Below are 115,343 nucleotides of genomic sequence, written 5' to 3'. Positions count from 1 at the left end.
TTGTTTTTAACCTTGGCAACGTTAAAGTCGGGGAACCCAGCCCCAAACAGCAACGGAATGTCCTGCCGGCTGTACAGAATATCGCTGGTTACCTTGTTGAAATAATCGAGCGACACGGTCAGCTTGTTTTGCAGAAAACTGGCATCGGCTCCCACATTCAAGATGGCCGATTTCTCCCAGGTCAGGTCCGGGTTGCCGAGGCTGAAGCCCGCCCCACCGACCACTGCATTGTTGAAACCGTAGGCGTTGGCGTAATTGAAGTAGTTGGTCTGGTACTGATAGGCGTTTACGTTCTGATTGCCCACCAGCCCGTAGGAACCCCGTACTTTCAGGTTGTTGACCACGTTCTGCGATTTCATGAACGACTCTTCGGAGAGAATCCAGGAGCTGGCCAGCGATGGGAAAAAACCCCAGCGTCGGCCCGAAGCGAATTTGGATGAGCCATCCTGCCGGAAATTACCCTCTACGAAGTAGCGGTCTTTAAACGAGTAGTTGACCCGCCCAAACACCGAGCTGATCCGCGTTTCGGTCGTGTTGGTGTTGCTGTTGTAGGAGTTGACCGGGTCGAGAATCGTCCCGGTGGTGGGCGTACCCAGAGCCGGATCGGTCAGCGTTTTCTGCAACTGGAACCCATTGGACCGATAGTACTCGTCGGAGGCGCCCAGCAGCACTTTGATGCTGTGATCACCGATTCGCTTGGTGTAGTCGGCGAATACCTGCGAGTTGAGCAACGAGTTTTTGAAGCTGTTGTCAAACACGGTGCGGTCGTTACCATACACGCCGGTTGGGTAGTTATTGACCTGTAACCGGCGGAAGTAAGCGTTGTTGGCGTTCAGCGTTCCGCCAAATATGCCCGTGAGCTTCAGGTCGTTGGTGATACTCAGCTCAGCGTTCAGGTTGGCAAAAAACTGGTCGTTGTCAGACTGGTAATAGCCGCCCTGTTCCAACACGCTCTTCACGTTATACTGCGACGCCACCGGGTTGGTCAGGTAGCGGCCCTCCGCATCCTGAAAGCTGTAGTTCAGGGGGACCCGGTCGGCATCGGCAAAAATGACCCAGTCGGCATTACTGTGCGACTTGTTCTGCGATTTGACGTAGTTCAGAATCGTGTTGACCCGCAGCTTGCCAATGACCGATAGCTGGTTCAACCGCAGGTTGTATTTTTTGTAGCCATACGACGGGCCAACAAAATTGCTGCGCTGATCCTGAAGCCCCGCTGAGATCAGGTAACTGCTGTTGGCCCCACCGCCGGTAATCGATACATTGTGTAACTGTTGCGGCGCATTTTGTAGAATCGACTGCCGTTCCCAGTCGCCGTTACCCTGTGCTTTCAGCGCCTGAATGTCATCCGGCGTGTAGATGGGCGGCAGCCCCGAGTTGATCAGCGACAGGTTTTTGTAGTAGGCGTTATCCCACGCATTGACTTTTTTCAAACCGACATAGGGCGACTGCATGCCGTAGCTGCCGTTGTAGGTAATCGTGGCTTTCTGGTTCAGCTTCCCGCCTTTGGTGGTGATCAACAGGACCCCGTTGGCAGAGCGCGAACCGTAAATCGCAGCCGAACCGGCATCTTTCAGGACCGATACACTCGCAATGTCGTTGGGGTTGAGCAGGTTGATATCGCCACCAATGATCCCGTCGATCACAATGAGCGGTGTGTTGTCGCCTAACGTACCCAGCCCCCGGATATTGATGTTGACACCACTGCCCGGCGTAAAATTGGTCTGTTGAATAATCAGGTTGGGCGATTCACCTTGCAGAGCCTGCAACACGTTCGTTACGGGCTTGCCTTCGATACTCTGGGCTTTGATCTGATCAACGGCGCCCGTAAGAGACAGCTTGTTCTGCTGACCATAGCCGACGACCACGACTTCATTGAGCGATCGGCTTTCGTCAGGCTTCAGCGTTACATTGACGGTACGCTCCTGCCCAATAACAACGGTCTGACTCGTAAACCCGATGTATGAGAACGCGAGGCTACGCCCGACGTAAGCATCCGGCAGCGACAGTCGGTATTTGCCATTTTCGTCGGTTGTGGTGCCCTGGGTAGTGCCAACAACGCTTACGGTGGCACCCGGTAAAGGCTTCTGCTGGTCATCGAGTACCTGACCGGTAAGCTCAATGTTGAGTAGGACAAACGACGCTGGCCTGCCAGTAGACGGCAAGGCGAGCCCATAGCTGCCACTGAGCAGAAGAAGTAACAAGGCAAGGAGCGATCGCTGCCTGCCCCATGAGCCGATCACGGGACTTAATCGGGGATGTATTGAACTGTTCATGCGACGAGAATTGGTTTAGGCAAATTCAATGAACTGTTGAGAGATGAATACATGGGAAACGGGTAAGGGAGAAGCGCTACAGCGTGGGGGTCTTGGCCAGGTCATGGGTGTCTTTCCAGTACGCTTCGATGGCTTCCAGCGAACGGCCTTTGGTTTCAGGAATCAGCTTCCAGGTGAGCCATAGGGCTGGAGAGCAGCATACTGCAAACAGCCAGAATGTCCAGGCAGAACCCACTTCCTCGAGCAGGAAGGGTGTTAGCTGGCCGACCAGAAAGTTGCCGATCCAGAGCGACAGCGTGGCCAGGGCCATGGCTTTGCCCCGTATGGCATTGGGGAAGATTTCGCCAACGACGACCCAGCAGACGGGGCCGAACGAGAACGCGAAACAGGCAATGAAGGCCAGAATGAACAGCAGGATCCAGGGGCCCGACGAGACGCCCATCTGGAAGAGCGCCCCGATGATCAGCAGCGACAGCACCGCCCCGCCTACACCCACATAGAGCAGGGGTTTACGGCCCCATTTATCGACCGTGAAAATGGCGACGAACGTGAAGGCGACATTGACTAGTCCAATGGTTACCTGACCGCCTAGCGCATTATTGAGGGTGAAGCCAGCCTGCTCCAGAATTCGGGGGCCGTAATAGATGACTGCATTGATGCCACAGACCTGCGATAAAAACGGCAGGAGCAAACCGATCCACAGAGCCCGGCGGTACGTCGGTGTAAAGAGTTCGCTCAGGTCACCCTGGCCATCGTCGCCAGCGGCAGTAAAGGCATCGATCTCTTTCTGAGCCGAAACCGGGCCGTCAATCCGGGTGAGTATGGCCCGCGCCTGTTGTTCCTTCCCTTGCAGCAGCAGCCATCTGGGCGACTCGGGAACAACCAATAAGGCAAGCAAGAAGATAGCCGCCGGTACAGCCCCCAGCCCCAGCATGCCCCGCCAAACCTGGGTTGATAAGATAAGGTCCAGGTCTTCACTACCGGCATAGTCACCCGTATGGCTGGCCAGATAGGCATTGGTGAAATACGCGATGACAATACCGATGGTCAGGGCCAGCTGATAGAGGGACACCATCATGCCCCTATAGCGGGGCGGAGCAAATTCAGAGATATACAAGGGCGACACCATCGAGGCCACACCGATGCCCAGACCGCCCACCAGCCGGAAGCCAATCAGTGTAGCGAACGTTGTCGAGAACGTGCAGCCGATGGCCGAGGCCAGAAACAACACCGCCGACAGTATCTGTACCACTTTGCGACCATAGGCGTCGCTCAGTTTGCCCGATACACTAACGCCCACGATACACCCCAGCAAGGCGCAACTGACAAACCAGCCTTCCTGAATCGCGTCGAGTGAAAAATCGGCTTTAACCAGCCCCACCGTACCCGAGATCACGGCGGTATCGAACCCAAATAGGAAACCACCAAGCGCCGCTACCAGACAAACCAGGTACAGGTACGTGTTAGTGGTTTTTGTCAACTCTTGATCCAGTTGTATAGCCATCTGTATTGATGCTGAGGAGCCGCCGCTGCCAGCCGCTCGACGTTGTGATTGAGTGAAGAAATTGTTTATGTCTATATGTATAGACATATCGAGAAACAAAAACAGGCTACTAGGGTGAGTGATTCGTCAACCATATACGGATAGGCTATGTTGGGGAGTAGAATTTGTCTATTTGCGGGCTATGTCGATAGCATAGGTGAAACGGTCGGCCCGGTAATAACCTACGTTGAACTCAACGACCCGTTCGCCCGGATCGCAGACAATCCGCTTGCGTAACAGAATGGGTTCGCCCGGACTGGTGTGCAAAACGGTTGCTAGGTCATCATCGGCCAGTGTCGCGCTAATTTCTTCTTTAGAGAGCACCACGACGGTGTGGTATTCTTTTTCCAGCATCTCGTACAACGGCTTAGAAAAATCTTCGGCCCCCGTCAAGCCCACCCGCGGATGGAAATACGAAACGAAGTAAACAATAGGCCCGGCCTCCAGGCCTCGCAGCCGCTCCAGCTTCAGGACTTTTGAACCGGCATCAATGCCAAAGACGTCGGCCGTGTCCTGATCGGCCAGTGTCCAGCTGGCTTTGATCTCATAGTTTTGAAAGTCGACACCCTTGTCATGCATCTCAAGCGTGAAGCTTGACCAGTTGTTGAGTTTAGTCGTGATCCGGTTTTTGGCAACTTTGGTTCCGACGCCTTTCTTACGAATCAATAACTGTTCATTGACTAATTTATTAATGGCCTGCCTGACCGTGTTCCGGGCTATGCCGAACCGTTTGGCAAGGTCAATCTCATTCGGAAAGAGCTTGCCCTGCTGATACTCGTCTCTGTCAATCAATTCCCTCATTATGGTTTCCACCTGAATGTGAAGTGGAATAGGGCTGCCGTGATCAATCGTGAATAATTGCAAGTCTTTGTCCGAATGTCTATACATACTCTGATGCAAATGTTATAGTTTTTTGGTTTACTGGCAAACTATATTCATAATTTTTTCGCCAAAAAATCAATTAATGCCTTTTTCTGCTGGCCTTTGGTCGCATTTAACGACCGACACCCGCTAAACCGCGTCGGCCGACTCACGGGTGATCGCTAGTTACACGCCAATTAGCCCTCACTGAATCGGTTGACTTTTCGTTTCCCACCCTTTTCCGGAACGGCACTCGCAGGCGCCGTCTTTTGATCCCTTTTGGAGAAGCGTCAAGACAGCCCTGCTCAGGCCCGCCCGGTTAGCTAGAACCCGATATCGATGACCAGCGGCTGGAAGAACGCCGCCCGGTTCCGAATGTCGTAGCCCGCCCGCAGGCCCACTTCCAGCGGGGTACGTAGCCGCAACGGGTTGAACACCACCGAGAGGTCGCCACCAACGGTCCAGTCATAGCTGCTGACGGGTACAATTCCTCGCACCACATTTCGGCTGTCGAGCTGCAAAAGGCGGCTTTTGCCCCAGGCATAATCAGAAAAGAGATTGCCTTTCAGACGCTGAATATAGAGTAGTCGCGTGATCGACAGGTGCAGATCGGCCAGCGGTAGCCGGTAATCGGCTCCTGCCACCCACAGGTTGTCGAACGAGGTGTAAGCTGCGCCGCGCGGGTAAAGCACCGCTGCCCCAAACCGATACAGATTTTTGGCGTCGGGTGCGCCCCATTGGTATTGGTAGGCCCCCCGCAGGCGCAGGCTGTGGTGTTTGCCCACGCCGGGCAGAAAGACGTTCAACGCGTTGGCCCATTGCAGGCCGCGCAATTGCCCTGTCGTCTGGGCAAAGGGCGTGCTCCGCAGGCTGGTGCTTGCCGACACACCCAATCGGTTGCCCACGTCGCGCCGACTCTGACGCAACACGTAACTATAATTAGCCCCATACAGTAACGTGTGCAGTGTGCCGTTGCCTGTTTCCGTGAAGTAGCGGCCCGGTAGCTCATAGCCGCTCACCGAGAGCAGGCCGTAATAGGCAAACAGGTTGGCGTTTTGCAGAAACCGCGATCGGGTAAGCTGAAAAGGCAAGCGAACCCCCGCCGTCAGCTCGTTGTACCGCCACGTGTCGGTGCGGAACGTGGTTGCTGAGTTGGTAACCGGAATACTGGTGCGTCGGTTGCCCGTCTGGAAACCGACGTCAAACACGGGATACAAACCCTGGTAGCTCACGTTGACACCCAGAGCGCCCGTTTGTTCGCTTTGGTTGTAAGTGTAGCCTGCTGTAAACTGCGTGGTGTTGAGCAAATCCCTTGACTGAATGCCTACATTCAGCGATTGACCCGTCGAGCCCAGCGTTGGCCCCCAACTATATGGGTTGAAGGCATGGGCCAGCCGCCGGAACCGGCCGGGCGTCGAGGTGGGTAGATTGGGTACCGAGTCGGCGGCGATGGGCGGCAGGCTTTGCGCGCCCGCGTTGAGCAGCGGCCCAAAATAGCGCGTGGTCTGATCGGTGCCCGGCGTTGACTCACCCGGCGCATCCACGCCGGGTACGTTGGCGGGGGGCCAGGCGGCGGGGTCGAGTGGGGTTTCGGCGACCCGGTAGCCGTGCGTGTCAAAATCCTCGAACGCCAGCCAGCGCCCCGTCGGCGAGACGGTAGCGTGGTAAGCCCCAAACGGCCGCGACGTCACCCGCGAGACCGTCCCCGAGGCAATTTCGACCGCATAGATATTGTCGATACCCGATTGCGGCGAGTTGACCAGAATGTGCGTATTGCCATACGACTGAACGTGGCTCAGATTCAGGTTGATAAGGGGCAACAACGCCCGTTTTTGTCCTGTTTCGGTATCGATAAACTCGATGGTTTTGCCTTGCTGGCTCAGCGTAACCGTCACCAGGGTCCGGCCATTATGCCAGCGTGGGTTTACGTAGAAGTCATTGGCCGGGTTAGGCAGCACCGACAACTCACGCCCCGTCTGGCTATCGAGTACAACAAGCTCGTGCTGGTAGCTATCGGTGGTGCGCAGGGCGACGAGGCGGCTGTTGTCGGGCGAGAGGGCCACGGCGGTGTAGCGGCTACGGGTCGTTAGCCGACGTACCTGGCCCGTTGCGAGGTCGAGCAGTTTGATTTCGCCATAAATACGTTGCAGCCACCGCGGGTCGTAGCGGTTTTCGATCCAGCAGGCCATCTGCGGCGTGGCCGAGAAGTAGGTAGGTTCGTTCAGCACCAGCCCCTGGGTGTAGACGTGTTTTTCCCGCCCGTTGCGGCTCAATACCACCACCTGCTGAATGTCGCCGAGCCCGCTTTTGATGCACAGGATCGTGCTGTCGGTCAGGTATTGTGGGTAGCGGTAATTGGTAAAGACCGGGCGGGGCGTTCGGGCTTTTTCAGCGCTGACTGGGTACGTTGTCGCGGGGGTAAGCACCAGGTTGTCCTGCCGCCGTTTCCAGGTGTCGATCAGGTCGCTGACAGATTCTGTGTACAGATCATCGACGCGCGTGCCGGTCGGGTTTTCGGCTGATTTGGTGGTTTGTTTGAGGCCGTTGGAAAACGAGAACGGATAAAACGGAAACTGCCTGTAAATTCGGTTGAGTGCGCCACTCCAGGCGTTGGGGCCGTAAGTACGTTTCAGTTTGGTCGTCAGAAAATAGCCCAGTTCGTAGTGGTTGGGTACGTTGTCGCGGAAGGAGCCGCCCGTGGCCTTGGCGTAGTTGAAGGGTCGGCGGGTGAGCAGGTTGGTACGCATGCTCAACTCGAAAGCCGGTATCCGGCCCCGGCCCGAGCGGGTCAGGATGGTTTCGGTCCCGACGGCATCGCCTTCCAGAAACCAGTCGGGCGTAACAACGTTGGTCGCGAAGCTGAGCCCCTGCGCGCCCAGCAGGTAATACAGCACTTTGCCGTAACCCTGATAGGCCTTTTCGTACTGCACAATATGGCGGTATTCGTGCACGGCCAGCAGATCGAGCCAGTTGAGCGTACCGAGCAGCGCCGGGTCTTGCGGCGGCACGGCGTAGAATTCGGCATGACGTGGAAAGAGCGTCGCGAACCCGTTGCTGACGGTCGTCTGGTTGCGGAGCACCACCGAGAGCGGACGGGGCCGTCGTTCCAGACCGGCGCTCACGGGTTCGTAGACCTGTTCGAGTCGTTGGGCCGTTCGTTGGGCGCGTTGTTGGAAGCCCTCGGGGTAGATTACCCGAAAATGCGGCGTGTTGAGTTGATAGAGACGAAGCGAGGCAGGTGTTTGCTCCAGAATGGGCAGATTCTGCGCAGCTGCCGATAGCGTCATCAGCAGGGCAAAGGGTAGCAGTTTCAAATTGGTTGTGTCTAATAGCAAGCCAACAGCGAAGCTACTAAAGTTGCGCTGATTGTGTTTGTTCCGGGCCTGAAGTCGACGTGCTGGCGCCATAGGCTACGTCCGGCAAACTATAGTCTATTGTGTCAGTTGGCTATATGAACGCCTCTTAACCCGATAACCCTTATGAAAGCGGATGAACCCGCGTACCCGACCGCCCGGCGAGCCGACGCCCGCATTGTTGCGTGGATGGCCGACTACGGACCCGATTGCCTGCGCATCGCGTTGGGCATTGTCTTTCTCTGGTTTGGCATCCTGAAATACTTCCCGGATCTGGGTATGGCTGAACGGCTTGCCGCCCGGACGTTCGAGGTACTCACTGCCGGTCATATGACCTCGGCTACGTCGTTGCCCCTGCTGGCTACCTGGGAGTGCGCCATCGGGCTAGGCCTATTGACGGGCAGGTTAATGCGGACAACCTTGTTCCTGCTCTTCGCGCAGATGATCGGCACCATGATGCCGCTGATACTGTTTCCGGCCGAGACCTGGAGACATCCTTTTGTGCCAACGCTGGCCGGGCATTACATCATCAAAAATATCGTGCTGATCAGCGCCGGTATTCTGCTGGGCGCGATGGTGCGCGGCGGCAAAGTCATCGCCGATCCCAAAGCCGCTCAGGCCGCTGACCAGATGAAAGACGAGTGATGGGGCTCGTCATTTTACTTTTTTGTCATTCCGACGGAGGAGGAATCTTGAAGGCTCCCTGCTTGTAAATTGGGACGTATCAAGATTCCTCCTCCGTCGGAATGACAAACAAACGGACAATCAGAACCGACTCAGAACTTTCTCCGAAACCGTTTTGCCAATCGAGAGCGACGATGTGGCGGCGGGGGAGGGGGCATTGCAGACGTTGACGGCCCGGTCGGTTTCGATGATCGAAAAGTCGTCGAGCAGGCCACCGGTGCGGTCACAGGCCTGCGCCCGTACGCCCGCGCCGCCTTCGATGAGGTCGTCTTCCTGCACGGCCGGAATCAGCTCCTGCAAGGCTTTGGTAAAGGCCGATTTTGAAAACGACCGGTACATTTCGCCCAGGCCCGTTTCCCAGTATTTCATCGCTACTTTCTGGAATCCCGGCCACGCCAGCGTCTCGAACAGTTCGCGCAGGTTGATGTCCGATTTGCGGTAGCCTTCGCGCTGGAAAGCCAGCACGGCGTTGGGGCCGGCCTCTACTCCCCCGTGAATCATGCGAGTGAAGTGCACGCCCAGGAACGGGAAGTTCGGGTCGGGGACGGGGTAGATGAGGTTCTTGACGAGGTGATGCTTTTCGGGCCGAATCTTGTAATACTCGCCCCGGAACGGCACAATTTGCAAACCGATGGGGTCGCGCTGGGTGAGTTGAGCAATCTTGTCTGAATACAGCCCGGCGCAGTTGACCACCAGCTTGGTTTCGTAGCGGTTTTTGTTCGTCACCACCACGCTGAGGCTGTTACCGGGCGTGAGTTGCTCTACCTTTTCGCCGTAGTGGATCTCGCCACCGAGGCCTTGGAACACCCGTGCGTAGGCTTCGCACACCTGCGTGTAGTCGATGATGCCCGTTTGCGGAACGAAGATGCCATCGACACCCGCCACGTGGGGCTCGATTTCGCGCATTTCGCCCACCGACAGCCGCCGCAGGCCGCCAAGGCCGTTTTGCTGGCCGCGCTCAAACAGCGTGTTGAGCTGAGGCACCTGTTCGGCTTTGGTCGCCACCACAATCTTGCCGCAGAGCTCGTAGGGCACGTTTTCGCGGTCGCAGAACTCGAGCAGCATGTGGTAGCCGCTGATGCAGTTGGTGGCTTTGAGGCTACCCGGTTTGTAGTACAGCCCCGAGTGAATCACGCCCGAGTTATGGCCGGTCTGGTGGGCCGCCACCCGAATTTCTTTCTCCAGCACGATCACCGACAGGCCCGGCCGCTGCTGCTTAAGCTGAAGGGCCGTGGCCAAGCCAACAATCCCGCCGCCAATTATGGTTACGTCAGTCATTTTTTAGGTTACCCCCCGCCCTGAAGGGAGCCTGCTGGCGCACGATCAATGCGCACGCGAAATGACATATGCGCCAGCAGGCTCCCTTCAGGGCGGGGGGTATTTCGTCACTTATAAAAACTAATCTTTCCCATCGTCACGCTGGGGACGCCGGAGCGATTGCCAAAGCTGGTGGTGCCGCCCACAAGGGCTTCGTTGGCTAGTACGGCAAACAAAATGGCTTCTTTGGCATCGCCGGGTATACCCAGTTCGTCGGTTCTGGCAAAGGTACAACCGGGAAGCAAGCGGGCGATAGTTTGGGTGAGTACCGGGTTGTGCGCACCGCCGCCACTCATGTAAATGCGCGGGCGCTCGATGCGCGCCTGTTGCAGCGTTTGCCCGATCGCCTTGGCGATGCTTTCGGCACTAAAGCGGGTGAGGGTCGCCATCAGGTCGTCGGCGGCGAGGCTGCTGGTCTGGCTCCGCTGCTGCGCATCCCGAACGTAGGCCATGTTGAACACTTCGGGGCCGGTGGTTTTAGGGAAAGGGTGTTCGAAGAACGGATGGTCGAGCAGCGCCGCGAGCAGTTCGTCACTAATGTGACCCCGTGCCGCCATCTGTCCGTTTTCGTCGTAGGGCTTACCGGTGTAGTGGCGGGCGTAGGCGTCGAGCAGCGTGTTGCCGGGACCGGTGTCGGTGGTGAAGACAACGCCCGCATCGAGCGAGCCGGGCAGGTACGTAAAGTTGGCAATCCCGCCCATATTGAGCAGAATACGGTCTTCACCCGCCTGCGAAAACACAAAATAGTCGCCGTACACGGCCAGCGGGGCGCCTTCACCGCCATGGGCAATGTGCCGCTGCCGGAAATCGCTGAGTGTGAGAATACCCGCTGCCGCCGCCACGTGGTCGCCGTCGCCAATTTGCAGCGTGGCGTTGGGGAAACCCGCCCGTCCGTGCTGCTTTTGGGGCGCGTGATAAACCGTTTGCCCGTGGCTGGCCACCAGATCGACCGCGTCGGTGGGTACGTTCCAGGTACGTAGGCAGTCGGCTACCCATTGACCGTGCAGCGTGCCGATCTGCTCGTTCAGCAGCGTCAGGTGCTCAAAATCAATCTGTTTTTTGGCGAAAACGGCTCGTATGCTATCCTTAAGTGGTTCGTCGTAGGGTACGGTAACGAACTGGTCGAGGGTTACGCGCGTGTCGCCACCGCTGCCTGTAAGGCGGCAAAGGGCTACGTCGAGGCCATCGAGCGACGTACCTGACATGAGCCCCACGATGCGGCGTTCGGGCTTTTGAGCAATGTCATAGAGGCGTTGAAGTTGTGGGTTCATGAAAGGGCCAGCGCAGATCGGTCCTCAAAACTAAGTTGGAAGAGCGCACCGCCCGGTAGAAAGCCGCGCACATTTTTTTACCAGCCTATTGCTTTTCCAAAAGAATGATTACTATTGCAGTGTATTAATGATCTAATACACTATGGCAATTATTGAGCTAACCAACCTAACCTTTCGCTACGGCCGAAAACCGCCCGTGTTGCGACGCCTTTCGCTTCAGTTGGAGCCGGGCCATATCTACGGCCTGCTTGGGTCGAACGGGGCGGGCAAGTCGAGTCTGCTGCGGCTGATGGCCGGGCTATTGTACCCCACCGAGGGGCAGTTACGGGTAAATGCCCACGAGCCGCTCCGTCGTGATCCGGCGTTTCTGGAAGACGTTTTTCTGCTGCCCGAAGAAACCGATACGCCCTCGATGACGCTCGATACCTACGTGCGGACGTTGAGTGCTTTCTACCCGAAGTTCAGCCACGAGCAGTTTCAGACGTACCTGCGCACGTTTCAGTTGCCCGAGACGATCGGTAAACTCAACGCGCTATCGTTGGGGCAGCGCAAGAAGGTGTTTATCAGCTTCGGGCTGGCAGCCAACACCAGCGTGCTGCTGATGGACGAACCGACCAACGGCCTGGATATCCCCTCGAAAACACAGTTTCGGAAGGTGGTGTCGGCGGCGCTGGCTCCCGACCGGCTCATACTGATTTCGACGCATCAGGTACGTGACCTCGACGCGCTGATCGACGCTGTGGTGGTGCTCAACGATCACGAACTGCTGCTGGCGGCACCGCTCGAGCGCGTGGGGCAGCGCCTCCGGTTTGAACGCCTGACCGAAACCGTCCCGGCCCAACTGCCCGCCGACGTGCTTTACGCCGAGCCGGGCCTACGTGGGCAACTGGTGGTCCGTGAAAACGACGACCCCTCCGACGACACACCCGTCGACCTCGAACGGCTGTTCAACGCGGCTGTCAACAATCCGCAACGCATCAAACGCCTTTTCTCGACCCAACTGCCATGAACCAAACGTTTTCTCTCGCTCGCTTTGCCCGGCTGCACCGGTGGCTCTGGGCCACCAAAGGCCGAACGTACCTGATTGGTGTTGGCTCTTTGCTGGCAGTCAGCATACTGCACTTGTCGCGCCTGATGGCTACCGATAAAGTACTCTTCAATGTGTTTGATAATCAGTCCAACTTCGCCGTTTGTCTTTTCTTTGCCACTGTGCTGATGGTGGGTATGGGCAGTGATGTATTCAGCGCGCTATTTCGGCAGGAGTCGGCGATTGCGTACCTGATGATTCCGGCCTCGCGTACCGAAAAATTCTGGCTGGGGGTGCTGTATTGCCTGCTGGCGCTGCTGGTGTTTGCGGCTGGTTACTTTGGGTACGAAGCCTTCGCGTTTTCGGTAGCCAACGGCCATCTGAAGCCGGGGCAAACGCACTACATGTCGTCGCTGGCGTTTTTTGGGCCGGGCCAACACTCCGATAGTAGTGCTCTGTATGTCAGCTTTTATTCCTTTTTACTCGTCCTGGCGGTGTGCTTGTTGGGTAGCTTTTACTTCCAGCGGGGCGTTTTGGTCCGAAACGTCAGTGTCAGCATCATCGCCGTTGTTGGCTTCTTTTTGTTGTATCAGTTTATCGCCGGGCTGGTATTCAGTGGCCTGGAAGCGCACATTAATTTCCCATTTGGCCGCCTTACCGTGGTCGACAAAGCTAATTACCAACAGGTTTTTCTGCCGGGCTGGGTGAGCTGGCTGGTCTATGGCTTCATCCTGCTGATGCTCTGGGTTACGGCGCGAGTTCGGTTTAACGAAATAGAACGCTGATCATCATGGAATTCACGGATAAACAACCCATCTACCTGCAAATCGCCGAATACATGGGCGAGCAGATTTTGCAACGTACCTGGCCGCCCGGCGAACGGATTCCGTCGGTGCGCGAACTGGGGTCGTCGCTCGAAGTGAACCCCAACACGGCGATGCGGGCCTTCGATTTTCTGCAACAACAGGGCATTATTTACAACAAACGGGGTATGGGCTACTTCACTGCCGACGACGCCCCCGCGCTGGTGCTGACGATGCGCCGCACCCGTTTTCTGGAACAGGAACTGCCCGATGTGTTCCGCACGATGCAACTGCTGGGCATCAGCATCGCCGACCTCGAAACCCGCTTCAACGCCTTTCAACTCACGACCCCATGAAAACCAGTAGCAAACTTCTTCTCGGTCTCTTGTTGGGGCTGATTATCGCCTCTTTTGGAGCCGCGATTTCGCTCCGGCAGCAATACGATGCCCTCGACAAATCAGATAAATACGGGCGCTGGAAAAAAGTGGCATTACCCCCATTCCGGGCCATAAAAATCAGCGGTCCATCTGGCCGGAGTGTGGATATTGAGCGTGCCGCCACCACGCGTCTGCTGGTGGATACGCTCAACGTGGATACTGAGTTAGGGGCTGGGTACGTTGCTAAAGTAGTCAACGATACGCTTTTGCTGACCTTGACCTCTGACACGCACCAACGTCCGTCGACCGATTATGAAGCTGACTATCGTCCAACGATTCGGGTGCAGTGCCCGGCCTTGACAAGCGTGACGACGATAGATGCATCGGCGCAAGTAGGGGATTTTAGCGGTGCCACCCTGACGTTGGCTCAGCTGGGAAAGACGGGCGATATTAGCTTGAAGAAAGTACAATTTCAACAGCTCACTGCTTCGTTAGCAGGTAAAAATCATCTGACGATCACCAAAGACGGTAACCGGATCGGGCAGGCAGCGATCATGCTGCGTGACAGCAGCCACTTGTACCAACACAGCGATTTTAGCCAGGGCTTCACGCTCGATGCCGCGCCAGGTACGTTGGTTCAGCTAACCGGAAAAGCCATGGGGCAGGTGAGGAAGTAAGGGGTTCAAGGTTCAATAGCCAAGGTCCAATGGGGCTGACGCATTCTTATTCCGCGTCAGCCCCATTGGACCTTGGCTATTGAACCTTGAACATCATTTATCGATTGCCTCCGCCGCCGAGAAGTTTGGCAAACAGCCAGATCACGACGCCAATGACGAGGATGACGGCGATGGCACCGGTCCAGGCGCCTGCTTTGAAGATGCTGCCGATGGCTTCACAGCTACTCATGGTGAGCAGCAGCATAAACAGCAAGGAAAATAGGGTGTAGCGTTGCATCAGGCTTTTCATAGTGTAATGTCTTTTAGCAGGTTATGCAAAATGCAGAACCCGCTTACCCCTATAGTGTTCATTGAACTCGCCTGAATGCGCTCTTTTTAACGCATTTTCAATAGGAGTGGCTTTCGCTCATGGCCCCTGGCGCCTTCGAGATACCTGACGGCCTGGTAGGTTTTGCGCCCGACGAAGACCGCCCGGCTAGCCGGAAGAAGGCCCAGGCCAGCAAAGCGGTGCCTCCCATAATGGCAATGACGGTGGCCAGTACCATGAAGACGGGCAATTCACGGTAAAGGCTAAGGCCGGCAACGGTGAGGAGCGCCCCCAGAAACAGAGCCAGATAGAGCGAGTGGCGGGCCAGCTTTTTCATAGGTCAGTTGTCCGACGGTGGTCGAACGGGTTACAGCGAGAGAACGCCGTCCAAATTGAGAATGTTGCCGCTCGACGGACTCGCCGGGGCTATTTAACGGTAATTAAATTTGGGGTGAAAACGGGCTAAACAGACACTTAGCCAGAAGTTAAAAACGGGTGCCCCAGCTTGCCGCAAACGCTCTACCTTTGCGGGCATAACCGTCTGTGTCGTCACTTGCCGAAGTCAACCATCCCCGCTACTACGCTCGAACCCCTTCAACAGCCCACGCTGTATACGCTCCCGTTCTGGCTTTTGTGCCTGAGCAACTTCCTGTTTTCGGCCAGTTTTTCGATGATGATTCCCGAACTGCCCGACTACCTGACGGGCCTCGGCGGGCGCGAATACATCGGCTGGGTGATTGCGCTATTTACGCTCACGGCGGGTATTTCGCGGCCGTTTAGCGGTAAGCTTACCGACACCATCGGGCGGGTGCCGGTGATGGCGTTCGGGTCGCTGGTGTGCTTCGTGTGCGGGCTGCTGTATCCCTGGCTCATCACGGTGGCCGGTTTTCTGACCCTCCGCCTCGTGCACGGCTTCTCGACGGGCACCAAGCCCACCGCCACCTCGGCCTACGTTGCCGACGTCGTCAATGCCGGTCGGCGGGGCGAGGCCATGGGCGCGCTGGGGCTGTTCACGGCCACGGGTATGTCGTTGGGGCCGGTGATTGGCTCGTTTCTGGTCAACAACGCGTCGATGAACACCATGTTCTACACGTCGTCGGCCTTCGCGTTGCTGTCTATCCTGATCCTGATGCGCCTGCCCGAAACGCTCGAACATCGGCAGCCGTTTCGGTTCAGCCTGCTGCGCCTCCGCCGCGACGAATGGTTCGACTGGGGGGCTCGCCAACCGTTTTTTGTGCAACTGCTCAATTCATTTGCCTCCGGCGTGGTTATTACCCTGGCCCCCGCGCTGAGTGCCTCGGTCGGTGTGACCAACAAAGGGTGGTTTTTCGCGTTGTATACGCTGGCTTCCCTGCTCATTCGCCTCACGCTGGCCAAGTCGTCGGATCGCTACGGGCGCGTGCCGGTGCTGATCGGCTCTACGGGTGTGCTGGCTGTTTCGCTGGTGATGCTGGCCCTGACCGATTCGGTCTGGCTGTTTTTCGGGTCGGCCATTCTTTACGGGTTTGCGTGGGGTATGAACTCGCCCACCTTGCAGGCCTGGACGGTCGACGTCAGCGATGAAGCCACGCGGGGCCGGGCAATGGCCACGCTTTACATCGCGCTCGAAGCGGGTATCGGGCTGGGCGCGGTAGCTGCCGGCTGGTTCTATACGCATCAGCCGGCCAATGCCATTCCGCTGGCGTTCGGGCTGGCGGCGGTGTTGGCGGTTGTCGGCGTAGGCTATCTCTGGAGGGTTAACAAGTTCACAGCCTAGCGTTTTCAACTGGCCGACGCCTCAACCTACTGTTCATTAAACTGCAAACGCTAAACTGTAAACTCCTTTTATGATTCGCATTTTTCAGCAGGACGAGGCTGCCGTACGAAAAATCCGGGATATCGAATCGTTTCAGGACACGGAACGAACGCTCTGGGTCGATTTGCAGAACCCGACACCCGATGAAATTCGGAGTGTAGAGGAAAAATTCGACGTTAGTTTCCAGAGTCAGCAGGAGCAGGCCGAGATCGAGAGCAGCTCGCGGTACATCGAAGAGGATGAGTTGCTGGTAGCCAACTCCAACTTCCTGATTCCCGACCGCGACAATCAGTACCGGACTGTGCCGGTCAACTTTCTGCTGAAAGACGACGTACTGTTTACGTACCGTTTTGCCGACCTGAAATCGTTTGCCGATATGGTGAAGCGGATCAAGTTAAGACGGGCGTCGTTTACCGATGGGGCGCAGATCATGATTGCCATCTTCGAGTCGCGCATCGACTACGACGCCGATCTGGTCGAATCGCTGTCGAGCCGGGTAAAAGCCATCAACAAACAGCTGGATCTGGACGCGAAACTTGATCGGGAGATGCTGCTGCAAATCAACGACTTCCAGGAGCTGACCATGTCGATCCGGGAAAACGTGGTCGATAAACAGCGTGTGATTTCGGCCATGATTCGCTCGGATGGCTGGTTTACGCCCGAAGAGCAGGCGCGATTGCGGATTGTGATCAAGGATATCAGCTCGCTCATCGATCACACAAACTTCATCTTTGAGCGGCTCGAATTCTTGCAGGATACGTTTCTGGGTCTGGTCAATCTGGAGCAGAACAACATCATCAAGATCTTCACCGTCTTGTCGCTGGTGTTGCTCCCGCCCACACTCATTGCCAGCATCTACGGCATGAACTTCGCCAACATGCCCGAGGTCTCGTGGCGCTATGGGTACGCCTTTGCGCTCGGCCTGATGCTGCTCTCCTCCGGCATAACGTACCTGTTCTTCAAAAAGAAAAACTGGCTGTAAAAGGGAATGAACAATGTACAATGAATAATGCACAATGGGTTGACGCGTAGACAACTGTTCTTGCGTCAACCCATTGTGCATTATTCATTGTACATTGTTCATTCCCTTCTTATCCCCGCTCGTCTGAGAGGTATTTGCGAAGCATCCAGGCCATTTTTTCGTGAGCCTCCATCAGGCCGGTCAGGAAATCAGCCGTGCCAGCGTCGCCCAGTTTTTCGTCGGTCGTTTCCACGTCTTCGCGCAGTTCGCGGATCACCTGTTCGTGGTCAGCAAGCAGGCGTTTGAACATCTCCTGCGTCTTGATGTGGCCGTCGTGATCTTCTTTCAGGCTCGAGTTTTTGATATAATCGGCCATCGTAGCCAACGGGCGGCCACCCAACTGCCGGATACGCTCGGCAACCAGATCGATTTCTTCTTCGAGTTCGTTGTACTGCTCCTCGAAAAACTCGTGGTACTCTTTGAAGCTAGGTCCCGACACGTCCCAGTGGAACTTGCGGGTTTTGATATACAGTACGTGAAGGTCAGATAGGAAGGCGTTCAGGAGTTCATTGTCTTTTTTGAGGACATCCTGATCAAGGCCAATATTGGGTTGCATAGCGTGTTGCGGATTTAATTTGGTAATCGATTTGATTACTGAATTAACCGCTTCAAGCCAAAAGAGTTTTTCCGTCGGAGCGAGTGGATGGGTGTAAATAGAAGGCGGATGAAGCGAATTGGCTGGATATACATGGATTTAGTTGACCGGTTTAAACAGCTATGTTCGGTGTAAATCAATCAATAAAATCCGCGAAAATCCGACCAATCCGTTTTATCCGCGTTCTGTCTTACTGCCCGTTCAGTTGTCAGCGAAAATTCAGATAGACCTCCACACCATAATACCGGGGGCGGCTCCAGGCGATTTGGTCGCCCCAGTCATATTCCCAACCGTGTTGGATGTATAGTTTGTTGGTCAGGTTCTTGCCCCAAAAGGCGATACTCCACTTGCCGTCGGCCGGTACCAGTGCCAACCGCCCATTGATGATGCTGGCCGGCACGCGGGCAATCACCTCCGAGTTTGAAATGTCGTTGTAGGCTTTGCCAGTGTGGTTGATGTTCAGGCCCATATACATCCGCAACTTGTCGCTCAGGGGCACCGTATATTCAGGAGCAACCGAGAATGTCCAGTCTGGTGCTTTCAACAGCCGGTTGCCAGCGTAGTTAATGGGGTTACCATTGTCGTCGGTGCCGAAGGGGAAGTCGATGTATTTGAGGTTCAGGTAACCCGCCGATACGTCGAGCCGAAACCGTTTGAGCATGGCCGAAAACTCGATCTCGGCCCCGTAACCCCGCGTTAGGGGGGCGTTGGCGACACCTACCCGGGTGCCCTGGTCGAGGAGTTCCTGTTTGTCTTTATAGTCGGTGTAAAAAGCGGCCCCATTCACCTGAATCCGTTCGCTGGGTTTGGCCTTCACCCCAATTTCGTAGTTGTTCACGTACTCAGGCCGAAACACCAGTCCGCCGTTTTCGCTGTCTTGGATTGGGGCCGTATTGAAGCCTGCTCCCTTAAAGCCCCGTACGAATTTGGCGTACCCCATCAGGTTCGACGTGAAACGGTAATCTAGTCCCACATCGAATGAGAGGGCCAGATCGGTGGTTTCGCGCGTTACGGGGCTGGTCTTGCTGCCAATGTTGGAGGCATACAGATTGATGAATTCGAAAGGAACGCCGTTGACGAATTGATTTCTGATTCGCTGGTAATACGTTAACTGGCGGTTCTCGGCGGTCAGTCGCAGGCCGCCGTTCAGCCGTAGTTGAGGCGTAAGCTCAAGAGCACCGGAAACAAATCCGGCGGCACTTTGCGACCGGATCACCCCGTTGGTGGTGTAGCCCTCACTCGTAAACTGATTGGCGTTGGCAATAGACCGGCCCAGCAACTCGGCTGCCACGGGCAGGAAGCCTTTGTTGAGCGTAAACGTGTCGGTAGCGCTGATGTGCTCGTTGAGGTAATATAGCCCGGCTACATAGGCCAGTTTCTGGTCGCGGGGTGAGTTGAGGCGCAGCTCCTGACTGAACGTCCGCAAGGACTGAGCGCGACCCCAGCGGGTTACGTCGGCGGCCGATACGTCGTTATCGCCGAAGTAGCTATCGGTCGACTTGTTGAGTGCCGAAATCGCCGTAAGGGTGTTCCGGCCCAATTTGACTTCCAGTTTGCCCATACCCCCATACTGCTCGCGGTTGAAGTCGTTGGGTACGTTCTGAGCCGTATGCAGGCCTTCGTCGGCCCGGATACCCACCGGGTCATAATCGGGCTTGCTAGCATACACGAAGGTGTTTTCGGCTTTGTTGTCGCGCCCGTAGTTGCCCCGCAACGTAAGCGTTACACGTTCAGAAGGGGTGTAGAGGAGCGAACCGCGAAGTCCAAAGAAGTTGGTTTTATTGAGGGCTTCGATGGCCGGTACTTGGTCAGAAACGTACCCGTCACGCAGACTCAACGCACTCGTGAGCCGAATGGCCAGCTTGTTTTTGACCAACTGCCGGTTAAGCTTCGCCCTGATTTGCCGGAAGTTATAGTTGCCGTAGTTGAGTTCAATCTGCCCGTCGTTGGTCATCTCGGGCCTTTCGGAAATGACGTGGATCACGCCGCCGATGGTGTTTTTACCAAACAGCGTACCCTGCGGGCCGCGCAACACTTCCACCCGATCGATGTCCATCAGGGTTTGGTTAAACGCGAAACTGCGCGAGAAATACACATCGTCGATGTAGAGGGCCACGGTCGACTCGAACCCCACGTTATCGAAGACCGTCGACAGCCCCCGGATCGAAAACGACACCTGCGAATTCAGCCACGAGTCGGTAATGAGGTTAGGGGTGTTACTGAGCGACTCCATGGTGTTGTAGATGCTGCGCCGTTCGAGGTCGCGCCGCCCCACCACCGACGCCGCCACGGGCACTTTCTGGAGGTATTCGTCCTGCCGGTTAGCCGCTACCATCACATCGGCCAGTTGCGTCTCGTTGCTGATCATCTCGAAATTCTGCTCGATGGGCTTACCCGTTGGCAGCAGCGTCACTTCCACATCACGAAGGCCTACAAAGCGGGCAACCAGGGTCACCGGCTCGTTGAGTACAAATCGATAGCGTCCTGTGCGGTCGGTGATCGTTCCGCGTTTGGTGCCTTTCACAAACACCGATGCTCCCACCAGCGGGTCGCCGTTGGTCGCTCTGAATACGCGCCCGGTCACGATCGTCGGTTGCCGTTGGGCCAGTACCGGGTTCACGCACCAACACCATAAGGCTAGCCAAAATGCCAGCCAGAAACGTATACTTTTTTTCATGCCAGCAGCAGGTTATTTGTCAGCGAGTTTGCGGAGGTTACCTTCCAGCAACTTCAGGGTTTTGTCGCGGTAAAGGGCGATCTTTTCGGTGTCGGTCTGCTCCTCAAACGGCTTGTTGCTGTAGCGGATCTTTTGGAGTAAACGCGAACTGGCAAACACCAGCGTGCGATTGCGGTCGTACCGATGGTGTTTGAACTGCAGGGTTAGTTCGAGGATGGTATCCAGGGTTTTATCGAACAGCCACCAGGCTTCGGTCTGATCATTGAACTGGCGGACAATTTTGACCTCATTAGCCGTTGAGTCGACATTATACTGAAAGCCCGCCTCCGACTGATTGAGGTTACGAAGCAGGGTGGCCAACGTCTCGGTAGGTGCGATCCGGTAAATCCGAATCAGATCGCTCACGTTAAGTAGGTTACGCTCGTAGGTGAGCCGCGCGACCCGGGCTAGGGCTGTATCACGAACGACTTCGACCCGGGCGCGGGCGGCTTCGGACTCGCGGAAGGTGGTCTGCACCTGCGTTAGCTGCTCCTTCAGGTTAGTCAGTTCCTGGATGTAGCGGCCAATGGAGTCGTTTCGGTGCTCGATGGTTTTTCTGGCTGTAGCGAGCCGCTCTTCAGCCAGCCGGCTTTGCCGTTCTTCCTGTCGTAGCCGGTTTCGTAGCGTAGTCTGTTGCTCCTGTAGCGTGTTGATGCGCTCTCGTTGCGATTCGATAAGTTTGGCATCAGACTCCGCCTGGGTCTCGGCGGGTGTTTGGGCAAAAAGGGGCACGGCAGCCAACTGTAGCAGGATAACCGTTGCCCATCCAATTTGCGTCGTGTTCATACAAGACGGTGCGATTCTTACAAAAAAGGGGAAGTATTTTTTACGCAAGGATAGGGATTATTACGTTAATGTCACCGCTTCTATTAGAGCAAAAACATTGAGCATAAAATTGAGAAAACAATCAGTCTTTTCAAGGATTGTCACTACTTATTTACTTCGTACAAATATCCTGCCGATTTCTGATTGGCGAACAAAACAGCGGCACATTTGGTCACAGACCGGCAGAAGCGCTTTCCTCCGTACCTTGCAGCTTTACCAACGTACCCGATTCTATGGTTACCCAGGAGATTCCCGTTGCTGCCAGTCCCATCCATGTTTCGTCTGAAATTGGCACGCTGCGTCGGCTGCTCATTCACAGCCCTGATCGTGGATTGGGCAAGGTAGTGCCCTCGAAAGCGCAGGACTGGCTTTTCGAGGACATCGTAAACCTCGACATGATGCGGCGCGACGAATACGATTACTACGTCAAACTACTGCTCTATTTCCTGGACCCCGACAAAGTGCGCGGCCGCATCGCCGACCTGGCTCCCGGCACCGATCGGGGCTTCTTCAAACCCGATGACCCTAATTACTTCGCGTCGGATAAAGTGGTTGATATTCAGGTGTTGCTGGCCGATATTCTGGCCGACGAGGTGATCCGGACGAAGCTGATCGCCGCCATTTGCGGCATTGAACGGACGTCGTTCAAAACGCAGCAAAAACTAGCCGACTACGTACCTGCCGAACTGGCTAAGATTCTGATCTCCGGCTCGTTACCCGACAAAACGATGCTGTTTGCGCCGCTGCCCAACTTTATTTTCACGCGCGACATCGGCATCGTCATCAACGATCATATTCTGCTCAATAAACCCGCCAAACAGGCACGTACCCGAGAGGCCCTGCTGACGCAGTACATCTTTTTCAACCACCGCCTGTTTGCCGACTATCGGGATAAGATCATTGAAATTCCCGACAACGAACACGCCTTTTTGCTGCCCGACAGCGACACCGCCCGCGACCTGAGCCGCGCCACCCTCGAAGGTGGCGACGTGATGATGATCGGGCCACGGCATCTGCTCATTGGCTGTAGCGAACGCACGACGCTTTATGCCGCCCAGCAGGTGATGCGGCTGGTGTTCGAGAAGAACGTGGTGGATACGGTCACGATCATCAAGATCCCGAAAAAGCGCGATTACATGCACATCGACACGGTCTTTACGCAGGTGAAACGCAACGTGTGGGTGCTGCTGGGTACGTTGGCCCGTACCGGCGACGAAGCCAAAAAGCGCGACGTGATGCACTTCTTTGCGCCCAAAGACCTGTCGGAAGACCTCAAGATCCTGCAGTTTATCAAAGGGCTGGAGCATAAACCAATCGAGATCGAAAATCTCGAAGACCTGCTTACCGACATCAGCCGCAACGACCTGGGCGCTACCGACCCTATTCAGTTTATTTATTCGGGTAACAACGAGTTTCCGTTTGGGGCCCGCGAACAATGGACCGACTCGTGCAACCTGCTGGCGCTGAAAGATGGTGTGGTGGTGGGTTACGATCGGAACGACAAAACGGCGCAGGCTTTCCGGGAGGCTGGGTTCGATGTGGTCAACGCCGCCGCGCTGCTCGACCGATTTGAGCGGGGGGAGTCGTCGCCCGAGACAATCGAAAACACGTTTATCATGCTGCCGTCTGCCGAACTAAGCCGCGCCCGCGGCGGCAGCCACTGCATGAGCCTGCCCCTGCTACGGGAGTAGTTTTTAAACGCGAAGGGCGCGAAGGTTACGCGAAGCACGCCAAGGATTTATCCAAAACATTGAAAAAAGTCTTTGCGGCCTTTGCGGAATCTTCGCGCCCTTCGCGTTTAAACCTTTATTTTTAAGCACACGATTACAACCTTCACATGCAATCACAAACTACGTCGCGCATTCTCATGATCAGGCCGGTTCGATTCGGCTTCAACGAACAGACGGCCGATTCCAACGCCTTTCAGAATCCATCGCTGGCCAGCGTAGCCGCTCAATCGACGGACTCAACTGGCGACCCGACTCAGGCCGAAGCTCAGCAGGAATTCGATGAAATGGTGCGGCAGTTGCGGGCGGCAGGTGTAGACGTGATGGTTTACAACGACTCTCCCGAACCCCATACACCCGATTCGATCTTCCCCAACAACTGGGTGTCGTTTCACTACAGCGGGACCGTTGTGTTGTACCCCATGCAGGCCGAAAACCGCCGACTCGAACGGCGGCAGGATATTATCGACGATCTGGCGCAGCGCTTCCACGTATCGCGCGTAGTCGACCTGACGCACTTCGAGCAGGAAGGTAAATTCCTGGAAGGAACAGGTAGCATGGTGCTCGACCGGATGAACCGGGTGGCCTTTGCCTGTCTGTCGGTACGTACCCACCCCGAGGTGCTGGCTGAGTTTCGCGCCCGGACCGGCTACAAAACCGTATTGTTCCACGCTGTTGATCAGAATAGTAAGCCGGTGTATCACACCAATGTGGTCATGTGTATTGGCGACACCTTTGCGGTGGTGTGTTTGCAGGCCATTCCCGACGTCGACGAACGACTGATGATCCGGCAGGAGCTCGAACGATTAGGCAAACGCGTCATCGAAATCACGATTGAGCAGATGAACGCCTTTGCCGGTAATATGCTGCTGGTGAAAACGACGAAAGGGAAAAAGCTGCTGGTGATGTCGAAGCGGGCCTACAACTCGCTGACGGAGAAGCAAATCGATATTCTCGACGATTACGCAGCGATACAGGCATTCGAACTGTCGGCGATCGAGGCGAATGGCGGCGGTTCGGCCCGCTGTATGTTGGCAGAAGTTCACCTACCGGAAAAGTAGACCGCTAAACGGATTTGGCGCCATCTTTGTTGGTGTTTTGATATGAATCCAGTTTCAACCCTTCCCGCCCCAGCAACGACGCCTTCTTCCCGTTATGGCGCCTGCCTCTTGTTTGCCTCCAATGCGCTGGCCCGCGCCGTTACCGCCATCGGTGATAGTGAGTTTGCCAAAATGGGGTTGTCCTACTCGCACGCGTACCTGCTGAACGAGGTAGCAACGTACCCAGGCCAAACACCTACTGCGTTGAGTGAGACCTTGTTTCTGTCACCTTCCACGATCACGCGGCTCGTCGAAAAGCTCGAGCTGAAAGGGCTGGTGCGGCGGCAGGCAGAAGGTAAGAATACCCTTGTGTATGCTACCGAAAAAGGCGAAGCCCTCGCCCCGGAAGTAGCCGATGCCTGGCAACAAAACTGGGTTAAGTTTGCCGAACGGCTCGGCGAGAAAGAGGCTATCGAGCTTACCCGCCTTATCTTCGCCGCCGCCGAAAAGATGGGCGAGAACCCAGACGAATAAAAGTCTTCTACGGACAACTAAGCAAAAGCCGCTGGCGTGAGATCGCTTCTCACGCCAGCGGCTTTTGCTTAGTTGTCCGTCAGCCTGCGCGTTAACACTCTGTGGCGCTGAGGGCTAGTCCTGCTTCGGAGGTTTCTTTGTATTTGGTCGACATATCGCGGCCGGTGGCTTTCATTACCTTGATGACGGCGTCCAGCGAGATCTTCTGCATACCAGGCGAGCCCGATGAGGCCAGCAAAAAGGCGTTGTACGCTTTTACGGCACCCATCGCATTCCGCTCGATACACGGAATCTGAACGTACCCACCAATGGGATCGCAGGTCATACCGAGGTGATGTTCAATCCCGATTTCGGCCGCCGCTTCGATGGCGTCGATGCCGTGGCCTGCACAATGAGTCAGGAAGGCCGCGCCCATGGCCGACGCCGTCCCGATCTCACCCATACAGCCCATTTCGGCCCCCGAAATGCTGGCATTGTGTTTCACCAGAAACCCGATCGCGGCGGCGGCCAGCATGCCCTCGCGCAGCGTGGCGCGGTCATAATGAAAATGGTGTTTAGCCAAGTACGTTAGCCCCGGAATAACGCCCGAGGCACCCGATGTCGGGGCCGTTACTACGATGCCACCCGCCGCGTTTTCTTCAGAGGCGGCCAGGCAGTAGGCATTCAGAAAAATCAGAAAACTATCGGCCGACTGGGCCAGCGACCGGGCCTGCTGGTAAAGCATCGGCGCTTTCCGCCGTAGTTTAATATTGCCCGGTAAGATGCCTTTCTGGCGCAGCCCCCGCCGAACGGCCTTGTGCATTACATCGAGCAACTGATCGAGGCGCTGGTTGATGTCGCGGCGCGATTGGCCCGTAATGGCCATTTCGTTGGCCATGAGTACCTCCGTCAGTGACAGGCCCGACCCGCTCAGGTGCGCCTTCAACTCTTTCATGGTGGTGTAAGGATAGGGCACGGTTATGGCGGCCCGGCCTTCTTCGCCGTTGGGGTCGCCCTTGCGCAGGATGAACCCTCCGCCAATGGAATAATATTCCTCTTCGGCGATCGGCTGCGTCCCGCTGCTCAAGCGCAGGACCATCGTATTGGCGTAAGGTGAATCATAACGTACCCGTTCAAAATGCAGTGACGCCGCATTGACGGGAAACGTCTTCGACCCAATCGCGACCGGGTACGTTTCGGCGGGATCGCGCAGCAGGTTCAGCAGCGCGTCGGGGTCGGTGGTGTCGGGTTGCCAGCCGAGCAGGCCCGCCACAATGGCGCGGTCGGTACCGTGACCTTTGCCCGTAGCACTCAGCGAACCATACAAATGGATGTGCAGGGTATCGGCGGCGTTGAGCTGATCGGGCGGGAGTGAGGCCATGCGCTGCACAAAATCATAGGCCGCTTTCATGGGGCCAATGGTGTGCGAACTCGACGGGCCGGGGCCGATCTTGAATAAATCAAAAACCGAGGTAGTAATCATAGTTGTTGACGAAGGTGTGCAATAATAGGCGATTCATGTCCTAAAATTGGCCACATAAAGGCATAACGACAAAAGCCCCTCCGGCAATCCAGAGGGGCCACGTATTTTGAGCGGCACAGGCTAGTCCTGCTTGATCGTCAGACTACTCATAATAAACTGACTGCGTCCGGCTGCTTTTTCTTCGGGCCAATTGAAGTTAATAGCAGGCTGAACGGGCCCCGTCACGTTTTCGAGTGGGTTGAACATCAGCGGGACCGTTTTGTGGAAAGAACTGTTGTTCTCTCCGTTGGCAACCAGATCACCTATGAAACCAAGGCGGCAAGTCCCTTTGGGTCCGTCTTTCAGATTGATTTGAAAACTGATTGTGTAGTACACGTTTGCCTTTAACTGACAGACTGGGATTCGGGTGCTGGACGAATTGTAGTCCTGCAACGCGTATAGCATGCCGTTCTCTTCCATCTCCAAGCGGATGAACGGCGACCCCATCTGGTTGTTCAGGTCAATAAGCATAGGGTCCATGAAATTGTCGAACTTCCCAACCAGCAGGTAATTGATCGTCTTGGAAAAATTACCCGTTGTTACGCCGCTGAAAGTAAGCCAGGTGGTATGCCCGGACGTACTCGTACTACCCTCCACAGGCTTACTGCTAATCGATAAGGCTTTGTCAGTTGAAGACTGATTGTCGGGTTCGAATTTAACAATACGTAGTCTCGATTCGATTTGGGGGATGTAGGTGATGGCATCACCCGCTGGTTCGCCCGGAATATTTTTTGTCGGGAGTTGACCGATGGCTTCACTGGTAAACTCGTCGCGGAGCAGGTACGTAGGCGAACAGGCGAACTGAAGTAATCCGGCACATAGGGCCATAGCCCTTAAGCTGTATTTGACTGTCGACAAACGGAATGTGAATTGTGAGTTCATAATTGATAATGAATTGTTATTGTGGATGAGATTGGAAGTAAGCAACTTGCTGAAACAAAAGTAGCGGGGCCAACTACGGGCCGTTACCCCATAATCGTGGGATTCAGCACTCTCATCCGATGCCAGACAGTGACCATGCCCATGCGATACCCTACACTACTATGGCTGTTGGCTGGCTGGCTGCTTGCCCACTGCCAGGCACAGCCGCCCTACGTCTACGTCGGCAAAAAAATGAAGGGGGCCAACCTGGTGGCTCCGCCTCAGAAACCGTCTGATTCTACGCTGGGTACGTTACATGCCGATGGGGGCGACTGGGTGGCGGTGGTGCCCTATGGCTTTTGCCGGAAAGACACACCGCATTTTTACTGGCATGGCAACCCGCCGCCCGGCCGCCGGCAGATGGGGCAGTGGTGGGGCGAGACTCCGGCGGGTGTAGCCGAAACGATACAGATGGCCCGAGCGCAAAAGTTGAAGGTGATGCTCAAGCCGCACGTCTGGATGATGGGCGGCTCGCACCTCGATCTGGCGTTTGAGCAGGAAGCCGACTGGCTATCGTTCGAGGCCGACTACCGTGGGTACGTGCTGCACAATGCCCACCTCGCCGATTCGCTGGGGGTCGATCTGCTGTGCATCACCACCGAGCTGGATCGGTTTGCCCTAAGCCGCCCCGCCTTCTGGACGAAACTGATCGACGACGTGCGAAAGGTGTATAAAGGCAAACTGACCTATGCCGCCAACTGGGACCGTTACCCGCAGCTGCCGTTCTGGAATCAGCTCGATTACATCGGGGTTGATGCTTATTTTCCGCTGTCGGACGCCACGACGCCGTCGGAGAAAGCGATGGTTCGGGGCTGGAAAAAACCGCTGGCCGAATTGGAAGCGCTTAGCCGAAAATACCAGAAACCGATCCTGTTCACTGAGTTTGGGTACCGTGCCTGTAACGGCACGGCTGCCCGGCCCTGGGAGTCGGAAACCGATTGTGTACCCAATCCGCAGGCACAAGCCAATGCCTACGCGGCACTGCACGAGGCCGTTTGGGGGCAGCCGTGGTTTGCAGGCGGCTTTCTCTGGAAGTGGTTCATGAACGACCATCACGGCCACCGCGAACGCGACAGCTTCAGCCCACAAAACAAACCCGCCGAAGCAGTGCTCCGGCGGGTTTGGGAAGAGAAATAGGTTCAAGGTTCAATGGCCAAGGTCCAACGTGGCTGACGCGTCTTCTTTTTGCGTCAGCCACGTTGGACCTTGGCTATTGAACCTTGAACGCCAGTTTACACCGCTTCTGCGGATTCTTTCTCCAGTTGCTTCTGATCGGGAGACTCGCCAATGGGCTGACTGGGCTTACGGCGCGACATGAAAATGTACATGGCCGGGATAACGAACAACGTCAGTATCAGCGAGAACATAAGACCACCTACGATCACGACACCCAGCGGAACGCGGCTCTTCGAGGCCGAACCCAGCGCGAGCGCCAGCGGCAGTGCGCCGAAGGCTGCTACGAGTGTGGTCATCAGAATCGGACGAAGGCGCATCGCTGCCGACTCAAGGGCGGCGGCCACTTTGGTCTTGCCTTCGGCCATTTGCTCGTTGGCAAATTCGACGATCAAAATCCCGTTTTTCGTGACCAGCCCCACCAGCACGATAATCCCAATCTGACTAAAGATATTGAGCGTCTGATTGAACAGCCAGAGTGAGAAGACCGCACCCGCCAGTGCTAGCGGCACCGTCAGCATGATAATGAACGGATCGACAAACGAGTCGAACTGCGCCGCCAGAATCAGGTATACCAGAATGAGCGCGAGGGCAAAGGCGAACAGTGTATTCGATGAGCTTTCCGAGAAGTCACGCGACGAACCTGTCAGGGACGTCTGGAAAGTGGGGTCGAGCACGCGGGCGGCAATCGCCTGCATGGCTGCTACGCCATCACCGACAGTCTTGCCCGGCGCAAGGCCCGCCGATACCGTTGCCGATTTGAAACGGTTATAGTGATATACCTGCGGCGGGCTGCTCACTTCATTGAACCGGACCACGTTGTCGAGCGGAATCAGCTCCTGCCGGTTGTTGCGGACGTAGAAGGTGCGCAGATCAGTCGGTTCATCGCGGTTTTCGCGGTCAACCTGCCCAATCACCTGATACTGCTTCCCGTTCATCAGGAAGTAGGCCAGACGCCGGTTGCTGAGTGCCAGTTGGAGCGTATTCGATACGTCGAGCACCGATACGCCAAGGTCCGTCGCTTTCTCGCGGTCAACGCTGATGTTGAGTTCAGGCTTGTTGAACTTCAGGTCGACGTCGACGTTCTGGAACGTCGGATCTTTCTGCGCTTCTTCGAGGAACTGCGGCAGTTTCTCGCGCAGCTTGTCAAAACTCAGGTTTTGCAGTACAAACTGCACCGGCAATGATGAGCCTGACCGGCCACCCGTCGAAATGGTCTGTTCCTGCGTGGGGAACATCTTGGCGTCCGTAAACTTCCTAAAGTTCTTGGTCAGGTTGTCGACAATCTGCTGTTGCGATCGGGTTCGCTCATTGGCGTCTTTCAGGTTAACGAACACGAAGCCCGAGTTGACAGCCCCCGCTCCTGAATTACCTGGTGCTACTACACTGAAAGTCAGCTTGGTTTCCGGGATGGAGTCGAGCACCAGCCGTGTTACGCGGTCGGCAATGCCCGACATTGCTTCGTAGCTTGTGCCTTCCGGCGCCGTGATGGGAATCCGAATCCGGCCACGGTCTTCCAGCGGGGCTAACTCTGATTTCAGAGTGGCTCCCAGTCCAAATACCAGCGCCAGACAGGCCACCATCATGGCCCAGGCCCAGCGGCGTTTCTTCAAAAAGCTGCCGAGCGAGTTGCGGTACGTGGTATCGAGCCATTGAAAGAAAGGCTCGGTTTTGCGATAAAACCAGGACTCACCGTGTGTTTTGGACGTCAGTTTTACGCTTAGTACGGGCGTCAACGTCAGGGATACGAAGGCTGAAATCAAAACGGCTCCGGCTACGACAATCCCAAACTCCCGGAAGAGACGACCCACAAAGCCCTGAAGGAAAATGATGGGCAGAAACACGATCGCCAGCGTAATCGAGGTGGCGATTACCGCGAAGAAAATCTCTTCAGACCCTTCTTTGGCAGCGCGCTCGGGCTCCATGCCCTTTTCGATCTTTTTGAAGATGTTCTCCGTAACCACAATGCCGTCATCGACCACGAGGCCCGTTGCTAGCACAATCCCTAACAGTGTTAAGATATTGATACTGAAGTCGGCAACATACATGATAAAGAAGGCACCGATCAGCGAAACCGGGATATCAATCAGTGGCCGGAAAGCGATGAGCCAGTCGCGGAAGAAGAAGTAAATGACCAATACCACCAGCACGAACGAGATCAGCAGCGTTTCTTCTACTTCCTCGATGGCCTTGCGGATGAAAGTACTCCGGTCGATGCCGACACTGACGATCAAATCTTTCGGCAGGTCTTTCTTGATCTGATCCAGGCGTTTGTAGAACTCATCGGCAATATCGACGTAGTTGGCGCCCGGCTGCGGAATCAGTACGAGAATGACCCCCTGTACGCCGTTCTGTTTCGACGAAGTTTCTTCGTTTTCTGGCCCCAGCGTGGCGTAGCCCACGTCGCGCAGACGCAGGATCTGCTGATTGGTCTGGCGTAGAATCAGGTTGTTGAAGTCGTCTTCGGTCGTCAGACGACCCACCGATTTTACCGTGAGTTCGGTATTGTTGCCGTAGATTTTCCCGCCGGGTAGTTCAACGTTCTGCGCCTGCAACGCCGCCTGAATGTCCTGCACCGTCATCTGGTAAGCCGCCAGCTTGGCTGGGTCGATCCACATCCGCATAGCGTAGCGCTTCAACCCGAAGATATTCACCTGCGATACCCCCGGAATGGTTTGCAGCCGCTCCTGAAGCACGTTTTCGGCGTAGTCCGATAATTGCATCGGGTTACGCGTCGTGCTCTGGATCGGCATGAAAATGATGGGGTCCGAGTTGGCGTCGGCCTTGGTTACCACGGGCGGCGCGTCAATGTCCTGCGGAAGCAGTCGCTGTGCCTGCGACACTTTATCGCGCACGTCGTTGGCGGCCCGTTCCAGGTCGGTGTCGAGGTTGAATTCGACCGTGATGTTGCTGCTTCCCAGCGCGGAGTTGGACGAGATCGTGCGGATACCCTCGATGCTGTTCAGCGTCTTTTCGATGGGCTCGGTGATCTGCGACTCAATAATTTCGGGGTTGGCGCCGGTATAGCTCGTCCTGACCGAGATAACCGGTGGGTCGATGGCCGGGTACTCACGTACCCCCAGGAAGGTGTACCCGATAACCCCAAACAGCACAATCACGATGGACATCACCATCGCGAAGACCGGGCGTTTTAAGGAGAGAGAAGAAAGACTCATAAGTTGAGGTTCAAGGTTTGACGTCTACTGTTTAACGTTTACGCTGTCAGGTAGAGCCACGTTAAACAGCAGACGTCAAACCTTAAACGTAAAAGGTTAGCTGCTGACTTTGACCACTTTAACCGGGCCGTCTTTCTTCACAAAAAGCAGACCTGACGTGACAACGGTATCGCCGGGAGCAAGGCCCGACGTAATCTGGATGTTGCTCTTATCCCGAATCCCCGTCTGTACATCGACAAACGTGGCTTTTCCATTGCGAACCACCACCACTTGCTTACCGCGTGTCTGCGGAAGTAACGCTTGTGAGGGGATTGTGAGTGCCCGTTCTTCGCGGAAGGTAAGATTTACTTTTGCAAACGAGCCGGGACGTAACTCAGGGCTGGTGTTGGCAACCCGCGCCCGGATACGAAGACTACGCGTGGCCACGTCCACATCCGGCTCAACCGCGTAAATCTGACCCGTGAAGTTGGTTTGGCTACCGTCGAGCGTAAAGCTCACCCGCTCGCCCGACTTGACCGAGCGGCTGTAACGTTCGGGCACCGTAAAGTCGAGTTTCATGGGATTCAATTGCTGAAGCCGGGTGATGAGCGTCTGCGGGGTGACGACCGCGCCGGGGCTCACATTTCGAATGCCGATAACCCCCGAGAAGGGTGCTCTGATTTCGGTGCGGCGCAGGGCGGCTTTTGTCAGGTCGATGTCGGCCAAGGCTCCTTTCAGGTTCGTGACGATGATGTCATATTCCTGCTGGCTGATACCACCGCGCTGCAACAGTTGCTTGTTCCGTTCTTCGGTGCGTTGGGCGTTTTCCTGCACCACCCGAAACTTCTGGAGTTGGGCCTGCAAGTCGCCGTCGTAAATCTTGATCAACAGCGCTCCCTTAGCGACGGGCTGTCCTTCGCGGATGTTCATCTCAACGATCCGGCCAGCGATTTCCGGGTAAATGTCGACCTGCTCATTAGCCACAAGCGAACCGGTGGCCACCACCGCATTGGCGATGAGTTTAGGAACGACTACGTAGGCATTGACATTGGTGGGGCCGCTAGCGCCCGGTCCACCGGGACCGCCTTTGCCACCTTTAGCCGAACCGCCAGCGGCTGGCGCACCGCCTCCGCCACCCCCGCCCGGACCACCGGCGCCTGGGGCTGGGTTTAGAATTTTGTTATACACAATGAGGCCCCCCAGGACCACGACTACGAGCACAATGGCAATCCAGCGTTTCAAAGTTTATTAAGTTGAGGTTTTAATAAGGTAAACCGCAAATACACGAAGGTTTACGCAATGGGTGGAAAGATTTTTACGATAAAAACCATCCGTCCCCGTTTGGTACCCGATACGCGCACCGTGATCTATAAAAGTAAGCCCACACCGAACAGGATCACAAACAGCAGCGTCGATATAGCGAGCTGCCCGAGTCGGGGATTTAGTTCAGCTGGGTTGGTGTGCTGTGCAATGGCGCGCCCGTTGAGCACAAACAGCGGAAAAGCAAGCAGGTACAGAAAGTCGGTCGCGTCGGCTGCGGTCAGCACAGAATAAATCACTGCACAAATCATACCTGATCCTAACAGCAGCCAGTGATAGCGAATGGCTCCCGGCCGACCTAGCCGGACCGGAATTGAGTTCTTGCCGGTTTTGGCGTCGGTTTCGATATCGCGGATGTTGTTGATGTTCAGAACACCCGTGGCAAAGAAGCCAACACTGCTCGCTGGTAGTAACAACGCCCAACTCACCGATTGCGTATGTAAAAAGAACGTACCCAGCACGCCCACCCAACCAAAAAAGAGCAACACGGCAATGTCGCCGTAGCCGGCATAGCCGTAGGGACGCTTGCCATTGGTATACGCGACCGCCGCCCCGATGCACAGCAGGCCCAGCATCAGAAAAGCCCAGAACAGCCACGCACCAGCCTGCCGGGTAGCCTCGACCAGCAACCAGACGCCCGACACCAGCGACAACGTACCTGAGAGGTACATGGCCCGGCGCATGGCTTCTTTCGTAATATCGCCCGTGGCTACGGCTCGCCGGGGACCAACGCGCTCGGGCGTATCTTTCCCCGAAATGGCATCGCCATAGTCGTTGGCAAAATTGGAGAGAACCTGTAAGCAGATGGTTGTCAGGGCTGCGAGCGCAAACGTCAGCCAGCTAAACCGACCGGCTGCGGCCGCCAGAAAACTACCAAGAATAATGCTGGCCAACGCCAGCGGCAATGTGCGCGGTCGAGCCGCCGCCAGCCAAGCTTTCAAGGTCTGTTCAATGTTTAACGTTCAGCGTTTAACGTTGTTTCGTTGGGTCGGTAGCATCTAACAAGAGGCGACGCAACCTTAGACGTTGAACATCAAACGTTGAACTGCTTTTAAATCCCAATTGCTTTTTTGAAAGCCGGATCGTTGGGTTTGACGCCCGAGGCAAAGAAATGGGTGAGTTTGCCCGTTTCGTCGACGACATACTTGCAGAAATTCCAACCGGGGGCCTGCTCGTTCCAGCCGTTCAGCGATTTGGTCGTCAGCCATTTATAGAGCGGGGCCTGATTGGTACCCACCACGTCGACTTTCTCAAACATCGGGAACGTCACGCCGTAATTCTTCTGGCAGAACGAGGCAATCTCTTCATTGCTACCCGACTCCTGATTGGCAAAGTTGTTAGCCGGAAAACCCAGTACGACCACTTTGTCTTTGTTCGCTTCGTAAAACGCTTCCCAGTCGGCATATTGTGGGGTGTACCCACACTTCGAGGCCGTATTCATGATAACCACTTTCTTGCCTTTATACTGGCTCAGCGCGACCGGCTGCCCCGAAAGGCTGTTTACCGTAAAATCGTAGAGCGATTTGGCCGGAGCGGCTTCCAGCGTAGCCGGGGCCGACAGGGCTTCCTCTTTGTCACTGAAAACGTGTTTGATGAGGCGCGAAAAGGACATAGTGCTGATGAGAATAACGACAGCCGCGGCTGCCAGGGTGAATTTTGTTGAGCGACGCATCGGGCGTTTGGGGTTTGACTTTGTACAGACAGTGAACGGAATAGCTAAATCGAAGCACAACGTCGGCCTGAAAACGCCAAACGTCAACCACAACGTTACATTTTCTCAGGTACGTCGATGCCTAATAACCCCATGCCGTGACGGATGGTTTCGGCTACTTTGGCCGATAGAAGCAGTCGGAAATGGGTCTTGACCGGATCCGGCTCCGACAGGATCGACACCTCGGCAAACAGCCGGTTGTAGGCTTTGGCCAAATCATAGACGTACTGAGCAATGTAGGAGGGGGCATAGTTGGTGCCGGCCTCCCGCACGCGCAACGGATATTGCCCCAGCAGCACGATCACGTCTTGCTCGGTTTCGTGCAGCGGCGCGGCAGCTTCGTCGACGGCGCCGGTCGTTGCCAGACCGGCCTCTTCGGCTTTTCGCAACACCGACCGAATCCGGGCGTGGGTGTACTGGATAAACGGCCCCGTGTGCCCATGCACATCCACCGACTCTTCGGGGTTGAAGAGCATGCGTTTCTGCGGGTCAACTTTCAACAGGTAATACTTCAGCGCGCCCAGCCCGATCATGTGGAAGAGGGCCTGCTTTTCGGCTTCAGTAAACTCATCGAGCTTGCCTTTCGCGGCCTGATCGGCGGCTTCGGCCGCCACCTGCGCCACTTCGGCCACCAGATCGTCGGCATCGACAACCGTACCCTCGCGCGACTTCATTTTACCCGATGGCAGATCAACCATGCCGTAGCTAAGGTGATAACAACCTTCGGCGTAGGGCCGACCGAGCCGTTTCATGATGGCGAATAGCACCTTGAAGTGGTAATCCTGCTCGTTACCCACTACCCAAATGGAGCGGTTCGAGTGGAAGTCGTTGAACTTAAGGTCGGTGGTGCCCAGATCCTGCGTGATATAAACCGAGGTGCCATCGCCACGCAAAACAAGCTTCTGATCCAGTCCCTCGTCGGTGAGGTCGATCCAGACCGATTTATCGTCTTTCTGGTAGAAAACTCCCTTTTGCAGGCCTTCGTCAACGACATCTTTACCCAGCAGGTACGTGTCGGATTCGTAATAGGTCTTGTCGAAGCTGACGCCAATCTTTTTGTACGTTTCGGCAAAACCGGCATACACCCAACTGTTCATCTGCGACCACAACGCAACCGTCTCGGCATCGCCCTGTTCCCACTTCCGCAACATCGCCTGCGCTTCCTGCATCAGAGGGGCCTGTTTTTCGGCAACCTCCTGCGCCATGCCACCAGCCACCAACGTACCTACTTCGGCTTTGTAGGCTTTATCGAACAGCACGTAATATTTCCCGATCAGCTTATCGCCTTTGAGGCCCGACGATTCGGGTGTCTCGAACGTACCGTCGGCCTGTTGCCCAAACTTCTGATACGCCAGCATCGACTTACAGATGTGAATGCCCCGGTCATTGACCAGACACGCCTTGGTGACGTCGTAACCATTGGCGGCGAGAATCCGGCTCACCGAATCACCCAGGAAGTTGTTGCGCAGGTGGCCCAGGTGCAGCGGCTTATTGGTGTTGGGTGACGAAAACTCGACCAGTACCCGGTTGCCCGCTCCCGGTTCGCTCGTGGCGGGTGCCGTGCCGAAGTTGGGCGTGGCGGCAATGCCGTTCAGCGACTGAATGTAGGCCGCGTCGGAGAGGCTGATGTTCAGGAATCCCTGCACCACATTGAAACCACTCACCAGCGGGCTGTGCTGCTGCAACCACTCGCCAAGGGCCTGCCCGATGGCCACGGGGGGCTTGCGCAGGGCTTTCGTAAGCCCGAACGTAACGAAGGTGTAGGTGCCTTCAAACTCTTTCTTGGTGGGTTGTAGGGGAATATCATCGACCGTTGTGTCGTAAACGGCCTGAATGGCTTGCTGAATGGCAGTACTAAGCGCGACTTGTAAATCCATGTGTTGATTACGCCCATCAGGGTGGGGGCAATAGGCCGCAAAAGTACGAAATGCGGCCAGATTTGGGCAATTGGCGGGCAAGATGTAGCTTCGGGTTATGGGCCAATGCCTACGACTGCATGCGTTCTCTGTTAACCATCTTACTTATCGCCTGCGGATGGCCCGCTCTGGCGCAACTCACCCACACCACGCGGCTGGAGTTGCCCGTCACGCCAACGTGGACCGAAAAATATGCCCTGCTGCCCCTCGGTGAGCGCGGCGGGCTAGTGGCCTACCACCGTGTCGATGACTATTCGCGACAGCCGCATCAGTTCCGGTTCATCCGAATCGATACCGCGCTGGCCACCCGCTGGGCGTTTGAGTTTAAACTGCCTGACAAATATGTGCCCATGCAAACCTTCGACAATGAGCAGTATTTGTTTCACCTCTATAGCCAGCCCAATTCCGAGAAGATTGCGGTCATGCGCCTGAATCTGGAAGATGGCGCGATCGAGTTTTACGACGGGCAAATGCCGTCCGGGCTGGATATCAGTCAGTTTAAGGTGATGGGCAACGTGGCTTATCTGTCGGGTTATTACCGGTCGCGGCCGGTGGTGATGGCGTTCTCGTTGTTTGACCGGAGTTTCCGGATTTTCCAGGGGCTGTACGTCAACCATATGGAGTTGGGCAGCATGGAAGTCGATCCGTTTCGGCAGGAAGTGCACGTACTGACGCATTCGCCTAAAAAACGCTGTCAGTTTGCCGTCCGCTCGTATTCGCCTGACGGGAAGCCGCTTCGGATCATCGAGTATGATGGATTGCAACAAAGCCTGATTACCGGGAAAATTCTGCCGATCAGCGCCGACGAATCGCTGTTGGTGGGCAACTACTCCGCCGATTGTACGCCCTATTCGCAGGGAATTTACATCACCCGTATTTACCACAATGAAACCGGGAAGATGACCGTCAGGACCGACCGGGGCGAGGCGATCCGCTACTTCGACTTCTCGAAGCTGAAGAATTTCTTTAATTACATGAACCCGAAGCGGCAGCAAAAGCTATTGGCGCGTGTGCTGAAACGCCGACAGTTGGGTAAAGATTACAAATTTCATTACCGGCTGCTGGTGCACGAGCTGATGCCGACGCCCACGGGGCTACGGGTAGCGGCGGAGGTCTATTTCCCACAATACAAGAGTTCGCCTTCATCGATGTTCTACAACCGGAATCTCCTGCTGAACTCGATGAGCAGTGCGGCTCCCTTCTATTCGTACACGCCCCGCCCAGCCATCGACCGGTCATCGGTGGGCTACCAGTATACGCATGCGTTTATCTGCGAATTTGACCGGCAGGGGAATCTGGTCTGGGATAATTGCCTGCCCATCAAGGAATTAACCGACATCGCGCTGAGCCAGAAAGTGCAAGTGCTGTCGAATGACGAGCAGGTGGTGCTGGCCTACACGAAAGACGCCCAGATTACCACGCAACTCATTGAGCGCGACTCGGTATTGCGTGCCGACGAGCCGATAAAAATGCAGACTGGCCTGGATACAGAAAAAGTATTGTCGAGCGCCGAAGATGCCGTACAGGCGTGGTACGGACCTCATTTTGTGGCCACGGGCTATCAGAAAATCATTCCGCCCCGTGGCAGCAATCGTCTGCCGCGCGATGTGTTTTACCTGAACAAGCTGCGTTACAATACGGCCCCTACTGCCCCTGTACAGGCACAAAAGGGAAACTGACCACCCGCAGACAGCAAGCATCTGTACGGCGAAACTGCGTATATTTGCGGCCTGTTTTCGGTTTATCATGCATTCGCAACAGCAATCACCTTATCAGATTCAGGGTCTCCATACGCTAGCCATTGCTCAGGAGTTTGGCCTGCCGCTCTACGTGTACGACGCGGCAAAAATCAGTGAGAAAATCGAGTTGTTTCGCTCGTCATTCCAGGGCGTAAACCTTAAGATAAAATACGCCGCCAAGGCCCTGACTAACCTGTCGATTCTGAAGCTGATGCGGATGCAGGGGGTTGATGTCGACGTAGTGTCGGTCAATGAGGCTCGGCTGGCGATGCTGGCTGGGTACGTACCCAGCCAGATTATGTACACTCCCAGCGGGAACTCGTGGGCGGAAATTCAGCGTGCCATCGACATGGGGCTGCGAATCAACGTCGACAGCCTGCCGTTGCTGGAGCAGATCGGTCAAGTCTACGGCTCAACCGTTTCCCTCTGCCTGCGCATTAACCCCAGCGTAGCCGATGGCGGCAATATCAAAATCCAGACGGGGCACGCTAACTCGAAATTTGGTATTCCGAATGACTACCGCCAGCAGATCGTCGGGCTGGTGAGCCAGTATGCGCTCAATATCGTTGGGCTGCACGTGCACACCGGCTCCGATTTCAAAGATGCTCACACGTTCCTGAGCGGGGCTAATGTGCTGTTCGAGATGGCTGCCGATTTCCCTGATCTGCAATTTATCGATTTTGGCAGCGGCTTCAAAGTGGCTTACCGCGAAGGCGATTACGTGACCGATATGGCCGATCTCGGCGCCAAAGTGTCGGCGGCGTTCGGGGCGTTCTGCGATCGGTATGGTCGCGAGCTCGAACTTTGGTTTGAGCCGGGTAAATTCCTCGTCAGCGAAGCCGGGCATTTGCTCGTAGGGGTAAACGTGGTGAAACAGAACCCCACACGTACCTTCGTACAGGTCGATTCGGGTTTGAACCACCTCATTCGGCCCATGATGTACGACGCCTGGCACGACATCGTGAACGTATCGAACCCCGACGGCGCGCCTACGCTTTACGACGTAGTTGGCTATATCTGCGAAACCGACACCTTCGCTACAGACCGGATGCTGCCGCAGGTACGTATGGGCGACGTGCTCTCCATCGAAAATGCGGGTGCTTACGGATACAGCATGGCCTCTAACTACAACCTCCGCGAACGGCCGGCCGAAGTGCTCGTGCTGGACGGCGAGGCCCACCTCATCCGTCGGCGTGACACCTTCGAAGACCTGACGCGCGGCATGGTGGACGTACCTGAACTAGCAACAGTTGAAACTATATAAGAGCTGGTTTAAAGTTCAAAGGCCAAGGTTCAACGTGCGCAACGAAGCAATTGGCGATACCTTTGGACATTGAACTTTAGACCTTGAACCTGTTTGAAAAATGGGACGCGCATTTGAATACCGGAAAGCCCGAAAAATGAAGCGGTGGGGGCAGATGGCCAAAACCTTCACCCGTATTGGTAAAGACATTGTGATTGCTGTAAAAGCAGCTGGCCCCGACCCCGACACCAACGGACGGCTCCGCGCGGTGATTCAGAACGCCAAAGCGGCCAACATGCCGAAGGAGAACGTGGAGCGGGCGATCAAGAAAGCATCGTCGAAAGAGCAGGAAGACTACAAAGAGATCGTCTACGAAGGCTACGCACCGCATGGTGTGGGCATCGTGATCGAAACCGCTACCGACAACCTCAATCGTACCGTAGCCAACATCCGCAGCTATTTCAACAAGCTGGGCGGTAGCCTGGGTACGCAGGGGATGCTCGATTTTATGTTCACCCGCAAATCGGTGTTCCGGATTACGGCCGAGGGCGTCGATATGGACGAACTGGAACTGGAGCTGATCGACTTTGGCGCCGACGAACTGGAGTTTGACGAAGAAGCCAATCAGATCGTGATCTATGGCGATTTTACAGCCTTCGGCGCGCTCCAAAAACACCTCGAAGAAGCTGGTTACGAGCTAAAAGGGGCCGAGTTTGAGCGGATTCCTACCGACTATAAAGAGTTAACCGACGAACAGGTTGCCGACGTTGAGAAGCTCATCGAGCGCATCGAAGAAGATGACGATGTGCAGATGGTGTATCATAACATGAAGTAGGTCAAAATGATAGGTTTGCCATTTAATAAATGGCACGCTCACGAACACACATTTTTCAGTAATTCGTTAACCGCAGGCTGACCTAATTCAGACCTGCGGTTACTTATTTCTGGCCGTGTTGCAAATTACCTTAACCTCAGCCGACGAGTTATCGCCCACGCAAATCGGGGCGCTCCAGACCCTCATGCAACAGGCCGGCTTTGCAGTTGATGGGGCCTACCTGCAAAACGTACACCTGGCTCATTCGCCTACGATTGTTATGGCGCATCGCGACGGGCAGTTGCTGGGTTTTCAAACGTACAATCTATACCGTATACAGACGCCCTTTTTTAAAGGAAAAATTCCGTTCGTCTTTGGAGGACTGGCATTTCAGGATAACCAGTTGGCTGGTCGGGGGCTAAGCTACCGAATGAGCCGATTTTATATGCAGCAAACCCTGGGGCGATTATTCTTTCTGCGCCGGTATGCCTTTGCCATTTGCACGCCCACACCCCGCCTGATCCAGATCATGTCGGTACAACACCAACTGATTCATTTCAGGAACGGCCTGCTTACACCAGCGATTGTGCAGTTTGCCCAGCAGTTCATGCGCGACGTTCGCCGGGTCAACGATCCGATCGATGATCAACTGGTCGTTCACGGTAAACCCGTGGAAGCCGATATTACAGCAACGTGGGCCACGTCGTTTCGAGCCAGTAAAGATGACTATAATAAAATGGCGTTTGACGCTGGTATCATTCGGCAAAAGGGTGACCAATTTTTGTTAACCGGAAATTACTTATTGCTACTCGGACGTACCTCCGCCTTACACATGGTACAATCCTTCCGCAAATTCCGAAAATAAACTGGTTGGGCGTACCTACTTAGAAGTAACTATAAACCGCTGTAAACGAATAAAGTCTACGTAAAAATGCTTGTATGCGGGTTCTTTTTCATCAGAACAAGCATTATTATCTTGATAAATAATTGACTTAGTCTAAGCTAATATTGGCTATGTTACGATGCATTTTGCAGGAACCCTCTAAGGGTTATTTGTCAAACTAACAAATCCTATACCATGCAGCATCGTTACCAGACTGTGGTACGCAGCCTTCAATGGCTGTTAGTAGGATGGTTCATGTGTCTGAGTTTCCTCAGCCAGGCACAGGACCGTCGAATTACAGGTCGTGTTACCGAAACCGGTAACGCAGCCATTCCTGGCGTCAACGTCGTCGTAAAAGGAACAGCCACGGGCGTCACTACCGACGCCGACGGAAAGTTTACGCTGAACGTACCCACCAACCGGGACGTGCTGGTGTTTTCAGCCATCGGCTTTACGTCGCAGGAAATAACCATCGGTAACCGGACGGAGGTGAATATCACGCTCGAATCTGATATCCGAAACCTGAATGAAGTTGTCGTAACAGGTTATGGAGCTCAGTCGAAACGAGACATCACCGGGGCTGTAGCAACGGTAGATACCAAGCAACTACTGTCGGTGCCCGCCACCAATGTAGGGCAGGCACTTCAGGGGCGGGTTGCCGGGGTGACGGTTGGCAATGAAAACGCACCGGGCGGTGGCGTAATGGTTCGTATTCGGGGCTTCGGTACGATCAACGACAACTCACCGCTGTACGTCATCGACGGAGTTCCGACAAAAGGTAACCTGAACACGCTGAACCTGAACGACGTAGAAAGTCTACAGGTACTGAAAGATGCCTCGGCGGCCTCGATATACGGTTCGCGGGCTGGTAATGGGGTGGTGATCATCACTACCAAGAAAGGAAAGGCTGGTAAGCCTAAGTTCACCTACGATGCCTATTATGGCGTTCAGCGTCACGGCAAACTGCTCGATATGCTTAACACCAACGAGTATGCGCAGCTGACCTGGGAAGCCCGCAAAAACTCGGGCGTGGTGGCGGCCAATGGCAACCCCAGCCACTCGCAGTTCGGCAATGGCCCAACGCCCCTTATCCCGGACTTCATCCTGCCCAGCGGTGCCTCGGCTTCCGATCCACGCGTTGCCCGCAACCCGGACGGCACCTACGTAAACTACAACAATGACATCAACTCATCGAAGTTTTTGTTGATCACGCCGGCCAACAAGACCGGTACCAACTGGCTGGAAGAAATCTTCAACCCGGCTCCCATTCAGAATCATCAGCTAGGGGTGTCTGGGGGCAATGAAGGTGGTCGCTACGCCATGTCGCTCAACTATTTCGATCAGGACGGGATCATGAAATACACGAGCTACAAACGGTACTCGTTGCGGGCCAACACGGAGTTCAATGTAAACAAGCGGGTACGTGTCGGACAGAACTTCCAGGCCTCATTCGGCGAGCGGATCGGGCAGCCGAATGGCAATAACGCCGAAAGCAACCCCATTTCGTTTGCTTACCGTATTCAGCCTATCATTCCGGTATATGACGTAGCGGGCAACTTCGCGGGTACGCGGGGGGGCGATCTGGACAATGCGTTCAACCCGATGTCGGAGCTGTACCGCAACAAAGACAACGTGCAGAAAGAAGTGCGGTTGTTCGGGAATGCCTACGCTGAAGTTGACATTCTGCCTAACCTGACCGCCCGGACCAGCTTCGGTATTGACTATAACCTCTTTAATTACCGCAACTACACCATCCGCAACATTGAAGCGGCCGAAGCGCGGGGCTCAAACAGCCTGCAAACCAGCAACAACTACGAATGGACCTGGACCTGGTATAACACGCTGACCTATAATACGAGCATTGGCGACCGGCACCGGTTCAACATCATTGCTGGTACGGAAGCCATCAAGAGCTATTTCGAGTTCTTCGACGCCAGCCGGACCAACTTCGCCATCGACGATCTGGATAACCGCTACCTCAGTGCCGGTACGGGCGTGCAGACCAACAACGGTGGCGCGTCGAACTGGCGGCTGGCTTCTGAATTTGCCAAGTTCAACTACGGCCTCGACGACAAATACCTGCTCGACCTGACCGTGCGCCGCGACCGGTCGTCGCGGTTTTCGCCGGAGTTTCGCTCAGCGGTCTTCCCGGCGGCCAGCGTAGGCTGGCGACTGTCGAAAGAAGCCTTCATGCGGCCGCTGACTATGATCGACGATTTCAAGGTACGGGCTGGCTACGGGCAAACGGGCAACCAGGAGATTGGTAACTACAACTCATTCACCCAGTTCAGCACCAACCCGATCACCTCGTTTTACGACATCAACGGATCGCGCACGTCGGCCGTGCCGGGCTACGAACTGACGCAGTTTGGTAACGCACGCGCCAAGTGGGAAACGACTACCAGCCTGAACATTGGCTTCGACGCCCTACTGTTCCGCAATCGCCTGAATGTGGGCTTCGACTGGTACACCCGTACCACCACCGATATGCTTTTTCCCGTGTCGGCTCCACTCACGCAGGGTGTGGCGGTGAACCCGTTCCAGAACATTGGTTCGATGCGTAACCGGGGTGTTGACCTGATGATCGGTTACGGCGATAAAGTAGGGACAACGGGCCTGACCTACAACGTGTCGGCTAACCTGGGTACGTACCGCAACGTGGTAACGAAGACCACGGGTGACCCCGGTACCCAGTATTTCGGTATCAACGACGAACGGATTCAGAACTTCGTGGTGACGCAGCAAGGCTATCCCATCTCGTCGTTCTACGGCTACACCATCGACGGGATTTTCCAGAGCGATGAAGAAGCCAAAGCGCACCCGGTGCAGTTTGGCAACGCCGCCACCGAAAACGTGGCGGGCCGGTTCAAGTTTCGCGACGTAAATGGCGATGGGGTCATCAATACAAAAGATCAGGGCATTATCGGCAACCCGCACCCCAACTTCAACTATGGTCTGAACGTGAGCCTGAACTACCGCAACTTCGGGCTCACCATCTTCGGGCAGGGCGTGCAGGGCAACCAGATCTTCAACTATGTGAAGTACTGGACCGATTTCCCCACGTTTGCTGGCAACCGTAGCACGCGCATGCTCTACCAGTCGTGGCGTCCGGGCAGCACCGATGCCGTGCTGCCACAGCTCCGTTCATCGGATCAGGTTAGCATTCAGCCGTCGACCTATTACCTGGAAAGCGGCTCGTACTTCCGGATGAAAAACGTACAGCTGACTTATAGCCTGCCGCAGACGCTGCTGTCGCGACTACGCATGGGGTCGGCATCCGTCTATGTGCAGGGTCAGAACCTGTTCACGATCACGAACTATTCGGGTATGGACCCGGAAATCAACCTGCGTAGCTACTCGGCTGGGAACGACCGGCAGATTGGTGTCGATGGCGGATCGTATCCGGTCGCCAAAACAATCCTGGTTGGCCTGAATCTGAGCTTCTAATTCGTCAAACGATCATGAAAAAAATACTTCTTTCCGTTTTTTGCCTCACCATGGCAACGGCCTGCTCCGATCAGTTTCTGGATGTGCAGCCGAAAGCCGCGCTGGCGGTAACCACGCTACAAAACAAGGCGGGCGTCAATGCCCTGCTGATTGGTGCCTACTCGCTGCTCGACGGCTGGGCCACGCCCGAAGGAGCTTACCGGTCGTATCAGGCGGGGGCCGACAACTGGGTGTATGGCAGTGTGGCTTCCGATGATGCTTATAAAGGGACAATTGCTGGTGACCAACCGGCGATTTCGCTCATCGAACAGCATCAGATTCAATCGGATAACATCTATTTCCGGGGGAAATGGCGGGGGATGTACGACGGCATCGCCCGGGCCAACGACGTATTGCAAGCCCTGCCCACAGCGACCGACCTGACCGATGCCGAGCGGCAGCAACTCGTTGCCGAGTCGAGGTTTCTCCGCGGGCACTACCACTTTGAACTGCTGAAGATGTTCAACAAGGTGCCGTACATCGACGAAAAAACATACAATCCGAACGATCTGGAAAGCACGAAACTACCCAACACGGCCGACATCTGGCCCAACGTTGTGGCCGATCTGAAAGCCGCCTACGACGCGCTGCCCGCGAAGCAGACGCAGGTGGGCCGGGCCTCGAAGTGGGCGGCAGCGGCAACACTGGCCAAAGCGTATCTATTTCAGCAGAAGCCCGCCGACGCCAAACCGTTGCTGGAAGCCATTGTAGCCAGCGGCCAGTATAAGCTGATGGATCGCTACCACGATAATTTCAAGGCGGTCACCAACAACAACGCCGAGTCGATTTTCGAGGTGCAGTATTCAGTCAACGACGGCGCGTCGGGTGGGGAAAACGGCAACGCTGGCTCGACGCTGAACTACCCCTACGGCGGTGGGGGTGTGACCACATGCTGCGGCTTTTTCCAGCCGTCGCAAAACCTGGTCAATGCGTTTAAGACCAACGAAAACGGCCTGCCGCTGCTCGATACATTCAATGCCAGTGACGTAACCAGTGATCAGAATATCGAATCGACCGCGCCCTTCACGCCTTACGCCGGCCCGGTTGACCCCCGACTCGACTGGACGGTTGGCCGCCGGGGTGTTCCGTACCTCGACTGGGGTGTTCACCCTGGCAAAGCCTACGTACGCGATCAGGCCTATGGTGGTCCGTATTCACCGAAAAAGCACGTGATGTATCGGTCGGATGTGGGTACCAACACCTTTGCTGGTAACGCCCGTCTCAACGCCAACAACTATCGGATGATCCGCTACAGCCACGTACTCCTCTGGCTGGCTGAGGTTGAGGTGGAAGTCGGCGATCTGAACAAAGCGCGTGCCTACGTCAACCAGATTCGGCAGCGTGCTGCTAACCCCGATGGGTTCGTAAAAACGACTGATGGTAAAGCGGCTGCCAACTACGTCATCAAAACGTATGACACGCCCTGGACCGACAAAGCCACGGCGCGTAAGGCCGTGCAGTTTGAGCAGCGGCTGGAGTTTGCGATGGAGGGCCACCGCCGGTTCGACCTCGTGCGCTGGGGTATTGCCGATCAGACGTTGAACGCCTACTACGCTGGTGAAGCCAGCAAGCGTTCCTACCTGAAAGGGGTAACGTTCGTAAAAGGCAAGCACGAGTACTTCCCCATACCGATTCAGGAAATTCTGAACAGCAAGAAGGGGGATCAGGCAACATTAACCCAGAATCCGGGGTATTAAGCGCTTCGCAGTCATTGGCCTTCGGCGTCATTGATGGTCATTCATAGTCATTCGTTGTAAAAAAACAATAAATGACCATCAATGACGCCGAAGGCCTTTTTACGCCCAGACTTTCGCGCCTTCGGTGCAGTTGCGGCACATCTCGATTTCGGCGCGGCTTTGAATGAGCGTCTGGCGAAAGCGACGGTAAGCCTCGCTGAACCAGACGTCGTGGAAACTGTATTCCTGCAACGTACCCAGCTGGTGGTCGGCGTCTTTATCAAAGCAGCAGGGCACAATGCGGCCATCCCACGTCATCACGCACGAGTGCCACATCCGCCAGCAATGGTCGAGTAGGGCGTTTTTGATGCCAAACGTACCGTCGGGCTTTTGCGCGTAGCGGCTATACCGCTCGAGGGTGGGCATCAGGTCGGAGCCGTGTTCGTAATCGTAAATCTGGGCTGTCTTGAGCTTCACCTCATCGACACCTAGTTCGCGAGCCAGCGCATGTACCTCGGCAATCTGGTGCTCGTTGGGCCGCACCACCAGAAACTGGAAGATCACATGCGGCGTACGTGATTTCAGTTCGCGTTTCCAGCGCATCAGGTTGCGGGTGCCTTCGAGTACCTTTTCCAGTTTACCCCCCACCCGATACTGTTCATAAACGTCCTGCGTGGTGCCGTCGATAGAGATAATGAGCCGGTCCAAACCCGATTCGATCGTTTTGCGGGCGTTGTCGTCGGTGAGGTAGTGGGCGTTGGTACTGGTGGCCGTGTAGATCTTCCGGTCGGCGGCGTAGCGTACCAGTTCCAGAAACTGCGGGTGCAGGTAGGGCTCCCCCTGAAAATAGAAAATCAGGTACAGTAGGGTATCGTGCAATTCATCAATCGTGCGTTTGAAGAGCGCATCGCCCAGCATGCCCGTTGGCCGGGTAAACGACCGAAGCCCGCTGGGACATTCCGGACAGCGTAGGTTGCACGACGTCGTTGGCTCCACCGACAGCGATACCGGCAGGCCGCGCTGCTCGGGCAGGCCACTTCGCCGGGAGGCATAGAAACTGCTAAGTACGCGCAGGGCATTGGCCATACGCCGGGGCGTTAATTTGCTGGCGAAGTTCAAACCGTCGCGGACGCGGGCGGCATAGGAGGGGAGAGCCATACTACAAAGATAGGCGTGCCAGTTCCCCCAAGCTAACGTACCTGACACAACCTAAGACACGTACCCAGACGTACCCAACCCGCTTTACGGCATTACTTAGGCTAAATAGATCGAATAAAAAAAGCCCGCCGAGCAATACGCCCGGCGAGCTTTGGCAGCATAGGTTAGTAATAAAGGTCGGTTACTTCTTGGTCAACGTGTACGTGTATTTACCGTACTCATTGAGGTTGAGCGTCAGCGTATAGGTCCCCGCTGTTGCAACCTTGATGTTGGCACCATTATACTCCAGGATACCATCAGCTTTGTCGTCACCTATGTTAATGTCCCAGGCGTCGTTAGCCCGGAATTTGAGTTCATCCGCTTTCAGCGCAACATCCACTTTCCAGGTGTTGGCCGTCGGGTCGAACGTCATCGGCGTGCTGGCATCCCAGCCTTTTGGCGTTGCGGCACCAATGACGCCCCACTGCGTTTTGGTAGCTTTCCAGGTGAGTTTGTTCTGGTCAACTTCGATACGGTAGTAACCCGCCTCGGTTATGGTCAGGTTGTCGCCCGTAGTCGATAGTTTGCCTGTGCCGCCCGTGCCATAATTGGTATGGTTCCAGTCGGGATCAGACGTCAGTTTGAACGGCGAGGCTTTCGAGAAATACACATACCCTTCATACACACCGTCGCCGTTGGGCGAGGTCAGCCGGGGTGCTTTGTCAGGCGCCCAACCCTGGTAGTCGCCAGGTACGTACAGGTACGTGGTGTTGGTGAATGCTGTGCCCGTCAGCGTCAGGGTAGGCGAGTAAGACGCCTTCACATTGGCCCGATCCGGGATGGTGACGATTTCTGACTTTACGCGCGCATCGACCTGCCCCGTGGTGCCGGGGGCAATGCCCAACTGCACCAGCGCTTTGTTCATGTCAGCGCTGCTAATGGCTACGCTGGTGCTGTTAGCAGCTGAAATCTCGGCCGGAGCCGCGAAGTTACCCCCTTTCTTATCGAACTGAACCACATGGCGAACGGGAACAGTTACCCCGTAATTTACCGCGTTCCAGCGCACTGTCAGGGCGGTACCCGTCAGGTTTGTGCGATCGGGGGCAACCGTCATCGAGCTAGGAGTGGCCGTAATGGTGGCACTCGGCGTATCGGGCAGAACAGGCTGCTCACCATCTTTCTGGCAGGCCGTCAGCAGCCCCAGGGCTAGGCCAAAAAGGGCTATCTTTTGTATTGATGTAAACATAGTTCGTTTCGTTTAATGATCTACGGTTGGCTGTCGACATAACGCCAACCGCCAACCGTAGACGTGATTAGTAGCCGGTATTCTGTTTCAGATTGGGGTTGGCAACCAGATCCGAGGCAGGGATGGGGTACAGGTTGTACCTGACATCAACCGCGCGGCCATTGGCGACGCCGCCTTTCCAGGGCCACAGGTACGTTCCATCGGTAAACCGGCCGTAGCGGATCAGGTCTGAGCGGCGCAGGCCTTCCCAGTACAGTTCGCGCCCCCGTTCCTGCAAAATCTGATCGAGGTTGATGCTCGTCACGCGGGCAGCTTTGGCCCGGTCGCGCAGCAGGTTTACGTAGTTGACGGCCGTAGCTACATCGCCACTCGTACCACCGCGCAATACAGCCTCGGCGTAGATGAGGTACATCTCACCCAGCCGGAACAGTGGGAAGTCGGTGTCGATGAAGGTCAGCGATGAACCGGCGTTACCTGCCGAGGTAATGTTCTTGTACTTGGTCACCGCGATGCCATTGGCGAAATTGCCCAGATCGGTGATTTCACGCTCCTGCCCAGCCGTATAGAACATCGACCGTTTGTCGGCCGTGCCCGTCAGGTCGGGGAAGAGGTCGTTGAGGTTCTTGGTCGACCGGATACCGGCCCAGCCTCCATCAACGCCAAACTGATTGATCGGCATGCTGCCACCTACCGAGGCATGTACCAGGAAGGTCATACCACCGTAGGTCTGGGTACGTGTGCCGTCGAACGTAATCGGGAAGATAATCTCTTTCGAGGTGTTGTTATCGGCCAGAAACAGGTTCGCGTAATTGGCGTCGAGCGTATATTTGCCCGCGTCGATTACCTTCTTGGCGTACGTAACAGCGTCGGCATAGCGGGCCGTGCTGGTATAGACCTGCGCGTTCAAGTACAGGCGAGCCAGCAAGGCCTGCGCAGCGGCGCGGTCGGCGCGGCCATATTCGGCACCACCGGGGGCGGCAAGTTCGGCTTCGATCGCTTTCAGTTCGCTTTCCACGTAGTTGAACAACTCAACCCGTGTAGCCTGACGGGGCTGGAAGGCCCCCGGTGCATCAGCTTCCGTCACGAAAGGCACGCTGCCGAACATATCGACGGCGTGGTAGTAAGCCAGCGCGCGCAGAAAACGAGCCTCGGCCCGGTAGGTGCGGGCATCGGTAGCGGCTTGCCCGCTGATGTTGCGGCTGCTGAGTTTCTCGTCGGTAGTTTCGCGAATAAACTCGTTGGCCAGGGCCACCATGTAGAAAATCCGGTTGTACATCGCCGTCACAAACCCGTCGCTCGACGACCAGGTGATCTTGTTGATGTCCTGAATCGTAGCGTCGTTCCAGGCAATCTTAGCTTCGTCGGTCGGCAGTTCCTGCAATTTCCACAGCAGTCGCATGTAGTTCGACGTGCCTTCATCGATGCCCGAAATGTCGGGCTTACCCGAAGGTCCCTGCTGTCCGCTCACCGACAGGATGGCGTAGAGTTTGGCCAGTACCGATTTGTAATTGCTCGCTTGTTCGTAGACCGAAGCCGAGGTGACGTCGTATTTCGGCGTCCGGTCGAGGTCATTCACGCAAGCGGTTGCCGTGGCCATCAGGGCTGCCAGCACGCCTACTTTTATGGTGTACTTAAACATGGTTATGTTGGTTGACCTCATCCCCAGCCCCTCTCCTTAAAAAAGGAGAGGGGAGTTGCGCTACAGTAGTCTGCCTACTGAGAATGCCCCCCTCTCCTCATGTTGAGGAGAGGGGCCGGGGGTGAGGTAATGTTTAGAAATCGAGGTTGATACCAAGCGATGCCGTGCGGGGGCGGGGATAGAAATTGTTATCGATACCCCCGGCAATCTCAGGATCGAGGCCTGTGTACTTCGTGATCACGAATACGTTCTGAATAGTAGCATTCAGGCGCAGGTTGCGCACAAGACCGGCCCGGCCGAGGTTGTAGCCAAACGTCAGGTTATCCATACGCAGGAACGAGGCATTCTCTACGTAATAATCCGAGAAGAACTGCTGATTGCGGAAACGCGTGTCGAGCAGGTTCGACGACCCGTTCGACAGGAAGCCAAGCGAATTAACCAGACTTTGGTACGTGCCTTTGTTAGACCGTACATTGTTATACACATAGTTGCCCAGGTTGCTCCGCAGCACAAAACCCGCCGTGAATCGGCCCGCCGTCAGTTGCGACGTCAAGCCCATGAACGTTTTGGGGTTGGCCGATTGATAGCGGTACCGGTCGTTGATGTTGATCTGTCCGTCGTTGTTCTGGTCGACATAGACCCCCTCGATAGGCTTGCCGGCCGAGTTATACACCTGCTGATTGACGTAGAATGAGTTGGTCGGGTAGCCAACCGACTGAATCTGGATGGTATTGCCCGTACCACCTTCGATGCCGCCTACCAGAATACCCGGGTTGTTCGGGTCAGGAACGCGCGACAGGTTAGTGATCTTGTTCTCGTTATACGTAATGTTGAAGCCTACATCGAGCGAGAGCCCTTCGCGCTGAATCGGCGTGGTGTTGATGAGGAATTCGACACCCCGGTTTTGCAGGTTCCCCACGTTGGTCAGAATCTGGTTGGTCAGGTTTGAGCCAGCCGGTACCGGCACAACAGCCAGCAGGTCTTTCGTCTTCTTCTCGTAGAAGTCGATACTACCCGAGATACGGCCGTTGAACAGCGCGTAATCGATGGCGGCGTTGATCGACTGAGTCTCTTCCCATTTCAGGTTGGCGTCGTAGCCCTCGGCCCGCAGCGTGCGCACAAACGTGTTACCAAACTGATACTGTGCCGTGGGGTCCGAGATGGTGTAGCGCGGCAGGTACGCGTAGTCGTTGGTCAGGTTCGAAATGTCCTGCTGACCCGTTACGCCGTAACCGAGGCGCAGTTTCAGGGCCGAGATTGTTTTCGAGTTGCGCAGGAAGTCTTCGTCCTTGATGCTCCACGACGCACCTACTGATGGGAACCAGCCCCAGCGCGCATCCGGACCGAAACGCGAGGTGCCATCGCGACGCAGCGTGGCCGTCAGCACATACTTTTCGTTGAGCGTGTAGTTAAGGCGACCAAAGAAGCCCAGCAGCGTGTACTGCGTATAGCCGGGAACGCCAGCGGGGTTGTATTGCTGCCCGTTGGCCAGATTGTCTGGGTACGTTGGCGTATCGCGGATAAAATCCTGGTACGAGTAACCACCCGTCAGGTCGAACCGGCTGCGAATGTCTTTCAGATCACGGGCGTAGTTCAGGTAGAACTCCAGCGTTTTGTTATCGCGCGTCTGGCTGTACTGGTTATTGGTACCGCCCGTGTTAGTCAAGTCGCCGGTAACGCCCGGACGGCCCAATCCACGACCGTAGTTAGAAGCAGCATAGGCTGGAATGAAGATCGTGCCTTTGGTCGACGACAGATCGAGCGCCAGGTTCAGGTTAGCTCGCAGCCCCGGCACAACCGGAATTTTGTAGTCAAACTGCGCATTCCCGATGAAGCGATTGACCTTGTTGCGGTCTTCTTTTTCATAAAGTAAACCTAACGGGTTGCGTGTCGCTTGCGTGTTAGGTCGAATCTGACTCAGAATCGGTACTCCAGAAGCATCAACGGGAATGGTTACCCACTCGCTGAAGCCACCAAAAAGATCGGAGCCGCTATAAACGGGCTGCGTTGGGTCGAAGCTTACGGCAGCACCAATAGCACCCTGATCGGCAAACCGGTTGCTGATGATCGAGCCTTTGGCGTTCAGGTCGATACGAAGATTATTATTCAGTAGCCTAGGTGAGAGATTCAGTGACGCAGAGTGACGCTGAAAGTTTGACGTTTTTAGCACCCCGTTTTGCGTAGAATACCCATACGACACCCGGTACGGCATATTTTTAGCTGAGCCGCTTACGCTGATGTTGTCATCGCTGCTGAAGCTGGTGCGATAGATCTGATCCTGCCAGTCGGTATTTTCGGTACCCAGCAGTTTACGCTGATCGGCGTTGGCAAAGTTGGCTTCGGCCGAATTGTCGTTGAGTAGGGCGCGGTATTGGTCACCCGTCAGGACTGGCAGCTTTTTGCTGATCTGCGAGACCGAGCCCTGAAGGTTGAGGCTAACCCGTGGCGCACCCGATTGACCCCGCTTGGTCGTAATCAGGATAACGCCGTTGGCGGCCCGTGACCCGTAGATAGCGGCGGCCGAGGCGTCTTTCAGCACCGTCATGGTCTCGATATCGTTCGGGTTGATCAGGCTGAGGGCGTTGGCGGCACCCGATACGTTGCTGTTGTCGACAGGTACGTTGTCGATCACCACGAGCGGATCGTTGCTGGCGTTGAGCGATGAACCACCCCGGATTCGGATTTGGCTACCACCACCCGGCTGACCGCTCGGCGGCGTAATCGACACACCCGCGAGTTTACCAGCGATAAGCTGCTCGGGAGCGACGATATTGCCTTTCTGAAAGTCTTCGGCCGAAATCGACGCGATCGAGCCAGTCAGGTCCTTACGGCGCTGCGTGCCATACCCCGTTACGACCACTTCCTGAAGCGATTTCGAATCGTCTTCCAGCTTTGCATTGACAACCGTTTTGTTGCCGATCGCGATCTCCAGCGGTTTTTTACCGACAAAACTGAAGACCAGCACGCCATTGGCCGGGGCTACGATGCGGTACGAACCCGTAGCATCGGTGTTGGCGCCCCGCGTGGTGCCTTTGAGGGCTACCGTTACGCCGGGCAGCGGTGTACCATCGGTTTCGACAACTGTACCGGTGATGGTCTGGTCCTGTGCAAGGGCCGGATGCATCCCCGAAAACACCAGCAGCAACAAGGCAATCACCGACTTCAGGCCGTTGAGCAGTACTGCTGATGAAAACCTTCTGATAGAGAGGTTATTCATGAAATGAACTATTAATTGTTAGATTGGACTGAGAAGTTGAACCTCGTCTATAGGTTGAGCCAACTTTATCTAACAAAATTACCATTCCCTAACTGGCCAGTCGTGCCAGATTATACCAGACTGCTATTCATATCAGCTGATGTTTTTATCTAGTTATAGGGTGTTGATAGTCAATTTGTTGTGTAAAAAATACTATGTTCCGTTTTAAGAATATGGAACACCGTTCCTCCACGGAAAGAGCGATTTGTGGTCTATTCTTCAACTATGGTAACGCCGCCGGGATGGGTATGCATGTATTCGCTGGGCGTCTGATTGGTTAATTTCTTGAACGATCGATTAAAGGCCGTCTTCGAATTGAAGCCCACTTCAAAGGCCATGCTTAGCAACGTGTAGGACCGGAAGCGGGGGTCGTTGAGCCGGGTCTTCAGTTCGTCGATCCGTAATTGGTTAATGAAGTCGAAAAAATTCTTCTGATACCCTTCGTTGATCACTTTCGATAGCACGTGGGGGGGCAGTTTCATTCGCAGAGCCAGTTCTGCTAGTGTCAGGTTGGGGTTGGTGTATGGCTTGTGGCGGCGCATAAACGCATCGACCTGTTGCTTTAATTCCAGCAGGGTTTCGGTGGCTTCGGGTGGGATGGCTTTGCTGGTTGCCGTAGGTACAGGTACGTTGTCGGCAGGTTCGGCAGCCGCCTCAACCACAGCCTGAACGGGCTCGGTGGTCTCCTCAAGCAGGGGCAGGTGCTGCGTGTCGGGCAGTTTGAAGATTTCGGGCTGGTGGATGGCGTAATAACCCAGCAGGAAAATAATGCTCGAAAACGTCAGCCAGATAATATCGACGTTGGTGCCGGCTATTTCGAGAATGTCCAGGTCGGCCGCGCTGCCCACACCCACCAATACGAAAAAGAACGCCCAAAGCCCCAGACAGACCGCCTGCAAAGCCAGTACCGCATTCAGATAATGCACCTGATGCTCGGTCGACTGAGTCATCTGGTAATGCTCCCGGTAGGCAGTAATGGCCCGGCGGCAGAGCCACCAGTAAATACTATTGTAAATCAACCCCAGCAGACCGACGCCCAGAAAGACACCCTGTAGCCAGGGGTCGTGGTTCACCATCTTTAGCTGCAACTCCTTATTATCCGTCAGCAGGAACGGCATATAGATAGCCACCTGCAACACGGCGGGCAGGAAATGCCGCCACCAGCCCGCCGCGGGCCGGTTTGTGTTGAAGAGCAGCTTACGCAGGTAAATGAAAAAGATGGGCGCGTATAAAAACAGCAGCAGGTCGGGGAGGAGTTGCAGCTTGGCGTAGGCCTGCGCCACATTGCGGTTGGTGCCGATGAAACGCATCAGCAGCAGCACCGACGTAAGGCCCAGCAACAAGACCAGCCAGCGGTTGGCGGGGCGGTTGTAATTCTGAATGCTGGGAATGGTGATGATCAGCAGCAGCCCCTGGAACACCGAAAACAGCAGCAGCAGATCATAAAGTGAGAAAAACTCGAACGTACCTGACAGATCTTCCCAACTCTGGATGCGAATGTCGACGTCGTGGGGTTGCCGCGAGACTTCGTTGCGAAACAAGACCCGGTTGGGCCGCACCTTGCCGTTACCGCGCCCCTCTACCGAGGTCCAGTCGCCGCGGGTGACCTTATACTCGATGCGGGGCAGATCGCTGCGCACAAACACCTGATAGGTACCGTCGGGTTGCTTTTTAAACTGGTAGTCAGGCGGGGCCGAGTTCCACTTGGTAAAATTACCGGTTAAATAAAGCGTAGCGTCATGGGGCGTATTGGTGGGTACTTCTGTAATCACAAAGCGATACAGCACTGCCCGCGTTGGCTGTTGCGCCGACGCGGAATAAACTAAAGAAATGAAGAGCCAGTAAATCAGGCAGATGCGTTTCATGCGTTGAAATAAACTACAAAGAACCCGTTGAGTAAGCTTGCTAGATTACCCTGACCAAACATGCTCGGTCAGGCAACGAAGGCAGAAACAGGTTTGTGTGTGGGTTAACACACCGGGGGGCGTTTGCGTTACTAAATGTACAACGCAAAACTCAACGCAGATGAAGATTAAAGTCGAAGAAGGGCTCGATAAACCGTTTCTGACGGATGGACGCCACACGGTCGAGATCACGCAGATCGACGAAGGAACCAGCGAATACAAGGGTATTCCTTTTTTCGCCTGTCGTATGGAAAACGAGGATGGTTTCGTGACGCAGCGGTTCTACAGCTCTCCGGCGGGCATGCCCATTATTCTCAATTTATGCCAGGCGGCAGGGGTCAACGTCAGCGCCGATGACGAACTGGATACAAACAAACTGAAGGGGAAACGGGTGAGCATCGAAGTGGGTGACTACACTTACAACGACCCCGAAACGGGTAACGAACGGACCTTAAAGCAGGCGTCTAACTTTGAGCCGGTGAGTTAACGGCCCGATTTCTGACGTCATCCGCTTTATCTTTGCGGTCAACTACAGCCAAGCCAGAGGTTCTCGCGAGCCTCTGACTTTTTTATGTGCATGAAACAAATCACCGCCATCCTCTTCAGTCTGATCACTACACACAGCATCGCCCAGTACCAGGGGCCGGTTTCGAGCCGGATCAACTCGGGCCTCGATGTGGGCGTGGGCTTTCGCACCAATCAGGTAAGTCCGTCGCTGAGTTATTATCAACTGCTCAACATCACCAAAAGCAAGTCGTTTGCAATTGGCTGGACGGCTACCTTCCGCACCAACTACGCCAGCAACATCGATTACATCACGGCACCGGCGGAGTTGTCGCGGGGTAGAACAGGCATTTACGCTCTTGGTGCCCCCTACAAACTGAACCAGATCGATACCCTACGTCTGGCGTCGGCTTCCAATACATCGTTCAACTTTGGCATCCGGGCGCAGTTTCGCTATCGGTTTCTGGAAATTGGCGCCAGTGCCGACCTGCTAGGCCTGACGATCGGACGTACCCGGACCGGGCGCTACCTATCGCAAAACGGATTTTACTACCGAGGCCAAACCGCCGCTGGCAGCGACACCCTGATGACCACGTTTCAGGGTGCTTATGCTGATCAGTCGGCCAAGCCATCAAGAGTCAACCTGCAATTGCTGGGCGACAACAGCTACGGTACGCTGGCAACGGAGGTGTTTGCCCGGGCGCACATCAACCAGCGAATGGCCGTGAAAGTGGGTTACCAATGGCTATCGACGGAGTATACCACTTCGGTTACGAATAAAGTTGACGGTAACAATCGGTTCAGAAACAGCTCGGGGCTAACGTACCTGGCTATTACCTTCCCCTTCTTCTACTGAGGGAAGGCAGACCGCAGGTTTATATGGTTCATCAGACAACGCTTCGGCTGCCCGCCTATCCGCGCGGTTTTCACCTGATTACCGAGCAGGTAGAGCGGGCGTTGCCGGCCCTGCGCGATGTGCGGGCGGGTCTACTGCACGTGTTTATCCAGCATACGTCGGCGAGCCTTACCATCAACGAGAACGCCGACCACACGGTGCGGCTCGACTTCGAAGCGCATTTCAACAAGATGGTGCCCGAAAACGCACCGTATTACAAACACGACTACGAAGGTAGCGACGATATGCCCGCGCATCTGAAAGCCTCGCTGTTGGGCAGTTCCGTCTCAGTGCCCGTTACCAATGGTCAACTGAATCTGGGTACGTGGCAGGGGATCTACCTCTGTGAACACCGGAATCGGGGTGGGGCACGCTCGTTGGTGCTAACCCTTATCGGGGCGTAGCTGGTACGTATATGATCATCCGTTATGAATCGAATCTACTTGGTTTAGAATCTGTTGTGCGTAGAAAGACTAGGTAATTAAGCTTTTATTAAAACTATTTCCGGTATATAATAAGTAAGTATAGTTCGCTAATTTCGTCTGCTAAGTTTAAAGGCAGATACTTATGAGGCAGAAAGTGTATACGGTCGAATTGTTTTCGAGTATGCAGAAGTGGGGTATACAGCTGACGGATAGTGACAGGCGATTCCCTTTCTTCGAGTTTCATCCGACTCAGTCAGAAGCGGTTCGGTTGGCCAAGGAAGCCGCCGCAGTCGATCAGCAAAAAGGAATTATTGCTCAGGTCATTGTCAAAGACGAAAAAGGCGGTCCGGCGCAAACATACACATACAGCCTTGGTACATAGTATTGGCTAGGCTTCAGGATTTAGGTCAGAAAAGTTACCTGATGGATGCAGGTAGACTCTGGCGCTTCAATCAACAGCAAATTGTCTTATCAACAGAAAGGCTCGGTTCAACACCGAGCCTTTCTGTTGATAAGACAATTTGCGTTGTGATGAAGTTGAGCAAATTAGAAGTTGGGCTTCATCAGGTACTTGTCGTAGAAGTCGTCAATGACTTTCACGGCTTCGGTGGGGGTATCCACCAGGCTGATGAGTTTCATATCTTCCGGGTTGATGTTCCGTTCCTGACCGAGCATCACCTGCATGATCCAGTCAATAAGGCCCTGCCAATAGGCTTTGCCTACCAGTACAATGGGGAAGCGGGCGATCTTTTTCGTCTGAATCAGCGTGAGGGCTTCGAAAAGCTCATCCAACGTACCCATACCGCCGGGCATAACCACAAAACCCTGCGCGTATTTCACAAACATCACCTTCCGCACAAAGAAGAAATCGAAATTGATGTTCTTGTCGGGGTCGATATAAATGTTGCTGTGCTGCTCAAACGGCAGTTTGATGTTCAGCCCGACCGATTTACCGCCCTGTTCGAAGGCACCTTTGTTACCGGCTTCCATGATCCCCGGTCCACCGCCGGTGATCACGCCATAGCCGTGCCGTACCAGCTTGGCCGCAATTTCTTCGGCCATCGTGTAATACGGATTGTCGGCTTTAGTACGGGCTGAACCGAAAATAGATACACAGGGACCAATTTGGGCCAGCTTGTCGAAGCCTTCCACAAATTCGGCCATTACTTTAAAAATAACCCACGAATCAGACGTCTTTACTTCGTTCCAGTTCCGGTCTTTAAAGGCTTCTTTGATGCGCTGTTCGTCAGGCGTTAGCAGCAATTCGTCGCGTTTGGGTAATTCTTTTTCAATCTGCGTAGTGCTCTGCGCCTCAGAACGGTGTGTTGCTTCTTTGGAGCCGGGGCCCGTGTTTACTTCCTGAGGGGTAGTGTCGGGTGAAGGGGCATTCAATTGTTCCATAAACTATAGCTATGTTGTACGAATCCGGCATTGCCGGAGGAGTATAACGCCAATTTCAGGATTTGAGTTTTATCCACCGATTAAATCACCGTAGCCCGGCTTGCAAAAGCAGCGGTTACCCTAAAAATGCGCCTATGGTAGCCGCGTGTCGACAGGTTTCGCCGCTATCGTTTGATTCGTTCATAGATCCCAGCCGTTTCGGTCGGTTTGTATTGAGCGCCCAGCGCCGGGGCCCGCTCAAACAGTTTGGGCACTACCTGTTGCCGGTCGACAATGAAATCGGGTGGGTCTTGCCGAAAATGATCGAATACATTGATCACGGCATCGTAGCTGTCGAGGTTACGGAGGTCATACTTGGCCAGATCCCAGTTGAGGTAAGGCGTGGCGGGGCGGTTGTACCGATAACCGCTGATGTCTTCGTCAATGATCAGCAGTTTCTGGTTCTGAATCCGGCTCGGAATTGTTGACGACTTCACGCGCAGGCTACTGAGTCGCCCCACTTCAACGCCCGGTAACAACCCCAGCGCTCCCTGATAAAAGACACCGACCATCAGCATAAAGACCAGTAGAAAAAGCAATTCGCGCTGCCATACCCGGCGCACATTGGCAAAGTAGTGCACCGCAAAAAAGGCCATCGGTGGCACAAACGACAGGAAGAGCATGGGTGCCAGAAACGGCATCAGCGGGATGGTCAACACGGCCGTGATGACCCACAGTAGCATGATCTGCTGGGTACGTTGCTGAAAGTTGACGTACCGGTTAACACTGTTAAATAGGCTCAGGAAGCCTAATACGCCCACCGTGAGCGGCACAATGAGCGATGCGACGAGTGTCTTGAAATCGCTCAGGTCATATTGCCGAACCCGAAACACCGACGTAAGCAGGTTGCGGTTAAAGTCGTCGAGGGTATTATTGAGGTAATAATACAGCACCACCAACAGGATCGGGAAAGCGAAGCCAAAGAGGGTGAGCGAGTGCTGCCGCAGCGTGGCTCCCGTGAAGAACAACAGCGAAAACGAAGCCCAGATGATAAACAGCGCCGAGGGTAGGTAAAACAAAGCAGCTATACCCACGTAAACGCCCATCTCGAATACCTCGTCGGTAGCGCCCTGCCGCCCCAACTGTTTGACCAGCGATCCAAATGCCAGCAGCAGAAAGGTCGTCGACAGCAGCATGGGGGAGAGCGTGGTGCAGTCGAAGGAGAGGTTCAGAAACAGGGCGTAGATCAGACCCGGCCAGAACGAGCGCTCGGGAAAGATTTCGCGCGCATTCATGACGTAGTTGAAATAAACAATCTGGAAGACGGAGAGGGCAGTGGCCAGAAACCAGTACGTCCCCTGCGATCGCCCAACGGCCAGGTCGATCAGCCAATAGACTCCCGCCGAAAAGGGACTGACGCTATCCCAGATGTCACGATAGAGCGTGTAACCTTGCCGCATCTGTTCGCCAACCAGCATCCAGTTCAGTTCGGGAATGAGCAGAGGCGGGGGCGCAATCAACAGGGGAAACCGAATCAGCGAAAGCACCACCAGCAGGCTGATATATTGGTAGGGTGCGAATGAGCGAAAAAAGCTGAGCAACTTACGGAGGCAGAAATGAGTTGAATTGACAAAGCGTTTTCAGTTTACGCGTCTACAGTTGGGCTGTTGGCCGGTGACCTATCGATTGATAGGCGCACCGAAAACGCACAAACTGTAAACTGAAAACTATTGCAGAGCGAAATTACGGATATTTGCCCTATGGAATCGAAACGACAGCAAAAGGTAGCCCGCCAACTACAGAAAGACCTGAGCGAAATTTTTCAGCGCGAGTTGCCGCATGCCTTCAACGGGGCGTTCATTACCGTCACCAACGTGCGGGTCTCGCCCGACCTCGGCATTGCCCGGGTCTACCTGAGTTTTTTGGCGGCCAAAAACAAACAACTACTGCTGGAAGCCGTCGAAGAGAAAGGCCGGTCTATCCGGCAATTGCTGGGCGAGCGTGTGCGGCATCAGCTGCGCATTGTCCCCGACCTTCAGTTTTACATCGACGATACGGCCGAGTACGCCGACAAGATGGATAAACTCTTCGCCGGCCTGGTTATCCCGCCCGCAACAGACGATGAGTAATGAGTAGTAGATCATGACAATGAACAATGGTGAGTTTACTGAATCCATTGTTCATTGTACATCGTCCCTTGTACATTCACACGCATGACGCTTCCTTTTTTCATTGCGCGGCGGTACTTTTTCTCGCGGCGTAAGCGGAGTTTTATCAGTTACCTCTCCATTCTGGCCATGCTGGGCGTAGGCGTTGGCACGATGGCGCTCGTCGTGGTGCTATCGGTATTCAACGGGATGGAGGAGCTGAATCGGCAGATCTTCAAATCGTTTGAGTCGGACCTGTCGGTGTTGCCAACCACCGGGAAGCGGTTTACGTTACCGGCATCGACCATCGCCAACCTGCGGCGGGTTCCGGGCGTACAAGTACTCAATACGGTTGCGGCTGATAATGCACTGGCTCGCTACGCCGATGGCCAAACCGTCGTGCGCATCAAAGGCGTCGACAGCACGTACCTGCAACGCCATCAGCTCGACTCGATTTTGGTAGAAGGCCGGTTAGTGCTGCGGCAGAACGGCTACAACTTTGCGATCATTGCCGAAGGCGTGCGTAACGAGCTGACGATCTCGCCCGAGGATATCCTGACGCCGCTCGAACTGTTCTACCCGGAGCGCGGCAAACGCCTCTCGTCGCTGTCGCCCGAGTCGTTCCGGCAGCAGCAACTGGGCGTATCGGGCGTGTTTTTTATTGAAGCCTCCAATTATAATGACCTTGTGTTGATTCCTCTGGCTGCCGCCCGCGACCTGCTAGGGTATGGCCCCGACGATTATTCGTCGCTGGAGATGCAACTAACGCCCGACGCCGACGAACAGGCGGTGAAAGAGGCGATTCAGACGCAACTGCCTCAGACGCTGATCGTTAGCACGCGCGATGAATTGAACCGCGACCTATTCCGAGCCATCAGCTACGAAAAAATATTTGTGAGTATCACGCTCGCCTTCATCATTCTGATTGCCAGTATCAATACGTTCTTTTCGCTCTCGATGCTGGCGCTCGAAAAGAAGCAGGACATCACCATTATGAACGCGATGGGGGCGGCTCCAGCCCTTATCCGGCGCATCTTCCTGACCGAAGGCGCGATTATCTCACTCACGGGGGCAGTGGTGGGTTTGGCCCTGGGTCTGTTGCTTTGTTATCTACAGGAAACCTACGGCTTGGTTGGCTTCGGAACGCCTTCATCTATTGTAAGTGCTTACCCGGTGCGGGTACGGGCTAATGACATCGTACTGACGGGAGCTGTAGTCATCGTAGTTACTTTTTTAACCTCGTATTTCCCGGCTCAACGGGCTGCCCAGCAGGTTGGTGTTAAGCAAAATTAATTCTTGTAAAACGTTACTTCGACGCGATTTAGGCGTCTTATGAACCAAATGGCATGTTTTCAGTAACTATAGCGGCGCATCTGATTAATAATTGAGTAGTTTTTACATTAAAATTTAGTAACAATTTAGGCTGGGTCTTGCATAGTCTTCTAAGTCTGTAGAACTTTGCATAACCTAATGAGATACCAATAACTATGAACATCGATCAATTCGTTTTGCTGTCGTCAATGCTGGGTGACGAATTGTACCGGGAGGCTGGTAAACAGGCAACTGCTACCATACCTTCAGTTGAGAAGCAATATCAACTGCTGGCTAACAAGCCAATCGGTGCGTTCATGACCAGTGGGTTACCTACCTTTTGGCCCAGGAAGAAAACCGTTTTGCGCTTTTATTAGTGATTCCGCGTCTGCCGTAACCATTTTTGTGTAAGTACCGTAACAGAAAAAAGAGAGTAACCGATACTTGGACCCGGCCATCACTACGCCAATCAAGTGTCACGCGTAACCGAATACCCAAACCAATCGTACCGTAACTTGATTATTGGACCCTGCTCTCACCGGCAGGGTCTTTTTGTTGGGTCATTAATGATCACTAAAAGACCAGATACGGCGTCAGGCGCTCGATAGTACGGGCGTCGAGGATACGAATCGCTTTGAGTGATTCGGGCGATGTATAGGCCCCGTGCTGATTGCGGTAGTTGACAATTACCTCCGCTTGTCGGCGCGATATGAACGGAAAGCGGTCCAGGTCAGCGGCCGAAGCGGTATTGATCGGTGTCTTGCGCACCGGTGACTGGATGCGGGCATAGGTTGTGAGCTGCGCCAGATTGATCGAGTCGAGGCCGTAAATCTCGGCGTATTGAGCGGTCGACACGAAGCCACCCATGTCGTCGCGGAGGCGTAGAATGCGCGCGGCTATTTTTGAGCCGATGCCTTTCAGTGCAATCAGTTGGGTGCTGTCGGCCGTGTTGATGTCGAATGGTTGAGGTACCGGTCTCGTATAACGCTCGCGGGTGGAAGTGGTCGTGGGCAAGGGGCTGGGTACGTTCGCAGGTACGTTATCAGCCGATACGTCCGAAGCAGCCTGCCGACCCGACGACACGCCGCCGGTCGAGACCTCGCCAGATACGTTGTTAGGGAGTTGGATGTACGCCTCCAGTTGCTCGTACGCCTCGGGCGGAAAGTCGTAAATGCGCAGCAGGTCTTCTTTTTTGCGAAAGCGCCCGCCTTTGCTCCTGTACTTGTCGATGCGCTCAGCCAACCACCGGGGCAGCCCCAACTGTTGCCAACCCGCCACGCTGACCGTATTGGGGTCAAACGGAAAGGGTTTCACTTCCCGATAATGCTCGGCGGTCGTTGCGTCGTCACCGCGGCGAGCGGTATAGCCCTGTTGGCGCTGACTGCGGAAACGCTGTTCGTCGGCGGCGCCTTCGGTGCGCATCAGCGCGACCAGACTATCCAGTTTGCGCTGATCGGCGGCGGTTGTGTCGCGGATGGTATCGGGCCAAAACTGACGGTAAAACAGGGCGCCGATCAGGACGAAGAAGGTGAGCAGGAGCAGAAGCAAAACGCCCCGGGCTTCGTTGTAGCCAATGGCGAAGTAATCGGCAATTTCTTGCAGCAGCCGTTTCATGGTGAGGTAGTTAAGGCGTTGGTGGGTACGTGACTACAAAATAAATGAATTTTGGGCACATCTGTCGGCTTGCCCTTTTCAGCGTTCTAATGCGCTGAACTCCTATCTTTGCGGCCATTATGACGAGCAACCCAGCAGCCGCCCCGGCTACCACGCTACAAGACATCATTGCCCACGCCAAAGAGTATGGGTTTGTATTCCCTTCTTCCGAAATCTACGATGGGCTCCAGGCCGTGTATGACTACGGTCAGAACGGCGTCGAACTGAAAAACAACCTCAAAACGGTCTGGTGGAAGGCCATGACCCAGCTTCACGACGAAGTGGTGGGTATCGATGCGGCCATCTTCATGCACCCGCTTACCTGGAAGGCGTCGGGTCACGTGGATTCGTTCAACGACCCGATGATCGATAACCGCGATTCGAAAAAACGTTACCGGGCCGACCAACTCCTGGAAGCGAAAGCCGAAGAATATGCCAACGCCGGCGACGAAGCCCGTAGCAAAGCACTGCTCGAAGAAATGGGCCGGTTGCTCGGTGCCGAAGACCTTGACGGGGTTCGGAATCTCATCATCGCCGAGGGGATCAAATGCCCTATTTCCGGCACGCAAAACTGGACCGAGGTGCGTCAGTTTAACCTGATGTTCTCGACGCAGGTGGGTTCGGTGGCTGAAGACGCCAGCACGATCTACCTCCGCCCCGAAACGGCCCAGGGTATTTTTGTCAACTTCCTGAATGTGCAGAAAACGGGCCGGATGCGCGTTCCGTTTGGGATTGCCCAGATTGGTAAAGCGTTCCGCAACGAGATAGTAGCGCGGCAGTTCACCTTCCGGATGCGCGAGTTTGAGCAGATGGAGATGCAGTATTTCGTTCGTCCTGGCACCGAGATGGAGTGGTACAACAGCTGGAAAGAAACCCGGATGCGGTTTCATCAGGCGATTGGGTTACCCGCCGCCAGCCTGAAATTCCACGACCACGAGAAACTGGCGCACTACGCCAACGCGGCCGTCGATATCGAATACAAGTTCCCGTTTGGCTTCCGCGAAATTGAAGGTATTCACTCGCGTACCGATTTCGACCTGAAAGCGCACCAGGAACTGAGCAAAAAGAAACAGCAGTACTTCGACAACGTCGTTGATCCCGCTACGGGCAAACCCTACGGCAATTACATCCCCTACGTGGTGGAAACGTCGGTGGGGGCCGACCGGCTTTTCCTAGCAACGTTCTGCAATGCCTTTACGAAAGAGACCGTCGGCGAGGGCGAGCAGCAGAAAGAGCGGACGTACCTGAAGCTGCACCCGGCACTGGCACCGGTGAAAGCCGCTGTGTTCCCGCTCGTGCGGAAAGACGGCCTACCCGAAAAAGCCGAGCAGATTGTGAAATCACTGAAATCGGAGTTCCGGGTGATTATGGAAGAGCGCGACGCCATTGGCAAACGCTATACCCGCCAGGATCTGATCGGAACGCCGTTCTGTATCGCTGTCGATTACCAGACGCTCGAAGACGATACCGTGACGATTCGCTACCGCGACACCACCGAGCAGATTCGTGTGCCCGTGAGCGAACTGAAAGCCCGTATCAGTCATGAGGTTTCAGTGGAGCGAATCTTAGAGAAGTTATAAGGGAGTTTATGGTTTCCAGTTTGGCGTTTTCAGTTGGCTGACGCCAGACAGAGACGCGTCTGCCAACTGGAAACGCCAAACTGGAAACTGGAAACCGTTTTTTATGTTCCAACGTGACCCGAGCCGGACGTACCCGGTCGAGACCGAATCGCGGATGATTATTCGGTTTCAGGACTGCGACCCGTTGCAGCACCTCAACAACGCCAAGTATTTCGATTATTACTTCAACGCCCGCGAAGATCAGGTGGCGAAGCTCTATGGCTTTGCCCCGGCGCAGCTGTTCCACGAGTACAAATCGAGCTGGGTGGTGTATCAGCATCAGATTGCCTACGTGCGACCGGCCTACGTCAGCGAGTGGGTCCGGATTATGTCGCGGGTGATTTATTTCGACGAAGACACCACCGTGACCGAGTATTACATGACCGACGACCGCAAGGCGCAGTTGAAAAATGTGCTCTGGGTGACCTCAAAATACATCAGCGTGGAAACGGGCAAGCGCATTCCGCACCACCCCGCCGTGATGGACCTGCTCGACGCCACCAAAATGCCCGACGTCGATATTCAGCAGCTCACCTTCAACGATCGCGTAAAAGAGATCAAGAAGAGTTTACAGCACAATATTTAGTTCAAGGTTCAACGTCCAAGGGGTCCAAAGTGACTGGCGCAGGCTTACTAATGCGCCAGTCACTTTGGACCCCTTGGACGTTGAACCTTGAATTAAACAACTATCCTTTGAAGCTTCCCACCATGCTGTTACGGAGGGTTTTGGCCGACCAGTAACCGCTGGCGATGATACGGCGGACGCTTTGCAGCGGGTATTGCTCGTCGCGTTTCTTTTCCGACAGCTGGAAGGAGGCCAGATACCCCAGCTTTTGCAGCTCAGCCGCCGCCTCGTGATTCCAGAGACCAAACGGATACACGAAATACTTCACCGGCTTCCCCGTAATGTCTTCCAGCTTTTTCTTGGGCTCCACGGCCTGCGTCGTCCAGTCGGCGGCGGTGTATTTCTTGGCATTGTGGTGGTCCCAGGTGTGGCAGCTCACCTCATGGCCTTTGTCGGCCAGGTCTTTAATCTGCCCCTTGTCCATGTACGGCTGCTTGCCCCGGCGGCCAATGGCCACCGTCATGATCCCGAACATGGCCTTGAATCCGTGCTTGTTCAGAATGGGCAGCGCGTTTTCATACTGATCCAGATCACCGTCGTCGAACGTTAGGAAGATGGGTTTCTCGGGCAGGCTCGCGCCGGTGGTCAGGTAAGCATAGAGCTGATCGGCGGTGATGGCATGATAACCGCTGTCGGCGAGCATCTGCATGTGCTGCGCAAAGACGCTCGTGGGGCAGATGTAGTCTTTGGCGCTTTTCGAGTCTGAGCCACGCCACTCCCGAATCTGGTGGTAACATAGAATCGGCACCTGTTTCCGGCTCAGAATCGTGGCGGCATCGGCAACCTTGCCCGGCGGGGTGCTGGCCGACGTACCTGTCAGATCAGCGGCGGCAACGTCGTCCGTTTTAGCGTCCACTTTGGCGGCGGCATCGCCTTCTGCCGTTACGGTTGTGTTGGTGGGGGCTGAGGCCGTTTTGTCGTCCTCGACATTCTTGCTTTTTACGTTGCAACCTAAAGCAAACGTCGCCAGCAACAGGGCGGTCAATACAGGTTTGTACATGGAACGGTTAATGTGCGTTTCCGTAAATATATGGGATATGTAGAGACGCAATCCCTTGCGTCTCCCCTGCGTCAGCAATTTGTACCAACGGCCGCGCCCCCTGCGTCAGTAATTTTTGCCAACGGCACTGCACGTCAGGTACGTCGTTACCGGCCAAATTTCAATGTAGTACCGATGCGAACACCCGTGCCCAGGTACGTGCCGCCCTGGAACCGACCTACTACTTCGACACGGAAAAACGGAAACACTGTCGGGATAAGCCCGTCGATGCCGTAGCCGATTTCGGTGTAGTTTCGGCTGGCTGGCGTGGCTAAGTAATTGACAAACAGGTTCTCCTTCAAGCCAAGCAGCCGGAGTGGCATTATCTGGGTCAGGAGTAACTGCCGAAACTCGCCCAGCACGTGCGCTTCGGCGAAACGGCTGCGGGTACTATATTGGTAATAGGGGAGAAACCGGAATGAACTGACAGGATCACCAATCTGGAAGAAGAATTCGTTGCCCTGAAAATGCTTGAAATCGGGAAAGAACACCGACCGGTTGTTCAGAAAACCACCCGCCGAGAGTTGATAAGCCAATCGGCTGCGGATGCCCGTATCAAACGAATGACGCCAGGTGGCCTGGGCAAAGTCATAATCGACATCGGAGCCAGCCCAGTCGCTGATGCCCTTGCGGTAGTTGAGCGTCAGGGTGGGGGCGTCGTCGTTGCGGAGCCGTACCCGCTGCCCGTTCCGGATGCGGTAACGTACCTGACCCAGCCGAAGCGTCGTGAACAGATTCAGCGTCAGGGCCTGGTTGGTCGCGAAACCGGCGCTTTCTACCTCGCTCGTAGCGGGGCGGTTGGGCGTGTAGGCGAACTGATTCCAGTCGATCAGCGGCTTAATGTTCTCCTTGTAATTCGTGAGTTCGGTACGCTCGGCCCACTCAAGACTGCCCCCCACGGTGAGCCGGCCATCGAGTGGCTGCGTGGTTACACTGAACCGGGCAAAATCTTTCTGGTACAGCTTCATGTAGTTTTGCTCGAACAACCACGTGATCAGGGCATTCAGGTTGGGGCTGATGGGATTATCCGGGTTAAGCTGAGCCACGTACCGCCCGCCCGATAGATCGACCTGCGTCGTTTTTACCGAATAGCCGAGGCTACCAAACCCGACAAACTGATCACGCCCCGTTTGATAGCGGCCTGTGGCACCAACGCTGAACCGGGGAGAGGTTGGCTTGTTGAGGGTGTCGAAGCGGTGAGTGTAGCGCAGTGAGGCAACGATGGGCCACTGCTCCACGGTATTGAACTGCAAACTCTCGCCCGACAGAGGGCCACTGAAGGTCAGCTGGGCCTGTTTGCCCAGTTTCCAGTTGGTGTCGCCGGCAAGCAGGCCCAGCGGACTCTTACGCCGTCTGTTAGTTTTTGCCGTCTTGACACTGTCTTTTTGTGCCTGCACTTTCCGCACCACCACCAGGCTATCGGCTTTTTTGTAGCTGACCTGCTCGGCCTGCGTGAGTGGCACCGACCGTAGCGAATCCCAGAACGTCATGCTGCGTTTGCGGGCCAGTGAGTCGATCACTGTGGAATCGTCGCGAACAACGGCCACGTTCGGGTCCTGCTTCTTGCGGTTTTTATACTCTTCCTTCTCGTATTGTTTGATGAGCTGCTTCAGGTTTTTGGTCGAAAACTCTTTCTGCTTCGCCACCTGATCGGCAAAGGTCCCGTTTTTCACGTCGCCTTTGGTGAGGGTGCGCGGGGGGGCGTTGAACCGCTCATCCACCACTTTGATATCCTCCACAAAGGCTGGATTGATCACAAACGAGCGGAACGTCTGGCTGCGCACATACTGCCCGTTGGCTTCGGCCCCCATAAACGAACCGTTGAACGAAAACTGCTGATTGACAGGCATCCAGACGTTCTGAATAGGGCTACAAACGGCCTTGAGCCGGATGTTGAAACCCTCTTCAGTGCAGGTTTCTACGTCGAGGCTGTGCACCGCCCAGGTGTCTTCGATGATATACAACGTACCCCGCACCACGCCGTCGCCCCACTGCCGGGGAATCACACTGATCTTCGAGACATCGACGCCCTGCTCGCGGAACGTACCCCCATATTCAAATTTGTAATACGAGAACGCGTTGGGGGCGAGGGGCGAGGCGGCTCCCAGCAGCTTGGGTTTGTACAGGTTCGCTTCGTAATAATTGCTCGGCACGACCTGATCAAACTGGGAGTTGCGGTTGGCGACGATCGTTTGCCGCACGGTGTTGGGCGAGGTGAAGTTGACCTCGGCCACTGTTTCGTTCAGCATCGGTCGCCCCACTTTGAAGTTAGCTTCTTTCTCGGCTTTTTTGAGTTGTTCCCGGTACAGAAAGGTCAACGGCAGCTTGGTCACCGTCACCGACGACCGCGTGTAAACCCGTGCGGCGTAGCTTTTCACCTGTAGCTGGTGAAAACGGGCTTTGGCAATGGCCCGGCGCATGATGCTCACGGCGGGGTCTTCGGTGTTTTTGCCGATCTTAACGTCTTGTAAATTAATGGCTTGTTGTGCCATCGTGACGTTCAGTTCCTGAAACTCGCTGCCCACGGTGATGGAACGTACCTCCGATTTAAAGCCCAGAAACTGGAAGACGATTTCGTATTGACCCGGCTTCAGCGCCAGTTCATAGCGGCCCTCTTCGTTGGCGATGGTGCCCGTTGTGGTGCCTTTGGCTGAGATCGTGGCAAACGACATCGCCTCGCCCGTACCGGATTTGACAACGCCCCGGATACCCTGTGCCAGAGCTGAGTAGGAGAGAAGCAGAAAAAAAAGCTGGCGTGTAAACTGTTTCATGGTGAGCAACATCAGGCGGTCGGTTGCGCTAAATAACGAACGGCTGGTACTCAATAGATGCCTGTTCGGCCAAATTAGTTGTCTCTGAATTAAACGACGTTCAGAATTGTACTATCAGCACAAGTTACCCCGCGTATGGAAACAAAAGATACCACCAATTCAAAGGCGAATTTTAGCAACGACGGCGCCGCGGACACGATGGTAAAGCAGCGGCTGGTTGATCAGCACCGGGGCAATAGCGAACTGCTGGAGCAGGAAGAGCAACGGAAAGACCTTGGCTTTGGCACCAAAATCAACGAGTCGGTTTCGCGGCTGATCAATAAAGATGGTACGTTTAACGTCAACCGGCGGAACCAGGGTTTCTGGAACAGCATCAATATTTACCACCGGCTGATTACCATCCCCTGGATTAAGTTTCTGGGACTGGTGCTGACCTTCTACCTGTCGTCCAACGTAATCTTTGCTACGCTGTACAGCCTGCTGGGCTACGAGAACCTGTCGGGTATCGAGAATGTAACGCCCGACACGCCAGTCGGGCGGTTCATGGGCGCTTTTTTCTTCAGCTCACAAACGCTCACCACCGTTGGTTATGGCCACATCAGCCCCGTCGGCTACTGGACGAGCGGCCTCGCAGCCATCGAGTCGATGTTTGGACTGTTGCTGTTTGCGCTGGCAACGGGGCTGCTTTACGGCCGTTTTTCGCGCCCGGTGGCCCACATTCGGTTCTCCCGGAATGCCGTTTTTGCCCCCTACCTCGATATCAACGGCTGGATGTTCCGCATCATCAACGAGCGCGGTAACCAACTGATCGATGTGCAGGTAGAGGTGTCGCTGTCGCGCCTCGAAACCAAAGCCGATGGTAGCCGCTACCGCCGCTATTACGGCCTGAAACTAGAGCGTACCAAGGTTAATTTCTTTCCTGCCAACTGGACGCTGGTGCATCCCATTACCGACGATAGCCCGCTCTACAATTCTACGGCCGAGCAACTCGCCGACTCTGACGCGGAGTTTCTAATTTTGCTGCGCGGCGTCGAAGACACCTTCAACCAGACCGTGCACTGCCGTTATTCGTACCGCTACAATGAAGTGCGGTGGGGTGAAAAGTTCAAGCCCATGTTTAGCGGCAGCATGGAAGGCGAAGGCACGGTGACCATCGACCTGGATAGACTCGACGAGACCGAAAGCGTTTCGCTGAATTAAATGAACCGTGCATAATGTATGATGTACGCTGGCTAGCCCATTGTACATCATGCACGATTCGTTGTTCATTACGTACATACATGCAGTTTCCCCCCTTTTTACAACCTGGCGATACCGTGACGATCGTCGCGCCAGCCAGTCCATTTCCGTACGATGATCTTCGGGATGCGTTTCGGGTGATGCGCCAGGACTGGCAGCTCACCGTTCGGGAAGGAACGTACCTGACAGCACAGTACGGGGCGTTTGCCGGCACCGATGCCCAGCGCCTCGCCGATCTGCAAGGCGCCATCAACGACCCGGCGGTGCGGGCTATTTTTGCGGCCCGTGGCGGCTACGGTTCTTACCGGCTCATCGAACAACTCGACCTGACACCTTTGCTGACCCATCCCAAATGGCTGGTGGGTTTCAGCGATATTACGGTGTTGTTGGCCCACGCTCAGCAGCAGGGCATCGCCAGCCTGCACGCCATTATGCCCCGCCAGTTTCGCCTTAGCGGTACTGCCGATGACATCGAAACGCTGCGACAGTGGCTGTTTGGCGAGGTAACCCTGCTAGGGCAGGGCGGGCTCAACCCATACACAGCTGCGGCGCATCCGCTCAACCGCCCCGGTATGGGCTCAGGTACGTTGGCGGGTGGTAATCTCTCCATGCTGGTGCATACACTGGGTACGTCGTCGGAAGTCGATTGGTCGGGAAAGATCCTGTTCATCGAAGACATCGACGAAACCCTGTTCAGTATCGATCGGATGATGACCCAACTGCGCCGGGCGGGTAAGTTGCAAGAGCTAGCAGGTTTGCTCGTAGGCAACTTCGCCGACATGCGCGACAACCAGACGAACCCCATTGGCAAAACTGCCGCCGAACTCATCGCCGAGGCGGTATCGACCTATACGTACCCCGTTGCCTACGAGTGGCCCGTCGGCCACGAAGGGCGTAATCTGGCCCTGCCGGTTGGTGTGTCAGGTACGTTGACGGTAAGCGAGAATGGCAGTGAATTGGTTTTCGGGTAGAGTCGCAATCCCTAGCGACTCGCGGCAAGTGTCAGCACTAATGAATAGCGAGAAATGAATCGACCCGATGGTAAAGCATGGTCACCTTGCCTATTGGGCTACCGGGCGGTAAGTAACCGACTTGCCTCGGAAGCATCGACCGCGATGATTCGGCCGCTCTGATCGAGAAGGATAGTTTGGGGAATGCCGAACAGGGCAAACTGCTTGGCAACGGGGCTTTCCCAGCCTTTTAAGTCGGAGAGCTGCGTCCATTGCAGCCCATCCTGCCCGATCGCTTTCAGCCAAGCCGACTTGTCAGTATCCAGTGACACACTAATGAGCTGTAACCGCCCCGGATCGACTTGTTTGTAAAGCCTGACCAAATCAGGGTTGTGTTTACGACAGGGACCGCACCACGACGCCCAGAAATAAAGCAGCGTGAAAGGCTTACTTGTCGTGTTGACGGTCTGTAGCTGACCCGTCTGATCAGGTAGCGTCAGGTTCCCAACGGTCTTCCCCAACGTTGTGGCTTCGTTGCGCGCAATCGTTTTTCGGATAGACTCGCCTTCCTCCGATTGCTGAAGCGCGGGCGAAAGGGAAGCCAGCAATTCTTTCGTTATATCGGGCGCGATGTAGTCGGCGTTCATGCGCAGGAAGAACGCGGCATAAGCCGAATTCGGGTGCTTGCTGACATACGCGTAAATGAAGTCAGCTTTAAGCTGATTGCGTTTCTCTTTTGTTAAGTCAAGTTTGTTATAGTGGTTCAACGCGTTCATATTCGCCAAGTAATCAACTGATTCCGAGGGGCCTGATACGGATAGAGGCTGTAGCAACCTGAAGCGTTCGCTGTAACTAACTACGTTGAACGTGGCTCGTATCGTGTCGTTGGTGAGCCATACGCCCAGCCCGGCCCTAACCTTATCCGTCCCGATCAAGGCTACCGTCGGGCGCGGCACGTTCCCTGAAAAGGTAAACCGCCCCTGGTTGATAGCTACCGTATCTGCCTGTCTGCTGTCGAGGCGAGTTAACACCGCTTTTTTTAAGGAATCAGCACCTTCTAGTTGGCCGATCAGAACGAATCCTTTTTCTGTAACCTGACTGATGGCCTGGGTGCTCACGAGCAGGAGGGCCAGGGCGAAGCGCACAGTTGTCGACATAGTAACTGATTTATTCATAGTGTGTGACAAACGTATCAGTGAAGATCGCGCTCCGAGGTTTATTTCCCTACACCTCTTCGATAATCGACGTACCTGAGGAGCCGTCGCCGGTAGTCCACTGCCAGGTTTCGTGCAGGCGAAGTTTACCGCTGGGGAGCACTTCCGGCACCGAGCGGCAGTGGCCCGCCATCAGCTGGCCGTCGGTGTTGATGTGGTGGTAACTGAAGGTCAGGTTACCGTTGGCATCGACCAAGCCCATCAGATGCCCCTGCGCCACGCGGCCCCCTTCGTAAATGGCGACGATCACGTTCGATTCCTGCTGGTAATAAAACAGCGTATCGGTGGTCACTTCGCCATTGTCGGTGTTGCTCACCGCACGGAACGTTCGGTTGTTGTAGTTCATCGTTGGTTAGGATAAAACAGCAATGCCATCACCGTGAAGCGATGGCATTGCCGTAGTGTCGGTCGAAAAAATCAGGCCGTAACCGGCTGTTTATGGCGCAGGCCAAACCAGGCCGCTGCCGCTACGAGCGCGATCAGAATCAGGTTCATGACCAGATCCAGCGTGTTGCCCAGCGCGACGATGGGCGGATCGAACCGGAATTCGATGGTGTGCTTACCCGCCGGAACGCGCAGGCCCCGCAGCACGTAGTCGGCCCGGAAATGGGGCGTTTCTTTGCCGTCGATGTACGCTTTCCAGTCGTCGTTACCCCGGTAGAAGATCTCCGAGAAGACGGCCACCTGCTCGGTCGGGCTATCGCTCTGGTAGGTCATCTTATCCGGGTTGTAGGCCGTCAACTGAATGGTGCCGGCAGGCGACAAGGCTGGTAGCCCTTTCAGCTGCTCGGCGTAGCGCTGATCGACAACGGCGGTGGTGCGGGCCTCCAGCGTTTTCATGGCGGCCATTTCTTCGTCGGCGTTGGCAACGGTTTTCACCGTCTGCACAAACCAGGCGTTGCCCAGCGCATTGGGGTTTTGCTGCGCGATGGGTTGCCCAACCGGCCGGCCGGTGCTGTCAAGCTGCGGCGCGATGATGTACTTCGCGTTGAGCATGTTCAGGATGTTATCGCTGTTGTTCTGGAACGCGTAGCTGATCAACTCCTGGTACCGTTGCAACTTAGCCGCGCTGTAGCCCCCAATCGACTTATGAAAATACGATGCCCGGTTGTCGTTCATGAAATTGCCCGAGTTGTCGAGCACCCGATAACTGAGCGATTTGTCTTGTAAAATCTGCGCATCGGCGGGCGTTTCGTCAAAGGCCGAGTCGACCGTCGAGCGGGGAATGAAGCTCTTGGTATTGATAAACCGACGCCCCAGGCTATACACATCGACGGTGTTGAGCACAAACAGCAGCGGGAGCAGAAGGCCTGCTTTCAGTTTGCCCGATAGGTAGAACCAGATCAGGCCGGCGGCCAGCGCGATGTAGAAAAACGCCCGGAAGGCATCGACCCGCAGCAGGCTCGCCCGGTCGTTTTGCAGGGCGCGCAGGATGTCGGTGCCTTCAGCGCCAAACATGGCCACATCGTTTGGTCCCCGGAAGTCGAGCAGGCTACCGCCCAGCAGCGCCAGCAGCAGCGCCAGCCCGCCAGTGAGGCCAAAGGCAATCAGAAACGGCCGCTGAATGGCCTTGAACGTGGGTTTCTCGGTCAGTATCGTATACAGGGCCAGCGCGGCGCCACCGCCGAGAAAAATCGGGGTCATGGTCAGCGTCATGGTTACGGCCCGAAACTTGTTGAAGTAAGGCAGGTAGGCAAACAGCAACCCGTTGAACCACAGCATGTTTTTGCCCATCGCCAGCAGCAGCGTCAGCAGCAAACCACCCAGCATAAACCAGCGCAACGACGAACGGTTGATGAGTAATCCCAGCACAAACAGGAACACCAGAATGGCGCCCGCGTAGGCCGGGCCGTTGGTTTCGCCCCAATACGTCGGGATTTGCCCGATGATCTCGTCGGCGGCCAGTCCCCGGTCGCTCAGCACCTTGTATGTTTCCGATTTGTTGTCCAGTTCACCCGCACCCGCCAGACCACCGTAGAGGTTGGGTATCAGCATGGTTAGCGCTTCCCCTACGCCGTAGCTGTACTGGAAAGCGTATTCTTCGTCGAGTCCGTCGGCGGGTTTGGCCGCTGCGGCGGCCTGACCGGGCGCGGTGGGTGCCGTTGTTTTGGCCGTCAGTTCCGACTTACCGCGCGTGGTTTCTTTTGAGTATTGGTTCAGCAGCAGCAACCGCTTGCTGTACGAGGCCATACCGATGCCCGTTGTCAGCCCGAAAATGACCAGCCCGATCACGAGTCGACGGGCTTCACTGGCCCGCACGAGCCGAATGCCTTCGATCAGTACATACAGACCCACACACAGAAACAGGTAGTAGGTGATCTGAACGTGGTTGGCACTGATATTCAAGCAGGTGAAAAGGGCCGTCAGCGCGGCCCCCGACCAGTATTGGCCGCGCAGGCAAAGCACCAACCCCGCCAGCATACCGGGGGCATAACCCAGCGCCAGAATCTTCGAGATGTGACCCGCTTCAATGGTGATGAGGTTCCAGGAGGCGAGCCCATAGGCCGCAGCGCCCATCGCCGCCATCCAGCCCCGCGCCGTGCCCGACAGGCGTGGCGTATCGGCCTCATCAGGGCGTTTGGGTGGACTCAGCAGCAGGACCAGCAGTACATACATGCTGAGCATCTGCACGAATACCACGTCGATGGGGCGGGGGAAAAGCCGCAGCACCGCCGCCGTGGCCGAGCCGACGAAGGTATTGGGGTAATCGTGGGCAATCAGGTAACCGGGCATGCCACTGAAGAGAGCATTGGTCCAGTTGGGAAATTGGCCGGTTTCCTGTTTGTATTTACGGAGTTCGATGGTGGCGGCGTTGCCCTGTCGCACGTCCTGTAACTGAAGTTCTTTGCCTTGCCAGGCGGGAAGAAAGTAGAGAGAGGTCAGCAGGAAGAGCCCGAAAACAAAAAGCAGGTGAGGCCGCAGCCGCTGGAAAAGGGATTGTTGTTCCATACGGGGCAAAAATAAGTTTAAAGTTTAAGGTTTAACGTCTAACGTGCCTGGCTGATCACCCGAATGACTGACAAGCAAAGCAACGTCAAACCTTAAACCTTAAACCTTAAACCTTAAACGTCAAACCTCCTTACACCAGTCCGTACTGCTTCAGGACGGCCTCGGGGGGGCCGTCCCATTGGTTGGGAGTATTGCCCATGTAGCCGAGGTCGGCGATGCCCATTTTGCTGGTGTAGAAGCCACTGATGGTGAAATTGCGCATCAGGTTGAAGAACGCCACGCCCTGTGAGGTCTCGGGTTTGGCCTGCTCAGGGTAGGCGATCAGGTCGACCATTTCGATCTGCTGGGTACGTGTCGTTTCGGCAAAAGGCTTGCCATAGCGTTTCCGGCATTGGTTGTCGAGCCAGGCCAGGCCTCCGCGAAACGGCGTCTGGTAGTTGGGTACGTCTTTCACCATAAACTCGATGAAAGCCGGTACGCCCGCCTGTGATGCGCTGCCCGACTTGGCGTCGGCCGGTAGAATAATGTCCGACAGCAGGGTGAGCGTTTTCATCTCGGCGGGGGTAAAGAAGGTTTCGGCGTGCAGCTTGGCATCGCGCGCTACCTCGAAAGGCTGTCGCCCCGGCCCGGCTTTCACGGGCACTTTCTTGTCGGGTGGTGCCGGTACGGCTGCCTCAACGGGCCCCACGGCCAGGCCAAAGCCCGTCAGCGACAGGGCTTTCAGGGTGTCTCTACGTTTCATGGATTCGTTTAACGTTTGATGTCCAACGTTTAAGGTTAGTGCGTGACATAATCGGTCAATGGCTCGGAAACCATGTATTTATTCCCTTTTACATCTGACTTGTTGAGATAGACTATGAAATTGGCAATCAACTTGCTGATGTCTTCTGCCTTCGTATACAAAGCGTCAAAAGTGGGTTGATCAATGTAAGCCTGATCGAGCGCGCGATATAATTGTGAGCGTACTTCACCAGATGAACCTTTGGCAATACTGAGAAACTGAATCAGTTCTTTTCGGCCACCACGTTCAAATCCTTCCGCTATGTTATCCATAACTGATCCGGAAGCACGGCGAATTTGACTCCTCAAATCATAATCTCTGGCAAACTCTCCCTGTTTGGATAGGGCATACACATTGTTAGCTAACTCCCGGGCTTTTTGCCAGGATTTAAGCTCTTCGAAGCGTTGGATAGTTGCCATGGACGAGGTTTGACGTTTAAGGTTTGCGGTTTGACGTTTAGGATTATGGACAGAGCCGAAACATTAAACGTTAGACGTCAAACTTTAAACTCCGCTTAAATATTTTTCTTCTTCACCTGATCGATCAGGTATTCGCTGGTGCGCATTGAACTGGCCAGAATCGTCCAGGTAACGTTTTTGTCGCCTTGCGAGACGAACGGGGCGGCATCAACCACAAACAGGTTTTTGCACTCGTGTGCCTGCTGATAGCCATTCAGGGCTGACTTTTTGGGGTCGTTGCCCATCCGCACCGTGCCTACTTCGTGGATGATCTTACCGGGTGCTTCGAGGCCGTAGCCGTGGTTGGTGTTCGGGCCGGGTTTTTCGCCCAGTGGTACCCCACCAATCGAATGGATGATTTCCTCGAACGTGTCCTGCATGTGCTTGGCCTGCTTCACCTCGGCGTCCGACCATTTGTAGTTAAACCGCAGCGTCGGGATACCGTACTTATCGACCTTGTTCGGATCAATTTCGCAGTAGTTGCTTTCCAGAGGCACTGGCTCACCGCGTCCGGCCATGTAGACGTAAGCGCCGTAGAATCGGCGGGCGTCTTCCTTCAGGCGTGAGCCGTAGCCCCCGGCGGGCCGCTTCTGGCCATCGGCATAAGGATACTTACCGTTCATGCCTTCCAGGCCGAAGCCAAACCCGAACGACGGCATGCCCATGCCGCCGCCGTATTCGATGTGGTAGCCACGGGGGAAGTCCAGTTTCTTGTTGTCGAGCCACCAGGGCGTAAACACGTGCATACCGCCCACGCCGTCTTCGTTGTAACGTACCCGGTCCATCAGCGCCGGTACGAACGCCCCACGCGAGGCCCCCGTCGAGTCGTTGATGTATTTGCCGATCACACCGCTGCCGTTGGCCAGCCCGTTAGGGTAGCGCGACGACTTGGAGTTGAGCAGAATCCGGGCCGACTCGCAGGCCGACGCGCCCAGCATGACGGCTTTCGCCCGTACGGTATGCTCCTGCATAGTGCCCGTATGTACGTAGCTTACACCCGTGGCCAGGCCCGTTTTAGGATCGGTCATTACTTCGCGGCACATCGCTCCGTTGATGAGCGTGACGTTGCCCGTTTTTACGGCTGGAATGCAAAGTACCGACGACGACGAAAAGTCGGCGTAAGCCTGACAGGCACGGTTACACTGATTGCAATAAAAGCACTGCCCGCGCTCATTATTGATGGCTTTGGTCAGAATCGACAGGCGCGACGGGATCACGGGAATCCCCAGGCTCTTGCCGCCTTTTTGGAGCAGCATTTCGTGGAGACGCGGCTTCGGTGGGGGCAGAAAATGACCGTCGGGTTCGTTGCGGAGCCCTTCTTTCGAGCCAAATACGCCGATGAGTTTATCGACGCGGTCATAGAACGGTGCAATGTCGTCATACGTAATCGGCCAGTCGTCGCCGATGCCTGTGAGCGACCGCCGCCGGAAATCGTCCGGACCAAAGCGCATCGAAATACGACCCCAGTGGTTGGTCCGTCCGCCCAGCATCCGCGACCGGAACCAGTGAAATTCGGTGCCGTCTTTGGCCGAATACGGTTCGCCATCGATCTGCCAGCCACCCCAGGCCGCATCGAAATCGCCGAACGCCCGGGTAGTACCTGCACCGCGCCGGGGCGATTCGTAGGGCCATTTCAGCTGGGTAATGTATTTTGGGTCGGCCGGGTCAAAGTAGCCACCCGCTTCGAGCAGCACGACTTTCGCACCGGCTTTCGCCAGCATGTAAGCCGCCATACCCCCGCCCGCACCGGACCCTACAATGGCCACATCGTAAACCGTCGGGTTATCTTTAATCTGAAACGTATTCATGCAGTTTGGAATTTGTAGGTACTACCTGTAAAAGGTAAAAAGAAAGAGGTTTACCCCCATGCAGGCCTAGAAGGATAATGAGACCACTGCGCTTAGGCAGACGCAGTGGCTTTTACGGTTCAACGGCTAAAAGAAGACGGCATTGCCAAACAGTAGCTTGCCGCTGTACCAGAAGCCCCGGAACAGCGGATCGTCGGCGAGGTAAATCACCTGCCCACGGCCCAGGTCCTGAACGCCCACGGCCAGCGTTTGCTTTAGTTTCTCCTTGGCATTCTTACCGGCGAAACCCGCCACCAGGTTCGTGTCTTTCAGGTAGCCCACGTTCCAGCCATCTTTCAGAATATCGTAGTTATGGGCTTCGTTGACCAGCGCATAATACCCGCCCGACAAACCAAAGCCCAGCGGATGGGTGGCGTCGAGGTTCAGACGGTAGATGCTGCCCGGCGTTTCGTCCGATACGGCGGCACGTTCCCGCTCGGCGTAGGTTTTCAGCGAATCGGTCAGGGCTTTCTTGGCTTTGTCGGGTTTGTCGTCTTTCTCTTTGAGGTCGAACCCTTCTTTACCGACCAGCGCGCCCGCTGCCCGTTCGAGGGCTATCAGCTTGCCGCCCCCACGTACCCACTCTCGGATGCTTGCCAGCACGCGGTCGTTCAGAATGCGGCCGTAATTGTAGCCGTTGGGCAGTACCAGCACATTAAGCTGCGTCCAGTCGACGTTACCGAGGTCGGCCCCGTTAATCATCGACACGGGGTATTTCAGTTCCTGATCGAAATAATGCCACACCTCGCCCACGGCTGTTTGTACCAGCCCGTCGCCCGACACCACGCCCACGCGGGGCGCTTTTAGTGTCATTACGAAATCAGAGCCAAAATCAGACCCTTTGCTCACGAAGCCCGTCTTAACCGGCGTCAGCGTTACGCCCAGCGCGGCCGCCTCCTGCCGAACCAGTTCATCGAAGCGGTTGCCGAGTCGCTCGTTGCCCGCTCGGGTGATCAGCAACGTACCTGCGCCATACGACTGGCCATCGAGTTCAAACGGCTTCTCGGCGGCACGTACCCGGACTTTATTTTTCATCAAACCTGCCAGCAACTGCACCGACGGCATCGACTGCCAGCGGGCCAGGTAAGCATACGGACGCTCACTGCTCATCGACGCGGCCGTACTGACCGCTTGCGGGGCCGAAACGGGATCGAGGCGGGTCGTCAGGCCGTAGGTTTGCAAGCCAAAGGCATAAGGCAGTGACCAGGCCGTAATGTCGTAGGTAACTGAATCTTCGAGGGTCGACGTGGGCTCGAATAGGATTTTCAGTAGCGTTGACTTCGGCTGGTAGGCGCTGATGACCAGGTCTTCCGGCGCGAGGTTAAAGCTGCCTTCGTTGCGTTGTGTGAAGTAGTTATACACCCCGCCACCCGTCGATTTGGTAGCGGCTTTCCCTTTTCTGGGTGCCGAGGTGCTGCCGCCCGAAATCGTCTGATTGCTACCCGCCACGCCGTACCGGATCTGGTTCCGGTCGAGCAGTTGGCGGAGGGCGTTTAGCTTGCCCGCGTCGCCGCCACTTTTCACCACATACGTACGGAACGTACCCACGGGGTTGCGCTGGGCATTATCGAAAAACGTACCGAACTCCTTCACCACTTCCGCCGACCGGTCGGCTACTGATTCGAGCGTGGCAAACGACGAGGCTACGTGGTGATCAATGCGTTCGCGCAGCGTAAGCGTATCGCCGTCCAGCTTCCGAATGGCCAGGCCAGCGCGGCTGTTGCCCCCCTGCTCGTAGGTCATGCCGATGGCCCCGTTGTAGGTTGGGTACGTATCGCCGTAGCTGGGGTAGAACAGATCGAAGCGTTCGCGGGTGTAATAGAGCCAGTTGTTCCGGTCGAAATAACGACTGCAATACTGCCCCACGATACCCTGAAACTGCCGCTGAAAGGGCGTGATGTCTTCGTGATACGGTTTGGCCGACGGCGCAAAGTAGTAGGGACTTTCGACGCCCATTTCGTGAAAATCGCCGTGCAAGTGGGGCATCCATTGCTGGTACAGGGCCATGCGCTGCTGGGTGATCTCCTGCGTTTGCCAGGCCCAGTCGCGGTTAGGGTCGAAGAGGTAGTGCGTGTAACGCCCGCCCGGCCAGGGTTCGCTGTGCTCGCGGGCAAAGGGTGTGGGGTCGGCCACGCGGCCATGCATCTGGTTGTACCAGTTTACGTACCGGTCGTGGCCGTCGGGGTTCAGGCCGGGGTCGAGAATGACCACGCTCGTTTCCAGAATCTTGGGCGATACCGTAAACTGGGCTCTCGGCGACGGACTGGCTTTGGTGGGTTCCAGCAGGCCATAAAGCACTTCCATGAAGGCCTCCGAACTAACGGCTTCGTTGCCATGAACGTTGTAGCTCAGCCATTGAATGGCGGGCAGCGCCCTCCCCGACGGTTGGCCGGGCAGCATGCCGATGCGTTTGAGGTTGTCGGTACGGATTTCGTCGAGCCTGGCCATGTTGGCTTCGTTGGCAATCACGACCACGGCCAACTGACGGCCTTCATACGTAGTGCCATACGGAACCACTTTCACCCGATTGGGTTGTTGGCGGGCAATCTGCTCTGCATAGGCTAGTACACGGTGGTGGGGGGTATAGCGTTCGCCGATAGCATACCCAAGAAACTGAGCGGGCGCCGGTAGCGTGCTCTGGGCCTGAAGACGAGCGGGGGAGGAGAGAAACAGACTGGCAAGCAGGCCGAAGCCTAACATTTTTTTCATGCCGATGGAAGTGGGGAAAGCGGTTGAGATTGAGCGAATTGTTGCTGGTCAAAAATAGTAGTAATTAGAGGTGGATAGCGCTTCGGGCGAAAATTTTGGGGGTAAATATTGCATTCTACGCACACAGCTGTACTTTTGCACCACGATTCGCTGACGGCGGGCTGACTTGGTCAGCGTGGCGTTCAGGTCTTTGACAAGACGGCCGATTCGTCTAGCGGTTAGGACATCGCCCTTTCACGGCGGTAACACGGGTTCGATTCCCGTATCGGTCACGACCAGGCCCTCAACTCCCCAGTTGAGGGCTTTTTTTGTGCTTTTGAGCCAAGCTGACTTGGTCAGTGTGGCGCTCAGGTCTTTGACAAGACAACCAATTCATATAGCGGTTAGGACATCGCTCCGGACCGCATTCGGCTTTCATGGTGTTCTGTATTCAGCAATAATACGGAACGGTAATAAGCCTATAACTCTGCGCCACAGTGACGGATGGAGGGACGGAGTATCAATTACTTAAAAACCGGGTGCTGCTCTACGCGCTGTTACTAAACGAAAACCCCGCCGGTCAGACCAGCGGGGTTCGTTGCTTGAAGCGGTGTGAATGGTGTTACTAATGATATTCGGTTGTAGATTATTAATAGGCTACTTCGCACAGGCGTTTCACCCGGTCGCGTGAGCGCTTCAGCCGCATCTTCACTGCGCTCTCCTGAATGTTGAGCTGCGAGCCGATCTGCCGCACGTCGAGACCATCCTGGTATTTTAATCGCAGAATGCTGGCGTCCTGGCTCGAGATGCTGCCGAGGGCTTTGCCTAACTGTTGCAGACTTGTTTCGAGCAGTTCGGCGCTATCGTCGCTGCGGAAGCCGGGGTAATCATAGGCTTCGTCCAACTGGCCCGTCGGCAGGCGTTTACTCAGGCGCAGTTGATCCAGCACGTAATTGTAAGCAATCGAATACAACCAGGTCGAAAACGACGAACGGCCCTGGAACCGGTCCAGTCGGGAAAACATCCGAATGAAAATGTCTTGCGTGTAGTCCTGCGCCGTATCTGCATCGCGGGTCATGGATAAGCACCGACGATAGACTTTCTGCTGATAGCGCTTGTACAACTGCTCGAAACAGTAGCTGGGGCGAGTCGTAAAGTAAGTCTGGATAAGGAGTTCATCGGTGAGTGACTGGCGGGATGTAGAAGAGACGCACATGACGGTTGCTGTTGGCTTGGCGATTTGATGGCTCAAAGGTGGTCTGTTCAAAAAGAATCATATGATGGTTTTCGATGAACTGCATGTATTGCCCGTTTTTTGGAGAAAATCCCCTTGTTGGTCCCCTATAACCGATGAGTTACCAGCTTGAATCAGGTAGTGCATCAACACCGAACCCGTTGGAGGCCTAGTTGTCGCTTCGAGCCAGTTTTTACAAAAAAAATGGAGCTCCGGGTTGCAGATTAAAAACAGAACCGTACTTTTGCACCACGATTCGCTGACGGCGGGCTGACTTAGTCAGTACGGCGCTCAGGTCTTTGACAAGACGGCCGATTCGTCTAGCGGTTAGGACATCGCCCTTTCACGGCGGTAACACGGGTTCGATTCCCGTATCGGTCACGACCAGGCCCTCAACTCCCCAGTTGAGGGCTTTTTTTGTGCTTTTGAGCCAAACTGACTTGGTCAGCACAGCGCTCCGCTTGTGTAGCTAGGCGAATGCATTGGGCATAAAAAAAGCCTCAGCTCAAACGGCTGGGGCTTTTCTGGTGCTTTATCCAACTAAGAGTGGTCATTAGTGACGGCTGAACATGATAGATGACTCATGACAGATCCGCTATGGTCAGGCGATAAACTCGCTTGCAGTCCGTTTCTATTCCACAGTCAATTAGACCGGGCAACCCGAAAAAGGTGACAGGTAGTTGTCCGTATTTTTTTACGAGTAAATCGTAATATGCTCATTGATAAATGTACGGGGCTGATAGTCAGGGTACTCTGGATGATGATTTTTTAGCTTTAGCAAGCGGATATATCGACGTTACCTCAATATGTAGGGCCACCCACCAACCGAATTAGGTTGTAGGGAAATAGGTTTTACCGAACGATGGCTGATTCCGACGAAAAGAAACGCAACGTACCTACTCTCCGCACCGAGGAAACGTCGGGTGAACGACGTACCTCTTGGGCTGAACTGCTCAATGATCTGGCCTATACGGCGATTGTGATGCAGTTGGCGATGCGCCTGGCTACCTCGCTCGACAAGGTCAATATGCTTGAATTCCTGCTGCTATACATACCTGTCTGGTGGCTCTGGAACGGCCAAACGCACTATGCTACCCGTTTCGATAACACCGACGATGTGGTGCATCGGCTGCTCGGCGGTGCGCAACTGATAGGCTTGTTTGTTCTGGGCGCGTCGATCAGCAAGGCCACCGAAGAACGCTCGATGGTCTACGCACTGGCTTATGCGAGTGTGCGGGTCATTCTGCTGATCGATTACGCGAGAGCCTGGTGGTACATCCCCGAGGCACGTCCTTACGTGCGAGTCATTGGGATCGGGTTTTCGATCTCGATGCTAATCTGGATTGGGTCGATTTGGGTGGAACCCCCTTATCGCTATGGCTTGTGGGCGCTGGCCCTGCTGATCGAACTGGGTACGCCCCTCACGTCGGGTGGTAAACTGCACGTCGACTTTCCGCCCGACGTACGTCACCTGCCCGAGCGGTACGGGCTGTTTACACTGCTGGTGCTGGGGCAGGCCGTGACGGGTGTTGTGACCGGTTTATCGGACAGTACCTTCGTTCCCAACGCGATATGGGTCGCCATTTTAGGTGGCATCATCATTTTTGGCCTGTGGTGGGCCTATTTCGATCGGCTCGACGACGATGCCGTTCGCAAACTGGCCGAGCACCACGACGACGACAAAGCGGCGAGTCAACCGGCTGTCAGACGGTACACGGTCTGGTTGTATACGCACCTGCCGCTGACGCTCGCCCTGACGGGCTATGGCGTAGCGATTGCCAAAGCCATTGAAGCAGTCGATCAGCCCGAACTACCGCGCCCGGTGCATCATCTGCTGATTGGGTCCGTAGTTACGTACCTGTTCGCCGAGGCCGTTATCAGCCTGACCACCCTGCATTCGGGGCCGTCGCACGTCAGTTTTCAGCGGGGCGTACTGGTCCGTATCGGAGCCGGTGTCGTGCTGATTGGGGTAGGGCTGTTCGTCAAACTGGGGGCCGTGGCGGTGTTACTGATTACCTCGGGTGTAATAGCCGCGCTCATTCTCAGCGATCAGCTCTCGCCCGAAGCCCCCGAAAGTACTGAACGGGTCGAAGGCGGAATGGGCAACTAGCGAGTCCGCCCGCCTAAGCCAATGTTGACTTGCGCAAAACTAATTGTTAGTCAATTGTTTGCTGTGATAGGTGTGGCGATAGCTAAACGCTTCCTAACTAAACAGGCTACTTAATCGGTTTCGCGACTATCTTACCGGCCGTAACAGCGGGAACGATGAAGCTAGTTAAGCAGACAAAACTTTACTTCAAAGAAGGCACTTCCGACAAGGTATACGAGGTCGATTTGTGCGAGGTCGGTACCGGGCAGTATGTCGTCAATTTTCGGTTCGGGAAGCGGGGGGCGGCCTTAAAGGAGGGTTCCAAGACAACCGCGCCTGTCAGCCTGCCCCAGGCCGAAGCGGTGTTCAATGCCCTGGAAATGGAGAAGCGGAAAAAGGGCTATTTGTCGGAAGTAGGTCTGGCTACCCCGCCGCCACCCCTCCCTGATCCAGTGGCCCCCGATGAGAAACCCAGTTCACCCGACGACGCCATCCGGCGGCGGATTCGGGCGCTGGCGGCAGGTGATAACAAGGCCAAAACAGTCTGGAAACCGTCGCGGGTGATCTGGCAGGTGGGCGAACGCCGGTTGGTCGATCTGTTGCCGCTGCTGGTGCGCCTTATTGAGCGGGCGGGTGGGCAAAAGGCGGATGACGTTCATCGCTACGCGACACTGTGGGCCATTGCCCGCTGTGGAGCCGCCCGGCCTGCCGACGAACCGGTCGACGAAGCGATTGTCCGCACCGTGGATACCTATGCCACCAACACGGCCTACAGCGATAAAGTCCGGCGTATCGCGGCTGAAGCTTTACTGCATCTGCTCACCGGAGAGGCTCGGGTAACGTACCTGGACAGCATTCGGCAACGGCTTCCGCCTGCCCTCCAAACGGCTCTGTTCAACGGGAATGCCGCCCGTTTCGCCCTTGAGTTGACCGATCAGGTATTGCCGCCAAATCCAACGGGCTACCCACTGCTGGAAGACCTGTACGCATTGGCGATCGACTACCCTGTGGTGCGTAAGCCCTTGCTGACCTGTCTACGGAAAATTCCATTACAGCCACCCTATTTCCGGCATGTCCGACACCTGTATAAGCTTGCCGAACTGCGTGACGATTTCGAGGTGCTGGGCTTGTTCGCCTACCGCTTCGAGCAATCGAGGGCTTATTTCACTAAGCCGGTTTATTGGTCGTATGACGACGAGAAGAGCAAAGACCCGCTTCTATATGTCGGCATTTTGGGCGAACGGGTGAAGGTGAAAGCCGAACTCCGTAAACCCGATAGCCGACTCGCCTATTCGAAGGATACACGGGCGTACCTGCAACGACGGGCCCGCTTCCATCTGGCCTCGCTGGGCGAAGCGACCGATCTCGGCTATGTACGGCTGGCAACGGCCATTCTGCTCAGCTACGACAAAGCAACAGACTATACCGCGTCGAGGGTAGAGACAACCTACCACTGGAACTACAACACCCGGTCATACGATTACCAGGACCGGGTCATACCCGCCTATGCACAGGCCGTGCTGCTCAACCAGATTCTGTTTGGCAACAGCACGCAGTATGAACTGGCCGGGTCGCGCTGGCAACATAAAGAGGTGCGGGTCCGTACGGAGTGGGTAAACCCGGCCGAAACACTAGGACTGATCGATTCGCTGATCGACCGGGTTGCGCAGTTGCTGGGTAAAAAACCGAACACGCCCGACGTACCCGAGCCAGTTATTGCAGCAGCCCGTGACGAACCCTACCCGGCGCTCTGGGACCAACTCCCGCAGGCCTATGTGCAGTTACTGGTGCAGGCGCGGGTCGATGAAATTCACGCCTTCGCCTACCGCAACCTGACCCGCCACCCCGATTATTCTCAACTGGAGAAACGGGTCGATCTGCCCCTGCTGCGGCAATTGCTGGCGTCACCGTTTGAGATTCCGGCTCGGTGGGGCGTCGAACTGGTTCGGAAACGGATGGCCACGCAACCCGATCCGACGCTGATTCCCCTACTAATTAGCAGCCCCGTGGCCGATGTCCGACAACTGGGGCTTGAGTATGTCGGTAACCAGCCCGCCACGTACCTGACCGACCCAGCCACAGTAATCGATATGATCCTCTCGCCGCATGCCGATGTGCGCCAGTGGCTGATTGGTCAGTATCCGGCGCTCCCTAAATCACGCCAACATAGCGACGTTATCCTGCAAAACCTGCTCGATCGTCTGCTTCAGTTTACCGAACCGTCCGACACGGGTACCGAAATAGCTACGGATGCCAGTCGATTGATCGGTTTACTGCCCCCTGAAGCCTTCCAGCGGGTGTCGGCCGAGCAGATCGACCAGCTGCTTGATAGCCCCATCGCGGTCAATCAGCAACTGGCGGCGCAGGTGATGGAACGCCAAAACACGCTATCTGCCCCGGCGCTGCTGGCCCGGCTGCTGGGTAGTCCGGACCCAACCACGGCCCAACGGGGGCAGTCGCTCTGGGCGTCGGTAGCCACCCGCGCCCGTGACCAACGTACCTACGGAACCGCCCTGCTGGCTGCGCTCATACCTATACTCATTCGGGCCGAGGTGGCCGAGGGGCAGCATCAGGGCGTGGCCGATTTCATACTGGCGCAGCTACAACCCGAACTACGACAGTTGGAGCGCCAAACGGTGTTGCGGCTGGTTTATGCGTCGTTTGGGCCGGCGCAGCAGGTGGGAGCCGAGGCGCTGCGTACCCTGCCCGCCAACACGCTGACCCTTCGGCAGGTGATTGCACTGGGCAACCACGAAACCCTGGCCCTCCGCCGCTACGCCTGGCAGTACTTCCGCGACAACGTACCCCAGATTCGCTATGAACGCGACGAAGCCATTCGCCTGCTCGACGCCCATTGGGACGACACCCGGCAGGAGGCCATCGCGTTTTTTCGGGATACCTTTACCGCCGACGACTGGGACGCCGAAACGCTGGTGGGCCTGGCCGACTCGGTACGTCCCGACATTCAGGCGTTTGGCCGTGAACTGATTGCCCGTTACTTCACCGACGAGCAGGGGCCAACGTACCTGATGCGACTCAGCCAGCACCCGTCGGCCAATGTGCAGCTGTTCACGACGAATTACCTACAGCAATACGCCGCCAACAATCCCGAACGGCTGCGCGGCCTGTCGTTTTATTTCCGAACCGTATTGATGCGGGCCAATCAGGGGCGCCTTGCCAAAGACCGTATACTGGCGTTTCTGGGGCAGGAGGGAATGCGGTCAGCCGAAAATGCCCGGTTTGTGGGGCAACTGCTCACCGAAGTATCGGCGACATCGGCCATCGGCGACAAGGCTACTTGTTTGCAATGGCTGAGTGCGCTACAAAATCAATTCCCGGATACGCCCGTACCCTTCGTGCGGCAGGAAGTGTAGCCCGTCCGCGCTTAAAGAAAACAGCAACTATGCTCTTCAATTATAAATTCGGCGGAAGTACCTCGGTGGTGAGCAATGCCTCATCGGTGGGGATGTCGTTTGCGCCCGATACCAACCGAACGCCCACGTTTTTTGTCGGGAAACTGCATCGAAAGCTGGCGTTCCGGGAGGCCATTTCGGCCCTGCACGATGTGGTGGTGTCGGATATGCGCTTCGTACCACGCGACAAAACGGCCTATCTGGAATGGGCCAAACAGCAGGAAGAAAGCTGGCTGGCCGATTACATGCTGGCCCAGAACGTCAGCGATGTTTCGGAGCGAATCCGGGAGGTACAGGGGCAGCTTCAGGCTGTGCAGAAAGAAATGGGCAAATACACCGGCCCTTATTACGAAGCTCGCCAACGCTACTTCAACTACCTCTGGGAGCGCGACAAAGACGCCTGGTTTGTGCTCGACCCGGTCATTACGGTGCACCCCGACGAGGTCTTCTTCGAATGTTTCTCGCAGGATGAGTCGTCATACGGCAAGCTGTCGGCCAGCTACAACGTTTTTCGGGAAATCAACGAGTTTGCGTGCGGTACCACCAACGTCGATTACTCTAATGATCTGTACAACGAATTCCAGAAGATTCGTGACTACAAAGAAACCGACTTCAGCATCGACCCCAGCGGGTTTTCGGTGCAGACCACCGGCGAGGCCGATTACAAGGAAGTCAAAATCGACCTGCCCGATAGCTGGGTACGTGGTTTTTTGCAGGTATCGTCGGCCATGACGCTCCCCGCCACCACGCTGCACCTCCACCCGATGGACGTACACGACATCTGCCTGATGCTGCGGCGGTTCAAAGAAAAAACCGGGCCGCGCTCCATCCGTTTTCGGCTGACACCCGGCGAACCGGTGCGGCTGGTGTTCGATCCGTGGGGCAAAGAGCTGGTGTGTGCTCGCTCGCGCTACGAGGGCCCCACCGAACAGGAAATCCGAATCTGGGGTCGGCGGCGCCTGCTGACGTTGGAACGGCTGGTGCCCGTGGCCAAACGCTTCACCGTCAGTTTGCTCGGTTCGGGATTGCCCTCGTTCTGGCTGGCCGATCTGGGCGAGATGACCTTCACACTGGGGTTGTCGGGCTGGTCGGCCAACGACTGGTCGCGGCTGGGTAACTTCGATCTGATGGCCCCGCGTGGCGACGTACTGCCCAGTACGGCCCGGCAGGTGTTCGAGACGCTGAAACAGACCTGGTTTGCCCGCCCTGATGAACTGGTGCAGAAAACGGGACTCGACAGTCAGACCGTGCTCGCGGCGCTGGGTACGTATACGCAGGCGGGCCGGGCCATCTACGACCTGAACCTAGGCGTATACCGCGTTCGCGAACTGACCCAGGAGCCGCTGCCTATGGAGCAGTTACGGTTCGCCAATCCCCGTGAAGAAGCGGCGCGCCGGTTCGTGGCCAGCGGTGGGGTGCAGGTCTACGCGCAGCCAACCCCCGAAGGCATCCGACTGACGGGCCGGGTACGTTCGGCTGATGGGCGCGATTACCACCCCAACCTGCTGATCGATCAGGATGAACGACTGAGTAAGGCTACCTGCGACTGCGCCTATTACGCTCAACACAAGCTCATGACCGGCCCCTGCGAACATATGCTTGCCCTCCGCATGAAACACGGCGGATAAATTGGACACATTAACTCATTTTTTGTTGCCCGGCTGCTGGCTGGGGCGTACTTTGCAAAACCAATAAGCGGGCGTGTGGGCCGTGCGGCGGGCGTCAAAACCTTGCCTTTCCCTCGGGGAAACGAATGATGATTCGTCATTCCGGTATCAAGACTACACACGCATCACTACGTCAATCGTTACTGTGGGGAGAGGGTACTAGTACGACCCTCACAGTGCGCCTCCTGTGGAGCTGAGGGTCGTACTAGTACCCTCTCCCCTGGAGTTGATTGACATAGTGCTCAGTTTGTTCGAAGGCTGGCCCGGCTGCCGCCCATTCGCCCGCTACTGGTTTTGCTAGACCTGACCTACAGGCTACTGACGCCCTCGGCTGCTTCCCGGCTTTGCTCATCGCTTCGAATGACCCGCCAGGAAATCCAAAAACGCATCGAGGAGCTTGGCTCCAAACAACAGTTTATCATTGCCGAAATGACTCGTCTGGGTTTCTGGACGCAGCACGACGAACCCATTCCCGCCGAATTGGTGGCGCAGGATGCGGCGTTGCAGAAAGAGCTGAGCCAATTGCTCGAACGGCAGCGGCGGTTTCAGAGCCGCGACGCCATGCTGAAAGAGATGCGGCAGGCCCGGATGGCCGCGGCCAAGCAGCGCCGCATCGAGACCAAACAACGCCGGGAAGCAGCCCGAAAGGCCCGCGCCGAGGCCTGGCAGGCTACGCTGGCGACGGCTATTCCCTACCTTGGCGACGGCAACCCGGCCGCGTTGGCTAACCACACCGCCGACTCGGCTCGCCTGGCCCAGTTCGGGTTACCGCAGTTCGAGAGTCCGCTGGCTTTGGCCACCGCGATGAAGTTGTCGCTGAGCGAATTGCGTTTTCTGGCCTACAACCGGGCCGTCTCGACGGTATCGCATTACAAACGCTTCCACCTCACCAAAAAATCGGGTGGAAAACGGCTGATTTCGGCACCAATGCCCCGGCTCAAGAAAGCGCAGCTGTGGGTGTTGGAAAATATTCTGAACAAGGTGCAGCCCACCGAACACGCCCACGGCTTCCGGGCCGAACGTTCGATCCTGACCAATGCCCTGCCGCATGTTGGGCAGGATGTGGTGATCAACATCGACCTGAAAAACTTCTTCCCTACCGTCAGTTACGCCCGTGTGAAGGGACTACTGGCTAAACTTGGCTATAGCGAAGCCATCGCCACCGTGCTGGCCCTGCTCTGCACCGAGCCCGACACGCAGGCGTTGCAGGTGGACGGCAAAACGTATCACGTCGGCAACGGCTCCCGGCACCTGCCTCAGGGGGCGCCTACCAGCCCTGCGCTGACCAACCTGCTCGCTTACCGCCTCGATCGTCGCCTGAACGGTCTGGCCCGTGCGTTTGGGTACGTGTATACCCGCTACGCCGACGATCTCACCTTCTCGGCGACGGGTAGCGTTGCCAGTCAGGCCAACCAACTCATCTGGGCGGTAGAGCAGATTGTACAGGGCGAGGGCTTCGTAGTGCACCCCGACAAAATCTCGGTGATGCGAAAAGGGCAGCAGCAGCGCGTTACGGGCATCGTGGTGAACCAGAAAGCGAGCATCGACCGGGCTACGCTACGCCGGTTCCGGGCGTTGCTGCACCAGATTGGGCAGACAGGTTGGGAGGGGAAAAGCTGGGGAAGCCCCGCCCCGGAAGCCGACATTCGGCAGGTTGTACTGGGGTACGCGCACTTTGTACAGATGGTAAAACCCGAATTGGGCCGGACGCTGGTCGCCAACATTCGGGAACTCATCAACGGCCGGCCCGTCGCGGCGGTGGCTAATCCGGTCGAACCCCAACCGACGAGTGATCCCATACTGACCGTAACAACCCCGACCCCCGTTGCCAATCCGGCTAAAGACTGGTGGGATATATTCTGAGCGACAGGCGATTCCGAGCTTTGCGGTAATACACAGGTGGTGGAAAATTGACGGCGACTATCTTTACGGTAACAACTCCGATTTTCCACTAATTCATGAACAAACTTGTACTGACGGCCAGCCTGCTGGCGCTGGCAACGGGCAGTTACGCCCAGAAAAAAGCGCGAAAAACACCTGCCAACGTACCTGTCGGCATCCTGGCTACAACGGCCTCCGAACGCCTGCTTGGTGCGGCGCAGCGGGTTAAAAGCGCGCAGGTATCGTTGCTGCAAAACCTGCCGGTCAAATCCATCGGGCCAACGGTCATGAGTGGCCGGGTGGTCGATCTGGCCGTCAACCCGCAGAACCCCAATCAGTTTTACGTAGCCTATGCCAGCGGCGGGTTGTGGCGTACCGACAACAACGGCATCTCGTTTACGCCGATGTTCCAGAACGAAGCCGTGATGTCGCTCGGGGCGGTGGCCGTAGACTGGAAAGGACCCAATACCGATCAGCACACGATCTGGCTCGGTACGGGCGAAGCCAACGCCAGCCGGTCGAGCTATTCGGGCGTGGGTTGCTACAAAAGCACCGATGGCGGGCGTACCTGGCAGCACCTGCAGGGGCTGGAAGAAACGCACCATATCGGCAAGATCGCCCTGCACCCGACCAACCCCAACGTCGCGTGGGTAGCGGCGGTGGGTCACCTGTATACCGACAACGCCGAACGTGGGCTGTACAAAACCACCGACGGCGGACGTACCTGGAAAAAAACGCTCTACACCGATACCCAAACGGGCGCGATCGACGTCGATGTTGACCCCACCAATCCGCAGATCGTGTACGCCGCTATGTGGCATAAAGAGCGGAAGGCGTGGAATTTCGTGGAAAGTGGCCAAACGTCGGGCCTCTACAAAAGTACCGATGGCGGCGACACCTGGGCGCTGCTCTCGGGTGGGCAAAGCGGCTTACCGAAAGACGATAAAACGGGCCGCATCGGGCTGACGATTTTCCCCGGTAACACCCAGACACTCTACCTGATCCTGGATAATCAGGCGGCGCGGCCCGAGAAAAAAGACGATAGCAAAGCCGTGGTCGACGCCCGGAAGATCACGAAAGACCGGCTGCGGGTGATCTCCAAAGACGATTTTCTGAAAGCCGAAGACTCGTTCATCGCCGACTACCTGGAGGAACAGAGTTTCCCCGAACGTTATACGCCCGCGAGCCTGAAAGAGCTGGTCCGGACGGATAAAATCAAGCCCATTGCCATCTTGGAATATACCGACGACGCCAATTCGCGGCTGATCAACGCCGAGGTGATCGGGGCCGAAGTATACCGCTCCGACGACGGCGGCCAACGCTGGCGGAAGGTCAACCGCGACTACCTCGACGGGCTTTTTAATACCTACGGCTATTATTTCGGCAATATCTGGGTGGCACCCAACGATGCCAACAAAGTGGTGATTGCGGGCGTACCGGTAATTGGCTCCGACGACGGCGGGCAGACCTATCGGTCAATGGATCTCGACAACGTCCATTCCGATCACCACGCGCTCTGGATCAACCCCGCCAACAATAAACATCAGATTCTGGGTAACGACGGCGGCATCAACATTACTTACGATAGTGGCAAGACGTGGTTCAAAGCCAACACGTCGGCGGTGGGTCAGTTCTACGCCGTGGCGGTCGATATGGCCAAACCCTACAACGTCTACGGCGGCTTGCAGGACAACGGCGTCTGGACCGGCCCCAGCACCTACCGGGCCGACTACGACTGGTTTGGCAGTGGCCGCTACCCGTATAAGAGTCTGCTGGGTGGCGACGGCATGCAGGTGCAGGTCGACTGGCGCGACAACAACACGGTATACACGGGCTTCCAGTTCGGTAATTATTTCCGAATCAACAAAGCGACGGGCGAGATGAAACGCCTCTCGGTGCCCACGCAGGTAGGGGAGGCCCGCCTGCGCTGGAACTGGCAGGCCCCCATCCTGATCTCGCGCCACAACCAGGACGTGATCTACTTCGGCTCGAACCGCTTCCACCGCAGCCTGAACCGGGGCGACGAGTTCAAAACGATGTCGGGCGATCTGACCAAAGGCCCCCGCGAAGGCGACGTGGCGTTTGGGACGCTGGCTACCATCGACGAATCGCCGCTGCGCTTCGGTCTGCTCTACACGGGTTCCGACGATGGGCTGGTGCATGTGTCGAAAGATGGCGGCAACACCTGGACCAACATCACGGTGGGCCTGCCGCAGGACCTGTGGGTAAGCCGCGTGACAGCCTCGGCCCACGACGAAGCCACTGTTTACGTAGCGCTGAACGGCTACCGCAACGACCATTTCAACGCGCACGTCTACGTCTCGACCGACTACGGCCAAACCTGGCGGGCCATCGACCAGACTCTGCCCGCTGAACCGGTAAACGTGGTGCGCGAAGACCCCAAAAACCCGAATTTGCTGTACGTGGGCACCGATCATGGCCTCTACGCCTCCCTCGACCGTGGTAAAACGTTTATGCCGATGGGCAAGGATCTGCCCGCCGTGGCCGTCCACGATCTGGTGGTGCACCCGCGCGACAGCGAACTGCTGATCGGCACGCACGGTCGGTCATTGTACACGGTTAACGTGGAGCACCTGCAACAACTCACCGACTCGCTGCTGAGCAAGCCGCTGCACCTGTTTGCGCTCAAGGCCATTACCGCCAACAGCCGCTGGGGCCGGAAAGACAGCCCCTACGAAGCCCCGGCTACCTACTCGGTCGATCTGCCATATCTGGCTAAGGCGGCGGGACAGACCACGGCTACGCTGAAAACCGCTAACGGCCTGACGTTGCGCACCCTCACCGACACCACTGAAGCCGGGATTAATTACCTGCGCTTCGATTATACGATCGACACCACCCAGCGGGCAACGTACCTGACGTACCTGAACGAAGCCCGCAAAAAGGACGACAAGCCCGTAGACCTGACGCTGGCCGACGACAAAAAACTGTACATCCGCCCCGGCAAGTACAAGCTGACGCTCACGCAGAACGGGCAGTCGGTGAGCCGAGACCTGGAGATCAAAGCCCCCGAACGCCGGTCGCGCCGGCCGGCTACGTTCGCCTCGCCCGACGAATTTGAGCAATGGCGCGAAGAAGAGGGTGAAGAAGGAAAATAACCCCCGGTTGGGCAACGAATTCCGCCTGAATGGGGTAGTATGAATAGGGTAGGTGTTTGGTAACAGGCACGGTCCCGTCTGTTATCAAACACCTGTTTGTAAGCAAAAACGGCCTATGGCTGAGTTGATCAAGACGTACCCAGGCTGGGGATGGCTCCTGATGTGGCTGGTGCACCTGGTGCGGTACCTGCTGGTGGCTGGCGTTTTTTACGCGCTCTATTACGGCTGGCGACGGCATCGGCTGGCAACCCGCAAGATTCAATCTCGTTTCCCGAAAAAGGCCGACCTGCGCCGCGAAATCGGCTATTCCGTCGCGACGACCGGCGTGTTTGCCCTGATTTCACTGTCGCTTTTTCTGACGGGGATCCGCGATCATAACCTCATGTACCGCGACTGGCACCAGTACGGGACCGCCTATGGCCTGTTCTCGTTTGTGGTGCTGATTGTGTTGCACGATACCTACTTCTACTGGACGCACCGGGCCATGCATCATCCCCGCCTGTTCAAAGCGATGCATCTGGTGCATCACAAATCGACCAATCCGTCGCCCTGGGCGGCTTACGCGTTTCATCCGCTCGAGGCTATCGTAGAAGCCCTGATCGTACCCCTCGTAACGTTTATCCTGCCGTTGCACGTCTACACCATCATGGCATTTTTGCTGTTCATGATCGTGTACAATGTCTATGGGCATCTGGGTTGGGAGCTGCTACCGGCCCGCTGGCATCGTCACTGGCTGGGGCGTTGGCTGAACACATCGGTGAACCACAACCAGCATCACCAGTTTTTCAACGGGAATTACGGCCTGTACTTCCGGTTTTGGGATGAATGGATGGGCACGACCCGCGCTGATTACGACGCCACGTTTGAGCGGGTGACTGCGCAAAAAGGGTCTTCTAAACCGATTGAGAAGGTAATGAGCTAACCAATCGGCCACAAAAAAGCCCAGTTCCGGTTTCGCAAAACCAGAACTGGGCTTTTTTGATGGACCAACGGCTTAGTTGCCGTCTTTGTGCATCTTTTTCTCTTCTTTGGCGGCCTTTTTCATGTCTTTCGCCATGTCTTTGGTGGCCATATCGCCGTTGCGCTTCGCGTCTTTTTTCATCTGCTGCGCGTCTTGTTTAGCGGCTTTCGCTGCTTTTTTGGCGTCTTTATCTTTTGCTTTCATGTCGTCTTGGGCAAACGAAGCAGAAGCGACAAAGCAAGTCAGAGCTAGGGCAAACAGTGCATTTTTCATAGTCAATTGAGTGTTAGTTTGTGAATATTACTAAACGAATAACCTAACTGGTCGGGAGATAAGTCTGTTTGCGATTTAGAGCCAGTAGCCCCATAATTAATCATGAATTAACCGATCAGCAGCGATTCGGCCCCATCAATCCAGACGGGTGTGCCGGTGATGTGCCGCGCCCGGTCCGATACCAGAAACAGCACCAGATCGGCCACGTTGTCGCTCGTGCCGGGCTTGCCATCGGTGAGCGGGATGCTCCCCTGCGGAAATTCGACGGGTTCTTTGATCTCCTTGATATCCCGTTGTTCGGCGCTATCGTCGATGTTGGTATCGATGGCACCGGGGCATACCACATTCACCCGGATTTTGTCTTTAGCCAGTTCCAGCGCCAGTAGTTGGGCCATCGCTACCTGTGCCGCCTTGGTGCAGGAATAGGCTGTGGAGCCGGTATTGCTGAATATACGCGTCCCGTTGACCGAGGCCGTAATTACGATCGCCCCGCCCTGCCGTTTCAGCATCGGTACAGCGAAGTGGATCGTCAGGTACGTTCCCGTCAGGTTGTTATCGATGGTTTTTTGCCACTCGTCGGGTTGCAACTCATCGATGGGTGCCCAGACGCCGTTGATCCCCGCATTGGCAAACACAATATCGAGCCGGCCAAACTGCTGGTCGATGGTGTCGCAAACGCGTTTCATGTCGTCGGCGCTGGCAATGTCGGCGGTGAGAGCGAGGCCTTTGCCACCCTGCTGCTCAATCTCCGCGACTGTTTCCTTGATTTCCTTATCGGTACGGCTCAGCGCAATGACGGTGGCGCCCTGTTTGCCCATGAGCAATGCCGCCGCTTTCCCAATGCCCGAACCGGCGCCCGTAATGAGCGCTACTTTCCCTTGCAATTCACCTTGTATCGATGCCATGTCGTTGTTCAGAAAGGTTGTGTACAACGAAAAGCCAAAAGCAAGCCCGGTTGTTGGGAAAAGGTATCTGGCTGCGTGTCATTGGCAGTCATTCGTTGTCATTAGGCTTCAACGTCATTCGTTGTCATTCATCGTAAAAACAATTAATGACGGCGAAGCCTAATGACTCCCCACCAAATACCGCAGCAGGGGCGCGGCGTGCAGCGATTGCATGACTTGCCCGCTGTCGAGAAGAGCCAGCACGTCGTGGCGGGGAATGAGGTGTACCGAAATTTCTTCCGTGATTTCAAGCTCCTGTTCCTGTAGCTTTTCCACGCCCAGCGCCAGAAAGCAATAAGTCAGGTTGGCGTGGGTACCGGGATTGGCCGATAGCGTCATCAGGGGTTGCCAGGTACCGCCGCCAAACCCCGTTTCTTCGAGTAATTCGCGCTGAGCGGCCGCCAACGGGTCTTCGCCGGGGTCGATACAGCCCGCACAAAGTTCGTAATGCACCCCCGCCACCCCGTGCCGGTATTGCCGGATCAGCACCAGATCGCCCGCCGTCGTGACGGCCACCACATTGATCCAGTCGGGGTATTCCAGAATGTAGTAATCCGGGATGTAGCCGCCCCCGGCCATGCGGATCGCGTCTTTGCGGACGGTGAACCAGCGTTCGCGGTGGATGTAGTCGGATTGTTCAACCTGCCAGGGCAGCGGATCGTCGGGAAGGTGTATTGGATGCATGGCGCAAAGATAGACCGTACCAGACCACCCGGCCATAGCCCACCCGCTACGGGCGACAAACAGGGCACTACGCAGATCCGGTTATCGACCTTGAGCCACGACGTAGCGGTTGAGAGAACAGCCTGTCAACTGCCGCAGCCCCTCGATAACCGCCGCTGCGTTTAGTTCAGCCCCGGCCCGGTTGGTGTGGGTGTGATCGGCGGGGAAGAAATCGGTTTTCAGCTTGGCCTCGTCATAGCTGGCTTCGTATTTCCGGGCGATGATCTCGTTGAGGTCGATGAAATACGCGCCTGCCGACTGCGCGCTTTCGGCAGCCCACCGGCCGTAGCTCTCCGACCCCCGCTCGACCCGGCCATTTTTCCAGACGTTGCGCGGGACTAGTGAACAGACAATGGGCGTGGCTCCTTTCGCTTTCGTGTCGTTGATGTACTTCCGCATGTACCAGCCGTAGGAGTGTACGACTTCGTGCTTCTTCGTCAGCAGGTTATCGATTTCTTCTGTTTCGTCGCCGGTCCCGCGGATACTGCCCCGCGCCCGGGTGGTATCGTTGATGGCGCCGCCGTCGTTGTGGCCGAACTGCATCAGGACAAAATCGCCCGGTTTCAGGGTTTGCAGAATGGTATCCCAACGGCCTTCGGTAAGAAAGGTGCGGCTGCTGCGTCCGCCGATGGCCCGGTTCTCGATAGCCAGCCGCGTAGTGTCGAAATGGGTATGGATAACGCTTCCCCAGCCCCACTGACTATTGGCCCCCACCCCCGACCCGTTACGAACGGTGGAGTCGCCAATGATATACAGGGTTGGCCGTTGCGGCGGAATGCCCGCCAGACAGAGCAGTAAACCCGCAAGAAAAACAAGACGGTATGCAGACATAACTTGGGCCGGTTAGGTACCTGACCGATAGAAGCCGCGCCGATGGGCCAGCTACTGTTCAGGCGATCGTCGGGTGCCATCGAACGGCCAATTCACGACGGTGCCGCGGATCGTAGGCGTATCGAATGCATACGGTCGCGAAGGTAAAGTTGCTGCGGTGACAGGCGACAGCACAAAAGGGTTTCGTTGTTGATTCGTGCCTTTTACTGCCAAGCCAATATGGAACCCGTACCGACACACCCGCTGCTAACGTACCTGCAAACCCTGACGCCCCTGCCGCCCGATCTGCAAACCGCACTGCTGGGGATGCTTCGACGCGAAACGTACCTACGGAAGCAATGGGTGTTGCAACCCGGTCAACTGGCCGATCAGATCTACTTCATCGAGCAGGGCGTGGTGCGGGGCTATTACCTCAAAGATGGCCCCCGTGGAGACGGGCGCGAAGTCACGTCCTGGTTCATGCGTGAGGGTGATTTCATCATCTCCATTGTTAGTTTTTACACCCGTCAGCCGGCGCAGGAATACATCGAATTGCTGACCGATGGCGTGCTCTGGTCGATCACCTACGAGCAGCTCCAGCAACTGTACCGCGCGTATCCGGCGTTTAACCTGGTGGGGCGGTTGCTGACGGAGAAATACTACGTGCTCAGCGAGCAACGGTCGTTAAACCTGCGCATGCAGACCGCCAGCGAGCGCTACCAGCAATTGCTGACCGACTTCCCCACGGTTTTTGATCGGGTGCCACTCAAGCACATCGCCTCTCATTTGGGCATTTCGGCCGAAACGCTGAGCCGGTTGCGAGGGCGTAAAACGTAGCTGACGGGGCTTATCGAAATTGATAATTGTCAATGGTTTCGTTGCAGAGAATGGGTTGGTTTGAGCCATGTTTTACCGTGGCTGGTCCCCGCGGCCACATCAACCCCTGAAACCGTATGTTACCCATTATTTTTGGCGTCTTTGCGCTCTGCTTCATCGTTGAACGGCTTGTCCCCGGCTGGAAACTGCCCGACGTACCGACCTGGACGATTCGGGTGCTGGCGATCAATTTCATCCAGTTGATCGTAGTCATCGTGGCCGGGTTTACCTGGGAAAAATGGCTCTCGGCTCAGTCGCTGTTTCATCTGTCCAGGTCCGTTGGCCCCTGGGCGGGCGGCGTCATTGCCTACTTCATCGCCACATTTATCTTCTATTGGTGGCACCGTTGGCGGCATACCGTCGATTTTCTCTGGACGCGCTTCCATCAGATTCACCACAGCCCCCAACGGCTCGAAGTGATCACTTCGTTCTACAAGCATCCGCTCGAAATGACGGTCAATTCCATCATCGGCAGTTTGCTGGTTTACACGCTGTTGGGGCTGAACGCCGAAGCGGGTGCCATCTATACGCTGTGCACAGCGCTGGGCGAATTTTTCTACCACACCAACGTGAAAACGCCGCAGTGGATTGGCTACATTTTTCAGCGACCCGAGATGCACCGTATCCACCATGAGTACGAAAAACACAGCCATAACTACGGCGACATTGTCTGGTGGGACATGCTATTCGGGACGTACCGCAACCCGAAGGAATTTACATCAACCTGCGGCTTCGATGAGGCCAACGAACTGCGTCTGGCCGACATGCTGCGTTTTCGGGACGTGCATAAGGAGTGAACCATCGTGATGGCTCATCGGCTGCATACGTTCGCGAAGGGAGGGCTATCTTTAGGCACACAAACACCCGGCAACGTACCCAGCCTGGCCAATACCGGGCGTGGGTACGTTGCTACCAGACAGATCGTATGAAACAGACTGCTTTACTGCTCGGCTTATTGCTGATTACCCTAACGGGGGCCACCGCCCAAACCTTCCGTGGCCTCGACAAATCACCCATGGACATGGCCTACTACCCCGACGACTATGCCCACGACCGCAAGTTTGCCCCTGCCAAGATCGGCGCTGACAAAGCGATGGTGCGGGTAACGTATAGCCGACCGGCCAAAAACGGCCGCGAGGTATTCGGTAAAATGGTGCCTTACGGCAAGGTGTGGCGCGCCGGGGCCAACGAAGCGCCCGAAATCAAATTCTACCGGGACGTCACGATCGGCGGCAAGAAAATTCCGGCAGGTAACTATGCCCTGTTGGTACTCCCCACCGAAACCGAGTGGACCGTCATCCTAAGTTCCGATCTGGATCAGTGGGGAGCCTACAGCTACAATCCGGCGCTCGACGTGGCCCGCGTGAACGTACCTGTGCAGAAGTCCGACGCGGTCATCGAAAATTTCTCGATCCAGTTCGCGAAAAAAGACGCCACAACGGCTACCCTATATATGGGCTGGGATACCGCTATGGTCGCCGTGCCTATTGGTTTGTAAAGGCCTTATAACCCGTACTGATCGATCAGGTACGTTAGCGCGGCCATCGAGGCGGCACCCAGCGAGAGTTCCCGTTTGTTGACCGCCTCGAATCGGTCGGCTGCCGTGTGGTGGTAGTCGAAATACCGCTGCGTATCGGGTTTGAAGCCAAACAGCACCGTACCCGACTGCGCCAGCGGGCCAATGTCGGCCCCGCCGCCACCTACCCCGATGTCGTGCAGGCCGTAGGGAGTGAACAGGTTACGCCACCGCAGCACGCCCGCTTTTTGCGCGTCGGTACCCACGATGCCGAAGCCGCGCGGCGTAAAACCCCCTTCGTCGGACTCGATGGCCGCGATGTGTTTTTCGTTGTTTTTCTTCGCGTAATCGGCATAGCCGACGCCGCCCCGCAGGCCGTTTTCTTCATTCATATACATCACGGCCCGGATCGTGCGTTTGGGTTTGTAGCCCAGCGCTTTCAAGATTCGCAAGACCTCGATCGACTGCATACAGCCCGTGCCGTCGTCGTGCGCGCCCTGCCCCAGATCCCAGGAGTCGAGGTGCCCGCCTACCACGATAATCTCGTCGGGTTTCTCGCTGCCCATAATCTCGCCCACCACGTTGTGCGATGGCGCGTCGGGCAAGGATTCGCAGTTCTGTTTGAAATAGAACGTCAGCGTGGGGTTGGCTTTCAGCAGGGCACTTAGCTTTTCGGCCCCGTTGGTGCTGATAGCTGCCGCCGGAATGAGTGGCACGCCCGGCCCGTAGCGCAGGCTGCCCGTATGCGGGAAATCATCGAGCGCGTTGGTCATCGACCGTACAATAGCCCCGACGGCGCCGAATTTGGCGGCAAACGTGGCCCCGCTGCCTCGTTGATCGACCGCCCCGCCGTAAGCCTCAAACGTGTTGATCTTCGTCGGGTCCATCGGCCGGTTGAAAAACACGATTTTGCCCTTAATACCCGCTTCGCCCAGTTTGTCCAGCTCGGCCAGGCTTTTAACTTCAACCACCTGCGCCTGAATCCCCTTGGCGGGTGTGGCTACTGAGCCACCCAGTGCGGCAATGGGCACCACTGTTTTCTGCCTGTCGACCAGTATATAGGCTTCTTCTTTGGCCCCACGTACCCAGTGCGGCACCATAATATTCTGAAGGAAAACGCGGTCGAAGCCTTGTTGCTCCATCAGTTGTTTGGTCCAGGCAACGGCCTTTTTCGCGCCTTCCGAACCGCTGAGCCGTGGGCCAATCTGTTGCGTCAGATGGCGAAGCCAATCGTGGGCTTTGTCGTTGGCGAGTGCTTCGTTGTAGATCGACCGGATAAAGACCGAATCGGGTTGCGGCGTCTGAGCGACAGCCGTCAAAGCGGACCCGGCAAGGGCCACGCAGCAGAGGAAAGGTTTCAGCATGAATCAGGTGTATGTTGACAGGAGGCAATCAGCCCCAGCCAAATATAGCGATTCATCAAATCAGGCTGTGTAACGTACCTGAGCAGCCTGCCCGGAACAAAAGTGAACGAAGATCACAACGATGCATGATCAGATACCGAGAACTACGCCTGGCATCTGCCTGACCTGTCGCGTTGAATACGCTTACTGGTTAATGCGTTGCCAACCACCCGGCTCCTTCAACCGGAAAGGCCACTCCTCAGGCGGATATGAAAAAACAGCCCGTATTCGTAACTGCCCATTACGGACCCTTTCATGCAGGTACGTTATTCGGGCTCGCTGATCGTAAAAGTCACCCGTAACCATCGTGTCGACCCGGCCTTTGGGAAGCACAATTGAGTGGGACGGTGAGTTGGAATCGGGAGGATAGAAAGACTTCATGACCGCCCCGGAATCACTTACGTAACCTGTTACCCAAACCGAAAGCTGCCTGCCCAGGTCATCGCTATCATTGCTATTTGTCGCTTTTCCGATGTAAAATGTCGTATCCCGATCAACGTGAGCTAACTGCATATCGGTGGTTGGAATTCGGTTAAAGTAGCCGTAAATGAACAACCCTATTAACAAAACGCCAACAATCACGATGATGCTTACCACCCCTTTTACGAAAACATCGAACAGTACTTTCAGGGCTTCAACAACAAACTCGGTCATAGTAGAATGCTCACTTTAGTAAGCATTGATGAAGGCGACGTACAGATTGAGCCTCAACGTGTGGCCTTAATCGGGATTAGCGCCAAAACGTACTGCTTTTAGCCCAAAATGGGGACTAAACGAAGGAGGGCGTTCCTGCTTGATCACCGTGATTAAGCAGGAACGCCCTCCTTCGTTTGCTTGTATAAAGCCGATTACGCCATCTCTACGACCCAGTCGTCCTGCTCGACGATGTCGGGAGGCTATCTATCCGTAGCCAAACGGTGCTGGATTGCCTTCACAAAGTCAAGGGAGACGCCTGCCAAGCTGGCAATCTGCTCAGGACTATGGGAGGTCTGTGTCAGTAAGTTGCGGACGAACTTGGTTTGCTCCTGTTCCTGAGCAATCAGGTAAAAGGCGTCTTTCTCGACACTGACGAACTTAGCAAGGCTATCCATAGCAAGGTCTCCTAATGTTTGGCTCAAATTACGTAGCTGTACCAGAATGCGCTACTGACTCAGATATCTCCTTAACGCTAAATCACCGTCTGCCGTTTCTTCTAGGCGATTGATGATTTGGCTAAGTACACGTTCGGGCCGTTCTCCGTTGAAATCCGCCAGTACACTCAGCAATACTTCTTCGGGTCTATTGGCGTTCAGAAAAAGTTGATAGTCGAGCTGGGTAAACGTAATAACGGGAAAGCTATACGTCATCAAATTGCTCTCAAACTGGGTGGCCATCTTGGGGAGGGCAGCGCCCAGAAAGAGAACATATTGACGGACAGGTAGTCTGTATTTACGACTTAACATGATGTGGTATTCAGCCATTCGGTATACCATATCTGGCTCATCGACTAGCTGAAATTCCAGTTGGAGCACAAAGGTATCATTGGCGATGCCGGTGACTTTTTTTAACACATCAGGCTTACGCTCTTTTGTGTGCTGAATATCATCGGGGAGTTCTTCCGACGCCACCGCCACAATACCTAATAGATGCTGCATCAGACTAGGAATAACAGCTTCTATATTCTCTCTGAATATCTTGTCGTATTGGCTAACCTGTTTGCTCATTCGATCTACGCCAGTTCTACGACCCAGTCGTCCTGCTCGACGGTGGTGTTTTCCTTGAGCAGGATTTGCTTGACGGTGCCCGCCTGCTGAGCGGCCACGATGCTTTCCATCTTCATGGCCTCGATCACGAACAGCGGCTGATTTTTCTTCACCTCGTCGCCGGGCTTCACCAGAATGCGCGTCAGGCGGCCTTGCAGCGGCGCACCTACGTCGGTGGGCTTGGTCACCTTCTGGTTCTGTTCTTTCACCACTTTCTGTGCCTTGTCGCGTACCTGCACCTGCCGGCTTTGGCCGTTCAACTCGAAGGTAATCGTCCGCATGCCCATCGCGTCGGCTTCCGACTGGAACAGCAACCGCACCAGGATGTTCTTGCCCTCGGCAATCGGCACGATGATCTCCTCGTTGGGCTTGAGGCCGTAGAAGAACGCCGGCGTCGGAATCACGCTTACGTCGCCATACTGCTCGGTGGCTTTGTAGTATTCCTCATACACCTTCGGGTACATCTTGTACGACAGGTAGTCGAGGAAGCCGTCGGCCTGCGGGAAACTCTCCTGGAACTGGGCAAAGTCGGCGTCGAAATCGATGGGATCGAGGTGCTCGTTGGGGCGGCCCGTGATGGGTTCTTCGCCTTTCAGAATCGCCTTCTGGACATCTTCCGGGAAACCGCCGTAGGGTTGCCCCAGAATACCCTTCATCAATTCCTTCACCGACTCGGGGAACGACAGCGACTCGCCCCGCTCAACCACATCCTGCGCGGTAAGGTTGTTGGCCGTCATAAAAATGGCCATATCGCCCACCACCTTCGACGAGGGCGTTACCTTAATGATGTTGCCAAACAACTGGTTGGCGACCGTGTAGTTCTTTTTCAGCGTCTCGAACTTGTCGCCGAGGCCCGTGGCTATGGCCTGCGGTTTCAGGTTCGAGTATTGGCCGCCCGGAATCTCGTTTTCGTAGACCTCCGCGCTGCCCGCTTTCATGCCGCTCTCAAACGGATAGTAGTATTCGCGCACATCCTCCCAGTAGTTGGAGTAGGCGTTCAGCGACGGCAGATCGACGGGGCATTCGCGCTCATGGCCCTGCATCATCGCCACTACCGAGTTGAAATTCGGCTGCGAGGTGAGGCCCGACAGGGCACCCAACGCACAATCGACAATGTCGACCCCGGCGTTGATGGCGTTCAGGTACGTTGCCGCCTGAATACCCGCCGTGTCGTGGGTGTGCAGGTGCACTGGAATGCTCAGCGCCTGTTTCAGTTCGGTTACCAGCGTGGTCGCATCCAAGGGTTTCAACAGACCGGCCATGTCTTTGATACACAGCAGGTGGGCGCCTTCGTCTTCCAGTTGCCGGGCCATGTCGAGGTAATACTGGAGCGTGTATTTCTCGTCGATACCCGAGTAGCAGATGGCGGCTTCGGCCAGGGCCTGGGTACGTTCGCGCACGGCCCGGATGCTCACTTTCATCGCCTCCACCCAGTTGAGCGAATCGAAAATGCGGAACACGTCGATGCCCGTTTCGGCCGATTTCTCCACGAAGGTCTCGATCAGGTTATCGGGATAGGCCGAGTAGCCCACGGCGTTGGAGCCCCGGAAGAGCATCTGCAAGAGCATGTTGGGCATGGCCTCGCGCAGCGCCTGTAGGCGTTTCCACGGACTTTCGTACAGAAAGCGCATCGACACGTCGAAGGTGGCCCCGCCCCAGACTTCCATCGAAAACAGTTCGGGGTGCGCTTTGGCGAAGCCCTCGGCCACCCGTTGCAGGTCCTGGGTACGTACCCGCGTGGCCAGCAGCGACTGATGCCCGTCGCGGAAGGTGGTATCGGTATACAGAATTTGCTTCTGCTCGTTCACCCAGCCCGCAAAGCCCTCGCGACCCAGGTCGGTGAGGCGGTTGCGGTTGCCATAGGGGTAGGCCGAATACGGCTCGGTAAACGGCACAATTGGCGTGCGGAATACCTTGCTGTCGTCGCGCTTTTTTACCTCCGGGTTGCCGTTGACGACCACCTCGCCCAGGTAGCGCAGCACCCGCGTTGAGCGGTCCTGTGGTTTGAGCAGCTTGAACAGCTCGGGGTGGTTTTCGATGAACGACACCCGCGCTTCGCCCCGCTGGAAAATGGGGTGGTTCAATACGTTTTGCAGGAATGAAATATTGGTCTTCACGCCCCGAATCCGGAACTCGACCAGCGCCCGTTGCAAACGTTGGGTCGCGCCTTTGAGGGTCCGGCCCCGCGCCGAGACCTTCACGATCATGGAATCGAAGTAAGGCGAGATTTTTACGCCGGGGTAGCTGCTGCCTTCGTCGAGGCGGATGCCGAAACCGGCGGCGTTGCGGTAGGCGATGATCGTACCGAAGTCGGGTTTAAAGCCGTTGGCCGGGTCTTCGGTGGTGATGCGGCACTGAATGGCGTAGCCGTTGAGCGGTACTTCGTCCTGATGGTTGATGTAGATCCCGTTGTCGGAGAGCTTGTAGCCCATCGCGATCAGGATCTGGGTACGTACCAGGTCGATGCCCGTTACCTCTTCCGTAATCGTGTGTTCTACCTGAATCCGGGGGTTCACCTCGATAAAGTAGATGTTCTCTTCCTTATCGACCAGAAACTCGACCGTACCGGCGTTGCTGTAGCCCGCCGCCTTGCCGATCTTGATGGCGTAGGCGTAGAGCTGCTCGCGGGTTTCCTGCTTCAGCCCAAACGATGGGGCCACCTCCACGACCTTCTGGAACCGGCGCTGCACCGAGCAGTCGCGTTCGTAAAGGTGAATGAGGTTGCCATGGGTGTCGCCCAACAGCTGCACCTCGATGTGTTTGGGGTCTTCCACGAATTTTTCAAGGAAGATGGTATCATCGCCGAAGGCGTTCTTGGCTTCGTTTTTGGCTTCGGTAAACGCTTTCTCGAAGTCGTCGGCGTTGCGCACCACGCGCATACCCCGACCGCCACCGCCAGCAGCGGCTTTCACCATCACGGGGAACCCGATCCGGTTGGCCTCTTCCATGGCGCGTTCCGGCGACATATTTTCTTCGCGCGAATCGGGAATCAGGGGTACGTTGGCTTTGGTGGCCAGGTTCTTGGCGCGGACTTTATCGCCGAGCGCTTCCATCGCCTCGGGCGTGGGGCCTACGAAGATAATGCCCTCTTCCCGGCAGCGGCGGGCGAGCGTCACGTTCTCCGACAGGAAGCCATAACCGGGGTGAATGGCGTCGATTTTCTTGTTTTTCGCCAGCAAAATCAGGCCCTCCACGCCGAGATACGGCTTGAGTGGGTCTTCATCGCGCCCAATCTGATAGGCTTCGTCGGCTTTATACCGGTGGAGGGAATAACGGTCTTCGTAGGTGTAAACGGCGACGGTGGTGATGCCCAGTTCGGTGGCGGCCCGCATGATGCGGATGGCAATTTCACCCCGGTTAGCCACCAGCAGGCGATTAATCGGGCGGATGTAGTCCTTCATAAAATGGCAACGGAAATGGCTTCAGATTGTATAATGGCAAACAATAGAGCAAAAATGTTGAAAAATTGCTAATAGAAACGATCGAAAACGCAATCGACCGAAAAATCTGCTAATTCCCCAAATAGTACAGCTTCACTCGGTACTCAATGCAATGAACAGGCAACAAAAGACAGCACTTATCCAGTAAATCGCTAGACAAAGGCGCAGGCACCGGCTGCCCACCTGACCAATGCGTTACGGACCTACCGATAGAAGCCTGCCCGAACGGAAACTTCATCATTTTACGCACAAATCCAAACGAACGGCGTATGGTAGTACCCTACGCCAACCGACAGTCGGGCAACGGCTGCTGCTTGCTTACCTAACCGGCTAATCTTGCCCGGTGCCGGCCGAGTTGGCTGTACCAGTTTACTGGTTTTGGTTGTAATGAGTTAATAGCCAAGTTGTTTAGAGAAAAAGGAGAACGGCCCCGCCTTGGTAAAGTGGCACGACGGCGGGCTTGATAGCGGCTACTTTTGTAGACTCATTTTACGACTAAACTGGATTTATCAGGGCTGTTCAATCCCCTGCCAACCGCAATGCTTCGTCTTTTACTTTGTTTCCTCTTTTTGGTCAGCACGCATCGGCTGCTGGCGCAAAACCAACCGGCAGGGCAACCTCCCCGCATCGGTTACCAGATCTTCGTTCGCTCCTTTGCCGACTCCAACGGCGACGGGATCGGCGATATTAACGGCATAACGGCCAAACTCGATTACCTGCAACAGTTGGGGGCCGATGTGCTTTGGCTAACGCCCGTAAGTCCGTCGCCCAGCTACCACAAATACGACGTAACCGACTACCGGGGCATCGACCCTGAATACGGCACAATGGCCGATTTTAAACGGCTGCTGACCGAGGCACACCGTCGCAACATGAAGGTGCTGTTCGACTTTGTCATTAACCACAGCAGCAGCCAACACCCGTGGTTCAAAGCCGCCGTGGCCGATCGGCAGTCGCCTTACCGCAACTGGTATGTCTGGCTATCGCAGCGGGCCATCGACTCCATGGGGGTTGCCTATCGCGAACGAACCGCCGACTCGTGGGAGCTGCGCCCCTGGCATACGCCGCGTGGCGAAAGCGCCTCGCCCGATGCTGAGAAGTACTACGGCCTCTTCTGGGGTGGCATGCCTGACCTGAACATGGACAACCAATCGTTGCGCCGCGAACTTTACGACATTGGCCGCTTCTGGCTCACGGAGGTGGGCGTCGATGGTTTCCGGCTCGATGCCGCTAAGCACATTTATCCGCAGTGGGATGTGGCCAAGAACCACGCGTTCTGGCAGGAGTTTAGGGAGGCGTTGCAGACCGCGAAACCCGACGTGTTGCTGCTGGGCGAAGTGTGGGACACGGCCGACAAAGTGGCGCCATACTTTAAAGGATTGCCCGCTAACTTCCATTTCGACGCCTGCTTTGCGCTGCAAAAAATGGCCAGAACTGGCCGGGATAGCAGTCTGGTGACTAAACTGCTGGCCGATTATGCGGCCTACGGCGCGGCAAATCCCGCGTTTGTGAGTGCCACGATGGTCAACAACCACGATCAGAACCGGATTGGCTCGATCGTCGGGGGCGACCCCAACCGGATGCGCGTGGCGGCGAGTTTGCTGCTGACGTTGCCCGGCCAACCCTGGATTTATTATGGTGAAGAACTGGGCATGCTTGGCACCAAACCCGACGAACTGATCCGGGAGCCGTTTCTCTGGACGACCCGCGCTACCGATACCGATCGCACCCGCTGGCAGACGCCCCGCTTCTCGACCGACTCGACCGTGGCGCCCCTGAGTCAGCAACAGGCCGACCCAAAATCGCTCTACAATCATTACCGGAAGCTGATTGCCCTGCGCCGCCAGACGCCCGCGCTGGCGCAGGTGCTGAACCCGAACCTGCAACCCAGCGCCATCAGTCAGGAAGGCGTGCTGGCGTTTGTGCGGCCTCACAAAACGGGCGACGTGCTGGTGGTACACAACCTTGGCAACGTACCCAGCACCGTTTCGCTGCCCACCGCCGAACGCCGTTTCGGAAAGGTACTTTTCCAGTCAGACGAGGCCGCCGCGCTCCGCAAAGGCCAGCTGACCCTGCCGCCGTATAGTGTAGTGGTGCTGCGTAACTAAAAAAGGCTGGCGCGTTGCCCAAGAGCAACGCGCCAGCCTTTTTGAATGATTAATAGAGTTTATTTCAGGGCGTCTTCGACCGGGTTACCCACGCAGCCGCTAGGTTCCAGAATGCCCAGGATGGCGCAGACCGTCGGGGCAATGTCGGCGATCTGGGTGCGGTGGAACGTCTGACCGGGTTTCACGCCCCAGCCGTAGAGCAGGAACGGTACGTGCGTATCGTAAGGGTACATGGTGCCGTGGGTGGTGCCCCGGTTGCGGCCCTCAAACCAGCCCGCCTGCAACATCACGTAGAAATCGCCGCTCCGGTTGGGATGATAGATGTTACGTAACATGCTCAACTGATTTTCGGGCAAGGCGGTGTTGCCCAGATTATGCAGGTTCAGTACGTTGATGACGCCGCGCTGGGCCAGCAACGCCACCCGAACGATCTCGTAGGCTTCGTTGATCGCGATTTTTTTCTCGGCAAACAGCGCCGTGTTCAGGTAAATCTGCTGGTTGATGTACTGAAGCACCCAGTTGCCGGGGCCGTAGGCTTTCGTGAGGGCCGTGCGGGCTGCCTCACCCGCTTCACCGTATGATTTGGTATCGGCTGGAATGCGGTACAATTGTGAAAAGCCAGGGATATCGGCGGCACCATGGTCGGCTGATAGAAACGCCATCCAAGTACCTTTGCCCACCTTCTTGTCGATCTGATCGAACAGCTCGGCCAGTTGGCGATCCAGTTTCAGGTATTCGTCTTCAATTTCTACCGAGTGCGTGCCGAAGGCGTGGCCGATGTAGTCGGTCGACGAAAAGCTGACCGCCAGCAAATCGGTGATGTTGTCGGCGCCGAGGTGTTCGCCGTCGATAGCTGCCAGGGCAAACTCTTTGGTGAGCTGATCGCCGAAAGGCGTACTCCGAAGTACTTCGTAACGGCTTTGCCCGCTCACCGTCACGAATTCGTGCGGGTGGATGGCCTTCAGCTCACCGGGCAGCGTAGCCTCAAACGGCTGATCGTCGGTGGTGCTTTCGGTGTATTTGTCGAGGGGCAAGAGCAGTTCCCACTTCTGGCGGATAAACTGATCGGGCAGGCGGCGGTCGTTGTACCGACGTACCCAGTCGGGCAGGTCGTTGCGGTAAAACGTGCTCGTGATCCAGTTGCCATCTTTCGAGTCGAACCAGTAAGCGGCGTCGGCGGCGTGGCCGGCGGGCAGGATAGACCCCCGGTCTTTCAGGGCTATCCCGACCACTTTGGCCCGCCCGTCGGTAGCCAGTTTAAGTTGATCGCCAATGGTCGTCGTCAGCATGTTCCGGGGCGACATCCGGCCGGCCGCACTCGTATTACCGACACTCCGGGCCGAGGTATCTTCGGCGCAGTAGACGAGCCGTCCCTGCTGACGGTCGTAGAAATCGTTACCAACAATCCCGTTAAAAGCAGGCGAAGAGCCCGTATAAATGGCGGCGTGGCCGGGGCCGGTGTAGGTGGCGGCGTAATGGTAGTGGTTGTTGCGGCAGTTGTAGCCCTGGTCCATCAGCCGCCGAAAGCCCCCATTCCCAAATTTCTCGTAGTAACGATACAGGTAATCGTACCGCATCTGATCGACCACGATACCAACGACGAGTTTGGGGCGATCGGGAAAGGAAGGAATGGCGGGAGCCGTCAGGGCGCGTTTGGATTGGCCAACAACCGAGAACGTGCTGAAAAACAGGAGGGGTGCACAGAGTGCCGTTGAAAAACGCATAGTGTCAGAAAAGACCGTTCGAAGGCAACACAGTGAGTAAACTGCGCTAATGAAGTGACAAAGGTAGCGAACATTTTGGGTGAAGCAGCCGTTGAGAAACAGACCAGCTTTCCCGGCAGACTGGCCTTTGTTCAGCCGCCCCTTATGCCTACGACTCAACTGTATCCCGCCCCCAAACACAACGCTTCGGCCCGTTGGTACCTGACCCATCCGTACCGGGGCGTGGCCATTGGGCTGGCGATTCTGGCGGGCTGGTTCGGGCTGCTGACCTTCCTGCTGACCTACCGCATCGACTGGACCAACCCGCTCACGTACCTGCTGGTGCTGCTGCAAACGCACCTCTACACGGGCATGTTCATTACGGCGCATGATGCCATTCATGGCGTAGTGGCCCCGACCAACCGCCGCCTCAACGACGCCATCGGCTGGGTAGCCACCACGCTGTTTGCGTTTAATAACTACGCGAAACTGGCGAAGGGACACCACCTGCACCACAAGCACGCCGCCACCGACCACGACCCCGATTATCACCGCGGCAACGCCAACATCCTGCTCTGGTTTCTGGCTTTTGCCCGCAGCTACGTGACCGTCTGGCAAGTGCTGCTGATGGCCCTTACCTACAATGTGCTGAAAATGTGGTTTCCAATGGAAAACCTGATTCTGTACTGGATGGTCCCGGCTATTTTGAGTACGTTTCAATTGTTCTTTTTCGGCACGTACCTGCCGCACCGGGGCGACCATGACAACCCGCCCCACAACGCCCGCAGTCAGGGACTCAACCACGTCTGGGCGTTCGTGTCGTGCTATTTCTTCGGTTACCATTTCGAGCATCACGATCAGCCCTACCTGCCCTGGTGGAAATTGGCCGAAGCGCGGGAACGTACCCAGTCGTAAGGTAATAGGCTTCAGGTACGTTGTAAGTATAACGCCAGTGGCTTCAGCAACGCTCTGGGTAACAGCATTCACTGAGTTGGTCCGGCAGGATAACGTTCAGCTGGGCCCTGGATAGGGGACAGGGTACGTCAGCTTATCTATAGAACAAGCAGAATCTTTGTGGTGACAGTTTGGCCTGTTTCGTTTAATTTGGCCACATACCTCTCCTAAACCACGAATCGTTTTATGCTGACTTCGTTCCGATTGTCTGCCAAGCCGTTATTGCTTTTAGGGCTCTGTAGTCTGCTGTTGATGGGGGCGGCGTCGAGACCAAGCCATCTGATTCAGGTGTCCCCAAAGTCGCAGAACCGCCCAGACTCGGCCGTTTTATACGTCAGTAATCCGAAGTCCAAAAGCCCGATCCAGTTTTACTATACCGATTTTTTCAGGGAGCCAGTGCCTCCGGTAGAAGTAAACAAAGGGAAAAGTGGGTCATTTGTACTGCCTGTTCTATATCCTGTCCGTATCATCAGCGTGGATGAGCCGGCTGGCTTTCCCAATGGTAAGAGCACCTCATTTGTGATTTATCCGGGCGACCACATTCAGGTGACCAAAGACAAGGCAGGTAATACGCGTCTGTCTGTCGCGGGTGACTCCCTGCGCAGTAAGGAACTGAACTTCTTTGCCCAGATGAGTCAGGGACTGGGGACTTATGAAGGCTATGAAGTGAGCGTGCGCCCCCCGGCGAAAACCGAGCAGGATCGGGTTGCCGAGATTGAGAAAGCCTACGAGCAGCGGATGCGCTTTCTGAAGCAGCAGGCCGAACAGTCACCAATCCGGCCTGCTTTTGCCGCTTACCTGAGCGCTAGTTTTTACTACAAACGGCTGGCTGATCTGGTGGGACACTACTTTTCGCCCTGGCGGCAGTCGAAGCAGGCGGTACCACCTCCAACTGCCATCCCGGCGGTGACCGAGGCGCTCGAGGCTGGGTTTCGCGTGGACGAAGACCATTTCTACCTGTTTGAGTACAGGGCTGCCGCACTGAATTACCTGACCTACCTGGCTGGCAAAGGCCAAGCGGATGTTCAGCCTGATGTGTTTCGGCTGTTCCAGACGGGCGTGAGCCGATTCAGCGGACAGACGCGCGACATAGCCCTGTTTGACCTGCTGAAAATCGCGTCTAAAGACAACCACGATTCGTTAGCCGTGATGGTCAATCAGTTCATGGCCCTAAGTACCAATCCCGCTCTACGAAGCTTCGTGTCAGAAGGGTTAGCGACGAAAACGGATCTGCTAGCCAGGAACCGAACGGTCCCGAACCCAAGCAACCAATTACTGGCAGTATCAGCTGTACAGGGGTTGAGTTGGGAATCGCTCACCGATTCGCTAACGCAACCCCTGACGTATGTCGACTTCTGGGCGAGCTGGTGCGGTCCCTGCCGGGCAGAAATGCCCAACTCGCATCAGCTAAAGGCCGACTACAGCAAACGCGGTGTTCGCTTTGTGTATGTCTCGCTGGATAAAGACCCGGCCGCCTGGAAACGAGCACTACGCCAGGTGGGATTGGCTGACGCCGAGAATTACCTGCTTGTCAACGAGTACGATGCGGAGATTGCCCGTCGGCTCAAGATCGTAACGATTCCCAGGTACGTATTACTAGGGCGGGGTGGCAAACTACTACAAGCGGATGCTTCCCGCCCCGGCGATCCCGCCACACGGCAGCTATTTGACAAACTGTTAACAATGCAAAAGTAGTAGAGGCATCTGGCCCCACTATTAGTCAAAACTACCTTGACAATTAATGGGTTTTTGGTTGGTCTCTTTGGTCGTTCCCGGATGGACGGATAGAAGAAGACCGAAAGAAACCGAAGCCGTTCATCAACTGCCTACCCGAGGGGCAAACCTCTTAATCAATTCCTTTGGCAACTGTCCAACGCATCGTAGTTTCGGTGGGTCGTAATGACGTGCCTCTTCCTCTGCTCAACTCTATGCGATATTCGCTACTCGCCCTTGCTTTCCTGCTGCTGTGTCTAAGCTGTAAGCACGAACCTGAAGCCGACCCCGATCCGGGACCGCCGCCCATCGTTACCAATACCAACAATGTGGCCGTAAAATGGGGTCTGGTAACCCTGCAAACCATGTACCGACTGGGTGGAAACAGCCCAACGTATGGATCGCGCTCCCTGGGCTATATCGGCCTGACGATGTACGAATCGGTTGTGCACGGCAGCCCCGCGCATCGGTCGCTGGCTGGTCAATTGGTGGGGCTGACGAACCTGCCCGTTCCCGAAGCCGGTAAAACCTATCAATACGAGCTGGCGCTCAACGCCGGGCAGGCTGTGATCCTGAAACGGATGTTCGATTTTGGGTATAACGACGCCGTTCGCATGAACCGCATCGATTCGCTCGAACGGGCTATCAATCAGCAGTTTGCCGGTACGGTCGACGCAGCCGTTATGGACCGGTCGGTAGCCTATGGCAAGGCGGTGGCCGAAGCTATCTTTGCCTGGTCGAAAACCGATGGCGGCTTCGAGGCATTCAAGCGCAACTTCGACTATACCTACGTGGTCCCGCGTGGCAGTG

At 55.8% G+C, this 115,343-nt stretch carries 87 protein-coding genes and 2 tRNA genes (2 of these 89 only partly in view); 43 read left to right on the top strand and 46 right to left on the bottom strand.

All coding sequences use genetic code 11. The features are described 5' to 3' along the window. The 4 genes from ACAW74_RS17580 to ACAW74_RS17565 all read right to left on the bottom strand — a co-directional run. Positions 1–2,276: the 5' portion of a SusC/RagA family TonB-linked outer membrane protein gene (locus ACAW74_RS17580; protein ID WP_370699525.1), read on the bottom strand. Its footprint begins 865 nt before the window's first position; 2,276 of the gene's 3,141 nt are visible here — the first part of the coding sequence; the start codon lies at positions 2,274–2,276; its stop codon lies off the left edge, out of view. A gap of 76 nt (positions 2,277–2,352) precedes the next feature. Then, positions 2,353–3,780 carry a sugar porter family MFS transporter gene (locus ACAW74_RS17575; RefSeq protein WP_370699524.1) on the bottom strand — a complete coding sequence of 476 codons (1,428 nt, stop codon included), beginning with the start codon at positions 3,778–3,780 and terminating at the stop codon, positions 2,353–2,355. 168 nt (positions 3,781–3,948) lie between these two features. Next, positions 3,949–4,707 carry a GntR family transcriptional regulator gene (locus ACAW74_RS17570; protein WP_370699523.1) on the bottom strand — a complete coding sequence of 253 codons (759 nt, stop codon included), beginning with the start codon at positions 4,705–4,707 and terminating at the stop codon, positions 3,949–3,951. 296 nt (positions 4,708–5,003) lie between these two features. After that, entirely contained in the window at positions 5,004–7,994 is a 2,991-nt protein-coding gene (locus ACAW74_RS17565; protein WP_370699522.1) for a TolB-like translocation protein, read from the bottom strand. Between the two features lie 165 nt (positions 7,995–8,159). Here ACAW74_RS17565 and ACAW74_RS17560 point away from each other — a divergent pair, with 165 nt between their 5' ends. Then, positions 8,160–8,678 (top strand): DoxX-like family protein, encoded by a 519-nt coding sequence (locus ACAW74_RS17560; RefSeq protein WP_370699521.1) that lies wholly within the window; start codon positions 8,160–8,162, stop codon positions 8,676–8,678. A gap of 120 nt (positions 8,679–8,798) precedes the next feature. Here ACAW74_RS17560 and lhgD read toward each other — a convergent pair whose 3' ends face one another. Together lhgD and ACAW74_RS17550 are read right to left on the bottom strand one after the other, a co-directional pair. Further along, positions 8,799–9,995, bottom strand: coding sequence for an L-2-hydroxyglutarate dehydrogenase (gene lhgD / locus ACAW74_RS17555; protein WP_370699520.1), 1,197 nt, complete (start codon positions 9,993–9,995; stop codon positions 8,799–8,801). 107 nt (positions 9,996–10,102) lie between these two features. Beyond that, positions 10,103–11,305, bottom strand: coding sequence for an anhydro-N-acetylmuramic acid kinase (locus tag ACAW74_RS17550; protein WP_370699519.1), 1,203 nt, complete (start codon positions 11,303–11,305; stop codon positions 10,103–10,105). A gap of 142 nt (positions 11,306–11,447) precedes the next feature. On the opposite strand from ACAW74_RS17550, the gene ACAW74_RS17545 reads away from it, so the two are divergent. The 4 genes from ACAW74_RS17545 to ACAW74_RS17530 are packed head-to-tail and all read left to right on the top strand — an operon-like array spanning position 11,448 to position 14,189. Continuing rightward, the gene (locus tag ACAW74_RS17545; RefSeq protein WP_370699518.1) at positions 11,448–12,314 is read left to right on the top strand and encodes an ABC transporter ATP-binding protein; all 867 of its coding nucleotides are present in this window, start codon (positions 11,448–11,450) and stop codon (positions 12,312–12,314) included. After that, entirely contained in the window at positions 12,311–13,117 is an 807-nt protein-coding gene (locus ACAW74_RS17540) for a hypothetical protein (protein ID WP_370699517.1), read from the top strand. Before ACAW74_RS17545 ends, ACAW74_RS17540 begins: the two co-directional genes overlap by 4 nt. Before the next feature lie 5 nt (positions 13,118–13,122). Further along, positions 13,123–13,491 carry a GntR family transcriptional regulator gene (locus ACAW74_RS17535; protein ID WP_370699516.1) on the top strand — a complete coding sequence of 123 codons (369 nt, stop codon included), beginning with the start codon at positions 13,123–13,125 and terminating at the stop codon, positions 13,489–13,491. Beyond that, positions 13,488–14,189: a hypothetical protein gene (locus tag ACAW74_RS17530; protein ID WP_370699515.1), complete on the top strand. Its 702-nt coding sequence runs from the start codon at positions 13,488–13,490 to the stop codon at positions 14,187–14,189. The genes ACAW74_RS17535 and ACAW74_RS17530 overlap by 4 nt, the downstream gene beginning before the upstream one ends. A gap of 97 nt (positions 14,190–14,286) precedes the next feature. Here the strand turns inward: ACAW74_RS17530 and ACAW74_RS17525 are convergent, their stop codons facing one another. Together ACAW74_RS17525 and ACAW74_RS17520 are read right to left on the bottom strand one after the other, a co-directional pair. Beyond that, positions 14,287–14,478, bottom strand: coding sequence for a hypothetical protein (locus tag ACAW74_RS17525; RefSeq protein ID WP_370699514.1), 192 nt, complete (start codon positions 14,476–14,478; stop codon positions 14,287–14,289). 97 nt (positions 14,479–14,575) lie between these two features. Next, positions 14,576–14,833: a hypothetical protein gene (locus ACAW74_RS17520; protein WP_370699513.1), complete on the bottom strand. Its 258-nt coding sequence runs from the start codon at positions 14,831–14,833 to the stop codon at positions 14,576–14,578. 216 nt (positions 14,834–15,049) lie between these two features. Between ACAW74_RS17520 and ACAW74_RS17515 the strand changes: the two genes are divergently transcribed. Next, the gene (locus tag ACAW74_RS17515; RefSeq protein WP_370699512.1) at positions 15,050–16,252 is read left to right on the top strand and encodes an MFS transporter; all 1,203 of its coding nucleotides are present in this window, start codon (positions 15,050–15,052) and stop codon (positions 16,250–16,252) included. 70 nt (positions 16,253–16,322) lie between these two features. Beyond that, on the top strand, positions 16,323–17,273 hold the full coding sequence (gene corA / locus ACAW74_RS17510; protein ID WP_370699511.1) for a magnesium/cobalt transporter CorA: 951 nt from the start codon (positions 16,323–16,325) through the stop codon (positions 17,271–17,273). Between the two features lie 109 nt (positions 17,274–17,382). On the opposite strand, the gene ACAW74_RS17505 is transcribed toward corA, so the two are convergent. From ACAW74_RS17505 to ACAW74_RS17495, 3 genes are all read right to left on the bottom strand, one after another. Continuing rightward, positions 17,383–17,868 (bottom strand): Dps family protein, encoded by a 486-nt coding sequence (locus ACAW74_RS17505; protein ID WP_370699510.1) that lies wholly within the window; start codon positions 17,866–17,868, stop codon positions 17,383–17,385. 247 nt (positions 17,869–18,115) lie between these two features. Further along, positions 18,116–20,584: a TonB-dependent receptor gene (locus tag ACAW74_RS17500; protein ID WP_370699509.1), complete on the bottom strand. Its 2,469-nt coding sequence runs from the start codon at positions 20,582–20,584 to the stop codon at positions 18,116–18,118. Between the two features lie 12 nt (positions 20,585–20,596). After that, positions 20,597–21,409 (bottom strand): hypothetical protein, encoded by an 813-nt coding sequence (locus ACAW74_RS17495; RefSeq protein ID WP_370699508.1) that lies wholly within the window; start codon positions 21,407–21,409, stop codon positions 20,597–20,599. Positions 21,410–21,681: 272 nt separating this feature from the next. On the opposite strand from ACAW74_RS17495, the gene ACAW74_RS17490 reads away from it, so the two are divergent. The 3 genes from ACAW74_RS17490 (at position 21,682) to ACAW74_RS17480 (ending at position 24,749) form a co-directional block, all read left to right on the top strand. Then, complete coding sequence (locus tag ACAW74_RS17490) at positions 21,682–23,139, top strand: arginine deiminase family protein (protein WP_370699507.1); 1,458 nt, start codon at positions 21,682–21,684, stop codon at positions 23,137–23,139. Between the two features lie 146 nt (positions 23,140–23,285). Continuing rightward, positions 23,286–24,236, top strand: a complete 951-nt coding sequence (gene ctlX, locus ACAW74_RS17485; RefSeq protein WP_370699506.1) for a citrulline utilization hydrolase CtlX — start codon at positions 23,286–23,288, stop codon at positions 24,234–24,236. A gap of 42 nt (positions 24,237–24,278) precedes the next feature. Next, on the top strand, positions 24,279–24,749 hold the full coding sequence (locus ACAW74_RS17480) for a MarR family winged helix-turn-helix transcriptional regulator (protein ID WP_370699505.1): 471 nt from the start codon (positions 24,279–24,281) through the stop codon (positions 24,747–24,749). A gap of 91 nt (positions 24,750–24,840) precedes the next feature. Here the strand turns inward: ACAW74_RS17480 and ACAW74_RS17475 are convergent, their stop codons facing one another. Then, positions 24,841–26,211: an L-serine ammonia-lyase gene (locus ACAW74_RS17475; RefSeq protein ID WP_370699504.1), complete on the bottom strand. Its 1,371-nt coding sequence runs from the start codon at positions 26,209–26,211 to the stop codon at positions 24,841–24,843. A 120-nt stretch (positions 26,212–26,331) separates the two neighbouring features. Next, positions 26,332–27,132: a hypothetical protein gene (locus ACAW74_RS17470; protein WP_370699503.1), complete on the bottom strand. Its 801-nt coding sequence runs from the start codon at positions 27,130–27,132 to the stop codon at positions 26,332–26,334. 141 nt (positions 27,133–27,273) lie between these two features. On the opposite strand from ACAW74_RS17470, the gene ACAW74_RS17465 reads away from it, so the two are divergent. Continuing rightward, positions 27,274–28,308, top strand: coding sequence for a glycoside hydrolase family 113 (locus tag ACAW74_RS17465; protein WP_370699502.1), 1,035 nt, complete (start codon positions 27,274–27,276; stop codon positions 28,306–28,308). 95 nt (positions 28,309–28,403) lie between these two features. Here ACAW74_RS17465 and ACAW74_RS17460 read toward each other — a convergent pair whose 3' ends face one another. From ACAW74_RS17460 to argS, 5 genes are all read right to left on the bottom strand, one after another. After that, on the bottom strand, positions 28,404–31,520 hold the full coding sequence (locus ACAW74_RS17460; RefSeq protein WP_370699501.1) for an efflux RND transporter permease subunit: 3,117 nt from the start codon (positions 31,518–31,520) through the stop codon (positions 28,404–28,406). Positions 31,521–31,616: 96 nt separating this feature from the next. Next, the gene (locus tag ACAW74_RS17455) at positions 31,617–32,741 is read right to left on the bottom strand and encodes an efflux RND transporter periplasmic adaptor subunit (RefSeq protein ID WP_370699500.1); all 1,125 of its coding nucleotides are present in this window, start codon (positions 32,739–32,741) and stop codon (positions 31,617–31,619) included. A gap of 125 nt (positions 32,742–32,866) precedes the next feature. Further along, entirely contained in the window at positions 32,867–33,760 is an 894-nt protein-coding gene (locus ACAW74_RS17450; RefSeq protein WP_370699499.1) for a 1,4-dihydroxy-2-naphthoate polyprenyltransferase, read from the bottom strand. Positions 33,761–33,870: 110 nt separating this feature from the next. After that, a complete protein-coding gene (locus ACAW74_RS17445) occupies positions 33,871–34,491 on the bottom strand; it encodes a glutathione peroxidase (protein ID WP_370699498.1) in 621 nt (206 codons plus the stop codon). A 95-nt stretch (positions 34,492–34,586) separates the two neighbouring features. Then, the gene (gene argS, locus ACAW74_RS17440; RefSeq protein ID WP_370699497.1) at positions 34,587–36,407 is read right to left on the bottom strand and encodes an arginine--tRNA ligase; all 1,821 of its coding nucleotides are present in this window, start codon (positions 36,405–36,407) and stop codon (positions 34,587–34,589) included. Positions 36,408–36,526: 119 nt separating this feature from the next. Here argS and ACAW74_RS17435 point away from each other — a divergent pair, with 119 nt between their 5' ends. The 6 genes from ACAW74_RS17435 (at position 36,527) to ACAW74_RS17410 (ending at position 46,308) form a co-directional block, all read left to right on the top strand. Beyond that, positions 36,527–38,125, top strand: a complete 1,599-nt coding sequence (locus ACAW74_RS17435) for a hypothetical protein (RefSeq protein ID WP_370699496.1) — start codon at positions 36,527–36,529, stop codon at positions 38,123–38,125. A 67-nt stretch (positions 38,126–38,192) separates the two neighbouring features. Further along, positions 38,193–39,449, top strand: coding sequence for a diaminopimelate decarboxylase (lysA, locus tag ACAW74_RS17430; RefSeq protein ID WP_370699495.1), 1,257 nt, complete (start codon positions 38,193–38,195; stop codon positions 39,447–39,449). 100 nt (positions 39,450–39,549) lie between these two features. Further along, positions 39,550–40,263: a YebC/PmpR family DNA-binding transcriptional regulator gene (locus ACAW74_RS17425; RefSeq protein ID WP_370699494.1), complete on the top strand. Its 714-nt coding sequence runs from the start codon at positions 39,550–39,552 to the stop codon at positions 40,261–40,263. Between the two features lie 118 nt (positions 40,264–40,381). After that, positions 40,382–41,107, top strand: coding sequence for a hypothetical protein (locus tag ACAW74_RS17420; protein ID WP_370699493.1), 726 nt, complete (start codon positions 40,382–40,384; stop codon positions 41,105–41,107). A 213-nt stretch (positions 41,108–41,320) separates the two neighbouring features. Further along, entirely contained in the window at positions 41,321–44,572 is a 3,252-nt protein-coding gene (locus ACAW74_RS17415) for a SusC/RagA family TonB-linked outer membrane protein (RefSeq protein ID WP_370699492.1), read from the top strand. Between the two features lie 14 nt (positions 44,573–44,586). Continuing rightward, a complete protein-coding gene (locus ACAW74_RS17410; RefSeq protein ID WP_370699491.1) occupies positions 44,587–46,308 on the top strand; it encodes a RagB/SusD family nutrient uptake outer membrane protein in 1,722 nt (573 codons plus the stop codon). Between the two features lie 99 nt (positions 46,309–46,407). Here the strand turns inward: ACAW74_RS17410 and ACAW74_RS17405 are convergent, their stop codons facing one another. The 5 genes from ACAW74_RS17405 to ACAW74_RS17385 all read right to left on the bottom strand — a co-directional run bounded on the left by ACAW74_RS17405 (position 46,408) and on the right by ACAW74_RS17385 (position 55,430). Beyond that, positions 46,408–47,445 carry a radical SAM protein gene (locus tag ACAW74_RS17405; protein ID WP_370699490.1) on the bottom strand — a complete coding sequence of 346 codons (1,038 nt, stop codon included), beginning with the start codon at positions 47,443–47,445 and terminating at the stop codon, positions 46,408–46,410. A 181-nt stretch (positions 47,446–47,626) separates the two neighbouring features. Continuing rightward, a complete protein-coding gene (locus ACAW74_RS17400) occupies positions 47,627–48,670 on the bottom strand; it encodes a SusE domain-containing protein (RefSeq protein ID WP_370699489.1) in 1,044 nt (347 codons plus the stop codon). 67 nt (positions 48,671–48,737) lie between these two features. Further along, complete coding sequence (locus tag ACAW74_RS17395; RefSeq protein ID WP_370699488.1) at positions 48,738–50,309, bottom strand: RagB/SusD family nutrient uptake outer membrane protein; 1,572 nt, start codon at positions 50,307–50,309, stop codon at positions 48,738–48,740. A gap of 133 nt (positions 50,310–50,442) precedes the next feature. Then, entirely contained in the window at positions 50,443–53,526 is a 3,084-nt protein-coding gene (locus ACAW74_RS17390) for a SusC/RagA family TonB-linked outer membrane protein (protein WP_370699487.1), read from the bottom strand. Positions 53,527–53,777: 251 nt separating this feature from the next. Beyond that, entirely contained in the window at positions 53,778–55,430 is a 1,653-nt protein-coding gene (locus ACAW74_RS17385) for a helix-turn-helix domain-containing protein (RefSeq protein ID WP_370699486.1), read from the bottom strand. A gap of 160 nt (positions 55,431–55,590) precedes the next feature. On the opposite strand from ACAW74_RS17385, the gene ACAW74_RS17380 reads away from it, so the two are divergent. From ACAW74_RS17380 to ACAW74_RS17365, 4 genes are all read left to right on the top strand, one after another. Then, positions 55,591–55,956, top strand: a complete 366-nt coding sequence (locus ACAW74_RS17380; RefSeq protein WP_370699485.1) for a hypothetical protein — start codon at positions 55,591–55,593, stop codon at positions 55,954–55,956. Between the two features lie 90 nt (positions 55,957–56,046). Next, positions 56,047–56,829: a hypothetical protein gene (locus tag ACAW74_RS17375; RefSeq protein WP_370699484.1), complete on the top strand. Its 783-nt coding sequence runs from the start codon at positions 56,047–56,049 to the stop codon at positions 56,827–56,829. A 23-nt stretch (positions 56,830–56,852) separates the two neighbouring features. Continuing rightward, positions 56,853–57,272: a secondary thiamine-phosphate synthase enzyme YjbQ gene (locus tag ACAW74_RS17370; RefSeq protein ID WP_370699483.1), complete on the top strand. Its 420-nt coding sequence runs from the start codon at positions 56,853–56,855 to the stop codon at positions 57,270–57,272. A gap of 163 nt (positions 57,273–57,435) precedes the next feature. Next, the gene (locus ACAW74_RS17365; protein ID WP_370699482.1) at positions 57,436–57,675 is read left to right on the top strand and encodes a hypothetical protein; all 240 of its coding nucleotides are present in this window, start codon (positions 57,436–57,438) and stop codon (positions 57,673–57,675) included. Between the two features lie 164 nt (positions 57,676–57,839). Here ACAW74_RS17365 and ACAW74_RS17360 read toward each other — a convergent pair whose 3' ends face one another. Together ACAW74_RS17360 and ACAW74_RS17355 are read right to left on the bottom strand one after the other, a co-directional pair. Continuing rightward, a complete protein-coding gene (locus ACAW74_RS17360; protein WP_370699481.1) occupies positions 57,840–58,694 on the bottom strand; it encodes an LOG family protein in 855 nt (284 codons plus the stop codon). A 164-nt stretch (positions 58,695–58,858) separates the two neighbouring features. Next, entirely contained in the window at positions 58,859–60,274 is a 1,416-nt protein-coding gene (locus ACAW74_RS17355) for a hypothetical protein (RefSeq protein ID WP_370699480.1), read from the bottom strand. A gap of 159 nt (positions 60,275–60,433) precedes the next feature. On the opposite strand from ACAW74_RS17355, the gene rbfA reads away from it, so the two are divergent. From rbfA to ACAW74_RS17340, 3 genes are all read left to right on the top strand, one after another. Beyond that, a complete protein-coding gene (gene rbfA / locus ACAW74_RS17350; protein ID WP_370699479.1) occupies positions 60,434–60,802 on the top strand; it encodes a 30S ribosome-binding factor RbfA in 369 nt (122 codons plus the stop codon). Between the two features lie 84 nt (positions 60,803–60,886). Beyond that, positions 60,887–62,113, top strand: a complete 1,227-nt coding sequence (locus ACAW74_RS17345; RefSeq protein WP_370699478.1) for an ABC transporter permease — start codon at positions 60,887–60,889, stop codon at positions 62,111–62,113. A gap of 194 nt (positions 62,114–62,307) precedes the next feature. Beyond that, a complete protein-coding gene (locus ACAW74_RS17340; RefSeq protein WP_370699477.1) occupies positions 62,308–62,508 on the top strand; it encodes a hypothetical protein in 201 nt (66 codons plus the stop codon). A 196-nt stretch (positions 62,509–62,704) separates the two neighbouring features. On the opposite strand, the gene ACAW74_RS17335 is transcribed toward ACAW74_RS17340, so the two are convergent. Continuing rightward, positions 62,705–63,745 (bottom strand): ComEA family DNA-binding protein, encoded by a 1,041-nt coding sequence (locus ACAW74_RS17335; RefSeq protein ID WP_370699476.1) that lies wholly within the window; start codon positions 63,743–63,745, stop codon positions 62,705–62,707. Between the two features lie 119 nt (positions 63,746–63,864). Here ACAW74_RS17335 and ACAW74_RS17330 point away from each other — a divergent pair, with 119 nt between their 5' ends. Together ACAW74_RS17330 and ACAW74_RS17325 are read left to right on the top strand one after the other, a co-directional pair. Continuing rightward, entirely contained in the window at positions 63,865–65,364 is a 1,500-nt protein-coding gene (locus ACAW74_RS17330) for a glycine--tRNA ligase (RefSeq protein ID WP_370699475.1), read from the top strand. A 103-nt stretch (positions 65,365–65,467) separates the two neighbouring features. Then, the gene (locus ACAW74_RS17325; protein WP_370699474.1) at positions 65,468–65,989 is read left to right on the top strand and encodes an acyl-CoA thioesterase; all 522 of its coding nucleotides are present in this window, start codon (positions 65,468–65,470) and stop codon (positions 65,987–65,989) included. A 100-nt stretch (positions 65,990–66,089) separates the two neighbouring features. Here the strand turns inward: ACAW74_RS17325 and ACAW74_RS17320 are convergent, their stop codons facing one another. Both ACAW74_RS17320 and ACAW74_RS17315 read right to left on the bottom strand, forming a co-directional pair. Next, positions 66,090–67,028: a polysaccharide deacetylase family protein gene (locus ACAW74_RS17320; RefSeq protein WP_370699473.1), complete on the bottom strand. Its 939-nt coding sequence runs from the start codon at positions 67,026–67,028 to the stop codon at positions 66,090–66,092. 146 nt (positions 67,029–67,174) lie between these two features. Further along, on the bottom strand, positions 67,175–69,838 hold the full coding sequence (locus ACAW74_RS17315) for a DUF5686 and carboxypeptidase regulatory-like domain-containing protein (protein WP_370699472.1): 2,664 nt from the start codon (positions 69,836–69,838) through the stop codon (positions 67,175–67,177). Between the two features lie 198 nt (positions 69,839–70,036). On the opposite strand from ACAW74_RS17315, the gene ACAW74_RS17310 reads away from it, so the two are divergent. Both ACAW74_RS17310 and ACAW74_RS17305 read left to right on the top strand, forming a co-directional pair. Further along, on the top strand, positions 70,037–71,038 hold the full coding sequence (locus ACAW74_RS17310) for an ion channel (protein ID WP_370699899.1): 1,002 nt from the start codon (positions 70,037–70,039) through the stop codon (positions 71,036–71,038). Between the two features lie 80 nt (positions 71,039–71,118). Next, a complete protein-coding gene (locus ACAW74_RS17305; protein ID WP_370699471.1) occupies positions 71,119–72,048 on the top strand; it encodes a S66 peptidase family protein in 930 nt (309 codons plus the stop codon). A 98-nt stretch (positions 72,049–72,146) separates the two neighbouring features. Here the strand turns inward: ACAW74_RS17305 and ACAW74_RS17300 are convergent, their stop codons facing one another. The 7 genes from ACAW74_RS17300 to ACAW74_RS17270 all read right to left on the bottom strand — a co-directional run bounded on the left by ACAW74_RS17300 (position 72,147) and on the right by ACAW74_RS17270 (position 81,985). Then, complete coding sequence (locus tag ACAW74_RS17300) at positions 72,147–73,202, bottom strand: redoxin domain-containing protein (RefSeq protein WP_370699470.1); 1,056 nt, start codon at positions 73,200–73,202, stop codon at positions 72,147–72,149. 49 nt (positions 73,203–73,251) lie between these two features. After that, complete coding sequence (locus tag ACAW74_RS17295) at positions 73,252–73,587, bottom strand: avidin-fold protein (RefSeq protein WP_370699469.1); 336 nt, start codon at positions 73,585–73,587, stop codon at positions 73,252–73,254. 71 nt (positions 73,588–73,658) lie between these two features. Next, positions 73,659–76,190 (bottom strand): hypothetical protein, encoded by a 2,532-nt coding sequence (locus ACAW74_RS17290; RefSeq protein WP_370699468.1) that lies wholly within the window; start codon positions 76,188–76,190, stop codon positions 73,659–73,661. 130 nt (positions 76,191–76,320) lie between these two features. After that, positions 76,321–76,932, bottom strand: a complete 612-nt coding sequence (locus ACAW74_RS17285) for a gluconate 2-dehydrogenase subunit 3 family protein (RefSeq protein ID WP_370699467.1) — start codon at positions 76,930–76,932, stop codon at positions 76,321–76,323. Between the two features lie 35 nt (positions 76,933–76,967). Beyond that, positions 76,968–77,390, bottom strand: a complete 423-nt coding sequence (locus ACAW74_RS17280; protein ID WP_370699466.1) for a four helix bundle protein — start codon at positions 77,388–77,390, stop codon at positions 76,968–76,970. 95 nt (positions 77,391–77,485) lie between these two features. Beyond that, the gene (locus ACAW74_RS17275; RefSeq protein ID WP_370699465.1) at positions 77,486–79,237 is read right to left on the bottom strand and encodes a GMC oxidoreductase; all 1,752 of its coding nucleotides are present in this window, start codon (positions 79,235–79,237) and stop codon (positions 77,486–77,488) included. A gap of 126 nt (positions 79,238–79,363) precedes the next feature. Next, on the bottom strand, positions 79,364–81,985 hold the full coding sequence (locus ACAW74_RS17270) for a M14 family zinc carboxypeptidase (RefSeq protein WP_370699464.1): 2,622 nt from the start codon (positions 81,983–81,985) through the stop codon (positions 79,364–79,366). Between the two features lie 200 nt (positions 81,986–82,185). On the opposite strand from ACAW74_RS17270, the gene ACAW74_RS17265 reads away from it, so the two are divergent. Continuing rightward, a tRNA-Glu gene (locus ACAW74_RS17265) sits at positions 82,186–82,257 on the top strand. Positions 82,258–82,613: 356 nt separating this feature from the next. Here the strand turns inward: ACAW74_RS17265 and ACAW74_RS17260 are convergent. Further along, positions 82,614–83,180 carry an RNA polymerase sigma factor gene (locus ACAW74_RS17260; protein ID WP_370699463.1) on the bottom strand — a complete coding sequence of 189 codons (567 nt, stop codon included), beginning with the start codon at positions 83,178–83,180 and terminating at the stop codon, positions 82,614–82,616. Positions 83,181–83,507: 327 nt separating this feature from the next. Between ACAW74_RS17260 and ACAW74_RS17255 the strand changes: the two genes are divergently transcribed. From ACAW74_RS17255 to ACAW74_RS17225, 7 genes are all read left to right on the top strand, one after another. Further along, a tRNA-Glu gene (locus ACAW74_RS17255) sits at positions 83,508–83,579 on the top strand. A 481-nt stretch (positions 83,580–84,060) separates the two neighbouring features. Next, on the top strand, positions 84,061–85,308 hold the full coding sequence (locus ACAW74_RS17250) for a low temperature requirement protein A (RefSeq protein ID WP_370699462.1): 1,248 nt from the start codon (positions 84,061–84,063) through the stop codon (positions 85,306–85,308). Positions 85,309–85,463: 155 nt separating this feature from the next. After that, positions 85,464–88,661: a hypothetical protein gene (locus ACAW74_RS17245; protein WP_370699461.1), complete on the top strand. Its 3,198-nt coding sequence runs from the start codon at positions 85,464–85,466 to the stop codon at positions 88,659–88,661. 29 nt (positions 88,662–88,690) lie between these two features. Then, entirely contained in the window at positions 88,691–90,328 is a 1,638-nt protein-coding gene (locus tag ACAW74_RS17240; RefSeq protein ID WP_370699460.1) for an SWIM zinc finger family protein, read from the top strand. A 399-nt stretch (positions 90,329–90,727) separates the two neighbouring features. Further along, positions 90,728–92,230, top strand: a complete 1,503-nt coding sequence (locus ACAW74_RS17235) for a reverse transcriptase domain-containing protein (protein WP_370699459.1) — start codon at positions 90,728–90,730, stop codon at positions 92,228–92,230. A gap of 95 nt (positions 92,231–92,325) precedes the next feature. Beyond that, complete coding sequence (locus ACAW74_RS17230; RefSeq protein ID WP_370699458.1) at positions 92,326–95,367, top strand: WD40/YVTN/BNR-like repeat-containing protein; 3,042 nt, start codon at positions 92,326–92,328, stop codon at positions 95,365–95,367. 115 nt (positions 95,368–95,482) lie between these two features. Continuing rightward, positions 95,483–96,289 carry a sterol desaturase family protein gene (locus ACAW74_RS17225; RefSeq protein ID WP_370699457.1) on the top strand — a complete coding sequence of 269 codons (807 nt, stop codon included), beginning with the start codon at positions 95,483–95,485 and terminating at the stop codon, positions 96,287–96,289. A gap of 72 nt (positions 96,290–96,361) precedes the next feature. On the opposite strand, the gene ACAW74_RS17220 is transcribed toward ACAW74_RS17225, so the two are convergent. The 4 genes from ACAW74_RS17220 to ACAW74_RS17205 all read right to left on the bottom strand — a co-directional run bounded on the left by ACAW74_RS17220 (position 96,362) and on the right by ACAW74_RS17205 (position 99,099). After that, a complete protein-coding gene (locus ACAW74_RS17220) occupies positions 96,362–96,601 on the bottom strand; it encodes a hypothetical protein (RefSeq protein WP_370699456.1) in 240 nt (79 codons plus the stop codon). Between the two features lie 107 nt (positions 96,602–96,708). Next, positions 96,709–97,506 carry an SDR family oxidoreductase gene (locus ACAW74_RS17215; RefSeq protein WP_370699455.1) on the bottom strand — a complete coding sequence of 266 codons (798 nt, stop codon included), beginning with the start codon at positions 97,504–97,506 and terminating at the stop codon, positions 96,709–96,711. A 159-nt stretch (positions 97,507–97,665) separates the two neighbouring features. After that, positions 97,666–98,229, bottom strand: a complete 564-nt coding sequence (locus tag ACAW74_RS17210; RefSeq protein WP_370699454.1) for an NUDIX hydrolase — start codon at positions 98,227–98,229, stop codon at positions 97,666–97,668. Between the two features lie 81 nt (positions 98,230–98,310). Then, positions 98,311–99,099: a rhamnogalacturonan acetylesterase gene (locus ACAW74_RS17205; protein WP_370699453.1), complete on the bottom strand. Its 789-nt coding sequence runs from the start codon at positions 99,097–99,099 to the stop codon at positions 98,311–98,313. Positions 99,100–99,318: 219 nt separating this feature from the next. On the opposite strand from ACAW74_RS17205, the gene ACAW74_RS17200 reads away from it, so the two are divergent. From ACAW74_RS17200 to ACAW74_RS17190, 3 genes are all read left to right on the top strand, one after another. Further along, positions 99,319–99,915, top strand: coding sequence for a Crp/Fnr family transcriptional regulator (locus ACAW74_RS17200; RefSeq protein WP_370699452.1), 597 nt, complete (start codon positions 99,319–99,321; stop codon positions 99,913–99,915). Between the two features lie 116 nt (positions 99,916–100,031). After that, positions 100,032–100,751 carry a sterol desaturase family protein gene (locus tag ACAW74_RS17195; protein WP_370699451.1) on the top strand — a complete coding sequence of 240 codons (720 nt, stop codon included), beginning with the start codon at positions 100,032–100,034 and terminating at the stop codon, positions 100,749–100,751. 128 nt (positions 100,752–100,879) lie between these two features. Then, the gene (locus ACAW74_RS17190; protein ID WP_370699450.1) at positions 100,880–101,452 is read left to right on the top strand and encodes a DUF2911 domain-containing protein; all 573 of its coding nucleotides are present in this window, start codon (positions 100,880–100,882) and stop codon (positions 101,450–101,452) included. A gap of 5 nt (positions 101,453–101,457) precedes the next feature. On the opposite strand, the gene ACAW74_RS17185 is transcribed toward ACAW74_RS17190, so the two are convergent. From ACAW74_RS17185 to ACAW74_RS17165, 5 genes are all read right to left on the bottom strand, one after another. Beyond that, a complete protein-coding gene (locus ACAW74_RS17185; RefSeq protein ID WP_370699449.1) occupies positions 101,458–102,834 on the bottom strand; it encodes a M28 family peptidase in 1,377 nt (458 codons plus the stop codon). Positions 102,835–103,017: 183 nt separating this feature from the next. Further along, positions 103,018–103,527, bottom strand: a complete 510-nt coding sequence (locus ACAW74_RS17180; RefSeq protein ID WP_370699448.1) for a hypothetical protein — start codon at positions 103,525–103,527, stop codon at positions 103,018–103,020. Between the two features lie 242 nt (positions 103,528–103,769). Beyond that, positions 103,770–103,964, bottom strand: a complete 195-nt coding sequence (locus tag ACAW74_RS17175; RefSeq protein WP_370699447.1) for a hypothetical protein — start codon at positions 103,962–103,964, stop codon at positions 103,770–103,772. 51 nt (positions 103,965–104,015) lie between these two features. Then, positions 104,016–104,576, bottom strand: coding sequence for a hypothetical protein (locus tag ACAW74_RS17170; RefSeq protein ID WP_370699446.1), 561 nt, complete (start codon positions 104,574–104,576; stop codon positions 104,016–104,018). 5 nt (positions 104,577–104,581) lie between these two features. Further along, a complete protein-coding gene (locus tag ACAW74_RS17165; RefSeq protein WP_370699445.1) occupies positions 104,582–108,016 on the bottom strand; it encodes a pyruvate carboxylase in 3,435 nt (1,144 codons plus the stop codon). Between the two features lie 578 nt (positions 108,017–108,594). Here ACAW74_RS17165 and ACAW74_RS17160 point away from each other — a divergent pair. After that, entirely contained in the window at positions 108,595–110,163 is a 1,569-nt protein-coding gene (locus ACAW74_RS17160; RefSeq protein ID WP_370699444.1) for an alpha-amylase family glycosyl hydrolase, read from the top strand. A 59-nt stretch (positions 110,164–110,222) separates the two neighbouring features. On the opposite strand, the gene pafA is transcribed toward ACAW74_RS17160, so the two are convergent. Continuing rightward, positions 110,223–111,887 carry an alkaline phosphatase PafA gene (gene pafA, locus ACAW74_RS17155; protein WP_370699443.1) on the bottom strand — a complete coding sequence of 555 codons (1,665 nt, stop codon included), beginning with the start codon at positions 111,885–111,887 and terminating at the stop codon, positions 110,223–110,225. A 144-nt stretch (positions 111,888–112,031) separates the two neighbouring features. Between pafA and ACAW74_RS17150 the strand changes: the two genes are divergently transcribed. The 3 genes from ACAW74_RS17150 to ACAW74_RS17140 form a co-directional block, all read left to right on the top strand. Further along, a complete protein-coding gene (locus tag ACAW74_RS17150; protein ID WP_370699442.1) occupies positions 112,032–112,781 on the top strand; it encodes a fatty acid desaturase in 750 nt (249 codons plus the stop codon). Between the two features lie 513 nt (positions 112,782–113,294). Beyond that, on the top strand, positions 113,295–114,515 hold the full coding sequence (locus ACAW74_RS17145; protein ID WP_370699441.1) for a TlpA family protein disulfide reductase: 1,221 nt from the start codon (positions 113,295–113,297) through the stop codon (positions 114,513–114,515). A gap of 233 nt (positions 114,516–114,748) precedes the next feature. After that, positions 114,749–115,343, top strand: the beginning of a protein-coding gene (locus ACAW74_RS17140) for a vanadium-dependent haloperoxidase (protein ID WP_370699440.1). The gene runs 773 nt beyond the window's last position; the window shows 595 of its 1,368 coding nt (coding positions 1–595); its start codon is at positions 114,749–114,751; the stop codon falls past the right edge of the window.

The sequence above is a fragment of the Fibrella musci genome, from assembly GCF_041321105.1.
GTDB classification, from domain to species: domain Bacteria; phylum Bacteroidota; class Bacteroidia; order Cytophagales; family Spirosomataceae; genus Fibrella; species Fibrella musci.
The sequence above is the reverse complement of the archived record's forward strand: the minus strand, read 5'-3'. Positions and strand labels throughout refer to the sequence as shown.

Coding starts and splice junctions, on each gene's coding strand:
- ACAW74_RS17150 (WP_370699442.1), top strand. CDS start 112,032: ATGCCTACGACTCAACTGTATCCCGCCCCCAAACACAACGCTTCGGCC.
- ACAW74_RS17385 (WP_370699486.1), bottom strand. CDS start 55,430: ATGAAACGCATCTGCCTGATTTACTGGCTCTTCATTTCTTTAGTTTAT.
- corA (WP_370699511.1), top strand. CDS start 16,323: ATGATTCGCATTTTTCAGCAGGACGAGGCTGCCGTACGAAAAATCCGG.
- ACAW74_RS17475 (WP_370699504.1), bottom strand. CDS start 26,211: ATGATTACTACCTCGGTTTTTGATTTATTCAAGATCGGCCCCGGCCCG.
- ACAW74_RS17345 (WP_370699478.1), top strand. CDS start 60,887: ATGACGCTTCCTTTTTTCATTGCGCGGCGGTACTTTTTCTCGCGGCGT.
- ACAW74_RS17525 (WP_370699514.1), bottom strand. CDS start 14,478: ATGAAAAGCCTGATGCAACGCTACACCCTATTTTCCTTGCTGTTTATG.
- ACAW74_RS17280 (WP_370699466.1), bottom strand. CDS start 77,390: ATGGCAACTATCCAACGCTTCGAAGAGCTTAAATCCTGGCAAAAAGCC.
- ACAW74_RS17240 (WP_370699460.1), top strand. CDS start 88,691: ATGCTCTTCAATTATAAATTCGGCGGAAGTACCTCGGTGGTGAGCAAT.
- ACAW74_RS17275 (WP_370699465.1), bottom strand. CDS start 79,237: ATGAATACGTTTCAGATTAAAGATAACCCGACGGTTTACGATGTGGCC.
- rbfA (WP_370699479.1), top strand. CDS start 60,434: ATGGAATCGAAACGACAGCAAAAGGTAGCCCGCCAACTACAGAAAGAC.
- ACAW74_RS17400 (WP_370699489.1), bottom strand. CDS start 48,670: ATGTTTACATCAATACAAAAGATAGCCCTTTTTGGCCTAGCCCTGGGG.
- lhgD (WP_370699520.1), bottom strand. CDS start 9,995: ATGACTGACGTAACCATAATTGGCGGCGGGATTGTTGGCTTGGCCACG.
- ACAW74_RS17395 (WP_370699488.1), bottom strand. CDS start 50,309: ATGTTTAAGTACACCATAAAAGTAGGCGTGCTGGCAGCCCTGATGGCC.
- ACAW74_RS17330 (WP_370699475.1), top strand. CDS start 63,865: ATGACGAGCAACCCAGCAGCCGCCCCGGCTACCACGCTACAAGACATC.
- ACAW74_RS17210 (WP_370699454.1), bottom strand. CDS start 98,229: ATGCATCCAATACACCTTCCCGACGATCCGCTGCCCTGGCAGGTTGAA.
- ACAW74_RS17180 (WP_370699448.1), bottom strand. CDS start 103,527: ATGACCGAGTTTGTTGTTGAAGCCCTGAAAGTACTGTTCGATGTTTTC.
- ACAW74_RS17530 (WP_370699515.1), top strand. CDS start 13,488: ATGAAAACCAGTAGCAAACTTCTTCTCGGTCTCTTGTTGGGGCTGATT.
- ACAW74_RS17225 (WP_370699457.1), top strand. CDS start 95,483: ATGGCTGAGTTGATCAAGACGTACCCAGGCTGGGGATGGCTCCTGATG.
- ACAW74_RS17550 (WP_370699519.1), bottom strand. CDS start 11,305: ATGAACCCACAACTTCAACGCCTCTATGACATTGCTCAAAAGCCCGAA.
- ACAW74_RS17380 (WP_370699485.1), top strand. CDS start 55,591: ATGAAGATTAAAGTCGAAGAAGGGCTCGATAAACCGTTTCTGACGGAT.
- ACAW74_RS17360 (WP_370699481.1), bottom strand. CDS start 58,694: ATGGAACAATTGAATGCCCCTTCACCCGACACTACCCCTCAGGAAGTA.
- ACAW74_RS17170 (WP_370699446.1), bottom strand. CDS start 104,576: ATGAGCAAACAGGTTAGCCAATACGACAAGATATTCAGAGAGAATATA.
- ACAW74_RS17570 (WP_370699523.1), bottom strand. CDS start 4,707: ATGTATAGACATTCGGACAAAGACTTGCAATTATTCACGATTGATCAC.
- ACAW74_RS17495 (WP_370699508.1), bottom strand. CDS start 21,409: ATGAACACGACGCAAATTGGATGGGCAACGGTTATCCTGCTACAGTTG.
- ACAW74_RS17365 (WP_370699482.1), top strand. CDS start 57,436: ATGAGGCAGAAAGTGTATACGGTCGAATTGTTTTCGAGTATGCAGAAG.
- ACAW74_RS17480 (WP_370699505.1), top strand. CDS start 24,279: ATGAATCCAGTTTCAACCCTTCCCGCCCCAGCAACGACGCCTTCTTCC.
- ACAW74_RS17295 (WP_370699469.1), bottom strand. CDS start 73,587: ATGAACTACAACAACCGAACGTTCCGTGCGGTGAGCAACACCGACAAT.
- ACAW74_RS17390 (WP_370699487.1), bottom strand. CDS start 53,526: ATGAATAACCTCTCTATCAGAAGGTTTTCATCAGCAGTACTGCTCAAC.
- ACAW74_RS17195 (WP_370699451.1), top strand. CDS start 100,032: ATGTTACCCATTATTTTTGGCGTCTTTGCGCTCTGCTTCATCGTTGAA.
- ACAW74_RS17560 (WP_370699521.1), top strand. CDS start 8,160: ATGAAAGCGGATGAACCCGCGTACCCGACCGCCCGGCGAGCCGACGCC.
- ACAW74_RS17250 (WP_370699462.1), top strand. CDS start 84,061: ATGGCTGATTCCGACGAAAAGAAACGCAACGTACCTACTCTCCGCACC.
- ACAW74_RS17230 (WP_370699458.1), top strand. CDS start 92,326: ATGAACAAACTTGTACTGACGGCCAGCCTGCTGGCGCTGGCAACGGGC.
- ACAW74_RS17220 (WP_370699456.1), bottom strand. CDS start 96,601: ATGAAAAATGCACTGTTTGCCCTAGCTCTGACTTGCTTTGTCGCTTCT.
- ACAW74_RS17545 (WP_370699518.1), top strand. CDS start 11,448: ATGGCAATTATTGAGCTAACCAACCTAACCTTTCGCTACGGCCGAAAA.
- ACAW74_RS17465 (WP_370699502.1), top strand. CDS start 27,274: ATGCGATACCCTACACTACTATGGCTGTTGGCTGGCTGGCTGCTTGCC.
- ACAW74_RS17505 (WP_370699510.1), bottom strand. CDS start 17,868: ATGCAACCCAATATTGGCCTTGATCAGGATGTCCTCAAAAAAGACAAT.
- ACAW74_RS17165 (WP_370699445.1), bottom strand. CDS start 108,016: ATGAAGGACTACATCCGCCCGATTAATCGCCTGCTGGTGGCTAACCGG.
- lysA (WP_370699495.1), top strand. CDS start 38,193: ATGCATTCGCAACAGCAATCACCTTATCAGATTCAGGGTCTCCATACG.
- ACAW74_RS17405 (WP_370699490.1), bottom strand. CDS start 47,445: ATGGCTCTCCCCTCCTATGCCGCCCGCGTCCGCGACGGTTTGAACTTC.
- ACAW74_RS17285 (WP_370699467.1), bottom strand. CDS start 76,932: ATGAAACGTAGAGACACCCTGAAAGCCCTGTCGCTGACGGGCTTTGGC.
- ACAW74_RS17185 (WP_370699449.1), bottom strand. CDS start 102,834: ATGCTGAAACCTTTCCTCTGCTGCGTGGCCCTTGCCGGGTCCGCTTTG.
- ACAW74_RS17425 (WP_370699494.1), top strand. CDS start 39,550: ATGGGACGCGCATTTGAATACCGGAAAGCCCGAAAAATGAAGCGGTGG.
- ACAW74_RS17575 (WP_370699524.1), bottom strand. CDS start 3,780: ATGGCTATACAACTGGATCAAGAGTTGACAAAAACCACTAACACGTAC.
- ACAW74_RS17235 (WP_370699459.1), top strand. CDS start 90,728: ATGACCCGCCAGGAAATCCAAAAACGCATCGAGGAGCTTGGCTCCAAA.
- ACAW74_RS17260 (WP_370699463.1), bottom strand. CDS start 83,180: ATGTGCGTCTCTTCTACATCCCGCCAGTCACTCACCGATGAACTCCTT.
- ACAW74_RS17245 (WP_370699461.1), top strand. CDS start 85,464: ATGAAGCTAGTTAAGCAGACAAAACTTTACTTCAAAGAAGGCACTTCC.
- ACAW74_RS17190 (WP_370699450.1), top strand. CDS start 100,880: ATGAAACAGACTGCTTTACTGCTCGGCTTATTGCTGATTACCCTAACG.
- ACAW74_RS17200 (WP_370699452.1), top strand. CDS start 99,319: ATGGAACCCGTACCGACACACCCGCTGCTAACGTACCTGCAAACCCTG.
- ACAW74_RS17320 (WP_370699473.1), bottom strand. CDS start 67,028: ATGTACAAACCTGTATTGACCGCCCTGTTGCTGGCGACGTTTGCTTTA.
- ACAW74_RS17535 (WP_370699516.1), top strand. CDS start 13,123: ATGGAATTCACGGATAAACAACCCATCTACCTGCAAATCGCCGAATAC.
- ACAW74_RS17445 (WP_370699498.1), bottom strand. CDS start 34,491: ATGCGTCGCTCAACAAAATTCACCCTGGCAGCCGCGGCTGTCGTTATT.
- ACAW74_RS17315 (WP_370699472.1), bottom strand. CDS start 69,838: ATGAAACAGTTTACACGCCAGCTTTTTTTTCTGCTTCTCTCCTACTCA.
- ACAW74_RS17270 (WP_370699464.1), bottom strand. CDS start 81,985: ATGAAAAAAATGTTAGGCTTCGGCCTGCTTGCCAGTCTGTTTCTCTCC.
- ctlX (WP_370699506.1), top strand. CDS start 23,286: ATGCAATCACAAACTACGTCGCGCATTCTCATGATCAGGCCGGTTCGA.
- argS (WP_370699497.1), bottom strand. CDS start 36,407: ATGGATTTACAAGTCGCGCTTAGTACTGCCATTCAGCAAGCCATTCAG.
- ACAW74_RS17500 (WP_370699509.1), bottom strand. CDS start 20,584: ATGAAAAAAAGTATACGTTTCTGGCTGGCATTTTGGCTAGCCTTATGG.
- ACAW74_RS17175 (WP_370699447.1), bottom strand. CDS start 103,964: ATGGATAGCCTTGCTAAGTTCGTCAGTGTCGAGAAAGACGCCTTTTAC.
- ACAW74_RS17305 (WP_370699471.1), top strand. CDS start 71,119: ATGCAGTTTCCCCCCTTTTTACAACCTGGCGATACCGTGACGATCGTC.
- ACAW74_RS17335 (WP_370699476.1), bottom strand. CDS start 63,745: ATGAAACGGCTGCTGCAAGAAATTGCCGATTACTTCGCCATTGGCTAC.
- ACAW74_RS17410 (WP_370699491.1), top strand. CDS start 44,587: ATGAAAAAAATACTTCTTTCCGTTTTTTGCCTCACCATGGCAACGGCC.
- ACAW74_RS17540 (WP_370699517.1), top strand. CDS start 12,311: ATGAACCAAACGTTTTCTCTCGCTCGCTTTGCCCGGCTGCACCGGTGG.
- ACAW74_RS17490 (WP_370699507.1), top strand. CDS start 21,682: ATGGTTACCCAGGAGATTCCCGTTGCTGCCAGTCCCATCCATGTTTCG.
- ACAW74_RS17310 (WP_370699899.1), top strand. CDS start 70,037: ATGGTAAAGCAGCGGCTGGTTGATCAGCACCGGGGCAATAGCGAACTG.
- ACAW74_RS17215 (WP_370699455.1), bottom strand. CDS start 97,506: ATGGCATCGATACAAGGTGAATTGCAAGGGAAAGTAGCGCTCATTACG.
- ACAW74_RS17370 (WP_370699483.1), top strand. CDS start 56,853: ATGGTTCATCAGACAACGCTTCGGCTGCCCGCCTATCCGCGCGGTTTT.
- ACAW74_RS17375 (WP_370699484.1), top strand. CDS start 56,047: ATGAAACAAATCACCGCCATCCTCTTCAGTCTGATCACTACACACAGC.
- ACAW74_RS17160 (WP_370699444.1), top strand. CDS start 108,595: ATGCTTCGTCTTTTACTTTGTTTCCTCTTTTTGGTCAGCACGCATCGG.
- ACAW74_RS17435 (WP_370699496.1), top strand. CDS start 36,527: ATGCGTTCTCTGTTAACCATCTTACTTATCGCCTGCGGATGGCCCGCT.
- ACAW74_RS17205 (WP_370699453.1), bottom strand. CDS start 99,099: ATGTCTGCATACCGTCTTGTTTTTCTTGCGGGTTTACTGCTCTGTCTG.
- ACAW74_RS17470 (WP_370699503.1), bottom strand. CDS start 27,132: ATGAACTCACAATTCACATTCCGTTTGTCGACAGTCAAATACAGCTTA.
- ACAW74_RS17340 (WP_370699477.1), top strand. CDS start 62,308: ATGAACATCGATCAATTCGTTTTGCTGTCGTCAATGCTGGGTGACGAA.
- ACAW74_RS17290 (WP_370699468.1), bottom strand. CDS start 76,190: ATGGAACAACAATCCCTTTTCCAGCGGCTGCGGCCTCACCTGCTTTTT.
- ACAW74_RS17325 (WP_370699474.1), top strand. CDS start 65,468: ATGTTCCAACGTGACCCGAGCCGGACGTACCCGGTCGAGACCGAATCG.
- ACAW74_RS17460 (WP_370699501.1), bottom strand. CDS start 31,520: ATGAGTCTTTCTTCTCTCTCCTTAAAACGCCCGGTCTTCGCGATGGTG.
- pafA (WP_370699443.1), bottom strand. CDS start 111,887: ATGCGTTTTTCAACGGCACTCTGTGCACCCCTCCTGTTTTTCAGCACG.
- ACAW74_RS17300 (WP_370699470.1), bottom strand. CDS start 73,202: ATGAATAAATCAGTTACTATGTCGACAACTGTGCGCTTCGCCCTGGCC.
- ACAW74_RS17415 (WP_370699492.1), top strand. CDS start 41,321: ATGCAGCATCGTTACCAGACTGTGGTACGCAGCCTTCAATGGCTGTTA.
- ACAW74_RS17520 (WP_370699513.1), bottom strand. CDS start 14,833: ATGAAAAAGCTGGCCCGCCACTCGCTCTATCTGGCTCTGTTTCTGGGG.